Source organism: Mangrovivirga halotolerans (assembly GCF_026241165.1).
In the GTDB taxonomy this organism is placed as follows: Bacteria; Bacteroidota; Bacteroidia; order Cytophagales; family Cyclobacteriaceae; genus Mangrovivirga; species Mangrovivirga halotolerans.
This window is the reverse complement of record NZ_JAPFQN010000003.1, coordinates 173015-288357: the sequence shown is the minus strand read 5'-3', so window position 1 is coordinate 288357 and position 115343 is coordinate 173015. Positions and strand designations below refer to the sequence as shown.

General features: G+C 34.8%; 115 protein-coding genes and 1 pseudogene (2 of these 116 running past the window's edge). 65 read left to right on the top strand and 51 right to left on the bottom strand.

Annotated elements, in window-relative coordinates:
• From ligD (OO013_RS05160) to OO013_RS05105, 12 genes are all read left to right on the top strand, one after another.
• Positions 1-799, top strand: the 3' portion of a protein-coding gene (ligD, locus tag OO013_RS05160) for a non-homologous end-joining DNA ligase (protein ID WP_266055617.1). 185 nt of this gene lie to the left of the window's left edge; the window shows 799 of its 984 coding nt (coding positions 186-984); its start codon lies beyond the left edge, outside the window; the stop codon is at positions 797-799.
• On the top strand, positions 796-1689 hold the full coding sequence (ligD, locus tag OO013_RS05155) for a non-homologous end-joining DNA ligase (RefSeq protein WP_266055616.1): 894 nt from the start codon (positions 796-798) through the stop codon (positions 1687-1689). The genes ligD (OO013_RS05160) and ligD (OO013_RS05155) overlap by 4 nt, the downstream gene beginning before the upstream one ends.
• An 8-nt stretch (positions 1690-1697) precedes the next feature.
• Positions 1698-2207, top strand: a complete 510-nt coding sequence (locus tag OO013_RS05150; protein WP_266055615.1) for a YceI family protein — start codon at positions 1698-1700, stop codon at positions 2205-2207.
• Positions 2208-2283: 76 nt separating this feature from the next.
• Positions 2284-2586: a hypothetical protein gene (locus OO013_RS05145; RefSeq protein WP_266055614.1), complete on the top strand. Its 303-nt coding sequence runs from the start codon at positions 2284-2286 to the stop codon at positions 2584-2586.
• 76 nt (positions 2587-2662) lie between these two features.
• Entirely contained in the window at positions 2663-3259 is a 597-nt protein-coding gene (locus OO013_RS05140; protein ID WP_266055613.1) for a hypothetical protein, read from the top strand.
• Positions 3256-3897 (top strand): hypothetical protein, encoded by a 642-nt coding sequence (locus OO013_RS05135; RefSeq protein WP_266055612.1) that lies wholly within the window; start codon positions 3256-3258, stop codon positions 3895-3897. Before OO013_RS05140 ends, OO013_RS05135 begins: the two co-directional genes overlap by 4 nt.
• A 19-nt stretch (positions 3898-3916) precedes the next feature.
• Positions 3917-4666 (top strand): DUF5995 family protein, encoded by a 750-nt coding sequence (locus OO013_RS05130; protein WP_266055611.1) that lies wholly within the window; start codon positions 3917-3919, stop codon positions 4664-4666.
• 73 nt (positions 4667-4739) lie between these two features.
• The gene (locus OO013_RS05125; RefSeq protein WP_266055610.1) at positions 4740-5588 is read left to right on the top strand and encodes a zinc-dependent peptidase; all 849 of its coding nucleotides are present in this window, start codon (positions 4740-4742) and stop codon (positions 5586-5588) included.
• A gap of 184 nt (positions 5589-5772) precedes the next feature.
• Positions 5773-6345, top strand: a complete 573-nt coding sequence (locus tag OO013_RS05120) for a hypothetical protein (RefSeq protein WP_266055609.1) — start codon at positions 5773-5775, stop codon at positions 6343-6345.
• Between the two features lie 106 nt (positions 6346-6451).
• Entirely contained in the window at positions 6452-7000 is a 549-nt protein-coding gene (locus OO013_RS05115) for a methylated-DNA--[protein]-cysteine S-methyltransferase (protein WP_266055608.1), read from the top strand.
• Positions 7001-7149: 149 nt separating this feature from the next.
• On the top strand, positions 7150-7785 hold the full coding sequence (locus tag OO013_RS05110) for a hypothetical protein (RefSeq protein WP_266055607.1): 636 nt from the start codon (positions 7150-7152) through the stop codon (positions 7783-7785).
• Positions 7786-7836: 51 nt separating this feature from the next.
• Positions 7837-10662, top strand: coding sequence for a CHAT domain-containing protein (locus OO013_RS05105; protein WP_266055606.1), 2826 nt, complete (start codon positions 7837-7839; stop codon positions 10660-10662).
• Here OO013_RS05105 and OO013_RS05100 read toward each other — a convergent pair.
• The 3 genes and pseudogenes from OO013_RS05100 to OO013_RS20250 all read right to left on the bottom strand — a co-directional run.
• Positions 10649-11368 carry a tetratricopeptide repeat protein gene (locus OO013_RS05100; RefSeq protein WP_266055605.1) on the bottom strand — a complete coding sequence of 240 codons (720 nt, stop codon included), beginning with the start codon at positions 11366-11368 and terminating at the stop codon, positions 10649-10651. The genes OO013_RS05105 and OO013_RS05100 overlap by 14 nt on opposite strands.
• Entirely contained in the window at positions 11361-11921 is a 561-nt protein-coding gene (locus tag OO013_RS05095; protein ID WP_266055604.1) for an RNA polymerase sigma factor, read from the bottom strand. The genes OO013_RS05100 and OO013_RS05095 overlap by 8 nt, the downstream gene beginning before the upstream one ends.
• Positions 11922-12245: 324 nt before the next feature.
• Positions 12246-12437 (bottom strand): annotated as a pseudogene (locus tag OO013_RS20250) (BspA family leucine-rich repeat surface protein); the annotation flags it as partial.
• Positions 12438-12719: 282 nt separating this feature from the next.
• Between OO013_RS20250 and OO013_RS05090 the strand changes: the two are divergent.
• From OO013_RS05090 to OO013_RS05075, 4 genes are read left to right on the top strand one after another with little or no spacing between them, the layout of a single operon-like run.
• Entirely contained in the window at positions 12720-13592 is an 873-nt protein-coding gene (locus OO013_RS05090; protein ID WP_266055603.1) for a DUF4412 domain-containing protein, read from the top strand.
• 10 nt (positions 13593-13602) lie between these two features.
• Positions 13603-14115 carry a hypothetical protein gene (locus OO013_RS05085; RefSeq protein ID WP_266055602.1) on the top strand — a complete coding sequence of 171 codons (513 nt, stop codon included), beginning with the start codon at positions 13603-13605 and terminating at the stop codon, positions 14113-14115.
• A 14-nt stretch (positions 14116-14129) separates the two neighbouring features.
• Complete coding sequence (locus tag OO013_RS05080; protein ID WP_266055601.1) at positions 14130-14750, top strand: hypothetical protein; 621 nt, start codon at positions 14130-14132, stop codon at positions 14748-14750.
• A gap of 9 nt (positions 14751-14759) precedes the next feature.
• Positions 14760-15125, top strand: coding sequence for a DUF4870 domain-containing protein (locus tag OO013_RS05075; RefSeq protein WP_266055600.1), 366 nt, complete (start codon positions 14760-14762; stop codon positions 15123-15125).
• Positions 15126-15211: 86 nt separating this feature from the next.
• Here OO013_RS05075 and OO013_RS05070 read toward each other — a convergent pair whose 3' ends face one another.
• Together OO013_RS05070 and OO013_RS05065 are read right to left on the bottom strand one after the other, a co-directional pair.
• Complete coding sequence (locus OO013_RS05070; protein ID WP_266055599.1) at positions 15212-16174, bottom strand: sodium-dependent bicarbonate transport family permease; 963 nt, start codon at positions 16172-16174, stop codon at positions 15212-15214.
• A 47-nt stretch (positions 16175-16221) separates the two neighbouring features.
• Positions 16222-16542 (bottom strand): hypothetical protein, encoded by a 321-nt coding sequence (locus OO013_RS05065; RefSeq protein WP_266055598.1) that lies wholly within the window; start codon positions 16540-16542, stop codon positions 16222-16224.
• Positions 16543-16771: 229 nt separating this feature from the next.
• Here OO013_RS05065 and OO013_RS05060 point away from each other — a divergent pair, with 229 nt between their 5' ends.
• The 12 genes from OO013_RS05060 to OO013_RS05005 all read left to right on the top strand — a co-directional run bounded on the left by OO013_RS05060 (position 16772) and on the right by OO013_RS05005 (position 27573).
• Positions 16772-17974, top strand: coding sequence for an acyltransferase family protein (locus OO013_RS05060; RefSeq protein WP_266055597.1), 1203 nt, complete (start codon positions 16772-16774; stop codon positions 17972-17974).
• Between the two features lie 125 nt (positions 17975-18099).
• Positions 18100-20049: a S9 family peptidase gene (locus OO013_RS05055; RefSeq protein WP_266055596.1), complete on the top strand. Its 1950-nt coding sequence runs from the start codon at positions 18100-18102 to the stop codon at positions 20047-20049.
• Between the two features lie 68 nt (positions 20050-20117).
• Positions 20118-21194 carry a proline iminopeptidase-family hydrolase gene (locus OO013_RS05050; protein ID WP_266055595.1) on the top strand — a complete coding sequence of 359 codons (1077 nt, stop codon included), beginning with the start codon at positions 20118-20120 and terminating at the stop codon, positions 21192-21194.
• A 148-nt stretch (positions 21195-21342) separates the two neighbouring features.
• On the top strand, positions 21343-21948 hold the full coding sequence (locus OO013_RS05045; RefSeq protein WP_266055594.1) for a hypothetical protein: 606 nt from the start codon (positions 21343-21345) through the stop codon (positions 21946-21948).
• Positions 21949-22035: 87 nt separating this feature from the next.
• The gene (locus tag OO013_RS05040; RefSeq protein ID WP_266055593.1) at positions 22036-23031 is read left to right on the top strand and encodes an endonuclease/exonuclease/phosphatase family protein; all 996 of its coding nucleotides are present in this window, start codon (positions 22036-22038) and stop codon (positions 23029-23031) included.
• A 112-nt stretch (positions 23032-23143) separates the two neighbouring features.
• Positions 23144-23500, top strand: a complete 357-nt coding sequence (locus OO013_RS05035) for a SpoIIAA family protein (protein WP_266055592.1) — start codon at positions 23144-23146, stop codon at positions 23498-23500.
• 156 nt (positions 23501-23656) lie between these two features.
• A complete protein-coding gene (trhA, locus tag OO013_RS05030; protein ID WP_266055591.1) occupies positions 23657-24301 on the top strand; it encodes a PAQR family membrane homeostasis protein TrhA in 645 nt (214 codons plus the stop codon).
• 211 nt (positions 24302-24512) lie between these two features.
• Positions 24513-24698 carry a hypothetical protein gene (locus OO013_RS05025; protein ID WP_266055590.1) on the top strand — a complete coding sequence of 62 codons (186 nt, stop codon included), beginning with the start codon at positions 24513-24515 and terminating at the stop codon, positions 24696-24698.
• Positions 24699-24902: 204 nt separating this feature from the next.
• On the top strand, positions 24903-25508 hold the full coding sequence (locus OO013_RS05020; protein ID WP_266055589.1) for a toxin-antitoxin system YwqK family antitoxin: 606 nt from the start codon (positions 24903-24905) through the stop codon (positions 25506-25508).
• A gap of 4 nt (positions 25509-25512) precedes the next feature.
• Positions 25513-26244 (top strand): toxin-antitoxin system YwqK family antitoxin, encoded by a 732-nt coding sequence (locus tag OO013_RS05015; protein ID WP_266055588.1) that lies wholly within the window; start codon positions 25513-25515, stop codon positions 26242-26244.
• A gap of 207 nt (positions 26245-26451) precedes the next feature.
• Positions 26452-27153, top strand: a complete 702-nt coding sequence (locus OO013_RS05010; RefSeq protein WP_266055587.1) for a gasdermin — start codon at positions 26452-26454, stop codon at positions 27151-27153.
• 171 nt (positions 27154-27324) lie between these two features.
• Positions 27325-27573, top strand: a complete 249-nt coding sequence (locus OO013_RS05005; RefSeq protein WP_266055586.1) for a hypothetical protein — start codon at positions 27325-27327, stop codon at positions 27571-27573.
• 2 nt (positions 27574-27575) lie between these two features.
• On the opposite strand, the gene OO013_RS05000 is transcribed toward OO013_RS05005, so the two are convergent.
• Complete coding sequence (locus OO013_RS05000; RefSeq protein WP_266055585.1) at positions 27576-28598, bottom strand: sodium:calcium antiporter; 1023 nt, start codon at positions 28596-28598, stop codon at positions 27576-27578.
• Between the two features lie 105 nt (positions 28599-28703).
• Between OO013_RS05000 and OO013_RS04995 the strand changes: the two genes are divergently transcribed.
• Complete coding sequence (locus OO013_RS04995; RefSeq protein ID WP_266055584.1) at positions 28704-29426, top strand: hypothetical protein; 723 nt, start codon at positions 28704-28706, stop codon at positions 29424-29426.
• A 147-nt stretch (positions 29427-29573) separates the two neighbouring features.
• Here the strand turns inward: OO013_RS04995 and OO013_RS04990 are convergent, their stop codons facing one another.
• The 12 genes from OO013_RS04990 to OO013_RS04935 form a co-directional block, all read right to left on the bottom strand.
• Positions 29574-29987 (bottom strand): BLUF domain-containing protein, encoded by a 414-nt coding sequence (locus OO013_RS04990; RefSeq protein WP_266055583.1) that lies wholly within the window; start codon positions 29985-29987, stop codon positions 29574-29576.
• 222 nt (positions 29988-30209) lie between these two features.
• The gene (locus OO013_RS04985; RefSeq protein WP_266055582.1) at positions 30210-31058 is read right to left on the bottom strand and encodes a CheR family methyltransferase; all 849 of its coding nucleotides are present in this window, start codon (positions 31056-31058) and stop codon (positions 30210-30212) included.
• A gap of 27 nt (positions 31059-31085) precedes the next feature.
• Positions 31086-31625 carry a hypothetical protein gene (locus tag OO013_RS04980; protein ID WP_266055581.1) on the bottom strand — a complete coding sequence of 180 codons (540 nt, stop codon included), beginning with the start codon at positions 31623-31625 and terminating at the stop codon, positions 31086-31088.
• A gap of 27 nt (positions 31626-31652) precedes the next feature.
• Positions 31653-33461 (bottom strand): chemotaxis protein CheA, encoded by a 1809-nt coding sequence (locus OO013_RS04975; RefSeq protein WP_266055580.1) that lies wholly within the window; start codon positions 33459-33461, stop codon positions 31653-31655.
• A gap of 14 nt (positions 33462-33475) precedes the next feature.
• A complete protein-coding gene (gene cheB, locus OO013_RS04970) occupies positions 33476-34498 on the bottom strand; it encodes a chemotaxis-specific protein-glutamate methyltransferase CheB (protein WP_266055579.1) in 1023 nt (340 codons plus the stop codon).
• A 1-nt stretch (position 34499) separates the two neighbouring features.
• Entirely contained in the window at positions 34500-34859 is a 360-nt protein-coding gene (locus OO013_RS04965) for a response regulator (RefSeq protein ID WP_266055578.1), read from the bottom strand.
• A 14-nt stretch (positions 34860-34873) separates the two neighbouring features.
• Entirely contained in the window at positions 34874-35422 is a 549-nt protein-coding gene (locus tag OO013_RS04960) for a chemotaxis protein CheW (RefSeq protein WP_266055577.1), read from the bottom strand.
• A gap of 7 nt (positions 35423-35429) precedes the next feature.
• Positions 35430-38453, bottom strand: a complete 3024-nt coding sequence (locus tag OO013_RS04955) for a methyl-accepting chemotaxis protein (protein WP_266055576.1) — start codon at positions 38451-38453, stop codon at positions 35430-35432.
• Between the two features lie 236 nt (positions 38454-38689).
• Complete coding sequence (locus tag OO013_RS04950) at positions 38690-39328, bottom strand: LuxR C-terminal-related transcriptional regulator (RefSeq protein WP_266055575.1); 639 nt, start codon at positions 39326-39328, stop codon at positions 38690-38692.
• A gap of 8 nt (positions 39329-39336) precedes the next feature.
• A complete protein-coding gene (locus OO013_RS04945) occupies positions 39337-40749 on the bottom strand; it encodes a response regulator (RefSeq protein WP_266055574.1) in 1413 nt (470 codons plus the stop codon).
• The gene (locus OO013_RS04940) at positions 40742-43024 is read right to left on the bottom strand and encodes a PAS domain S-box protein (protein ID WP_266055573.1); all 2283 of its coding nucleotides are present in this window, start codon (positions 43022-43024) and stop codon (positions 40742-40744) included. Before OO013_RS04940 ends, OO013_RS04945 begins: the two co-directional genes overlap by 8 nt.
• A 137-nt stretch (positions 43025-43161) precedes the next feature.
• Positions 43162-44568 (bottom strand): S41 family peptidase, encoded by a 1407-nt coding sequence (locus OO013_RS04935; RefSeq protein ID WP_266055572.1) that lies wholly within the window; start codon positions 44566-44568, stop codon positions 43162-43164.
• 128 nt (positions 44569-44696) lie between these two features.
• Here OO013_RS04935 and OO013_RS04930 point away from each other — a divergent pair, with 128 nt between their 5' ends.
• The 5 genes from OO013_RS04930 to OO013_RS04910 are packed head-to-tail and all read left to right on the top strand — an operon-like array spanning position 44697 to position 49167.
• Complete coding sequence (locus OO013_RS04930; protein ID WP_266055571.1) at positions 44697-45557, top strand: mechanosensitive ion channel family protein; 861 nt, start codon at positions 44697-44699, stop codon at positions 45555-45557.
• 10 nt (positions 45558-45567) lie between these two features.
• Complete coding sequence (locus OO013_RS04925) at positions 45568-46347, top strand: 5'-nucleotidase, lipoprotein e(P4) family (RefSeq protein ID WP_266055570.1); 780 nt, start codon at positions 45568-45570, stop codon at positions 46345-46347.
• Between the two features lie 54 nt (positions 46348-46401).
• Complete coding sequence (locus tag OO013_RS04920; protein WP_266055569.1) at positions 46402-47583, top strand: tetratricopeptide repeat protein; 1182 nt, start codon at positions 46402-46404, stop codon at positions 47581-47583.
• 44 nt (positions 47584-47627) lie between these two features.
• Positions 47628-48971 (top strand): DUF2254 domain-containing protein, encoded by a 1344-nt coding sequence (locus OO013_RS04915; RefSeq protein ID WP_266055568.1) that lies wholly within the window; start codon positions 47628-47630, stop codon positions 48969-48971.
• 1 nt (position 48972) lies between these two features.
• Positions 48973-49167 (top strand): CPXCG motif-containing cysteine-rich protein, encoded by a 195-nt coding sequence (locus tag OO013_RS04910; protein ID WP_266055567.1) that lies wholly within the window; start codon positions 48973-48975, stop codon positions 49165-49167.
• A 51-nt stretch (positions 49168-49218) separates the two neighbouring features.
• Here the strand turns inward: OO013_RS04910 and OO013_RS04905 are convergent, their stop codons facing one another.
• Positions 49219-49569, bottom strand: a complete 351-nt coding sequence (locus OO013_RS04905) for a HepT-like ribonuclease domain-containing protein (protein WP_266055566.1) — start codon at positions 49567-49569, stop codon at positions 49219-49221.
• Between the two features lie 104 nt (positions 49570-49673).
• Between OO013_RS04905 and OO013_RS04900 the strand changes: the two genes are divergently transcribed.
• The 3 genes from OO013_RS04900 to OO013_RS04890 all read left to right on the top strand — a co-directional run bounded on the left by OO013_RS04900 (position 49674) and on the right by OO013_RS04890 (position 52702).
• Positions 49674-50426 (top strand): MBL fold metallo-hydrolase, encoded by a 753-nt coding sequence (locus OO013_RS04900; RefSeq protein WP_266055565.1) that lies wholly within the window; start codon positions 49674-49676, stop codon positions 50424-50426.
• Positions 50427-50498: 72 nt separating this feature from the next.
• The gene (gene msrA, locus OO013_RS04895; protein WP_266055564.1) at positions 50499-51146 is read left to right on the top strand and encodes a peptide-methionine (S)-S-oxide reductase MsrA; all 648 of its coding nucleotides are present in this window, start codon (positions 50499-50501) and stop codon (positions 51144-51146) included.
• Positions 51147-51172: 26 nt separating this feature from the next.
• Complete coding sequence (locus tag OO013_RS04890) at positions 51173-52702, top strand: bifunctional GNAT family N-acetyltransferase/carbon-nitrogen hydrolase family protein (RefSeq protein ID WP_266055563.1); 1530 nt, start codon at positions 51173-51175, stop codon at positions 52700-52702.
• 183 nt (positions 52703-52885) lie between these two features.
• On the opposite strand, the gene OO013_RS04885 is transcribed toward OO013_RS04890, so the two are convergent.
• The 6 genes from OO013_RS04885 to OO013_RS04860 all read right to left on the bottom strand — a co-directional run bounded on the left by OO013_RS04885 (position 52886) and on the right by OO013_RS04860 (position 59436).
• Complete coding sequence (locus OO013_RS04885) at positions 52886-54379, bottom strand: acyl-CoA synthetase (protein WP_266055562.1); 1494 nt, start codon at positions 54377-54379, stop codon at positions 52886-52888.
• 48 nt (positions 54380-54427) lie between these two features.
• Positions 54428-55159, bottom strand: coding sequence for an N-formylglutamate amidohydrolase (locus OO013_RS04880; protein ID WP_266055561.1), 732 nt, complete (start codon positions 55157-55159; stop codon positions 54428-54430).
• A complete protein-coding gene (locus OO013_RS04875; protein ID WP_266055560.1) occupies positions 55147-56403 on the bottom strand; it encodes a carboxylate-amine ligase in 1257 nt (418 codons plus the stop codon). The genes OO013_RS04880 and OO013_RS04875 overlap by 13 nt, the downstream gene beginning before the upstream one ends.
• Positions 56400-57854: a RimK family ATP-grasp domain-containing protein gene (locus OO013_RS04870; RefSeq protein WP_266055559.1), complete on the bottom strand. Its 1455-nt coding sequence runs from the start codon at positions 57852-57854 to the stop codon at positions 56400-56402. Before OO013_RS04870 ends, OO013_RS04875 begins: the two co-directional genes overlap by 4 nt.
• A complete protein-coding gene (locus OO013_RS04865) occupies positions 57829-58554 on the bottom strand; it encodes a C39 family peptidase (protein WP_266055558.1) in 726 nt (241 codons plus the stop codon). The genes OO013_RS04870 and OO013_RS04865 overlap by 26 nt, the downstream gene beginning before the upstream one ends.
• Positions 58555-58668: 114 nt before the next feature.
• Complete coding sequence (locus OO013_RS04860; RefSeq protein WP_266055557.1) at positions 58669-59436, bottom strand: M57 family metalloprotease; 768 nt, start codon at positions 59434-59436, stop codon at positions 58669-58671.
• Positions 59437-59780: 344 nt separating this feature from the next.
• On the opposite strand from OO013_RS04860, the gene OO013_RS04855 reads away from it, so the two are divergent.
• The gene (locus OO013_RS04855) at positions 59781-60350 is read left to right on the top strand and encodes an RNA polymerase sigma factor (protein ID WP_266055556.1); all 570 of its coding nucleotides are present in this window, start codon (positions 59781-59783) and stop codon (positions 60348-60350) included.
• On the opposite strand, the gene OO013_RS04850 is transcribed toward OO013_RS04855, so the two are convergent.
• Genes OO013_RS04850 through OO013_RS04840 form a run of 3 tightly spaced genes read right to left on the bottom strand, consistent with a single transcriptional unit; the run spans position 60347 to position 63807 of the window.
• Positions 60347-61159 (bottom strand): RMD1 family protein, encoded by an 813-nt coding sequence (locus OO013_RS04850; protein ID WP_266055555.1) that lies wholly within the window; start codon positions 61157-61159, stop codon positions 60347-60349. The genes OO013_RS04855 and OO013_RS04850 overlap by 4 nt on opposite strands.
• A 48-nt stretch (positions 61160-61207) precedes the next feature.
• Positions 61208-62800 (bottom strand): ATP-dependent DNA ligase, encoded by a 1593-nt coding sequence (locus OO013_RS04845; protein ID WP_266055554.1) that lies wholly within the window; start codon positions 62798-62800, stop codon positions 61208-61210.
• Positions 62800-63807, bottom strand: coding sequence for a ligase-associated DNA damage response exonuclease (locus OO013_RS04840; protein WP_266055553.1), 1008 nt, complete (start codon positions 63805-63807; stop codon positions 62800-62802). Before OO013_RS04840 ends, OO013_RS04845 begins: the two co-directional genes overlap by 1 nt.
• Positions 63808-63993: 186 nt before the next feature.
• Between OO013_RS04840 and OO013_RS04835 the strand changes: the two genes are divergently transcribed.
• The gene (locus tag OO013_RS04835) at positions 63994-64728 is read left to right on the top strand and encodes a carboxypeptidase-like regulatory domain-containing protein (RefSeq protein ID WP_266055552.1); all 735 of its coding nucleotides are present in this window, start codon (positions 63994-63996) and stop codon (positions 64726-64728) included.
• Between the two features lie 164 nt (positions 64729-64892).
• On the opposite strand, the gene OO013_RS04830 is transcribed toward OO013_RS04835, so the two are convergent.
• The gene (locus OO013_RS04830) at positions 64893-65108 is read right to left on the bottom strand and encodes a YgaP family membrane protein (protein WP_266055551.1); all 216 of its coding nucleotides are present in this window, start codon (positions 65106-65108) and stop codon (positions 64893-64895) included.
• A 292-nt stretch (positions 65109-65400) separates the two neighbouring features.
• Between OO013_RS04830 and OO013_RS04825 the strand changes: the two genes are divergently transcribed.
• Together OO013_RS04825 and OO013_RS04820 are read left to right on the top strand one after the other, a co-directional pair.
• Positions 65401-66639 (top strand): hypothetical protein, encoded by a 1239-nt coding sequence (locus OO013_RS04825; RefSeq protein WP_266055550.1) that lies wholly within the window; start codon positions 65401-65403, stop codon positions 66637-66639.
• Positions 66639-69203 (top strand): IPT/TIG domain-containing protein, encoded by a 2565-nt coding sequence (locus OO013_RS04820; protein ID WP_266055549.1) that lies wholly within the window; start codon positions 66639-66641, stop codon positions 69201-69203. Before OO013_RS04825 ends, OO013_RS04820 begins: the two co-directional genes overlap by 1 nt.
• A 42-nt stretch (positions 69204-69245) precedes the next feature.
• On the opposite strand, the gene OO013_RS04815 is transcribed toward OO013_RS04820, so the two are convergent.
• A complete protein-coding gene (locus tag OO013_RS04815) occupies positions 69246-70139 on the bottom strand; it encodes a transglutaminase-like domain-containing protein (RefSeq protein ID WP_266055548.1) in 894 nt (297 codons plus the stop codon).
• Positions 70140-70297: 158 nt separating this feature from the next.
• Here OO013_RS04815 and OO013_RS04810 point away from each other — a divergent pair, with 158 nt between their 5' ends.
• Positions 70298-70819 (top strand): hypothetical protein, encoded by a 522-nt coding sequence (locus OO013_RS04810; protein WP_266055547.1) that lies wholly within the window; start codon positions 70298-70300, stop codon positions 70817-70819.
• 97 nt (positions 70820-70916) lie between these two features.
• Here the strand turns inward: OO013_RS04810 and OO013_RS04805 are convergent, their stop codons facing one another.
• The 6 genes from OO013_RS04805 to OO013_RS04780 form a co-directional block, all read right to left on the bottom strand.
• Entirely contained in the window at positions 70917-71111 is a 195-nt protein-coding gene (locus OO013_RS04805; protein WP_369414880.1) for a YgaP family membrane protein, read from the bottom strand.
• Between the two features lie 385 nt (positions 71112-71496).
• A complete protein-coding gene (locus OO013_RS04800) occupies positions 71497-71970 on the bottom strand; it encodes a hypothetical protein (protein ID WP_266055545.1) in 474 nt (157 codons plus the stop codon).
• A 137-nt stretch (positions 71971-72107) separates the two neighbouring features.
• Positions 72108-73715: a sulfatase-like hydrolase/transferase gene (locus OO013_RS04795; RefSeq protein ID WP_266055544.1), complete on the bottom strand. Its 1608-nt coding sequence runs from the start codon at positions 73713-73715 to the stop codon at positions 72108-72110.
• A gap of 40 nt (positions 73716-73755) precedes the next feature.
• On the bottom strand, positions 73756-74520 hold the full coding sequence (locus tag OO013_RS04790) for a hypothetical protein (RefSeq protein WP_266055543.1): 765 nt from the start codon (positions 74518-74520) through the stop codon (positions 73756-73758).
• 18 nt (positions 74521-74538) lie between these two features.
• Positions 74539-75075 (bottom strand): hypothetical protein, encoded by a 537-nt coding sequence (locus OO013_RS04785; RefSeq protein WP_266055542.1) that lies wholly within the window; start codon positions 75073-75075, stop codon positions 74539-74541.
• A 39-nt stretch (positions 75076-75114) separates the two neighbouring features.
• On the bottom strand, positions 75115-75588 hold the full coding sequence (locus OO013_RS04780) for a DinB family protein (protein WP_266055541.1): 474 nt from the start codon (positions 75586-75588) through the stop codon (positions 75115-75117).
• 165 nt (positions 75589-75753) lie between these two features.
• Here OO013_RS04780 and OO013_RS04775 point away from each other — a divergent pair, with 165 nt between their 5' ends.
• From OO013_RS04775 to OO013_RS04765, 3 genes are all read left to right on the top strand, one after another.
• A complete protein-coding gene (locus OO013_RS04775) occupies positions 75754-76503 on the top strand; it encodes an ester cyclase (protein ID WP_266055540.1) in 750 nt (249 codons plus the stop codon).
• Between the two features lie 142 nt (positions 76504-76645).
• Positions 76646-77347 (top strand): hypothetical protein, encoded by a 702-nt coding sequence (locus tag OO013_RS04770; protein WP_266055538.1) that lies wholly within the window; start codon positions 76646-76648, stop codon positions 77345-77347.
• A 367-nt stretch (positions 77348-77714) separates the two neighbouring features.
• On the top strand, positions 77715-79142 hold the full coding sequence (locus OO013_RS04765) for a DUF1214 domain-containing protein (protein ID WP_266055537.1): 1428 nt from the start codon (positions 77715-77717) through the stop codon (positions 79140-79142).
• 171 nt (positions 79143-79313) lie between these two features.
• Here OO013_RS04765 and secDF read toward each other — a convergent pair whose 3' ends face one another.
• The 8 genes from secDF to OO013_RS04725 form a co-directional block, all read right to left on the bottom strand.
• Positions 79314-82322, bottom strand: a complete 3009-nt coding sequence (gene secDF, locus OO013_RS04760) for a protein translocase subunit SecDF (RefSeq protein ID WP_266055536.1) — start codon at positions 82320-82322, stop codon at positions 79314-79316.
• A gap of 98 nt (positions 82323-82420) precedes the next feature.
• The gene (locus OO013_RS04755; RefSeq protein ID WP_266055535.1) at positions 82421-82798 is read right to left on the bottom strand and encodes a hypothetical protein; all 378 of its coding nucleotides are present in this window, start codon (positions 82796-82798) and stop codon (positions 82421-82423) included.
• 51 nt (positions 82799-82849) lie between these two features.
• Positions 82850-83542 carry a potassium channel family protein gene (locus tag OO013_RS04750; RefSeq protein ID WP_266055534.1) on the bottom strand — a complete coding sequence of 231 codons (693 nt, stop codon included), beginning with the start codon at positions 83540-83542 and terminating at the stop codon, positions 82850-82852.
• Positions 83532-84155: a uridine kinase gene (gene udk / locus OO013_RS04745; RefSeq protein WP_266055533.1), complete on the bottom strand. Its 624-nt coding sequence runs from the start codon at positions 84153-84155 to the stop codon at positions 83532-83534. Before udk ends, OO013_RS04750 begins: the two co-directional genes overlap by 11 nt.
• A 94-nt stretch (positions 84156-84249) precedes the next feature.
• Positions 84250-84828 carry an RdgB/HAM1 family non-canonical purine NTP pyrophosphatase gene (gene rdgB, locus OO013_RS04740; RefSeq protein WP_266055532.1) on the bottom strand — a complete coding sequence of 193 codons (579 nt, stop codon included), beginning with the start codon at positions 84826-84828 and terminating at the stop codon, positions 84250-84252.
• A gap of 32 nt (positions 84829-84860) precedes the next feature.
• The gene (locus OO013_RS04735) at positions 84861-85421 is read right to left on the bottom strand and encodes an FKBP-type peptidyl-prolyl cis-trans isomerase (RefSeq protein WP_266055531.1); all 561 of its coding nucleotides are present in this window, start codon (positions 85419-85421) and stop codon (positions 84861-84863) included.
• Entirely contained in the window at positions 85408-86277 is an 870-nt protein-coding gene (locus OO013_RS04730) for an FKBP-type peptidyl-prolyl cis-trans isomerase (RefSeq protein WP_266055530.1), read from the bottom strand. Before OO013_RS04730 ends, OO013_RS04735 begins: the two co-directional genes overlap by 14 nt.
• 11 nt (positions 86278-86288) lie before the next feature.
• On the bottom strand, positions 86289-87317 hold the full coding sequence (locus tag OO013_RS04725; protein WP_266055529.1) for a DHH family phosphoesterase: 1029 nt from the start codon (positions 87315-87317) through the stop codon (positions 86289-86291).
• A gap of 271 nt (positions 87318-87588) precedes the next feature.
• Here OO013_RS04725 and OO013_RS04720 point away from each other — a divergent pair, with 271 nt between their 5' ends.
• The gene (locus tag OO013_RS04720) at positions 87589-88008 is read left to right on the top strand and encodes a nucleoside-diphosphate kinase (protein ID WP_266055528.1); all 420 of its coding nucleotides are present in this window, start codon (positions 87589-87591) and stop codon (positions 88006-88008) included.
• Between the two features lie 53 nt (positions 88009-88061).
• On the opposite strand, the gene OO013_RS04715 is transcribed toward OO013_RS04720, so the two are convergent.
• On the bottom strand, positions 88062-89171 hold the full coding sequence (locus OO013_RS04715) for a lysylphosphatidylglycerol synthase transmembrane domain-containing protein (RefSeq protein WP_266055527.1): 1110 nt from the start codon (positions 89169-89171) through the stop codon (positions 88062-88064).
• 6 nt (positions 89172-89177) lie between these two features.
• Positions 89178-89924 (bottom strand): segregation and condensation protein A, encoded by a 747-nt coding sequence (locus OO013_RS04710; RefSeq protein ID WP_266055526.1) that lies wholly within the window; start codon positions 89922-89924, stop codon positions 89178-89180.
• Between the two features lie 178 nt (positions 89925-90102).
• On the opposite strand from OO013_RS04710, the gene dxs reads away from it, so the two are divergent.
• The 3 genes from dxs to OO013_RS04695 all read left to right on the top strand — a co-directional run bounded on the left by dxs (position 90103) and on the right by OO013_RS04695 (position 94313).
• Positions 90103-92025: a 1-deoxy-D-xylulose-5-phosphate synthase gene (gene dxs / locus OO013_RS04705; RefSeq protein ID WP_266055525.1), complete on the top strand. Its 1923-nt coding sequence runs from the start codon at positions 90103-90105 to the stop codon at positions 92023-92025.
• 19 nt (positions 92026-92044) lie between these two features.
• Entirely contained in the window at positions 92045-92827 is a 783-nt protein-coding gene (locus OO013_RS04700; protein WP_266055524.1) for an alpha/beta fold hydrolase, read from the top strand.
• A 139-nt stretch (positions 92828-92966) separates the two neighbouring features.
• Complete coding sequence (locus OO013_RS04695; protein ID WP_266055523.1) at positions 92967-94313, top strand: TlpA family protein disulfide reductase; 1347 nt, start codon at positions 92967-92969, stop codon at positions 94311-94313.
• A 43-nt stretch (positions 94314-94356) separates the two neighbouring features.
• Here the strand turns inward: OO013_RS04695 and OO013_RS04690 are convergent, their stop codons facing one another.
• Together OO013_RS04690 and OO013_RS04685 are read right to left on the bottom strand one after the other, a co-directional pair.
• Positions 94357-95184: a DUF6671 family protein gene (locus OO013_RS04690; RefSeq protein ID WP_266055521.1), complete on the bottom strand. Its 828-nt coding sequence runs from the start codon at positions 95182-95184 to the stop codon at positions 94357-94359.
• Positions 95185-95192: 8 nt separating this feature from the next.
• Entirely contained in the window at positions 95193-96623 is a 1431-nt protein-coding gene (locus tag OO013_RS04685; RefSeq protein WP_266055520.1) for an NADP-dependent isocitrate dehydrogenase, read from the bottom strand.
• A gap of 213 nt (positions 96624-96836) precedes the next feature.
• On the opposite strand from OO013_RS04685, the gene OO013_RS04680 reads away from it, so the two are divergent.
• The 3 genes from OO013_RS04680 to OO013_RS04670 all read left to right on the top strand — a co-directional run bounded on the left by OO013_RS04680 (position 96837) and on the right by OO013_RS04670 (position 99206).
• Positions 96837-97424 (top strand): LURP-one-related family protein, encoded by a 588-nt coding sequence (locus OO013_RS04680; protein WP_266055518.1) that lies wholly within the window; start codon positions 96837-96839, stop codon positions 97422-97424.
• A gap of 138 nt (positions 97425-97562) precedes the next feature.
• Positions 97563-98273: an SDR family oxidoreductase gene (locus tag OO013_RS04675; RefSeq protein ID WP_266055517.1), complete on the top strand. Its 711-nt coding sequence runs from the start codon at positions 97563-97565 to the stop codon at positions 98271-98273.
• A gap of 30 nt (positions 98274-98303) precedes the next feature.
• Positions 98304-99206 (top strand): YihY/virulence factor BrkB family protein, encoded by a 903-nt coding sequence (locus tag OO013_RS04670; protein WP_266055516.1) that lies wholly within the window; start codon positions 98304-98306, stop codon positions 99204-99206.
• 50 nt (positions 99207-99256) lie between these two features.
• Here OO013_RS04670 and OO013_RS04665 read toward each other — a convergent pair whose 3' ends face one another.
• The 3 genes from OO013_RS04665 to OO013_RS04655 all read right to left on the bottom strand — a co-directional run bounded on the left by OO013_RS04665 (position 99257) and on the right by OO013_RS04655 (position 101430).
• Positions 99257-99622 carry a LysM peptidoglycan-binding domain-containing protein gene (locus OO013_RS04665; RefSeq protein ID WP_266055515.1) on the bottom strand — a complete coding sequence of 122 codons (366 nt, stop codon included), beginning with the start codon at positions 99620-99622 and terminating at the stop codon, positions 99257-99259.
• Between the two features lie 3 nt (positions 99623-99625).
• On the bottom strand, positions 99626-100120 hold the full coding sequence (locus OO013_RS04660) for a BON domain-containing protein (RefSeq protein ID WP_266055514.1): 495 nt from the start codon (positions 100118-100120) through the stop codon (positions 99626-99628).
• A gap of 107 nt (positions 100121-100227) precedes the next feature.
• Positions 100228-101430 (bottom strand): MFS transporter, encoded by a 1203-nt coding sequence (locus OO013_RS04655; protein ID WP_266055513.1) that lies wholly within the window; start codon positions 101428-101430, stop codon positions 100228-100230.
• A 218-nt stretch (positions 101431-101648) separates the two neighbouring features.
• Here OO013_RS04655 and OO013_RS04650 point away from each other — a divergent pair, with 218 nt between their 5' ends.
• The 13 genes from OO013_RS04650 to ilvA all read left to right on the top strand — a co-directional run.
• Complete coding sequence (locus OO013_RS04650; protein ID WP_266055512.1) at positions 101649-102056, top strand: DUF805 domain-containing protein; 408 nt, start codon at positions 101649-101651, stop codon at positions 102054-102056.
• A 94-nt stretch (positions 102057-102150) separates the two neighbouring features.
• On the top strand, positions 102151-102552 hold the full coding sequence (locus OO013_RS04645) for a DUF805 domain-containing protein (protein ID WP_266055511.1): 402 nt from the start codon (positions 102151-102153) through the stop codon (positions 102550-102552).
• 99 nt (positions 102553-102651) lie between these two features.
• The gene (locus OO013_RS04640) at positions 102652-103380 is read left to right on the top strand and encodes a Mut7-C RNAse domain-containing protein (RefSeq protein WP_266055510.1); all 729 of its coding nucleotides are present in this window, start codon (positions 102652-102654) and stop codon (positions 103378-103380) included.
• A complete protein-coding gene (locus OO013_RS04635) occupies positions 103370-103750 on the top strand; it encodes a group III truncated hemoglobin (protein ID WP_266055509.1) in 381 nt (126 codons plus the stop codon). The genes OO013_RS04640 and OO013_RS04635 overlap by 11 nt, the downstream gene beginning before the upstream one ends.
• A 157-nt stretch (positions 103751-103907) precedes the next feature.
• Positions 103908-105548: a right-handed parallel beta-helix repeat-containing protein gene (locus OO013_RS04630; protein ID WP_266055508.1), complete on the top strand. Its 1641-nt coding sequence runs from the start codon at positions 103908-103910 to the stop codon at positions 105546-105548.
• Positions 105549-105723: 175 nt separating this feature from the next.
• Positions 105724-107949: a S9 family peptidase gene (locus OO013_RS04625; protein WP_266055507.1), complete on the top strand. Its 2226-nt coding sequence runs from the start codon at positions 105724-105726 to the stop codon at positions 107947-107949.
• A gap of 92 nt (positions 107950-108041) precedes the next feature.
• Positions 108042-108749 carry a hypothetical protein gene (locus OO013_RS04620; RefSeq protein ID WP_266055506.1) on the top strand — a complete coding sequence of 236 codons (708 nt, stop codon included), beginning with the start codon at positions 108042-108044 and terminating at the stop codon, positions 108747-108749.
• 441 nt (positions 108750-109190) lie between these two features.
• A complete protein-coding gene (locus tag OO013_RS04615; protein WP_266055505.1) occupies positions 109191-110081 on the top strand; it encodes a branched-chain amino acid transaminase in 891 nt (296 codons plus the stop codon).
• 9 nt (positions 110082-110090) lie between these two features.
• On the top strand, positions 110091-111764 hold the full coding sequence (ilvD, locus tag OO013_RS04610; protein ID WP_266055504.1) for a dihydroxy-acid dehydratase: 1674 nt from the start codon (positions 110091-110093) through the stop codon (positions 111762-111764).
• A 2-nt stretch (positions 111765-111766) separates the two neighbouring features.
• Positions 111767-113506, top strand: coding sequence for a biosynthetic-type acetolactate synthase large subunit (gene ilvB, locus OO013_RS04605; RefSeq protein WP_266055503.1), 1740 nt, complete (start codon positions 111767-111769; stop codon positions 113504-113506).
• 3 nt (positions 113507-113509) lie between these two features.
• Positions 113510-114058, top strand: a complete 549-nt coding sequence (gene ilvN, locus OO013_RS04600; protein ID WP_266055501.1) for an acetolactate synthase small subunit — start codon at positions 113510-113512, stop codon at positions 114056-114058.
• 35 nt (positions 114059-114093) lie between these two features.
• Positions 114094-115158, top strand: a complete 1065-nt coding sequence (gene ilvC, locus OO013_RS04595; protein ID WP_266055500.1) for a ketol-acid reductoisomerase — start codon at positions 114094-114096, stop codon at positions 115156-115158.
• A gap of 93 nt (positions 115159-115251) precedes the next feature.
• Positions 115252-115343 carry the 5' portion of a threonine ammonia-lyase gene (ilvA, locus tag OO013_RS04590; protein ID WP_266055499.1) on the top strand. The gene runs 1174 nt beyond the window's last position, so the window shows 92 of its 1266 coding nt (coding positions 1-92); the start codon lies at positions 115252-115254; the stop codon falls past the right edge of the window.

Below are 115343 nucleotides of genomic sequence, written 5' to 3'. Positions count from 1 at the left end.
TAACAAAAAAAGCCAAAATGAAATCTACCCGGAGATCGTCGAAGCTATTAAAAAAATAAAAACGGATTTTATCGCAGATGGTGAGGTTGTAACTTTCAAAAACGATATTTCCAGTTTTTCAAAACTACAGGCAAGGATAAATAATAAAAACCCCTCTGAGAATCTAATGAAGAAAGTCCCGGTTTATTACTATCTGTTTGACCTGATGTATTTCGATGATGCGGATATTACCAGTCTTGACCTCAGAACCCGGAAGAAGATCTTATCTGATAAAATCTCATTTGAAGATCCAGTCCGCTATTGCACTCACATTAACGAAGATGGAGAAAAGTACCTTGAGGAAGCGTGTGGCAAAGGCTGGGAAGGTATTATAGCCAAAAACGCAACCAAACCCTATCTGCATAGCCGAACAAGTAATTGGTTAAAATTCAAATGTGACAAACGACAAGAATTTGTAATAGGCGGATATACTGACCCACAAGGAGAAAGAGTTGGTTTCGGAGCCCTTCTGATCGGATTTTATGACGACAATAAGTTGAAATATGCCGGAAAGGTCGGAACAGGGTATAGTGATAAACAGCTTGAAGAAATGGAAAGTAAAATGAGCAAAAAAGAAAGGAAAACTTCACCTTTTGACGAGGATATCGATGATAAAGGTGTTCATTTTATAACTCCGGAAATGGTTGCTGAGATCGGTTTTACTGAGTGGACCACTGACAATAAACTCAGGCATCCAAGATTTATTGGATTGCGAAAAGACAAAGATCCAAAAACAGTAAAAAAAGAAACTCCAGCATGAAAATTTCAGGTCATAATATTGATATCAGTAATACCGAAAAAGTATTCTATAAAAAAGAAAAATTCACAAAAGGAGATGTTATAGAATATTACAAGGATATGTCAGAATATATCCTACCCTATTTGAAAGACCGGCCATTAATGCTTCAACGATTTCCTGATGGCATTGATAAGGATGGCTTTTATCAAAAAGAAGCATCTGATTATTTTCCAAATTGGATAAAAACCAAATCTCTGAAAAAAGAAGATGGAAAAGTAAACCATGTCATTTGCAATGATAAAGCAACGCTTGTCTATCTTGCTAACCAGGGAACGATAACCTTCCATGGATGGCTGAGTACCATTGAAAAAATCAAAAATCCTGATAAACTGGTAATTGATCTTGATCCCCCATCCTCTGATTTTGAAATCGTAAGAGAGGCTGCCTTTTTAATAAAGGGCACACTGGAAAAAATGGATGTTACTTCATTTGTGAATACGACAGGATCATCAGGAGTCCATGTAGTAATAATGCTTGATGGAAAAAGTGACTTTGATCAGAGTAGGGAATTTGCCAAAAACCTGGGTGAATACTTAAGTGAGCAACATTCTGATGTGTTCACAACAGCCACTAGAAAAGAAAAAAGAAATGGCAAGCTATATTTTGACATCCAAAGAAATGCATATGGTCAAACTGCTGTTACTCCATATAGCCTGAGGCCAATTGAAAATGCCCCGATTGCCACTCCGCTGGACTGGAATGAATTAAAAGACAAAAGCATTAATTCCCGAAGCTATGATCTGACTAACATTAAACGAAGGCTTTCTAAAAAGGAAGATCCATGGAAGGGAGCACGGAGAAGTTCATATGGAATTAATTCACTTTCTGATCGATTGAAAAAACTCAAATAAGAATAACCATGAAATACATAGTTGATACTAATGAAAGTACTATATACTGGGAAGGAAGAAATGAAAAAATGACCAATAAAGGAAAAGTAGATCTACATTCAGGAGAAATAATAATCAATGAAAAAGGTCAAATTGAAGATGCTTTACTTACTATTGATCTGACTACTATTAAAGTGACTAGCGACAATCTTGATAAGGAAGACAAAGAGAAGTTGATCAACCATCTGAATTCCCCGGATTTTTTCTATACAGAAAACCACAAAATGATCAATTTTAAAATGACTGAAGCCAGTATAGATCATGGTTCAGGTCTTATCAAAGGAGTTGCGACTTTAAAAGAAGCGAGTTTTGACATGACCATCCCATGCCGGGTTTTTAAAGAAAATAATTCTTTTGTTGCCGAAGGAGAGTTTGAGCTGGCGAAAATATCCCAGCCCATGCATAAATATCTTGGTGAGGATTATGACGATGATACTCCGGGCACTAAAATAATTTACCATGTAAAAGCAAAATCATAGTTCAAATAATATTAATGTAATTGTCAGTTAAGAAAGTTTATAATATTTTACGAAAAGGAAATCAAAATTATCAACTATGGGAGGATTTGGCTCAATGGATGCTGCAAACAAGTCCATTAAAAACAACAGAAGTTTATTAAGGAAGAACAGCGCATGGGATAAAATTAAGAACTACAACTCAGCACTAAGAAACAAACGAAGTAAATTCACGGATAAAACAGCAACCCATTCACAGCTTTCTGAAATTAGAGAACGATCATTAAGAGAGAACAAGAGACAAATCAAAAAAACAGTTATAAAATTAATCTTAGTTGGAACAGCCATAATAATCGCCTGGTGGCTTTTGACAGAAAATATAATCGAGAAACATAATTTTTGAAATTACTTTGGATATCTAGATAATTTGCACTTATTTAGAATCATTCTTAATTATTTTTTATCAACTATTTTTAATAATGAAATCTAATCTACATAAGCCTCTGGTTATTACCATTTTGAGCTTATTTTTCTTTCTGTCTAATGCCCAGATTCAACTTTCAGGCGGATTAACATTTTCAAAATTGTTAGTTAATTCTGAAAATTTGGAAACCAAAATGAGAACAGGCTATTTTACTGGTGTCTCCTATCGATATAAACCAGAGCCACTTAAATCCCTGTCTTTTTCCGGTGGGTTTATTTTTTCCAGAAGGAAGCATATAATTGAACAGCCATTTCTTGAAAAAAGATATTATGGGGATTCCTTTTTGACTATCCCCATTATAATATATTATGATATTACACCCTGGCTACTAATTAATGCTGGTTATGAATTTGGAACTATTTTAGAATCTGACTTCAGTGAAAAAGAATATAGAAACAGGGCAAATGCTATTTTATTTGGATTAAATTTTTTGCAAAACAAGAAAGTATCTCCTTTTATAAGAAGTGGATTTAATCCATCTGGCAGGCTTGAGTATCAAACCTTTGATGACTTTGGTAATAAGACAGGTACTACATCTGAATTTAAAAATTTTTATATCCTAACAGGCTTAATTTTCAACTTACTGCAATGAAAACCCTTCAAAAAATAATATATATATATCCAGTTTTACTATTGCTTTTAACATCTTCATGTCGAGAACCCATATTTATATTCGACCCGGGACTACCTGGATTACCAATTTATACTCAAAGAGGTAATGATGTAGGAGGTGCTATTTTCAATGAAACTCAAATTTGGAATTCAAAATTATCCGCAAACGGATTATTTCAATATTATGACTACATCCCGATAATATGCGATACGGTCGACAATAAACTTAAAATAAAACTACCCGGATACATTATAAATAGTAGTACTTCAAATTATAATGAAGTAGATATTATATTTGAGATAACCAATAGCAGAGTGAAGTCTTTTGAAGATCTTCTTTTATTAGATCAAACAGAATTTGACTTGGCATCAGCAGAACACAAGGCTTATGTGGATATTGATGCACATGATTTCTATTATGGTAGAGAAGAAGATTTCCAACCCATCAATCAAATCGGGAAGCTTCACATCAGAAAATTATCTGGGATAAATAGATTTATATTGGCAGGAACATTTGGGTTTGAATATGAAGATTCTGTCAATGTAAAACATACCGTGCACCAAGGTAGGTTTGATTATAATTTATCAGATGTTGGCTTCAGGTATGAAGAAAATTAAATCTTTTTAAATTTACAGTATGACCACAATAGATGAGGTAATTAAAGAACTTGATGAGATCATTATTGATTGTCTGAAAAAGTCATCTACCTCAGGCTATTTTGCTGTGCTATATAAAAAAGTTACGGTCAGGGTAAAGGAAGGTATTCGAAATAACTTTTTCGATAACGGAGAGATGATGGAGACCCTTGATGTCATTTTTGCAAAGCGATATATTGATGCATATAAAAACTATGCAGATGGCAATCAGGTAACACATTCGTGGAAACGTAGTTTTGAATTAACAAACGACAATTCTATAACTGTTTTACAGCATATCCTTTCTGGTATAAATGCCCATATTAATCTTGATCTTGGTATAGCAGCCTATGAAACGACCAGAAAAACAAATATCCATGAGCTAAAAAATGATTTCGATCGTATCAATGAAATCTTATCAGACATGGTTCATGAAGTTCAGCATAATCTGACAACCATATGGCCACCTTTAAGATTTATCCTTCAAAAAACAGGCACTGCAGACGATCTGTTAGTAGACTTTAGTATGGAGTTGGCAAGAGACGGGGCCTGGGAATTTGCCGTTCTTTTGGCAGACAATAAAGAACCTGCCATTCCAAACCTGATAGAAGAAAGGGATCGAAAAGTATCAGATAAAATTAAGCTCATATCACCCTCAGGCTTTGCCCTTAAACTGATATTTAATCTTATAAGTATTTTTGAAAAAGGATCAGTACCGGATAAAATTAATTCATTAAAAGAAGAGCTTTAAAGGTTTTTTTTATGCCAATAAATTTATTTTTGAGACTTGTATAATATTTTTTCAAACAGGGATTTATTTATTAATGTCAGATACTTTTGAATTTATTATTATAGCCCTACTGGTAGTAATTTTTATTGTTGTACCGGTAATCTTGTTGTTTGCTATGATCTTTAGTGTTATCAGATCCATTCTAATTTACTTTTTTCCTCCATTAATAAATCTATTTCTATTATTTTTCAAACTACCGGAAAACAGACTAGCAATTTTAGAGAAGTATTTTAAATACTACAACGACTTACCAGACGAAAGACTAAAAGAAGAATTCAGGCGAAGAGTTCAACGGTTTATAACACTTAAACAATTTATTCCACGAGGTGGATTATCAGAAGTTAGTGAGGAAATGAAGGTTTTAATCGCTGCCTCGGCTATTCAGATATCATTCGGTTATCCATCTGTTTATTTTAAACATTTTTCGCGAATACTTATTTACCCCGATAATTATTATTCAACTATCACGGGTAATTACCACAAAGGAGAAGTCAATTTAAGAGGGCTTATAGTCCTTTCCTGGAAAAATTTTGTGGAAGGATACATGAATCATACTGATGGTATTAATTTGGGAATCCACGAAATGGCTCATGCATTAAAGTTTGAAAATAAAATTGTAAACAAGGAATATAATTATATACCTGAAGAGGCTATAAGGAGATTTAAATACATAGCATTACGCGAAATGGCATTGTTAAAAAAAATAGACTCACACCTGTTTAGAGGATATGCATCAACTAATTATCACGAATTTTTTGCTGTTTCTATAGAAATATTTTTTGAGAAGCCTTTAGAGTTGTTTGAATTTGACAGGGATTTATACTTTGCTGTTGCGCACCTTTTAAATCAGGACATTCTAAATGGCAGATTCCGAATAACTTAATCCATTTTCAAATATTATTTTTCGAAGTCAACATAATAATTTTATAAGAAAATTACCTCTTGATTAAAGTATTCATAAAAAAAACATTCTTTTATTCCCATTTCATTATAGATTACTAGCTATCTAAATAAAGATCCAGACTTTTTTAATAAGTATTTAATTTTTTATTCAAAACAATAAAACTATGAATCTTTCAAAATTATTACCAGTATTTTTTCTTTCGCTAATCATTTTTTCATCATGTTCTGATGATGAAGCAGGTGCTACTATTCAACCTGAAGCTGCTCCTGGTGAATGGAAATTACAAGATTTAGACTATGCAAGTGAATTATATATTTCTACTGTAGATGCTGAATCAGGACAAACTGTAGAAAGCAAATTTGCTGATGTAACTGGTGAATTAAAAGAAAGTACCATGTTCATTACTTTTGATGACCAGACTGATCCGAATACCTGTTCAGCTACCGGATCGTATACATTAACTCTAACAACTAAAGTGGCAGGTATAACAATGGATACATCTGATGAAACATTTACTTCTTTTGAAGGCTTACTCAATGAGTGGAGAATTGAAGGAAATAAAATAATTTTCACAAGTCTGGATGGCTCTGAAACAGAGGGTACTATTAATAAATTGACAGAAACCGAATTTATAATACAGACATCTATGGAAAATGAAGGTGATTTTTTAGGAGACGGATCAACTGCAAGAACTGTTGTTGACCTCACATTATATTTGACTAAAAATCCTGCATAATTTTTATAAAGAAAATAGATAAGGGGATAGATTTTTCTATCCCCTTTTTTTATTCAATTTTTATTCTAATTATATTTAATTAATAGCTCCTAATGAATATCATATAATGATAACCATTCGTACATATGAATCTCCTGCAGGTCAACTTTTAATTGGTTCATATAGTAATCAATTGTGTCTTCTTGATTGGAAATACCGAAGAATGAGAAATGCAATTGATAAAAGAATTAAAAATTATTTTAATGCAGAATTTAAAGAAGGAAATTCTGAAATAATTGAAAATACCATTTCTCAACTAAACGAATACTTCACTGGTAAAAGAAGAGCATTTGATATCCCTATCATATATGCAGGCACAGATTTCCAAAAATCTGTCTGGAAACAATTACTGAATATTCCTTACGGCAAAATAATAACTTATTCTAATCTCGCGGATCAATTAAAAAATCCCGGTTCAATTAGAGCAGTCGGAACGGCTAATGGTGCTAATGCAATCTCAATAATTGTCCCTTGTCATCGTGTAATTGGTAAAAATGGTGAACTTGTCGGATACGCAGGTGGATTACAAGTAAAAAAAGAGCTGTTAAAATTGGAAGGGATTATTACTGATCAACAAATATCATTATTCAATGAGCAAAACACATCTTTTTTATAATTTTTCTAATATTTTATAACACATTTCTGTAAAACGGTTCTGTTTTTCATATATTGTGTCACCCATATATCGATAGTAATACATTTTTCTCAATCAATCTGTTAACCATTTAAATCTTCAACCATTAAAGGGTAAAAGATAAAGAAACCATGAAAAATTTAATCTTACTATCTAAAGCGATGCTATTAATATTGATTGTAGCATGCTCAAACACAGAAACCATTGATTCTATAACACCAGGTCTTAATCTGAAAAGTGCAACGGGTGCATCAGAAAACCTGGTTAAAAGGGAAGCCCCAGAAACTTTTGAGTGGTTTATTCATGAGCAATATCTTAACAACGAATTGTACAGACTTCGGGAAAAAGAAGCTCAATTACTGGAAGAAATTGAAAATGGGAATGAAAATGCTGTCCCTCAGTTGGAAGCAGTACAGGAAGCAATTGCTTTAAATGAAAATTATCTCGATTATGTAGCAATAAAGATCGATCCTCTGCCTCCTCCACCAAAACCAAACCCATGTGAATACGGAAATTGCCCGATTGATGTGCTTATTGAACATGTTTTTAGTGCGACTGAAGAACAGGGTGAAATCAGCTTTTCCATCGTAAATAATGACAATGAATCTATAGGTGAGGTAACTGATGTATATGAGTCTGAAGAACCATACCGGATTAATTATGTTTACGAAAGTGGTACTGTAGGGGAATTCACTTTAAGAATAACCAAGTATTTTGAACCTGCCGATGGTGAAATAACCTACGAAATTCCTGTTATTGTTAATTAATTTTGTCAATTATTAATTCATTTGCCCTTATTTTCATAAGGGCTTTTCTTCATGAAAAAGGTTTTTTTCTTTATTCTTTATCTTTCTTTTTTTTCAAATGTGGTCCTTTCTCAAACCACCGATGAAAAGGTTCGCACTAATTTTTATAAAGGTTATAATTACATATATACAGATTATGACAGTGCTACACATTATTTTTTGACAGCTCTTGAAATTGCTCAGGAGGCAGGTGATATTGAAACCCAAATGCAGATTTTAGAATATTTAATCTTCACATCAGGTTATCACTATCAACTTGAACGATACTTCATTTATTTAAACATTAATAGAGGACTGCTAAATTCTGCTAATCCGGATTCCTTAACTACTGACTTAAAAATCTATCGACAAAATCAGCTTTTAAATGAAGGCAATTATTACTATAAGATCAAAGAGTATGAAAAATCGAAACTTTCTTTCCAAAAACTATATGATGACATTTCCAACCAAAAATCAGATAGTCTGAATAGACAGTCAGGAGAGACACTATTGAGTACATGCAATTTTCTGGCATCGATCTATAAAAACACCGGGAAATACGAATTATCTGATCAGTATTACAAAAAAGCAATAATGCTGATTCAGAATAACCCTGAAATAGTGAAAAATGAAGAAGTTTCTATTGCAGCCACCAAATTACTAATTGCCCAGCTTTATGTTGAAATGGGGAAATTTGACCAGGCAAATAATTTATTTGATGAAGTCATTTCAATATATAAAAACATCTACCGGGATAAAAAGATGTTTAAGAATAACCTTATAACAGCCTATGACAAAACTGCTGATAATTATTTAAAACAAAAAAAATTTCAAAAGGCACTTGATTATTTACAACAAAGTGAAAAAATCTTAATTGACAAGGATCCTTTTTACAAGAAAATTTTAATGATATATGGTGATATTTATGCTGAACTCAATCAGGATAAAAAAGCATTAGATTTCTATAAAGAAGCATTAAGCAAATACATCCAATATCACGATGGGAAGAATCATCAGGATATTTCATTAATTCATTTGAAAATAGCCAAATATCACTTAAAAAGATATGAGACCGCAAATGGACTTGAGTCAATCAATGAGGCATTAAAGACTATTACCATAAATTCAAATAATAACAATTCCTTACCTAACCCGGGTAATGTATATAGCAAACGGCTATATCTCGAGCTTTTAGAAGTCAGAACACGACTGCTTTTCTCTAATTATATAAACAACAATGACCAGAAATCACTCAGACAAGCCAGGGAAACAGCAGAAATTATCTTTGAAACATTTGATCTGTTAAAAAAAGAGTTCGACAATAAAGTTGACAAACAATACCTGGTTAATCATGCCTTACCAATATTTCATGCAATTATCGAATTGGGATATTCAGGATACAACAATGAAAAAGATAACTCTTATCTGGATCTGGCTTTTACAGCTTCAGAAAAAAGTAAAGATCTCATATTGCTCGATGCAATCAGACAAACCCGGGCAATAAGATATTCTCAGGTTCCTGAAAAAGTGATCAATAAAGAATCAATTTACAGACAGGAAATATTAACTCTGGAAAAAAATCTATTTGAAGAAAGATCAGAAAAGAAAATTTCCCTAATTAACTCTCAATTAAATGAAGTTAAGCTGAAATACTATGATTATCTGGATAGTTTAAGAAATCATTATCCTCGCTATTATGATTTAAAATTTAATACTTCGGTGATAAATATTGAAAAGGTCCAAAAGGAATTATTAGATGAAGATTCAGAAATGATCTATTTTGTTCTTACCGAAGATCATATTTTTAGATTCACCATTAATAAAAAAGCTGTTGATTTTGATAAAACTGTGCTTAATAAAGATTTTACCCAAAAAGTAAAAGAGTTGTATTCATATTTAACCTCTCCATCTTCTGAAGGCTTAACTTCTTATGAAACAAAATTAATTGAAGAAATCAGCCAGCTTCTTTTGCCAGAGAAAATCAATAAAGACAGATTGATAATAGTAAGGGATGGGATTTTAAATTATATACCCTTTGAAGTGTTAAAAAAGAACGATTATGGCATTTTATTAAATAATCACAGTGTTAGTTATTCGAATTCTGCTACTTCATTGTATACCCTTAAAAAAACCAACCTGAATAAAAAAGATAATAAGATATTGGCTTTCGCACCTTCATTTAAATACGAGATGGATGGATTCGTACCATTAATTTATAATGAAGAAGAGATAGAAAAGATAAGCCAATTCTTTCCGACAACTCTTTATACAGGTAACGATGCAGATCTACCAAATTTCTACTCCAATGTAAATAATTATCAGATTATACATTTTGCTACTCATGCATCAGCAAATGATATATATCCGGATTATAGTTATCTGGCATTTAGTAAAAATGATAGTAGTGAAAACACCCTTTTCATAAAAGACCTTTATAATATGAACCTCGAAGTCGAAATGGCTACACTTAGCGCTTGTCAGACCGGAATTGGTAAATTGGAAAAAGGCGAAGGAATGATTAGTCTTTCTAAAGGCTTTTATTATGCCGGAGTACGGTCCCTGGTAAATTCTCTATGGAAAATTAATGACAGGTCAACTTCGAAAATAATGGAATATTTTTACGAAGAACTCGAAGATGGAAAAACTAAAGATCTTGCTTTGAGAAATGCTAAATTAAGGTACCTCGACTCTACATCCGACCCAGCCTTAAAACATCCCTATTACTGGGCTGCTTTTGTATCCTCAGGAAATCAAAAAGAAATAACAGACAAAGTACCATGGTATGCTTATATTTTTGCTGCAACAATCTTTCTTATATTTCTTTCTTATATCGCAAAAAAAAGATTCAATCAATCTTAGAAAGCAATTCTTCAGCTTTATATCTATTATAACCATCCAATTCTATTAGATCTTCCAGCGTCCTGACGGTTTTTTCTGTCTCCCCTGTCTTCAGATAGGCAAGAGAAAGATACCACATAGCCCTATCCTTTAATTTACCATCAGATTGTATATATTTAATAAAATAATCAATGGCCAGGGGATGATCATCTGTTGACATCAATGTGACACCCAGGTATAGCTGTAAATATGGCTCATTCCGTTCTTTTTCCAGTGTAGTAAAAAGCGCTCTCGCCCTGTTATAATCACCTTCCTCATAGGCTAAAAAGGCCTCTGTTTCGAGATTCTTTATCGATTCACTGCGTTCAATAGGTTGAACAACATTTTCATATGGAGCATAATATGCAGTATAAAGTTCATCTGGATCAGGCTTATCATTCAACACAAAAAACCACAATCCGGTTATAAATATAAAGGCTACTGAAGCAGCTGCTAAATACATCGGCCAGTTAACATTTATGGATTTACCTTCAGGCTTTTCCGAATCAGAAAGCATTTCCTTAATTTGGATTCTTTCAGACTTTTTTAAAGCTAGTTTAAGTTCTTTTCTAAACTCAACCTCTTTGGCAATAGAAGGATCATCATCCATCATTTTCTCAAAATCGGATTCTTCCTCTTTGTTAAGCTCACCAGCCAGGTAACGATCTATTAATTCTTCTTTAATCATGGGATTTGCTTATCATTTCTTTTAATGTTTTGAGGCACCTTGATTTCTGGCTTTTTACCACATTTTTATTTTCATAGCCTTCCTCATTCATTATCTCCTCAATCGTCTGCCCTTTGTAGTAGAAAGCATGCAATACTTTTCTGCATTTTTCACCGAGCTTTTTAAAATGTTTATATAACATTTCCTGATATGGACTCAGTTCCTCTTCCGTTGAAAGATCATCTATCAAATAATGATCCTGGTTATCTAACACATATTCCAGATCATCAGATTGCACTTCTTTTACTGACTTCCTGTTTTTATCGAAAATCATATACTTTCCAATGCTAAACAAATATGTCTTCAAAGAGCATTTAAGTGAATCGATTTTTCCGGATATGGCCTTTTCATATAAAACGATGATTGCATCTTGAAATACATCTTCAATCAAAATATCATCGCTACTATATTTATGAGCAAACCCGACAAAATCATTCTTATTATCGAGGTATAATTCTTTCAAAAGCGTCTTATTACCTGATTTGATCCCGGAAATAATTTCCTTGTCATTCATTAATGGCTACGGTTGATAAAAGTAAACATCATTATAAAAATAAAAATTTATCCTGAGTGATATTAACCTTTTATTAGATTAAACCCAAAAGAGTGTAAATGCAATAAACTCCATTATGAAAAAGCTTAAATGATAGCTTATCTTAATTATCATTCACTAAGGCTTAAAAGGTTTCAAATCAGAGAAATCATCAAAAGAGCCAATAATATTTTATTTTCTAAAAAAATTAAATCCCATGAGGTATAAAAACAAAAAGGCTTCTCACGAGGAGAAGCCTTTTTTACCTTTAAATTATATTTTTAACCTATCAAAATAACCTTTTTATCATTGTTCACAAGTCAAACTCGGTTTCGGAAGAGACCAATTTTGAGCTTCCACTGCGAATTCATTACATTTTATCCCATTACTAACATCCCATGAGGAAATATCCTGATTGAAAGCCCTCGCATCATAAAACATGCCCTGCATGTTTGTAACTTTACTAACATTCCAACCAGAGAGATTTTGATTAAATGACTTTTCTTAAAGAAATAAAGCCTTCTTTAAAGAGATATCAGATATTATCATTTTTGAGAGGTGTGTACATTATAGTTCATTTTCACCACCAGCGCACCCCTTGAATTATACTTTGGTGTAACTCCGATAAAATCACCCCTATTATCAGGATACAATTCTTTCAATATTGTCTTATCATCTTATTTGATCCGTTAAACAGTTCCCTGGAATGTAAAAGGAAAATATCAGTATAAAATAAATTTTTATCCAGTCAGTGTTAACCTTTTAAAGGTATAGACACAAATGAGTACAAAAGCAATGTACTTCATTATGAAAAAGCTTAGATACCTACTGATTATTACTGCCTTATTAACCACCTGTATAGAAATTCAGGGACAGTTTTTAAAAAATCTTAAAAAGGATATCGAAGACAAAGTGGAAAAAGGAGTCTCCGATGCTGTTTCTGATAAGGTAGCAAATGAAGCAGAAAAGAAAACCGAACAAATGCTCGATGAACTGTTCTCCATGCAATTACAAAACAATTCTCCTGTACCCATTGGTGGAACTATGGTCGATGCAAAAGAACTTCCCGAAAAGTATTATTTCGAATGGATATATACTCTTGAAATGGAAACACCCGAATCAAAGGAAAAGCTTTTAATTGATTATTACCTGATGAAAGATGCGGGTTATTTCGGAGCCACCTTTAAAAAAGCTGGTGACATGTTCATGGTATATGATTATAGTAAGGATCTGACTGCCATTTACAGTTCAAAAAATGGAAATAAATCTGTTTTTGCTATGAAAAACGCAGCTTATATGGATAGTAGCGTAGTCAAAGAAAGCATGGATGAGGATTACACCATGAAAGAAATATCGGGCAAAACTATCCTTGGATATAAATGCAAAGGTTATGAAATAACTACTGATGAACATGTAATAACAATGTATGTCACCTTCGAACCAGATATAAGCTTTGGTGATGTAATGGGCAAAGACCAGAATATGCCTGATCAAATAAGAAAAGAATGGATCAAAAACGGAGAAAAAGAAGGCCTGGTAATGGAAATGGATATGGTCGGAAAAACCGAAGATGATACATCTATGAAAATGACTTGTAAAGACCTTAAGAAACAAAAACTCACTATTGCCAAATCAGATTACACAACTAAATAATATTTAAACCATGAAAAAATTAATAATCACAATGCTGATCATTTCAGCACAAGCAATTATTGCTCAAAATGTTAAAGGGAAGATCACAATTAACGGAGATAACAAAACAGAAATAGACTTAGAATCTCCATATGTAGTAACCCTATTCAAATCATTCCGGGACGGAAAAAATAAAATCATCTTCTTTTATGAAGGGGCTGATTATGCAAAGCCAGAAGAAGAAGTTTTACCTGGAAAGCCAAAATTTGATTTCTTCAAATTCAAAACTACAGTTAAGCATAATGGTAAAACAATAAATTCATCTGAACGCGAACCGATGCCCTATATCCCAGGAGGTATGTTTCTGGCTCCTGAAACTTTCAGCTTTGTTCCGGTCCTTGGTCGCTATTTGCAAGACGGGTTAGCCTATCAAAATAATACCGGAAGATTAGCTCCTGGACAATATGAAATTATTCTGGAAGCAATTCCCGTTGAATCCGAAGGGGAGATTTCCAGAGGATTAATTGTATTTAATGTCGAATAACAAATAATAGAAAAATGAAATCTATATCTAAAATGCTCACCGTAGTACTCCTGACATCAATTTTTATTTCATGCAGTGAGGAATCAAGGGAAAAAGTTTCTGAAGCTTCTGAAACTATTTCAAATGTCACTAAAATGGCCAGCAAAGCAGAAGAGGCTAAAGAAAAAAGTGATGAATTAAAAACGTTAACTCCATTGACCAATGATCAACTAAAAAAATGGCTCCCTGAATCCATAAGTGGAATGGATCGAACAGGTTTTAAAGTTGGAAAAGCAGGATATATGAATATTAGCTCAATTGAAGGGACATTCAAATCTGAAGCTGATGACAGAGAATTAAAGGTTGAAGTAATGGATGGAGCAGGAGAAGTGGGAAGTTCTTTACTAATGGGTATGAATATGATGTCGAATATGGATCGTGAAGAGGAAGATGAGCGAAAACATCTTAAAACGGTGACAGTGGATGGTCAAAAAGCATTACAAACATATTACAAGAAAAGAGACGTAACTCATCTTCAATTTGTTTATAACGATCGTTTTAGTGTAATGATCAAAGCCTCCAAAACCAGTCCGGAAAAAGCTTGGGATCTGGTAGATAAATTAGATTTTGAATCCCTGTCGGACATGGCAGATTAAAACAAAAAAATGGAAGATTTAAATACTATAAAATCTACTAATTCGACTGAAGAAGTAGATAAAGAAGGTAAAAACATAGGTATTATATCCTATATCACGCTGATCGGATTAATAATTGCCTTTGTGATGAATAATGATAAAAAAAGCGAATTTGCATCTTATCATATCCGGCAATCACTCGGGCTTGGAGTTACTGGCCTTGCACTAGGCATTATAGGGATGATTCCTATAATAGGCTGGATCATCAACATCATTGCAATATTCATTCTTCTTTACATGTGGGTAATTGGCATTTTAAATGCATCAAAAAGTAAAATGAAGCCAGTTCCTTTATTGGGCGAGAAATATGAAGAATGGTTTAAAAGTGTAGGCTAAATTCAACTGTGGGTAATAAAAACAGAGACTGTCCTGCATGGACAGTCTCTTTTTACTAACGGGAGCAACCCAGGACGGTAATAATCCTAAAAAACTCTTATTATCTGTAAATATAATGGCATTCCCAGGGTAATATTAAAGGGGAATGTTATTGCCAATGCCATTGGTATATACAATCCCGGATTCGCCTTTGGCGCAGCCATCTTCATTGCAGCAGGCACAGCAATATAAGAAGCACTCGCTCCCAACACTGTAAACAGTAACCTGTTACCATCACTCTGGGTAACAAAACCACTGATTATCGCTACAATTACACCATTAATGAGGGGCACAACAACAGCAAACAGAAATGGAAACCAGCCATTTTCCCAGAAAGAAGATAATTTCCTCCCACTCACAATGCCCATATCTAAAAGAAACACTGCAAGAAAGCCTTTGAATATATCTGAAGTAAAAGGCATAATTCCTTCTGCTTGCTTCTCTCCGGCAAGAAAGCCGATTACTAAACTACCAATAATGAGCAATACACTACCATTGGTCATTGAATGCCTGATCATCCCCTTGCAATCGATATTTGATTCATCATCACGGTTATAAACAGACATTAATAAAACACCTACAATGATTGCCGGGGCCTCCATCAGCGCCATTACTGCAACCATATGTCCACCGAAATCAATCTTTTGAATTTCGAGAAATGACACAGCAGTCACAAAGGTAACAGCACTGATCGATCCATAAGCAGCGGCAATAGCGCCTGCATTGAAAATCCCCAATCGCTTTTTCAGAATAAAAAAGGTGTATAAAGGCACTATCAGAGCCAGGAAAATCCCAAACAATAGTGAAAGGGCTATTTCCATACCAAGATTACTATGTGCCAGTTCCTGCCCTCCGTTAAATCCAATTGAAAAAAGCAAATACAAGGAAATAAACTTTGAAGAATTTGGAGGTATCTCCAAGTCACTTTTTAAGATTACTGCTATTATCCCTAAAAAGAAGAAAAGCAGTGCCGGGTTCGTAAGATTATCAATCAGTAGATTAATATTCATTATTCGCTATGGATTAAAAAGTATGAAGTATTAAAAAATGGAATCAATTATTTTAATACCTTAATTTCTACCTTACCATTGATCTCTATTATGACATCTTCGTTTTCAATGGCATTTAACATTTCTCTTACTTTTTCTCTTTCTTCTTTTAATTCTGCTATTCTCTTTTTTGTTGATGTGGTGTCCCTACCCTCTCTTTCATAGATTGACAACCTTTGCTGTTGGTGAAATTTAATCTTGTTTCTGAATAAAGCACTTAACACATCTTTAGCTTCTTCAACAGAAAACTTACCATCGATTAACTTGTAATCTTTCTGATCAGCTAACTTACTGTAATCCTTTGACATGACACTTAATGAATTTTCCATTTTGCATTTAGTTTTGTTTATGCAAAAATCAATACATTAATACATGTTTAAAAATTTATATATTATATAATAATGATAATTTTTATTTATATACACAGTCAATAATCTGATAATCAAACAATTAACATCAAGTCATTAGTCCGGCTTATGAAATACATAATAAAACAGAATATAGTATTTATATATTTAGAAGAATCTGAGCCTTTTTATCATATTTAAATAGTTGAAATTGACTAATCCGGAACTCCATACCAAGAAAAGACTTGTTTCACTTGATGTATTCAGGGGAGTCACTATTATGGCCATGATCATCGTAAATAGTCCCGGCAGTTGGTCTTATATGTATGCACCTTTACAACATGCCAGCTGGCACGGGTTAACCCCTACGGACCTCGTGTTCCCCTTTTTCTTATTTATTGTCGGTTTTTCAATTAGCTATTCTCTTTCTAAATACACCAATAAACAACCTGAGTTCAGTATTTACAAAAAGATTTCATGGAGATCTTTAAAAATATTTGTGGTTGGGATATTGCTGTGGCTATTATTTGAGCCAGACCTGGCGAACATCAGATGGCCTGGTGTCCTTCAACGCATAGCAATCTGTTTTTTCATTACCGCAATTCTCTATATTAATTTAAATATTAAGCATCTTATAATTATCACTCTTGTGTTACTGGTCAGTTATAGTTTGGTATTATTATATGTACCTGTTCCAATAGATGAAATTATATTAAATGCACTAAATGAAGGGGAAATACCCAGGGCACATGGATTTGCTGAAGTGGAAATATATAAAAACACTTCGGAATCTATTAAACCAAACTTAGAGCCAGGAACGAATATATCAGCCTTTATAGATCGATATATTCTACCTGGCCCATTATATGAAAAATCATGGGACCCAGAAGGTCTTCTATCGACGATTCCAGCTATTGCCACAACCTTACTCGGTGCAATTTTAGGTTCTCAGTTTAGAATACATCAAATAAAAACCAAGGTAGACAGAATGAAATTCCTGATCACATCTGGGATATTACTTCTGATTTCAGGTATGATCATTTCTTTGATAATTCCACTCAATAAAAACCTATGGACACCATCATTTGTCCTGGTTACAGGTGGCCTGGCAGTACTCGTTTTTACTTTGTGCTATTTTATTTACGATATCAGAAATTACAGACCAAAACTTAAAATAGGTCAGGCTCTTGGTGCAAATGCCATTACAGCCTACGTACTTTCATTTGTTCTGCTGTACGTATTTTACAATGATCTAATCTGGGGTGTTTCATTAAATGAAGAATTCATGAAAGCAACAAAAGATATTGGATTTAACCCGAAGCTTTCTTCCTTTATTTATTCCCTGATCTACGCTTTTATTATTTTCATTCCTCTTAATATACTTTATAAGAAAAAGATCTACATAAAGTTATAAAAAGCCTGAAAACCAATAAATTAATTCATCACCTTCCTTGACTTTGAAAAATAAAGTATAGAACTTATAAGTAACAATTCTTATAATTTTCTAACTGAAAAATCAATTTTAACATACAACAATTTATGAAAATTCGATATCTAGTCTTTGCTATCGCACTAACCATTGTGTCTTGCGGGCAAAACGAAACCAGTAATGAGGAGACTAAAGCAGCAGTTGAAACTCCTGAATTATACACAATAGATCAATTCGAATCCAACACCTCGTACAGAGGAGCTGAATTCTCCGAAGATGAATCAAAGATTATTGTCTCCAGTAATGAATCAGGAATATATAATATTTATGAAATAAATATTTCTGATGGATCTAAAAAGCAAATCACTAATTCTACCGAGGAATCATTATTTGTCGAAGATTATGTCCCTGGGACGGGTGACATACTCTATTATGCAGATAAAGGCGGAAATGAGATTGATCATTTATATATCCTGAAAAGTGATGGTTCAACTAGCGAACTGACAAAAGGAGAAAATGAAAAAGCAGATTTTTACCGGTGGTCGGAAGATGAAAAATCAATGTTTTATGGATCAAATAAGCGAGATCCAAAATATTTTGATGTTTACAAAATGGACATTGGAACATGGGAACCTGAAATGTTCTATAAAAATGAAGAAGGATATTTCTTTGCAGGGATGTCTGACGATGAAAAACACATAGCATTGATAAAGCCAATTACTACCAGTGAAAACAAATTGTTTTTGCGCAATATGAATACTGGTGAAATGATTGAAATCTCTCAAGAAAAAGGGTCATACGGTAGTTCTGGCTTCAGTAATGACGGTAATAAGTTCTTTTATCTTACCGATGATGAAAGTGAATTCAGGTATCTAAAAGAATACAACATCGAAACCGGTGAACACACAAAATTATATGAAACAGACTGGGATGTAGCGTATAGTTATTTAAGTGAAAACGGAACTTACAGAGTTACCGGAATCAATGAAGACGGTAAAAACAAACTGATCATCAAAAAAACTGACTCGGGAGAAAAGGTTGATTTCCCCGACATGGATGACGGAAGTGTTCTGGGAGTAAACATCGCTGATAGCGAATCAAAAATGATCATGGCGGTGGGTTCATCCAAATCACCCATGAATATCTATGTCTACAACATGGAAACTGAGGAATTAAATAAATTAACCAATAGCCTGAATGAAGAAATTGATCCAAGTCATCTTGTTTCAGCAGAGGTGGTTAGGTTTAATTCTTTTGATGACACCGAAATTCCTGCAATTTATTATAAACCAAAAGTAGCTTCAGCTGATAATAAAGTTCCTGCCTTAGTTTGGGTTCATGGTGGACCAGGTGGTCAAACCCGTCAAAATTACTTCTCGCTCATTCAATATCTGGTAAACCATGGGTATGCTATACTTGCTGTCAATAATCGCGGAAGTAGTGGTTACGGAAAAACCTTTTACAAAATGGATGATAAAAATCACGGAGATAAAGACCTGAAAGACTGCATTTGGGGTAAAAAGTGGCTTGCAGACCAGACATATATTGATTCAGATAAAATTGGAATTATTGGCGGTAGCTATGGAGGATATATGACTATGGCCGCAATGACTTTTGCTCCAGAGGAATTTGATGTTGGAGTAAATATTTTTGGAGTAACGAACTGGCTTCGCACATTAAAATCAATCCCTCCTTATTGGGAGGCACAAAGAGAAGCACTTTATGAAGAGCTCGGAGATCCGTTTTCTGAAGATTCAGTCAGGTTACGTGAGATATCACCATTATTTCATGCTGAAAATGTCAAAAACCCAATTATGGTTTTACAAGGAGCAAATGATCCTAGGGTTTTACAGGTTGAGTCCGATGAAATTGTTGAAGAAGTAAGGAAAAACGGAGTGCCGGTAGAATATGTTTTATTCGATGATGAAGGTCATGGCTTTGTTAAAAAGGAGAATAAAATAGAAGGGTATAGTAAAATACTTGAATTTCTAAACACATATCTGAAAGGTGATGGTGCTAAGGTAGAAAATGAACCGGACGAAATGAAGACCGAAGGCTAAACAGAAAAACTCCGGGAATTAGCCCGGAGTTTTTTCATTTTATAAGTCAATAACTAAAATTTAAATTCATGAATAAATATGTTTTCTTTTTTCTTTCGATAATAATTTTTAGTTGTAATTCGAATCAAAATAATGATTCAGCAATCGCTCAGCCAAAGGAGAACAATTCACTTTCGCTTACCGAATACTGGAGTTATCCAAATGAGGAAATGAAATATACTGGTGGAATTAAAATGATTCCAATAAGTACTCCAAAAGGAGAATTTAAGGTCTGGACTAAAACAATGGGAAATAACCCGACAATGAAAGTCCTGCTTCTTCATGGCGGCCCCGGTATGACTCATGAAATATATGAATGTTTCAACTCCTGGTTTCCTCAGGAAGGTATTGAATTCATATATTATGACCAACTTGGTTCTTACTACAGTGATCAACCAAGTGATACCAGCCTATGGACAATCGAGCGATTTGTTGATGAAGTAGAACAGGTCAGAACTGCCCTGAATCTCGACAGTGAAAATTTTTATCTTTTTGGTCAGTCGTGGGGAGGAATCTTAGCAATGGAATATGCCTTGAAATATCAAAATAATCTCAAAGGATTGATTATAAGCAATATGATGGCCAGTATTCCAGAATATAATAAATATGCTCATGAAGTACTTGGCCCGCAATTACCTCCTGATGTCCTAAAAGAAATTATGGAGATGGAGAAGAATGAAGATTATGAAAATCCCAGATATGCAGAATTATTAATGGAATACCATTATACTGAACACGTATTAAGGAAACCGATCGATCAGTGGCCAGAAGCGGTAAATAGAGGATTAAAACATATGAATCCGGAAGTTTACATTTATATGCAGGGATATAGCGAATTTGGTATCTCGGGCGATGCAACCTTAAAAGAGTGGGATAGAACACAAAATATTTCGGAGATAAAAGTGCCAACATTGGTAATCGGAAGCAGCCACGATACTATGGATCCGAAACATATGGAATGGATGGCTTCTGAAATACCATATTCGGATTTTCTACTTTGCCCGGAAGGAAGCCATTTATCGCAATATGATGATCAGAAAACATTTTTTAATGGGTTGATCAATTTTATTAAAGATGTGGATTCCGGTGATTTCCAAAAAATGTAATTATTAGCGAGATGCTTTCAATTGAAAGCATCTCTTATAAACTCCACATAAACAAGGTTTTACTTCCGCCTTAAACGAAATTTTCGTATATTTATTATTAACAGGACCAACTTTTTTGTACATATCATTCGGTTTAAACAAATAAAATATGAAAACCGAATCACCACAATGGGGGATTACAGTGGGAATTATTTTAATTCTCCTGGGATTATTCGGCCTATTTTCTAATTATTCTTCACTCACTAATAGCGAATATAATTTTAAAAACCCCCGTACCGCAAACATGTCTGCCAAAATGGACAGCCTTTCTAATTCTTCCCCGGCATCAAACCGGGATAAAAATTCTGAGTTGATCAACCAGGGACTTAATGAGCCAGGCATGTATGATAGAAACATACATTACGACACAGCAGAACAAAGCGAACCATCCTTGTTACTCATGAAGTGGATGAGGAATTTTTGCCTTTTCGGATTGGCTCTGGGTGTTATAAATATTATTGCCGGTATGATGCTAATCAAAAGGCATAGATGGACCATAAGGATCGTAGAAGTGATTATTATCCTCAATATCAATTACTATCTTTTCCAAACAATAATTATTTTAACTGACAATACTTCAGGACTTGTTGGGCGTATCACTGCGTATAATAAGTTTTTAGCCGCTTTCATTTTCATTTCTTTATTGGTTGTTACTCTAATTTACAGTAAGAGAGAGAGTTTGAAAACAAAGAAAACTATTGATAACCTGGGCTAATTCCCACTTAGTAAATTCTCCCTAAAAGATTTTAAATAGAAAAACATTTCTTTAGATTGAATATGCGACCCTCATTAACGATTAACAATGAAAAAACTCTATAAGATTTTTTATTGGATACTCTTTTGTTTTGCCATTATTCTAACAATCGGCTCTATACTTTCCGTCCTCAGAAATATTGATAGTCAATTTTTAAAAGTTCTTGATTTTGCACGCATACAGTTTTTTCTAAGTGCTTTAATTGGACTAATTATCTTTTTATTAATAAACAGATCCTGGGGAAAATATGATTACTTTATGATCGCTGGCTTTGTGGCTACCATGACTATTCAATCATTCTATTTAATTCATTACACCCCAATTGTACCAAAGAAAGTTCCTGATGCAACGACAGATAATGTTGAAGATGATAGAATCAGTTTGGTACTGATGAATGTAAAAATGAAAAACAAGAACGCCCAGCCGATTATAGATCAAATCAGGGAAATTGAGCCTGATCTCTTTCTTGCAATGGAAGTTAACCAATGGTGGAACGATCAACTAAAAGTTATTGAAAAAGAATATCCATATTCCAGAAAGGTTCTGAATGAATTGACCTATGGGATGAGCCTTTATAGTAAATTCCCCTTTAAAAAAATCAATATCAATTATCTGCAAAACAAAAATGTACCTTCATTTGAAAGTATTATAACACTCGATAATGGTAAAGATATCCGGCTATATACAATACATCCGGTTCCTCCCATACATTTTGAGCATCTTCCGGACAACGAAGGACAGCGAGAAATTGCGATGAAAAAGCTCGGTGAAAAAATAGAGAATAAAGAATTACCGACCATCGTTGCCGGAGATATAAATGATGTGGTCTGGTCTTATACAGATGGTCTTACTGGCACCAATGATAAGCTTTTGGATGTACGGATTGGCAGAGGTTTTTACAACAGCTTCAACGCACATAATTTTTTAACAAGATGGCCTCTAGATCATGTTTTTGTAACTAAAGAATTTATGCTAAACAAAATCGAAAGATTACCTAAAACGAGTTCAGATCATTTTGGCATTTATGTTGAATTAGCACTGTGAGTTTCATTTCTTAGGCTTTGATTTTCCTGGAACCAATCACTTTATTATGTGCTTAAATCATAATCAATCCTTAATTTTATTAAAATCCAATTGAAACCAAAATCAATAAACAATGATAGATATTAAGGCAGAAGAGCATAATATTTATATGGTGGCAAGTGAAAAACTGGATGATAAAGATTATGACAGAATGCTGCCATTAGTCAAACAAAAGATCGAGGAATACGGACAGATCAGCTGGTATTTCCGCATGAAGAATTTCAAAGGATGGGCACCCCATGCCTTTTGGCGCGATATTAAATTTGACTTTGAAAATGCAGACAAATTAAATAAAGTTGCCGTTGTTGGAGAAAAGAAGTGGCAGGAGTTAATGGCAGATGCTTTAAAACCTTTTACCAGTGCAGATGTCAAATATTTCGATGAAGAAAATGCTGCTAAAGCAAAGGAATGGATTGATAATTCAAATTGATTAAAACAATAATTTATTACTAAAATCTGACACCCTGTAACGGGTGTTTTTTTTATGTCCTTTTAAACGATCCAATTGATTTTATTTAGGTTAAAAACTGTGGTGAGTTCATTATCCCAACCTATTTTTACACAAAAATTATAAAGGACTAAAATCGTGGTAAAACTTAAACCGCTAAAAAAAACTGAAGAGATATTAAATTCCCTCTCTCACGGCATTACTGCTGCTGCTGCTGTTGGTGGGATGATCGTTCTAATAGTTTTTGGGGCTCAGAGTGAGGTGAAATGGAGTTTATTCAGTGCTTTATTTTACGGATTAAGCCTGGTTCTATTATATCTGTTTTCGTCATTTTATCATGGATTAAGGCATAAAAAAGCTAAGTATGTATTTAAAATCCTGGATCACTGTGGCATCTATTTACTTATCGCAGGAACCTATACTCCAGTACTATTAATTTGCATTGGCGGAACTACTGGCTGGATATATTTCGCTATTTTATGGAGCATGGCTTTAATCGGTATTATTCTAAAAATATTTTATGCCGGTAAATACAAGGTCATCTCAACATTAATGTACGCAGTGATGGGCTGGATAATTATTTTCGATATTGATGTTGTTAAAGAGTCTCTCCCACCCCCTGCATTTTGGTTACTGGCTGCAGGAGGGTTTGCTTATACTTTTGGCATAATCTTCTATATGCTTGACAAGCGATTAAAATATGGTCATTTTATCTGGCATCTGTTTGTCATGGCCGGTAGCATATTTCATTTCATAATGATGGTGAAATACGTATTCATTTAAAGAGCTTTGCATATTTTTATTAAAAAAATCATTCTTTGTACTAAGCAATATCTTTGATTTGGCTTTAAATGATTGCAACCATCACATCCATTAACCTGAAAAATCCCCGGTGTTTTTTTGCTCTCTCTAATGGCAATGAAAATTATTAAGCAATTAAAACTACCTGATGTAAACAATATAAATCACCGGATTGTGGATCTTTCATTATACCATGACACAATGGGAAAAAGAAAGTGATATGAGAGGTTTTGCTAAAAATGGCTCGCACCTGAATGCCATGAAAAACAACAAGAATATTGCCAGAGAAATCCGTACTATTACAATAGAGACTGATAAACTTCCCACCTGGAAAGAAGCCAAATTGCTCTTGTCATCGGGTAAAGCTTTGAAATATTAATTCTTTACTTTTAAGAAAAATTCAATTAATTTCGAATTTTTCTTAAAACAAAGAAACAACCAATAGAGGTAAGAAGGGTTTATCAAAATGCAGCGAAGTTTTATTTTTATGATGTTTATGATTTTTTGTATACCTGCAAAAAGTCAATCACAAGACACTATTTTTTATAATAAAAAGTGGGAACCTGTTCAATCTAAAAAAAAGATGAAATTCTATCGTCTTTTTTCAGTTAAGGATTCTGTAGTAAAAGTTACCGACTATTATGAAAACGGCTCTACCCAAATGACAGGTCAGTATAAACTTCCTGAAAACAGCCAGTCTATACTTGATTTTTTTAATAGTAATTCTGACACTGGGATGGAAACAGGAGAATTCACCTGGTATGATAAAAATGGAATCCGAACTAGTATGACCTGTTATAATCCCCAATATTATTTAACTAAGGATTTCTTTAGTAAATATAAAGTAGATAACCTGCCCGATTCACTCTTCGCCAAACTTACTTTTGAAAAAATTTATTATAAAGACGGATCAAAAGAATTTGATGGTTTTTACATAGATGAATCACTAAAACATGGAATATGGTTTGAATACTATGCTAACGGTAAATATTATGCTATAAATAAATATAAAAACGGACTATTAGATGGTAAACAAAAATATTTTTACATCAATGGAATAATTGAAGAAACCTGCATCTATATAAACGGAAAAAGGACAGGAGAAAATAATCAGTATTCAAACTATGGAAAACTGAAAAAAAAGAAAATCTATAAAAATGATAAGGTAATATCAACTGAAAAATATTAAAGGCGTGATAACGAGGGGAAAATTTAGAAAGTTTATTTTTTTTATTCTTACATTCATTTGTATTTCTATTCCTGCACAGGATGATAATAGAATATATTTTGACAAAGACTGGGTTCATAGCGACCCTGATAATGCAAAATATTATCTGCACTATGAAATAAAAGATTCTGTATTAGAAGTATCATACCATATGGCCTCGGGTACAATATTTGAGAAAGGTCAATATCAATCTCCTCCGAAAGGAACCAATATGTTGGAATATTTTTTAAATAATGAAGAACAAGGTAATGAAGTTGGTTCTCATTTCTATTACAAAAAAAATGGCGATATATCCCTGGAGGTAATATATGACCCATTTGAAACCCTTGATCCGCTAGATAAGGTTGATAACAATTTTCCAGATTCTATCAAATCAAGATTAAAATATGAAAAAGTCTTTTTTAGTAATGGAAATATTAAAGAAGAAGGGTTTACCATAGATAACAAATCCAAACACGGTCAATGGACAAGATATACCAGAAATGGTTATTTATTTTTTACTGCTGATTTTCATTTTGGTAAATTAGACGGCAAATTCATTTATTATTTCAACGATGGCTCTCTCGTGGAAATGATTAGTTATAAGAAAGGCATTAAATCGGGTGAGACAATCAAGTATGATTTAAATGGAAATCCTAAAAAGAAAATTATTTACAAAGAGGGAAAAATAATCACCAAAGAAAAGCTTAATAACTAATCCCAGACTCAGATTTGTGACATAGCTAAAGATAAACAATAGATCTTTTGAGAATGATATTAATTGATCTAATGGTTTGATCAATTAATAATGAGCCAGGTTAAATAAACTCTAAAACTTTCCTGGTAAATAATTATAAATACAGCTTAATTTTTTAAAAAAATTGTATTTTTAATTATACAATCAATTACCTAAATCTGTTTATCTATGAACCTAAAAAATGACCTTCGGGATGTTGGCTATGATCTTATCGATAGCCCGATTCGTAATCATAAACCTCTTCAATTATGGCTAAAAAAGACTTTTGATGTCCCTGAATTATATTACGAAAATGTAAAGCATGCTTTTAAATCGGACACCGAAATAGAAATAATCGAAGACCAGGCGCTAAGAGTCAATTATAATCAACAACAACAATATAAATTCAATATTGGCATAACGGTTCTTGAGCAGTTATTGGTTTCCCTTGGATTAGGAAATCTTTCTTTGTCAAATAAATTCAAGAGTGGATCTTCAGTTTCAATCAGTTATGGAAAAAGCAAAACACTTACAATTCCTTCAGGAATAATTTCCAGGTTCTTTTCTATGGCTGACTTTCAACACCCCAATCCTGAACTGATTAGAAATGCTAACAGAAACAACATATTGATTATTACCGGTGTTTTGTCTGCAAAAGACCTGAAAGCAACAATTGTAACCAACAAAGAAATAGATAGCAGTATTACCGGGGAATTGGCTGATATGGCTGAAGGAAATGCATCTTTTCAAAAGACCAGTGATAATGTGATGGAAATGTACTCTGAAGGAAATGCTGCTTTCCCGATTGCAGTTAAAGCCAACAGGCTGGATTTTGATAAAGGAGAATACAGTGATATTAAATTAATTACTGATAACCGGTCTTTCTTTTAAAATGCCTGAAGCACATAATTATTTTACCTGAGTTGGAAATGTTTCCGTTATTAGCCTATCAATCCATGTAAATATTACGAATAGCTAATTAAAAATATTTTAATAATTAATTACATAATTTCAAGATAATGTTATAACTTATATATCCTGTCACTTTAAAACGATAGAGATATGAAGTATTTCAACGTCATTTTAAAAAATGGAGAAAAAGGTCGTTTAGCCTGTGAAGACAAAACAAATCTCATTTTAAAATATTTTAATGGGGATGAAGATCTTTTTCGCTCAAGAGTCAAGGCAATTACATGGACAGATAAATCTTTGATCTATTCAGAGAATGTAGATACAGGATCAGTCTCAAAAGAAAAAATTGATATTAACTCTCAATTAATGGATTGGAGCAATAACCAGTATAGTGATTGATTTTATTTGAGAACTATAGAAATTACATCAAAAGACTCCAGTAACATCCAAATCACAAATAAAAAGTAGCCGATAAGCATCCCTATGCCTTCTGCTCTGGAAAGCACTAGATTATAACGCAACAGGGTAAAAAAGGCTATAGTAGCAATGGTTAAAAACAACATCATTGGTACTGCTATTGTAATATTAACAGATGCTGTCCCTGCTATCAATACTCCTGCCGGTACAGCCACCAGTAAGTCAAAAATATTACTTCCTAAAACATTTGATAATCCAGCTGTGCCATCTCCCTTTTGTGCAGCTTTTATACTTACTACAGCATCCGGAACACTAGTGGCAGCTGCAATAACGGTTATACCCCAGAAAAAATCAGGAGTATTAAAAAACTCTCCTAGAAACAAAGCTCCTCTAACAAGTCCTTCAACACTAACTAAAATAAGTACAAGGCTTATTACCAGCTTTAGCCAGACTTTACCTATACTATTATGCCTCTCTTTATTCTCACCATTACTTTTTTCTCTATGCTCTTTAGTATCTACAAACTGGAGATATACATAAAGCCCATATAATAAAAAAGGAATAAGGGCTAGCTCCCTATTGACATTTCCTATAATATTTTCCGTATCTGCAACAGGATAATAGATAGCTCCAAGGGAAAAGGTAAGTAACAAAGCAACAATCGATGTCAGATAAAATTGTGAATCTTTATAAACCAGGCTATGATCTGCTTTTTGTGGGCCATAAAGTGCAGATGCAACACCCGGAATTACCATAATATTAAAAATAGCACTCCCCACTATTGCTGATACGCCCAAATCAAATTTACCATGCAATATTGTCGATACCAAAACAGCAGAAAGTTCCGGAAAACTTGATCCTACGGCCATAATCAAACTTCCTTTAACAACAGAGGGAAGATCATAATGATTTGCGAGAATTTCAGAAGCATTTTCCAGCATAGATCCACCCTTATAAACTATAAATGATGAGATAAGAATTATAAATATATACAGGACTAGCTCCATAGGTTAAAAAATATGCTGATTACTTAATTGTTTCTGAATGATCTCTCGAATTTTGAATTACTCGTTAATTTAACTAAATTATTTTAAAGATAAAGTGCTATTTATATGATCGATAAATTACCAATAGCATTCAATATATCATTTATTGCAATAACAACAGCAGTACTACTATTTTTGTACAAAACCTCGAAGGGTAATAAACTTATCCTGGCAAGTCTTATTTTCGGTCTTTTTATGCAGGGAATAGCGGGCTATTATGAATTTTATATCGATTCAATAAAAAAGCTCACCTTTCATATTCTTTTCTTATTCTTACCCCCGTTTGTACCCATTTGTATTTATTTATTTACACCGAGAGGAAAAAAAATGCTTAAAGGTTTCGAGTTAAAATGGCTGACGTTAATGCAATCTTTAAGATTACCCATAGCATTTATTCTGGCAGGATTGTATTTCTATAAATTGGTACCGCAGTCAATAACGTTTCTGGGGTTAAATTTTGATATTTTGGCAGGATTAAGTGCACCAGCAATATTTTATTATGGTTATCAGAAAAAAACACTTAGTATTTATATGATGATCTTATGGAATATCCTTGCTCTTTATTCCCTGATCCAATTATTTGTCGTAGTCCTTTTTGCTCTGCCCTCTCCTTTCCAGACCTTTATATATAAGCAATCTGCCAGTGGCATATTATATTTCCCTTATGTCTGGCTTTTTGGTTTTATTACTCCTTCATTTATGTTTGGGCATTTAGCGGCTATTTCCCACTTATTTAAAACAGGCAATGAATATGGTTTTGATCACAGTCTGAAGCATGTAATAAGCTGAAATATTTGTTGCTTTATTACTAAGGTATGATGTAATTTGACAATAAGCCTTTACCAGATTATGTTAGAAATTACATGAATTAAATAACACAAATCTGATAAAGGGAATAATCATCTTTTAAGTAAGCTACCAGAAAAATAATTAATATTACTTAAAGAATTTTTTAACTAAAGTAAGGGCATTATTATTCTCCTGCCCTTCCAATATTTTTTTAAAGTCTGCTTGTTCACTAGGAGACATATAAGTTTGAAACTCTATAGAATCAAAGTCCATCTTTTTAGCTCCCATTTGCCAACTTGGAAAAGCCCTGTTTTCTATTGGTCCACTTGTAATTAGAACAATTTGATTATGTCTTGGATCATCTTTAATCTTATCATATAATCCAAATATTTCATTGTACTCTCCCTCTAAATACTGTACAAATTGCTTATCAGAATATAATAATACCCCAGTAAGGTCAAATTCCTTATTATTTTTATTACAGGATTGAAGGATTTTATCAATTTCCTCATTGGTACAATTAGGTGTTCTTTTGCTTAAATAAACTAAATGTGATAACATAGGTATATAAAATTCAGTAAAAAAATTAAACCATAATACGCTTTTCTAATAGCATTAATTACCTCTACTCTGGTAGCGCAGTTATTGGCAAAAACTACTATTAGTTTTAAAAAATGTTGAAAAAAATTAATGAGACGGCTCCCCTTTAAAACAATCAACATAGAAGAAACTGAGAACCACTGAAATTGTTTAATATATATTAAAAAAATCAAATAAAATCTGTCAGGCTGATAGATTAGACCTGTTAACTCTCATGAAAGGTGATTTTTTAAACATTCTAAATCCTGAAAGTTCATTATTGAATAAACCCTGGTTTTCTTCACAAAAAATTGAGTCGAAAAAACCAGTTATTAAATACCCTCCATCGTTAATGTGGCGATGAAAATTTTTGACCATTTTAGATTTTGTTTCGGCATCAAAATAGATCATTACATTTCTGCATAAAATCAGATCAAAGTCTGAATCTGATTTATCAGTAACCAGGTTGTGATATTTAAAAAGTGTATTTTTAAGAAGATCAGATCGCATTAATACGTGTGGGGAGTTTTTTTTAAAGTACCTCCCGAATGTACCGAATTTATTATATTCTCTGTAGTTTTTCTCATATTCGATGATCTTCAGTTCGTGATAGATGCCTGACCTGGCTACCTCAAGGGCTTTATTATTCATATCAGTCGCCAATATTTGAACCTGTTCCAGCATACCCATCTCATATAGCACTATTGCTAATGTATACACTTCTTCTCCTGTAGAACATCCAGCGATCCAGATTTTCAGATTTTGTTTTGCTTTAAATTCGTTATATAATACACTTCTTAATCTGCTCCACATTACCGGGTCTCTGAACATAGCTGTTAATTCCACACTAACTTCATCCATGAATTTGTAAACCATAGATGGTTTCTGGAGCATATCGGTCCAAAGATCATGGATTGTATTATAACCGAGTACATGTAAAACACGGTTAATTCTGCGATTTAAAGACTGTGGCTCGTAACAAGTAAAATCAAAGCCATACTTGGCATATAACACTTCAGTAAATGAATTGATCTCAGCCTGGGTAACTTTCATAATTGATATATTAATCGACTGAATATTTTATGATACTTTTTTAAGTAAATCTCTGTCCAACATCCATAAAAAAGATGCTTTAGCCATATCATCTTTTTCAATATCAAGTATAGATTCTATATAAATGAAGACATCAGTTTCAGTATCTGCCTCCAATTCTTCTTGAACAGTTATTTTCGGGACATCACCAAATATCGAAATGTCTAACTGATTGGATATTTCAGTAATAAATGTTGCTGAAAGTATATTGTCAATCTCTAGTAAAATATTTTCTACTGCATTTTTATCAAGGACATTTTCGTGACCTGAATGGCAAAGAGCGGTGATTAAACCTGCAGTATATTCATTAAATATTAAAAAACTCTTTCCGTTGCTATCTCCGATCAAAGGTGTAATTAAAATTTGATCACCCTTATTTAGTTTATCTGATATAAATACCTTTTCATCGCCTACTCCTACCCTGATCCTGAAATCCACAACTTTCACTTTTCTTTTGATCATCAAAGAGAGAGCTTTGGCTGCCTTATCTAAACCTGTATTTACAATTTCTTTAAATCTTTCACTCATTTCTCCAGTCTGATATATAAGTCTCTGTTACTGATTTGAAAGACTCATGTTAAAAATCGAATTAGTTATTGTAGAAATATTTAATACCGGGCATACATTACCATTACCCAGTATCGTAACACCACTAATAAAGTCTACATTATCTAAAGGTTTTGAAAGTGGCTTCTCAATGATTTCTTTTTGTTGAAGAAGTTTGTCGACTACCATCCCAATAGTTCTGCCATTATAAGTTACAATGATAATATCTATTTTATCATCTTTTTGTAACTCACTATAACTATTAAAAATTCTCTGTCTTAATGTTCCGCCTGTCTCAAATAGATCTTTTAAGAACACCACAGAAATAGTTTTTCCCAGATGGGAAGCAACAATTCCATTACTAATCTTATACAAATCTGACTTGCTATAAGAAACTACAGCTTCCGTGTAGGAAAGTGGTATCGCATATTCCTGATCCCCAAGCTGAAAGAGTAATGTTCCTTTCACTGCCATGGAAGAAGGGAGCTTTAAGGTAATCAAGGTGCCTTTTCCTTTCGTAGTATCGATATTGATTTGTCCACCAATAGAGTCTGTGGCCTTTTTAACTACATCCATACCAACTCCCCGACCAGATAACGAAGAAACATTATCACTGGTAGAAAAACCAGGCTCAAAGATTAACATAACTACTTCATTATCATTCATTAATGATAACATTTCTTTTGTTACAAGCCCCTTACTAAGTGCTTTTAACTTTACTTTTTCAATGTCTATACCCTTACCATCATCCTCAATTTCGATAATAACACCATCATTATCATTGTAAGATCTTAGATTAATTATCCCCCTTTGAGATTTACCGGCCGCTTGTCTTTCCTCGGGCTGCTCTATACCATGACTGATTGAATTTCTGATAAGGTGTATTAGAGAATCACTGATTATCTGTAAAATATTTCTATCGATCTCAGTACTTTCACCTTCAATCTGAAGATCTACGTTCTTATTTTCACTAATCGATGCGTCCCTGACTACTCGCTTGAATTTATTAAATAAAAATCCAACCTGAACTAGGCGTACATTCATTACAGAATATTGAAGATCTGAAGAAATCCGTTTTAACCGACTGAATTCGTTATTGTTTGCACCTTCAGTACCTACCAATGATGTAGTAATTCGATCACGCTCAATAATAAGTTCACCTACCAGGTTTAATAAATTATCCAACTTACCTACAGGAACTTGTACAAGATCTGAAAAAGTAACTTTATTGATTTCAGGATCGATTTTTCTCACCTCAACTTCTTTCTCTTCCGGAAGAGACTTATCAGTAATAATAAATTCATCCTGATCTAAAAAAGATTGGGCATCATCTAAGTCCGTAGAAGGATCATTTATTACTGCTTGATTTTCTTCTGCTGGTTGCTTAGAAGAATTATCCTTCCTTTTGGATTCCTCTTTTGATTCGCAATTGTTTTTTGATTCCCTTATTAATACATCAATTTTGGTCTTAATACCCCTGAAACTAACTTTTTTATTATCTTTCAATGAAGACAATTGATTTCCCATTACATCCAGGGCCTTAAAAACAGCTTCAAATATTTTATTATTAAGTTTAAATTCTCCGTGTTTGATCGCACCAAACAAATCCTCAAGTGTATGAGCCAGAGATGCAATGTCTGAAAATCCCATTCCTGAGGCATTCCCTTTTAAAGTATGAGTGATTCTGAATATTTCGTCAACTATTGAACCCTCTTCAGGATTTTTTTCCAATTCTGTCAGAAGATTATTTAGAGCTTCATGTTGTTCAAGCCCTTCCCCCATAAAGAGTTGTTTGTATTCGTCTTCTTTTTCTTTCATTTGATATCAAAAAGTTATAAACACCCGGTTAAAAAACTGGCCATTTCACTAATGCCAACCGTATATTTTGCAATCCTGTTATTAACAACCATTCCCGGCATTCCATATACCACTGAACTATCCTGATCCTGAGCAATAACAAGTCCTTTTTTATTCCGAATCATGGTTGATCCATCATAGCCATCTTTACCCATACCCGTAAGAATAACACCAATACACCTTGCCCCATACACTTCTGCTGCAGAAGTAAATAAACAATCGACTGAAGGATTATTAAACTCCTCAAATTGTCTCTTAGAGCTGGAAAAAACAGGTATTCCATTGATCCTGGACCTGACTAACGACAAATTAGAATTACCAGGAGCCAGGTATACATTTCCCGGTACCGGCGCTTCTCCTTTCTTAGCTAAAGAGATCTTCAATGGTGCAATTTTATTTAGTCGCATTACGAAAGATCTGATGAACCGCTCAGGCATATGTTGAGCAATCACTATTGGCAAAGGAAAATTAGCCGGTATTCTTTTTAATAAAATTTCAAGTGCTCCGGGACCTCCTGTCGAAGCTCCGATACAAACTATGTCATAATTTAATTTATCATCGAAGGTATGCAGATTATTATTCTGCCTTGTTTTTACCTTCGGATCTAAATTATGCTTACTTTTTGTGGCCTGAATTACCAATTCATTTAAAGGATAATCAGAACTAAATGCAGCTCCGTTTACTGGTTTATCAATAAATTCAAAAGCCCCAGCTTCAAGAGCATCAAATATCTTTTCGTTGGTTCTTTCCAGAGAACTTAACAAGATTACTGGTGTTGGCTGCTTCTTCATTACTTCCTTTACAAGGAACAAGCCATCATGCGAAGGCATTAACATATCGGTGATAACCACATCAGGATTAGTATCGAGCACTTTATTCAAGCCATCAAGACCATTACTGGCTGTACCCACTACCTTGATCCTTCCATCCGAACGAAGAATGTCGGAGATCAGTATCCTCATTAATCCTGAATCATCGACCACAACAGCCTTTACCATTTTATCCGGCTTTTCTCATTGCTTCAAGTAATTGCTTGTTGGTAAAAGGCTTAATAATGTAATCGACAGCTCCCAGCCTTATACCAGTGTTTACTACTGAATCCTGTCCCACTGCACTGATCATAATTACTTTTGCATTTATCCCTTCATCTTTGAAAACTTTGAGTATATCAGTTCCGATCATATCTGGTAAAATATTATCAAGTGTGATATAATCAGGCTCATATTCAAAGGCAAAATCAATAGCCTCCTCACCGTTTGAAGCTTCGGCTACAATTGTAAACCCCTCTGCTTCAAGAACATCTCTGATCACAGTTCTCATGTACAGCGAATCATCGACAATTAGTACTCGTTTAGACATAATTCTACTTAGATTTAGTTAGCTACTTTGTTGATAAGGTTTTTTTCAGATTGATTGATGACTTTAAGCACATTTATTAATACTATGAGCCGATCATCATATTTAACTATTCCATTGATATAATTTTGCTCTACTGAAGAATCATGGACTATATTCACTCCTTCTTCGATAGCCGTAACCGGTACAGATAAGGTATTAGGGACTTCTTTTACTAACACTCCCATTTTGTAATCCTCACTCTCTATTACAAGAGTGAAGTTCTTATCCGTTGATAAATCATGGGCTCCTTTAACCGGTTCACCTTCATCCTTGATCCCGAATTTTTCTTCGAGATCAAGAATTGCAATGATATTACCTCTGATATTTGCTACTCCTTTTACAAAAGAAGGAGTTTGTGGCATTTTAGTAATCCTTGGTGTAATAACAACTTCTTTGATTTGGTCTATGCTCAGGGCGTATTCGCTATCGCCTTGTCGAAATACTATCAGTTGCTTTCGTTGAACATTTTCAAGCTCATCTTTTCCACCGGGATTCTGTTTATCCTTTTGTGTTACTTCTGACATGACGATCTTATTTTAGTTTAAATTTATTTACCCCATTCTCAAGGTCTTTAGCAACATTGGTTAGTTTATTACTACTTTTAGCCACCTCTTCCATGCTATTATTTAATTCCTGAGATGAAGTTGCGAGCTCTTCAGTACCCGCTGCAGTTTCTTCTGCTACAACGACTATCTGCTCAATATTTTTAGATACACTGTCTATAGAATTTCTCTGTGTTCCGGATGCTTCTTTAATCTCTTTACTTAGATTAAGCGTTTCTTCATTAGATTCAGCAATTTCTCTGAAGATTCTTTCCGCATTTAAAGTAGCGCCTGACCCATCTTTTACATTTGAAGTCATCGTTTCAATTGCCTTGCTGGCTGAGTTCGTATCTTTCTGTACATCGGTGATAATCTTTTCAATATCCACCGCTGACTTTCTTGAATCTTCTGCAAGCTTGCGAATCTCTTCCGCGACCACTGCAAATCCTCTACCCGCATCACCGGCCCTTGCAGCTTCTATCGCTGCATTTAATGCAAGAAGATTTGTCTGAGCAGCTATATCTGTAATGACGTTCAAAGTTCTACCTATTTCTTCTGCACGATTGGTAAGAATCTTGATTGACTCTGAAGTCAGTCCGGCTGAAGTATCGATCTCATTCATATTCGCAACGAGCTTGTTGATAATACTCAGTCCTTCATCGCAACTCTTTACACCTTTTTCAGCGGCACTGTAGATCACACCAGATTTAGATTCCATCTCTCCCGCAGACTTTAGCACACCTTCAACGAGTATCGCAGACTCATCAGTTCTTTGTGCCTGGTCCTGAGCACCTTTTGCCATTTGTGCTATTGCTGAGGCCATTTCATTGGTGTTATTTTTCATGCTGTCAGATTTATCCAGTGAAAGCCTGGATGTTTCTGCAACAATGGATGAATTAAGTTCTATAGACTTAATCAATACGTTCAGATTGTCGATTGCAGTATTCAATGAATCGGCCATATTCTTCAGGTCACCTTTGGTATTCATCTGGAAAGACTGGCTCAGATCACCTTGCGACATCTTAGAGATAATCGTATTAAACTCCAATACAGGCTCAGCAATGTTTTGCAATAAGATATTTATCGAATCAGTAAGTGATTTCCAACTTCCTTTAGTTTCATCAAGCTTTAAGCGAGCATTTAAATTCCCCTCCTCACCGGCTTCTTTCACTACATGATTTACCTCTGAAATGATTGCTTTTAAGTTATTTCTCAGGTTAGCCATATCAGAAACGACATTTTGTACCGACTCCTGAACATTTAACCCGGAAAGATCAATATTAAATTCAAAGTCTCCTTCATTGATCTTTGTAATTGCTGAAATCACTTTTTCATAAGCGAATTCATTATGCTTTGTCTGAGTAATATCTTTTATAAAAGCTGTATATTGAATCTCACCATCAACCTCAACTTTACTAAGGGATAAATTACCCCAGAATCTGGAACCGTCTTTTCTCGACATCTCAAGATCACGACCTAATCCAATCACCTTCTTTTCACCGGTTTTAAGATTAGAATCTACATATCTGTCATGATTTCCCCTATGTTCCATCGGAACCAGAACTTTAACATTCTGTCCTATTACCTCATCGGAAGAGAAACCAAACATCCTTTCGGCTGCCGGGTTGATAAATGTAATCTCTTTATTGGAGTTAATAGTTATAACTGAATCAACAGCTTGCTCAAGGGTTTTAAAGTTTCTAATTCTTTCTGTTTCGGCTTGTTTCTCAGCTTTTTTCTGGGCAGAAATATTAGATGCATATTTAACAATTTTATAAGGCTGCCCATTTAAATCCATGATCGGATTGTAAGATGCCTGAAGCCATACCTCATTCCCTTGCTTGTTTAACCTTTTGAATTCTCCAGCCTGATATTGGCCATTTCTCAGCTCACTCCAAAATTTTTGGTAAGCCTCACTGTTCTTGATTTCATTAGTTACAAACATACTATGATGCTTTCCCTCGATCTCATCAAGAGTATATCCTACAGTTTGCAAAAAATTGTCATTAGCCTTGATCACTTCACCACCTAAAGTAAACTCAATTACTGCCTGAGATTTATTTATGGCATCAAGCTGACCTTCATAATTTGCATTTTCAAGCTTCGTTTTGGTAATATCAGTAGCAAGCTTAATCACCTTAATAACAGAGCCTCCATCATCTATAACTGGAGTGTAATTGGCAAGAATCCATACTTCACTACCATCAGAAGCAATTCTTTTAAATTCACCTGTTTGAGGAATCCCTTTACCCAGATCTCTCCAGAATTTTTCGTACTGGATGGAGTTTACATATTCTTTTTCACAAAAAATCTTGTGGTGCTCACCTACGATCTCATTAAGATCATATTTTAATGCCTTAAGAAAAATTTCATTTGCCTTAATTATAGTGCCATCTGGTTTGAATTCGATAAAAGCAGAAGTAGAGTTTATTGCACTAATCTGTCCGTCCATTTCTACCTGGCGACGAGCCATTTCTTCCTGGGTGGCTGTCATTTCTTCCATATTCTGGCGAAGCTCTTCTTCCTGAGCACTCATCTCCTCGATCTGCTCCTGAATGTCTTGCTCCAGCTTCTTCTTATCGGTGATATTAAAAATAAAAGAAGTATATACTTTCTCTCCGTTAGTTTCAGCTTCACTCAAAGAAAGCAGTATATCTACTAATTCACCGTCCTTGGTCATGGCTTTAACTTCACGAGAACCACCCATAACATTTCTCTTACCTGTTTTGGAATATCTTTCCAGATACTGATCGTGTTCTTTCTGGATCTCAGGAGGGGTTAGAACCTTTACATTTTTGCCAATTACCTCACTACTCTTATATCCCCATAATTTTTCTGCAGCCTTATTAAAAAACTGAATTTCTCCTTTGACATTAGTAATAACCACAGATACAATGGTCCCCTGCATTACTTGCAGAATATCAATATCATTAAATTCTATGGAGGCTGTTGTTGCCTTCGAAGTACTAACCTTTGTCTTCGAAGTTGAAGTTGATTTCCCGTTTTGTGACATATGCTTAAAAAATTGTATCTAAAAAATAGAGTCTTTAAATTCTAATAAAAAAAATCAGATGATTTAAACATCTTTTACAAAAGTAGACTGCTATTCAGACCGAATCAATAAGCAAAAAAATGTAATTTCTCTACGGTTATCACATTATATAATGTAGGTAATTCTACTTAAAACAGAATATTGTCAAAATCTAAAAAAATCATTGATAAGGATAAATAAACTGTATTTCCTTACTTTTAAACCAGCTTCAATTTATTCACTTTATTTATTAGCGATATTGAATTATTCACTTTCAATTTTTTCATAATATTTGCCCGGTGTGTATCGACTGTTCGAACACTGATGAAAAGTTTATCTGCAATTTCCTGGCTGGTTTCCCCTTCTACCACAAGCTTTAGTATTTCTTTTTCTCTTTTTGTCAGAGAAAATTCTTTTTCCTTTTTCTTAGACCTGATACCTGAGGTGTATTCTTTTAATAATACTTCTTTTACACTGGAACTGAAGTATTCTCCTCCATCAAGAACTGTCTTTACAGCTTCTCCTATTTCGTTGCCCTCATTTTTGAGTACATATCCTTTAACACCAATTTCCATACTTTTTAAAATATAGTCACGATCCAGGTACATGGAAAGGATAATTATTAATGCATTTTCATTTCTTTCTAATATTTCAGATGCTGCTTCCATACCATTAATCCCCTCCATGGAAATATCCATGACGGTAACATCCGGCATCTGATCAATATATTTTTTCACAGCCTCTTCTCCGCTATTAGCTTCAATTATTTCAAAATCACCGCCCTTTTCCTTCAAAATAGATATTATTCCAACTCTTATAAGAGAATGATCATCTACAAGTAATAGTTTAGTTGACATATTTTATATTATTCTTCATATGGAATTGAAAACAGGATATTCATCCCTTTACCTGCCTGGGATTCTATTTCTATCGAACCCTTCATTATATTAACCCTGTCTCGCATATTTTGCAAACCATTATGGCCTGATAATAACTTATCATCGAGCTTTTTCAAATCAAACCCTTTTCCATCATCTTCTATCGTTATGGTTATATGATCATTATTTTCATGCATTTGAACATAAAAGTTTTCAGCTTCAGAGTGTTTAATAGTATTCGAAATTGCCTCCTGGACTATTCGATAGATATTGATCTTTTGATGAATTGTGATTTTATCATTATCAACCTCAGTTGCATCAAAATGCATATTTAAACTTTCAATTCTCGAATTTACTAATCCATTAAGTAACGAAGCCAGATCAAAATCTTTTACTTTAGAGGGTAAAATATTATTTGAGATCCTGCTGGTTTCCTGAATAGCTTCTTCTATTAACGAATTTAAAGTTTCAATGGATTTCTTTTTATCTTCCCCCTCCAGAATATATTTTAAATTCAATTTTATAGCATTTAACATCTGACCTAAACCATCATGTATGTCTCTCGCTATTCTATGTTTTTCCATTTCCTGCCCTTCAATCACATAGGTAAGTCTTTTTCTTTCTATCTCCTCTTTCTTTTTTTTGTCTTCTATCTTTTTGGTAATATCTCTGAACGAAATCACAATATTTATCACCTCATTCTTTGTGTTTGTGATAGGTGAGATCATTCCTTCACCGATAAAACATTTTTTCCCTCCTGAAGTGTTTACCTCAAGTAATTCTAAAGGCAAAGTTTGAGTATTACGTTTCGCAATCTTTAATTTATTTTTCAGTAGTTTTTCACTTTCATCTTCCAGTTGAATAAAATTAAAAAGGTTATCATCCTCTCCATTTGAGCATCTAAAAGTGCCAGCTGATCTGTTTGAAAAAATTATATCATTATCAAGCCCTAATACCATCATTGCATCAGAAATAGCACTAAATGCAGCGTGAAATTGTCTCTCACTGTTTTTTAACTTTAATTCGAGAGAATATTTATTTAATGCCATTTCGACAGTTGTTAGCACCTGGCTTTCCTGAAATGGTTTCATTAAATATCCATATGGATGAGTAGTTTTTGCTCTTTCGACAGTACCACGATCAGTCAATGCTGTTAAATAGATTACAGCAAGATGATATTTTGATTGTAATTCCCTCACTGTTTCAACACCATCATCACCATCATCCAGCATAATATCTGCTATGACAAGGTCGGGCTTAAAACTTTCGAAAATATCAAACGCTTCAATACTATTTGAGGCTGTTTTTATTTCATAATTTTCAACATTACTCAATAAAGTTTTTAAATGAAGTGCTATAATCTGTGCATCTTCAATTATAAGTATTTTATAATTATTCATTTATATCGACTTCTAAATGGTAAAAAACCCCATCTCCGGGAATAGAATCTATATTTAATTCTCCCCGTAATTGTTGAGCAAACATTTTTATTAATTCTATGCCCATGGATTCATGTATGTTATCCTTTTCAAATCCGACCCCATCATCATGAATATTTAGCTCTATCTTATTGTCTTTTTTATCTAAACTAACGTTTATTTTACCTTCATCTCTACCTGGAAAAGCATGTTGAAATGAATTTGTAACTATCTCATTAATAAGTAATCCAAAGTTCATGGCCATATCTGTAGAGACTATAACCGAATCTATTTCAGTTATCAGGTTAACATGACAAGTTGTATTTAAATTCGACTTTCTAAGATTTAAAATTAATCCTTCAAGATATTCTTTAAGATTAATAAAATTGTATTCTTTTGTATGAAATAACTTTTCGTGGATCAAGGATATTGCCTCAATTCTGTTCTTACTATCTGTAAAAAATTGCTTTAATTTTTCATCTTCAATTTCAGTTGATTTTAAAAACAATAAACTACTGACAGTCTGTAAATTATTTTTCACTCTGTGGTGAATCTCTTTCAATAAAACATCCTTTTCACCAATCAATTCCATGAGATTTTTTTCAAGGTTTTTCATCCTGATAAACTGAGCGATCTGAATACCAGTATTCGTCAATAGTTGAGCGAGTTCTTCATCGAAAACCTGTTTTTCTTTTGAAAGGAAAGTTACTACACCAAAATCTTCACTACTAATTGTAATTGGTACCCCAATTAATGTTTTAGCATTAGTACGTTCAACTAATTCATTGATCGCGCCGAATTCATCTTCTTGATTTAATGGAGTGTTAAGAAATAAAGTTGAGTTAAATAATAATAACCTATATAGTACACCAGCATCTCTAAATTCCAGATGATCTGGCAACTTTTTTACGACATCAAATACGGCATCATCAACATAATAGGAAAACTTATTTTCAAAGGCTTCAAAATTATCCAGTTCCCATATTAATCCAATCTCAAAATTTAATTCATTACAAATAATTTTCAATACCTCTGAAACCACATTCTCTTCATTTTGATGTTCTATCAGAGTATCATTGACTAATCGGGTCAGTGCGATTCGTTTATTCCAACTTAATAAATCGGAAATATTAACAACCGTTATTAATAGTAGTTGAGGATCACTTTTGACTTTTCTTAATATTATCTTAACAGGGTATATAGAGCCATTTTTTCTTTTAAACTTTGTTTCAAATGAAACACTCCGTTTATCTGACACCAAAAAATCTTCTTTTTGAACTAAAAACAATCTTTCTTCCGTATCATTAGCGAGAATTTCTGTGATTTTTTTATTATGAAGTTCTTCAAGGCTCATGTTTAAATCAATATGAGCTGACGGATTCGAGTACATAACAACGCCAGAATCCTTATCTATGAAAAAGATTTGATCATCAATATCCAGGATCATCTCCTGAAGAGTTTGCTGCTCCTTTAATAATTGATTATAAACAGTTACATCGATAAAGCTTACCATAATGGCTGGTTGATCTTTAAAGGTGGTTCGAGTAAAAGATGCTTGTAACTCAATATCGTTCCCGTTTATGTCTAAAGCTGAGATTATATTAGGCCCAAAAGATTCTAGATTGCCCTTATAAAGGATTGAAAGTATATTTCTTACCTGGTCTTTGTCACTTTCTTTAATAAACTTCCTGAAATCAGTATGAACCAATTTATCTTCGGGCCATTTAAAGATACTTGAAGCTCTTTTATTAAACAATTCAACTTTATCATCTACAAAAACAGCAATCCCTATTGGCATTTTTTCAAGGATGGAACGATGAATTTTTTCTCTTTCAATTAATTTTTGTTTCCTTTTCTCCTCTTGCGTCACATCCCTGATTATTGCAAAATACTTTATAATTTCTCCTTTTGAATTAAATACCGGATTGACAGTCCACTCATTAATAAATTCCTCTTTATTCTTTTTATAACTAATAAGTTTTCCTTTAAAAACTTTACCTTCTAACATCTGCTCTCTTAAAATATCCAGAGTTTTTTGAGAGGTTTTTTGGCCTTTTAATATTTTCGGTGATGCTCCCTGTACTTCTTCCATAGAATATCCAGTCAATTCCAGATATGCCGGATTAGCATATTCTATCTTTAACTCTGATTCTTCTTCGATCTTATTATTCATTACAATTATCGCATCCATGGAACTTTCAGCAATTAATTTGAAAATTCTGTCTCCTTCAAAATTTTTCTTATCGGTAACATTCATGGATCAAGGATAAAGTATTGGGCTCTATTAGTAATTTAATAATAATTCGATTGTAAAACTCATTGAAAAGGATATCTGTAAAAAGGCCTCCTGTTTATACAAGAGACCTTCCGTTTTGTGAAATTTAATTATAATTTCTACTTGATGGGCTTATCAAAAATCAACCTGTTAGACCAGACTTTATTTTCAATTGAAGACTGAATTAACTCACCTTCAAACTTCTTACCAAAGGGAGCAATTCTACCTGGTTCACCAATTATCAAATTATATGCGGTACTTAGTAACGGGTCATCCAGGCTACCAAATTGCACCATCCTTGAAGCAAATTCATCCACCTCAAAATCAGGAGTAAACCCTTGTTCATAATCAGACTGGTTATTGGCATTAAATATTTGAAAAACTATTGGCAACATTCCATACGAACTATTTTCATCTTGAATAGGAATAGATCCTACATTTTTCCCAACAGTTGATTCCCCTATTATTACAACATTCATATAAGGCCTTAACCCATTGATAATTAATTCACTTGCTGAGGCAGTTCGATTTCCAACCAGTACATATAGTGTCTGACCTGAAAGGCTATTCCCGATATTATTAGTTCTATCCTGAAATCTGCCATTTAGAATTTCATCTCCGTCTTCCAGCCCCTGGATATAGTCCATATAAAGATCATTCCATACATTTTTGTAAAGAATATCATTTGATGTAACCCCAGGTGCAATTAAACTAGCTAGAAGCTGTGCTGAAGAAATCGATCCTCCACTATTATATCTCAGATCCAAAACTAAATTTTCAATACCTTCTGCTTTAAACTTTGCAAAAATATCATCCATTTCAATATCATATTGGTCTGTAGACCCTGGGCCCGGACTGAAAAAGTGATAAACGAAATATCCCATTTTCTGTCCATTAGACAAAGTATATACACTATCTAGGAAATTTGGATTTTCTGACACCACAGTGGTCGATAATGTTAAATCATTCTGATCGACATAACTACCTATACCTTCATCGTAACTGCGGTATGAAATTGTATGAGTTTCAGATATTTGAGAAATAAGATCCAGATAGTTGGATGTGGTAAGAGCCGTACCATTTATAGCCGTGATAACATCTCCACGTCTTAGGCCTTCCATTCGGGCTGGAGACCCTTGTTTGGTATAAAGAATAAGTGCTACAATATCAGTACTACTTTCATCTACCCTCAACAATTGGAATTCATATCCTGCTTCCTGAGACACACCCTCTAAAGAGTTTATTAAGCCCGCATAATCGTTTGTTAAAAAAGAAAATCTATCTCCACTATATAGTATTTCATTAAAAACTGCTTCAGGGTTTTTATTCAGATCTATTTCTGAAGGAATGAGGTCTTCCCATAAATACACTTCATTCATAGTCTCATATACCCAAACACTTATCGGATCTCCATCAATAACAGGTTTTGATGGCCCCTCATCCGTACAAGAAAGACCAATTACCAACAAAAACATTAAGAAGATCTTTATTGCCAGGTTACTCTTTTTAAATATCACTACCTTCATATTATAAATCTCTTTTTAAAAGAAAAAATTATCACACCGCAATCTATAAATTTAAAAAAATGACAGGAATTTTACTTTCATTTGCATAAAATATTCATTTTCAAACACCTGCTTTTTGAATTTTTAATATGAAAACAACACAAAAAATTGAAAATAAAAGAAGATTTTTCTTTATCATAAAAATCATTCTTTTCATAGGCATATACCTTGTGGTAAGGCTCAACCCAACTTTAATTAAAGAATTGAAAATTCCAGTGTATGTTTCTGATGCAATCTTATTTTTCTTATCTGCTAATATAATTGTCAGTTTAGGCAGGATAATACTTGCTCAGATGTATTTAAAGAAAAATAAGATCAATAAAGGATCAGTTGACAATTTCATACTGGGCATAAACCGTATTGCTGACCTTCTCAATGTTCTGGTATTAATAATTTTCATATTAATGCTGCTGAATATTAATCCATTTGAATTTATTACCTCTTTAAGTATCGTCGCTGCCGCAATTGCCCTATTATCAAAAGACTATATCTCAAATTTGATCAATGGGATGATCATTATGTTTTCAGATGAAATTTCATTAGGCGATTATATTCAAGTAGGAAATAACAAAGGAAAAGTACAAAATATTACCCTCACAAATATCCATCTCAATAATGATGATGAGGATCTGATATTTATCCCAAACAACCTGGTGATGAATACTGATGTAGTTAATTTCAGTAAACGAAAAATTAAAAAAGTAAGCTTTGAGTTTGATGTAAAAAACGCCGGACTGGACATTGAGATAGTTGAAGAATATCTTGCTAAACAATTAATTAGCTTCGAAAAATATATTCAAAATGATTCCTTTAATCTCAAAATCGTAAAAATAAATGAAAATTTTTCTTCACTTAAATTTCAATTTGTCATGAATAAATTAAATAAACCTGTTGAAAAGGAAATCAGAAAAGTAACTTTACGAGCTGTTATAAAATACATAAATCAATAGTTAAACAACTATGAAAACAAAATTAATCTTACTTATAATCATACTGACCTCGCCGGTATACGGGCAGAAGAAATCTGACTATTCAGAACAAAACATAAATGCTACCTTATGGTATCAAAAGTCTGGTGAAAATTATTTATTGTACCAGCAATTATATGATTTAGCAAAATATCGCCTGATAGAAAATTTATCTGAATCAACTTCTGAGATGCCTAAGGCTGTAGTGCTTGACCTCGACGAAACTGTTCTCGATAATAGCCCATATAATGCTTATCTGATTACAACAGAAACAACCTACAGTACTGATACCTGGAATAAATGGGCCAATGCAGGAACCGCTGATGCCTTGCCTGGAGCTTTAGACTTTACAAATTTTGCAATGAGCCTGGGGGTGGAAGTCTTTTATATCTCAAACCGAAATAATATATCACTTGATGGCACCATAGAAAATCTAAAAAATCTTGGATTCCCTAATGCAGATAAGGAACATGTTTTTCTTAAAATTGAGACCAGTGATAAGACAATTCGTCGAAATAAAGTAAAAGAAGCATATGATATAATCCTTTTTCTTGGTGATAATCTCAGAGACTATAAAGAGATCTTTATTAAACCGGCTAAAAACATCAAAGAATTGGTAGATGATTATAAGGAAGAATTGCTAAAATTTTTCATTGTATTTCCGAACCCAATGTATGGAGAATGGGAATCTGAATCTATTGACCACAGATTTGACTTGAATGATAAACAAAAAACCAAAATGAAAAAAGAAAATCTAGATGCGTGGGAATAAATTTTAAAACCTACTAAAAATTTAGTTAATTTACTTCTCATTAAATTCAGAATTATGAAGAAACTAAATCTGGTACTGGTTTTAACATTTTTAATATTATCTATTCAGGCTCAATCAATTTTTTCGGAAGGGAAGATCGCATTATCCGAAGGTGAGTATGAACGGGCAGAACAAATCTTTGAGAAAATTTATAATTCAGACACTACTAATGAATTGGCCCTATACTATCTTTCTTATTCCGTCTACAAGCAAGGTAAACTTGGTATTGCTGATCAATTGGTTGAACATGGAAATAATAAATATAAAGACAATGCCAGGTTTCTCCAATTAGGAGTGAAAATCGCCGCTGACAGGGGATATACCAAAAAGGCAATGGATTTGAATTTAAAGTGGTGTCAAACAGATTCATCAAGTGCTAATGCATATTATTCATTAGGTAATCTGGCAGCAAAAAGGAGTATGCCTGGTATGATGGTTAATGCCTGGCAAATTGCTATGAAAAACAATCCAGACGATCTGAATATGAGATCTAAACTTGGAGAATTATATCTTGAGCTTCGAATGCCTGAATTTGCGGATTCCATAATATCCATCGGCTTTCTGCAAGATCCGGAAAACAGAAAATTTAAAGTCATAAAAGCGAAAGCTTCCTATGACATGAAAGAATACGAAGTAACTATTGACATTACAAATGAATTATTAGCATCAGGAGACACATTATATAGTATGCTGCAATTGAATGCTTTTTCATTATACAATACGGGTAAATATGAGAATGCCCTGCCCTTGTTAGATAAATTAATTGAGAATAGTAAGAAAGTTCCATCTTTGTTTTATATCCGTGGTGTTTGCCTGAAGGAAAGTAATGAGTACGACCAAGCTATAGAAAACTTTGAAAAGGCTATAGAACTCTCAATCGATGAAAAAATCGGGACATATTATGCTTCCCTGGGTGAATCTCTGGAAAAAGACGGATCCTACCAAAAGGCAATATCTGCATACAAAAAAGCAACAGAATACGAGGTTAAAGATATTGTGATTTATCAACTGGCCAGAAGTTGTGATCTGTACTATAAAGATAAAACTCCGGCAATCCATTATTATACAGAATACACCGAGAAATACGACACCATAAACAATAAAGTTTATCACGAATATGCCCAAAGAAGAATCAGGGAGATAAAAGAAGATCAGTTTATGGAAGCAAAAGACCTGCCTTCTGATACAATCAATTAATTTTTATTGATTATTTTACTTATAGCAATTTGCTATGGGATAAAATGATCGACAAAACTCAGTTAAATAAACTTTTCAGGAAAATTAAGTCCAGAATCATCACGGATATATCTTTCGTTCCGGGATTGATAGTTCTGGGCTTTTTTGTTTTGGCAATTATTGTCTTCAATACTAAGAATTCAGTTGTTGAAGATTTTATTGTTGGTATTTTCCCCATATTAGAAATAAAAGATACTTCAACTGCCAGGGCAATATATACTACCGCAGCAGGAGGAATAATCAGCCTGACAGTATTTAGTTTTTCGATGGTAATGATTGTTTTGAACCAGGCAGCAAGTAATCTCTCCAATCGCTTGCTAAGCGGTATACTAAGTGAAAAGCATCATCAGATCACTCTTGGGATATATATCGGAACTATTGTCTTCTGTTTCTTAATGCTTTACCAGGTCAGAGCGGATAATAACCAAGAAGGAGACATTTCAACTTTAGGTGTTTTCCTCTGTATTCTTATGGTTTTAGCAGATATATTCCTGTTTATATATTTTTTAAACTATGTCACCGAATCAGTGAATTACAGTCGTATTATTCACAAGATTCATATGAGTACGAAAAACAAGCTGAATGGATCCATTGAAGATCAGATCGATCGTGATGAATATCAGGAAGACTGGATGGTTTCAAGCTTAAATAATTGGTACCCTGTAAATTCAAAAGAAACTGGATACTATCAGGGTATTCAAAAAGCAAATATCGGAAAGATAGTCGGAGAAAATGATTTAAAAATCTATATCCCTTATCAAAGAGGGGCATTTGTTGTCTCAGGCACACCATTATTATATTTAAACACTCCTATTGAAAACGTGGGAGATGATCCTATTAATGAAATCCTGAATTGTTTTGATTTTTTTAATGACCAAATCATTCATACTCATTATACTTATGGTTTTACACGATTAACTGAAATTGCTGTCAAAGCGCTTTCACCAGGTATTAATGATCCGGCCACTGCTTTATCATGCATACATTCACTAACTGATCTCCATTCTATATGCATATACAAAATGGATAAACCTGTCATTTACACGGAAGAAGGTGAACCCGTCGTTTTCATTGAACCACTTAAGTTTGAACATTTATTCAGATCTTCATTCGATCCGATAATAAATTATGGTAAATCAGATTACCAAATCCTTTATAGCATTCTAAAAACAATAGAGAAATTATTATACCTCGATGAAAAGAGAAACTATTACAATGATATTTTTAATGAGTACATTGACCTTCTTTTAACAAAGGCAGAAAAACATCTTGAAAATCCATATGAAATAAATAGAATAACCTCTTTATCGAGAACACTTAGGGCAAAAATCAAACCCGAACCTATTTAAAATGATTTTAGGCGAAATAGAACACAAATTTTATTGTCCTTATTGTGGGGAAGAAATAAGTATGATCTTAGATATTACAATTGTGGAACAGAGGTATATCGAAGACTGTGAAGTTTGTTGTAATCCTATAGAAATACACTACAAATCCAATAATGGTGAACTCACAGAATTTGAGGTTAACAGGATTGATCAATAAAAAAGCCGGCAACTAACCGGCTCAATTAAACTTAAACTTAATCCTTAATATTTAATTCCACGAATTTTTATATAATTCTGAATTCTTAATCTCATCTGCGATTTCCTGAAGCTGACCGGTGACCAGACTATAAATAGAGTGATGATCAATTTCAGCTTCCTGGTTGTAGCGTGCGTTTCTAAAAGCCATTAAGGTATCTACAGGTAATTCTCTGGCTTTTTCACTATTATTATATAGTTCTCTGGCCGCCTGTCCTATTTCCTGTAAATATTCATAAACAGTTTCTTTGGCTTGTTCATTTCTGGCAAAAGATTCATAATCAGCGGTACCAACTGTTGAGTTGATCTGTGCTATATTATCTATGATCCTGCTTAAATGTTGAGTTATTTCTTCGTGTGTCATATTATTTATACCGTAGCAACGAAAGTTTTGTTTTACAAACAGCGAAAAAATTATATATTAATCTTATAAAAACACTTCTGCATCACACTGGTTATTATACTATTATGAAAACTGTAACATCATTATTCCTGATACTTCTGGTTTTAAGCATTAATGCCCAGGAAAAACTGCAAACAGATCAAATTGAAACAAAAAAGGGCATCTTAACAATAAATCCGGTTCAACATGCTACCATGGTTCTCGAATGGAATAATAAAACAATTTACGTTGATCCTCATGGAGGAAAAAATAAATTCAAAAGCTATCCTGATCCTGACATTATTTTAATCACTGACATCCATGGAGATCATTTTAATAAGGAAACATTAAATGAATTGCCTACCAGCAATGCAATTTTCATTGTCCCTCCTGCAGTCAATGAAAAAATGAATGGTATCAGCAACCAAGAAATAATTACTTTAAAAAACGGAAGCAAAACAAAGGTGGATGATATGATAATCCAGGGTGTTCCTATGTACAATTTACCGGAAACAGCCGATTCAAGACATCCGAAGGGACGTGGGAACGGATACCTACTTACTATGGGAGGAAAGAAAATTTATATCAGTGGAGATACCGAAGATATTCCTGAAATGAGGTCGCTTAAAAATGTTGACATTGCATTCGTTTGTATGAATCTGCCATATACAATGTCAGTGGAGCAAGCAGCCAATGCCGTATTACAATTCAAACCGGACATTGTGTATCCATATCATTACAGGGGCCAGAATGGCTATTCCGATGTCAATCAGTTCAAAGCCCTTGTCGAAGGAGGAGTTGCAGGCGTGGATGTCAGACTTCTCGAGTGGTATAAATAAGCCTTTAACAAATATTAATCCGTAACCAATAACCGGTTTACATAAAGATCGTTCAATCAAGAAAAAAGCAAAATGCGAAATATAGTATCCATACTTCTGATTTTTCTGGGTATATCCTGTTCTTCAGAAGCACAAAATGAACAAAGTTCAAAGACAGTGGACCTTTCAAATATCCCTGATTCAAAACTTGACACCGCCACATTTGCCGGAGGATGTTTCTGGTGCGTAGAAGCCAGCTTTGACCAGATTAAAGGAGTCTACGAAGCAGTAAGCGGATATGCCGGAGGAGATACAAAAAACCCGACTTACCGAGAGGTAAGCTATGGCAGAACTAGTCATGCGGAGACTGTAGAAATATACTATGACCCAACAGTGATTGACTATAAAACTTTACTGGACATCTTTTTCGTAGCCCACGATCCGACACAGCTTAACAGACAGGGACCTGATGTTGGTAAACAGTACCGTTCTGCAATATTTTATCATAATGAAGAACAAAAGCGACTGGCACAAAAAGCAATGCAGGAAGTCGAAGACTCTGATGCTTATGGAGAAAAGGAAGTGGTGACTAAACTTAATCGTTATGACAAATTCTGGATAGCTGAGGAATACCACCAGGATTACGAGAAAAAGAATCCAAATGACTCCTATATTCAAAATGTATCCAGACCAAAAATCAATAAGGTACGGAAAAAGTTCGCTAACTTGCTAAAATATTAGATCAGTAACTTTCCAAATTTTATTATATGAGCGAAGTATCGAGCGTTGAACTGAGAACTTTACAACTTGATGACTACCGTGGCTTTAGAAGATCAATGGTAGAATCTTATAAAGAATGGGAAGAAGATTACTGGGAAGAACACCATATCGAGAAACTCCTGGAAATTTTCCCCGAGGGACAAATATGCGTTCTTGCGGATGGAAAAATCGCTGGATGTGCTCTTTCACTGATCATTAATTACGATGAAGTTGATGATGATCATACTTATAACGAAATAATTGATAATTATAAGTTTGAAACTCATGCACCAGAAGGCAACGTGCTGTATGGCATTGATGTTTTCATTCACCCGGAATACAGAGGTTTAAGGTTAGGTAGACGATTGTACGATGCAAGGAAAGACTTATGCGAAAGATTAAATCTTAAGTCTATCATCGCTGGAGGAAGAATTCCTAATTACAATAAATATGCCCATGAGATGACTCCAAAGGAGTACATCGAGAATGTTAAGCATAAAGAGATTTTTGATCCAGTTTTAAGTTTCCAGCTGGCAAACGACTTTCATGTAAAGAAGGTCCTTAAAAATTATCTTGAAGGAGATACAGAATCCCTGGAATATGCCACTTTACTGGAATGGAACAATATTTACTATTCGAAAAAAGAGAAGGATATCACTCAGCCTAAATCTGAAGTACGATTAGGATTGATCCAATGGCAAATGCGTTTGTTCAATGACTTTGAATCATTGTGCGAGCAAATGGAATTCTTCATTGATACGCTTGGCAGTTACAACTGCGACTTCGCCTTATTTCCGGAGTTATTTAATGCTCCACTAATGGCATTCAGCAACGAGAAAAAAGAATCAGAAGCCATCCGTGCTTTAGCTGAATTCACTGTTCCGTTAAAAGACAAATTACTGGAATACGCTATCTCATATAATGTAAATATTATTACAGGGTCGATGCCTTTGATCAAAGAAGACGGGCACCTTTATAACGTAGGTTATCTCTGCCGAAGAAACGGAACTTTTGAACAATATGACAAAATACATATTACCCCAAATGAGCAATATTACTGGGGAATGGTAGGAGGTGATACCTTGAAAGTATTTGATACAGATGCTGGAAAAATCGGTGTCCAGGTCTGTTATGATGTGGAATTTCCTGAACTATCCAGACTAATGGCTGATCAGGGATTGCAAATATTATTTGTTCCCTACCTTACTGATACTCAAAATGGATACACACGGGTTGCCAGTTGTGCCAGAGCCAGAGCAATTGAAAATGAATGTTATGTAGCCATTGCAGGAGGTGTTGGTAACTTGCCAAAAGTTCAGAACATGGATATCCAGTATGGTCAGGCTTCAGTTTTTACACCAAGTGATTTCTCTTTTCCAAATAATGGGGTTAAAGCTGAAGCAACTCCAAATACTGAAATGACATTGATAGTAGATGTCGATCTTGATCTTTTGAAAAGGTTACACAATTATGGCTCAGTAAAAAACCTCAAAGACAGAAGAAAAGATCTCTATTCATTAAGGTGGAAGAAAAAATAAAACAAAGGCCGCATAAAGCGGCCTTTTTTATTGAACAACAAGGTGATGGGAGGGCTCATATTTCGCATCGGTCAAAGTTTTCATAAAAAGGATCACGTCCTCCATTTCTTTGTCCGATAAGTTTAAGGAACCACCTTAACGGGAATCCTAAAGTTAACCCTGATGAATTACATTTAATTAGCTTTAATTTAATGACTGGCTTATTAATTCCTTCACTTTTGGCTTTACCACTTTACCCATAGCATTTTGAGGCAGCTCTTCCACCCTTTTCCATATTTGAGGAATTTTATGTCTTGCCAGGTGGAGTAAAGCATAATCTTCCAGCACAGAAAGATACTTCTCCTGACTATATTCGTCCTTAAACACAATTGCAGCTGCAATAACTTCACCATATTCTTCATTTGGAATCCCCACTACCGCTGCATCTTTTACAAATTCATGCTTCCTTAAAACCTCTTCAATATCATTAGATGATATCTTATATCCTCCAACCTTCAGAATATCCACTGAATACCTCCCAAGTATCTTAAAAACTCCATTCTCAGAAACTTTTACTCTATCTCCTGTCTTAAACCAGCCATCCTGATCAAAAGCTTCATTTGTCGCTTCAGGCTTATTCCAGTATTCTTTAAAGAGCTGATCACCCTTTACTAATAATTCCCCGGTATTTGATGATTCTTCTTCAGTAGCGATTTTCACTTCGATACCTTTAAGTGGCTTTCCGACCATGCCTTCAAACCGATCTCCTTCGTAATCGTTGCTTAAAACCATTCCGGTTTCTGACATACCATACCTTTCAAGTAAAAAATGCCCGGAGATCTCCTGCCATTTCTTCAAAACAGATAACGGAAGTGCTGCAGAACCACTAACCATCAATCTCATCGATTGACATGCTTTAGTGAAATCTTCCTGCTCTGAAATATCCCGGGATTCATGTTCGTCAATTAATTTCCTATAGATAGTCGGAACCGCCATGAAAACCGTAGAATCTGAATTACGCAGTTTATCATACAATTCCTTTTTATTGAATTTTAAAAATTCCACTTTAGCTCCGACAGTAAGTGCACATAAAGTGATATTTACAATGCCATGCACATGATGCATAGGTAAAGGATTTACAATATAATCGCTCTTCCTCCATTTCCAGGCATCAATCAAAGTATCAACCTGACTCTTAATCGACGCAAATGTATGTACAACTCCTTTTGGTTTGCCTGTGGTCCCACTGGTATAGATCATCAATGCACTATCATCCTCATTTACATCAACACCTAGGTGACCACTTATTTTTTCGTCATCAACTATCCTGTCAACAAAACCGATCTGAAGAAAGGGAAAAGAATCAGGTAGCTGCTTCTTCAAATCTGAAAAGGAGGTCAATAAAACATCCGATTGACTGTCTTTTACATAATGCTCTAATTCTGACATGGGATATGAAACAGGCATTGGTACAAAAATCCCACCTGCCAGCCACGTTCCAATCATAGCATATAAGTAATCTTCACCAGGCTTTAAAAAGCTTAATACTGTTTTACCGGTAAGATCGCCTTTCTCTGAGAGGAGAAAGTCAGCTACTTTTTCAGAACCCTTCTTCAGGTCTTCATAAGATAAGTCAGGCTCACCTTTTACAACAGTTTCCTTATTATTTAAAATATTCTCAACTAATAATGAAGACATAATTTACCGTAATTTTAAAACGTAAATTAAATAAATATACTTCGTAAATCAGTTGAATTTTGTAATTGTATCGAAATCCAGGTTCAGTTCTTCTATACCTTTTAAAGAAGAAACAATTGAAGCGCTGATGGAAGGTATTTCACCGTTGTAGAAAAACCTGTTATTCACTTCAATTTCGATACCAAGATACTTTTTTGGTGGAAAAGTGCTTCTAAAATAAGTAGTAAGACCATCATCTGTACCCATATAAGGAGCGTTATATTTTACTTTCAGATTTTCATCTGCTTTTAATAAGTTCTTACGGATAAAGTAACAAACCTTGTTTTCTAAGGTTCTTGTTTCATCATATAACAACCCAACGTCAAAATCCCTTACTTCGTCATTAAATATCGTATTAAATGTGTGGATACTAAGATGAATTATTAAATCCCCTTCATCTATACTTCTGGAAATAAACTCCTCTATCCTTTTTCGATAAGGAAAATAATAATTAGAAAGCACTTCCTGCTTGGTAGACTTATCTAACTCATTTGTATATTGGCTGAATAATTGCTTATTACCGATACTTCGATTTAGGTCAACCAATAATCGGGTATAGGTTGAAAAAATCATCGGACAATTTTTTGCTTTTTCTATATCTGAGGCAATCAGGTAAGCACCGGGATCCCATCCCCAATGACTGGAGATCACATCATCTGGAATGTCTAATTTATCCCGGAATGACTCAGGGATATCATATCCACCATGCTCACAAGTAATCACTACTTTTATCCCGGACATTTTATAAACATTTTATCTTCTATTAAACACGTTGAAAGTGTTTTATATAAACTCATAAGTTCCAATTTAGTTGGATTTGTTCCAACATTTTTTATAATTCTTTCAGATAAACTACCTTGATTAATCAAAATGTCAATGTTATTTTTCCAAGGTAATATAAGTCCAGGATAATCTTCTTGCAACTCCATGAAAATATGATTCAACAAGTCATTTACTGTAGAATCTTCAACGCCACGCAATCCAAAAAAGCCCAGATAATCAGAATCATTTATCACAGCAGCTCTTCCAAAACCAACTGTTTGCTTGAATATGCGATATAGATCAATAGTGTTTTTTTGTTGTATTTTCTGTAGACCTGCATAACGTTCTTCGGATATTAATTTTATCATTCCAATTATAAAGGAAAGAATTGCAAGGTCAGCCGATGGACATTCCTGAATATCCAGAACACGTATTTCAATACTTCCTCTGTCAAACCGGGCTATGGCACCCCTTGAATTCACCCATACTGGATCCAGTATATTATCTTCATTGAAGGAAGCAATCTTTTCGCTTATTTTATCAAAGATTTTTCTTTTATAATTAGTTTCTGAATATACCCTTTCCGGGATAACTTTCCCGGTTATGCATGGAATCCTTTTTTGATTTTTCATATAATAAATAAGCCTGTTATCCATTACTCCGGAAAATTGACCATCAAAAAAAGGTGAAGACGCTGCAAGAGCTGGAAGCAAGGGTAAAATTATCCGGATAGCTCCATGTAAACGGGCAAATTCAAAATCGTCATAAAATGGAAGGTTTAAATGTGTTGACTGAAGATTTGCCCAACCGTGCCCTGAGCAATTAAACACCTCATCGTAACGCTGGTAAACCTCCCCTGAATCGTAAGGCCAAAGCTTCTTTTCCACGACAGGATCCATTAGAGGATGGGCAGCTGTTGGCATTAGCATTGCATTATAATCAAGTAAACGCTCGTTTATTTCTTTTATATTATTCCTGAATTCCTCCTTCAAAAGGTTTAAATCTTCCTCAGGACGAGTAGTTTTCAGTTCTAAAACATGCATTACTAATTCATTAGACCAGCTAATGATCCCGTTATTTTTTTCCCCTACAACTACATTTCCTTTTTTGCTGAAGAGTTTATCAGCGATCGGCATAACCTCTAAGGTGTCACGGTTAACGATCATATACTCAAGCTCTACTCCAAAAGCTTGAAAAAGTCTTAATCTATTTTTTTTGATCATTTGGTATTCTTTATTCGGGTAGTAAACTCCTGAACAATACTTTTGTAAATAAAATTCTTTGAGGCTTTATCCTCAATACCGGCATCAATACTCGGATTATCATTTATCTCAATCACAAAATACTTTCCGTCTTTTTGCTTAATGTCAACTCCATAAAGACCATTTCCGATCAGTTTACTAGCCTTTGTTGCTACATTCAAAAGCTTTTTTGGAGCCTCTTCTATTTTTAATGTTTCACTTTTACCTGATTGGCCTTTTTTCTTATCCCAGTTATAAATTTGCCAATGATTTCTAGCCATAAAATATTTACAAACATAAATCGGATTACCATTAAGGACTCCAACCCGCCAATCAAATTCGGTAGGCATAAATTCCTGAATGATCAACAAATCAGACTTCTGGAACATATCTTTCAGCGAGGCTTTTAATTCCTCGTGATTATTAACTTTTAAAACACCTTTTGAAAAAGATCCATCGGGCTGTTTGATCACCGCCGGATATTCAAAGGGAAGTTTAAAGGTTTTATATTGAGATTTATGAACGACTACAGCTTTTGGAACCGGGATTCCATTACTACTTAGTAATTCATGTAAAAAAACCTTATTCGTACATCGTAAAATACTCTGAGAATCATCAATAACTACAATTCCTTCACTTTCTGCTTTTTTTGCAAACCTGTAAGTATGGTGATTTACATTGGTAGTTTCTCTTATAAAAACAGCGTCAAAGCTTAATAAACGGGCAAAGTCATTCTTGGTAATGAATTCAACTGAATATCCGGACTTATCTGCCTCCTTTACCAGCCTGCTTAGTGCTTTTGCATTGCTAGGAGGTGTTTGATCCTCCTGATTTACCAGGATGGCCATCGAGTATTTTTTACGCTCGTAATTTACAGTCAGCTTCTTACCTTTTAAAAATGAGATTAAACTTGATTTAAATTCGGCAAATTCTTCCGCAGTCAAATCTTTTATTGAAAGCTGCCTGATGGATCCCGGGTACCACTTTCCGGATTTTTTGACAAATACAGCTTTTAATAAAGGAAGCTGAGAAATATTCAATAATGTAAGAGCAAGCTTCAGATACCTAAGGTCTCTACAGGTACCGAAATAAATATTTATTTCAAGCTTTTCTAATTCAGTCTCAGAGAGGGTTTTCTGAATTAGGTCATCCCAATCACTAAGATCAGTTTTGATTAAGGTTGATGTCTTGATATCCTGCATAGCAGTGACTGTAGGAATCACCTTATGTTTCCGGGCCTCAGCCAACAGTGATACATAATACCCTGTACTCTGATAACCATAATTATCACATAAGTTAATTACAGATAACTTTTTCTGTTGAAAAAACTCATTTTCGATATACTCTTTAGCGGTAATGGTTTCCGTGTTGTCAATATCTGAAAAGGCAGAAAGTTCGACGCTTTTCTCAACCACGATATATACTAACCTCATATCTGGATTTAGGAATTAAAACTAAAATATTTGCATCATAGGTGATTACACCCAAAAGAATGGAATTTATTAAATGACTTAGATCTACATGATATATCATTTTGCCAGCCAAAGGATTCAGTTTCAGAGGATCACAAATGGTGACTTTTTCATTTTGTATATCCAGACCAGATACCACTACGAAATGACCTGAAGGGTAACCCAGAATGTCATCATATTGATTGGAGTCAGGAATTTCCCTCATTGATCCATAAAGAAAAGTTGCACTTAATCCGGCAAGCAATGGTATCTCCTGTCTCAAATAATGCTTGAAAAGATCTTGAGAAAGTTGGGTGTAAATAATTTCTCCTCCATTATTTAAAAACTCAATATAATATTGAGAAGCATATCTGATCCTGTCATCGTTTTTTGCAGTCAATTGTTCAGAAAGTTTGGCGATCAGGTTAACTCCTGGTTCTGAAAACCATGAGGGATCAAAAACATTTAAATTATAAGTATATAGATATACCGAGAAATCATTTTTTAAGGCGTGGTTACCAAGCATTACACCTAATGTTCCACCACCATCAAGCATAGGTATTTCATTGATAAGTGTATCTAACTCATACCCGTTAGAAAAATAATTATATACAGCATGCAAAGCTGTTGGCCCACAGGTTATGTCATTTGGTTGCGTTTTTATATCTACATCAATTCTCATCGTTGAGCATTTATTACTTAGACAACCAAAACAAAAAAAGTCACATATTTTTTCATAAAAAAATCAGCCACTATGAGGTGGCTGATTTTTAACTATTAAAACATCGATCTTAATTTAGTAGAGATAATCTAAAGCCGTTTTGTCTCCAGAAGTAAACTGACGATCGGTACCATCTGAGCATGCGAGCATCCACGATCCAGCCTCAGGGCCAGAAGGAGTACCCGGAATATAATTGGCTCCTACACCGCCATCACCTTCATCATTGGTCGAACCTCCACAACTATAGCTTCTGTCCATATAATCTGTATGTCTGAAACCGATACAATGTCCCATCTCGTGAGCGATGGTAGTGGTTAATGCACCAATATCAGAAACATTATCATAGTATGATCTGGTTAATAAGATTTGATCATGTGGATCTCCTGAAGCAGTGGGGAATCCAGCAGAGCCTAAAATTCCAAACCACCCATAATACCATGGTGATGGTTGTATAATAATATCAGCATTTGATGAACTAGAAACCCTGTTAAATACAAGGTTTAATCCTTCTGCATTATAACGGGCAATTGCAGCATCTGTGGCTTGAAAATATTGCGACCTGAAACGTGTACTAACATAAATATTAATAGTTCGTGGCGTACCCGTTACAAGATTGTCTGTGGAATAATGTTCAACAGCGGGGATTTCAGAACCCTCTCTCAAAGAATTCATTTGTTCGTGAGAAATCAAAATATCATTCTCAACGACATAACCGATTTCAGTATTGAAAACCGGAAACTTGACTACATCAAAACCAGCGGCTTCCAGAGTAGCAAGAGCTTCTTCAGAAACTTCATTTTCAGGTCCTACTTGTTCAGATTCATTTTGACAGGATACGATCATAAATGCGCATAGGATTGCGCACAAAAGGGATTTGGTTTTTGTTAACATGATAGTTTAATGATTTGGTTATATTTTGATTGATATAAATAAATTAATAAAAATTATATCTATAACAAAATTTTATATTGAAATAAACTATTTTATTAATTTTTTATTACGAAATAGATGTGGCTCACCCGTGATTCGTAGAAGATTATTCTGCATAATGTAAAGATTCTTTGCAAAACCCCTTGATTTTTATCGGAAATTCTAGTAAAACTTGACTATTTAGCTTGCCTGAAAAAAAAGACAATCATTTGAATATCATAAAATGATTTTATGTCTTTTGCTTAATTTTATTTCCGATGAATGTAGAATTAAAATCGATAGAGGAGCTAGCCTCCTTATACAGACTATATGGCCATCCTTCAATAATGTCAGAATTGTTGAAAAAATCGAGGGAGATTATTAAAGAAAAGGTCAGCAGGTACAGCAAGGATTCGTCAACCACGGATGACCTTACACAAGAAATACTGATCAAGACATTTATCCACTTTGATTTGTTTAAAGGGAATTCAAAATACCAAACCTGGATATACAGCATAGTACACAACACCTGCCTTTCTTATATAAAGGAAAATAATAAAAAAGTTAATGTGAAAATAAACTCAGCATTGATCGATTCCCTTCAAGACGAAATGGATGAAGATATTGATGGCAGTCTTACCTCTTTAAAGGATTCAGAACTAGAAGAAATCATAAGCATATTACTTACTCAACTCAATGAAAAAGAAAAAGCTTTGTTCCTTTTAAGGTTTAAAGATCAACATTCCATCAAAGAGCTGATGACTATTACAGGGCAAAATGAAAGTTCTGTAAAAATGCAGATCAAGCGGATAAAAGATAAACTGGCTAAAATTTATACCACTAATTAAATCAACTTTGTCAAAAAAGTATCTATAACCTCAATTAATATCAGAATGATAATGATCCATTCGAGAATAGCACTTTCTTTCTGGTTATAGATATCCATATAAACTGACAAATTTTCTTCCAGTATTTTAAACTTCGTTTCCAGAACACGATACCTCTGCTTTAATTCGAAATTATTATTTAATTCCCGATTTAACCGATCCAGATACTGGTCATCCCAGGCAATATCTGGTGTGTCGAAAAAATAAATTTGCTGTGCTATGGCATTTTTTGAAATAAGAGATTCACCAATAAATTTAAGCATGCTCTTTCTACCCGATTTTAGCTTACCTTTTTGGGCCAATTGAACAGAGAATTCATTGATTTGCGCAAGCAATCTTGACACAATCTCTGAATAATAATCCAAAGCGGTACTTTGCACAAGATTTAGAGCCACAACCTTATGGACATCAGTATTGACTACAGGAAGAGAGAAATAATCAAACTGAAATCGCGAAGGTTTATCAGGTTCTATTTCAATCTCAAAATCATCTACAAAACGCTGGCTCTGAGGCTCTGTAACATAAGGATTAACTATTTCAATAAATCGATCTTGTTCGTGTTGTTTGCAGTTAACAAAAACAACTGATCCCTGCTTAAAAAGGTGAATGTATCCTCCGTGCTCAACTTCAAACATTATATCTGAAGCTGAAAAACTAATGACCCTGAAACGAGTCTCTTTTCTGAGTGAGACAATATCAATGTTATTGCCTAATTGAACGGCAAAATACTTAACTTCTTTCCGTTCACTTATCTGGTTATAAATTTCCATCCAGGATAAAATAATCGCGAAAGTACTCTAAATAATAATATCAAACTATCAAGTAACTATATTTAATATTTTATGCAGATTTGCCAGAGTATCAGCTTCTTCCACAGGTTTATCCTTTCGCCATCGATGCATTCTGGGGAACCTGACTGCCACTCCTGACTTATGTCTTTTAGAAGGCGCAATACCCTCAAAAGCGATCTCAAAGACCAGCTCGGGAGTTACAGACCTGACCGGTCCGAATCGTTCGATCGTATTTTGTTTAACAAATCGATCGACTTCCATGAATTCAGCATCAGTCAATCCGGAATATGCTTTAGTAAAAGGCACAAGGTTTCCTTCATCATCCCACACAGCAAATGTATAATCTGTATATAAATTAGCCCGACGACCATGGCCTCTCATGGCATAAATCAAGACTGCATCGACAGTCAGTGGATCCATTTTCCATTTCCACCATCCTCCTTTTTTACGTCCTACCTGATAGATCGAATCTTTATGCTTTAACATCAACCCTTCACTCTTATACTCAAGAGCATTTTCTCTTTCTGGTTCCAGTTCTTTCCAGTTTGAAAAAGAAACTATTGGTGAAAGGTTAATAATTTCAGAATCAATTTCACTGAGTACCTTCTCCAGGAGCGCTCTCCTTTTACTAAAAGGAACCTCACGGAAATCTTCCTCTTTATATTCTAATATATCATATGCGTAAAAAGCAACAGGCACCTTTTTCATCAGGCTGGCAGTGACATTCTTTCTTCCAATACGTTGTTGGAGTAAATGAAATGGTAGCGGTTCACCCTCACTGAAAGCCAGGATTTCCCCATCAAAAACGATATCATGATCAAATAGGTCCTTCAATATTTCAAATTCAGGATATTTATCAGTGATCAGCTCTTCACCACGACTCCACACAAACAACTGACCATCACGTAAAATGATCTGACCACGGATACCATCCCACTTTCGTTCGGCGAACCATTCATCAGGATCACCCAGCTCATGAGGCTCATCTTCCAATGCATACGCCAGGTAAAACGGATATGGTTTTGACAACCGCTCTTCTTCATCAGGTTCTTTTAACAGATCATCCAGAGTGAGATCAACAGGAGACCATCTACCTGTCAATCTCAGGGCAACAACATCTTCAGGTAATTCGGCATAATCAGCAATTGCTTTCGTCATTATTTTGGAAGAGACACCAATCCGAAACCCACCGGTCATGAGTTTGTTAAAAATAAATCTGCCTGTGACATCTAATGATCTCCAGATTGACAATACGAGTTCTTTCTTCTCTTCCTCCTCTTTATCTTTTAAACCGGTAAGCAAATCCATGTATTCGCTTAAGGGTTTAAGGTTTTCTTTTTCTACAGGAGGTAGCACCAAACTAACAGTTTCTGCCAAATCACCAACAATATGATAAGTATCTTCAAATAGCCATAGAGGAATACCAGATTCCTCAGCAGCCCATGTCCTGATTTGTGTCGAATTTACGGTACGCTTTGGACGCTTACCTGTAAGTAAGGCTACAGCCCAAATACTATCCCGCCCATCCGATTTTTGGAGATATTCAACCAATGCAGCCTGTTTTACAGATGTTTTGGTAGTACTATCGATCTTTTTAAATAAAGAAATGAAGTGCTTCATTATTCTGTATCAGTTTCTCCTTCATATTCAGATTTAACAACATCCGCATCGATTCCTTGTTCTCTCAGGTATTGAACATAAATGTCTGAGTATCCATGGGTAACGTATATATGCTCTGCCTCCACCGCTTTAACAGTGGCATTAAGACCGGGCCAATCCACGTGATCAGAAAGAATAATGCCTTTATCAGCATTTCGCCTTCTACGAGCACCACGGAGGGTCATCCAACCACTGGCCATTGCCGTTTTATAGGGTTTTAACTTGCGCAACCAGGGGGTTCCTAACACCGATGGTGGAGCGATGATAACTCTTCCTTTTAATTCGTCTTTTGGGGTGTCCCTGGTTATAGGTTTATAATCGTTTAGATCCATCCCGGCTGCCGCTAGTACTTCGTTCATATTATACACAGCACCGTGACAGTAAACAGGGAGAAAAGAATTGTCTATTCCCTGTAATAATCGCTGAGCCTTCCCAAGGCTATATCCAAGTATTACCGAGTTAATCTTATTTTCAATATTTTCAGAGATCCACTGATTTAATTCACCAAAGATCTCTTCATCGGTACGCCATCGATATACAGGAAGCCCAAAAGTTGACTCAGTAATAAAATAATCACATTTCACTAACTCGAATGGCTCACTAATAGAATCCTCAATTACTTTATAGTCACCACTCACTACCCAGCGTTGTGATGTGTCTTCAACAAGGATCTGCGCCGAACCGGGTATGTGTCCCGCAGGAAAAAAGGAGACGTGGACACCATTTATTCTTTTTTTATGATTGAAACCTATGGATTCAGAATTAATATCTGCACCGATCCGATATTTCATGATCGCTTCAGTTATTGGAGTAGATAAATAGTTTTTCATTCCCCACCTGGCATGATCTGCGTGTCCATGAGTGATCAGGGCTTTATCCACCGGCCGCCAGGGATCGATGAAGAAACCTCCCTTTTCGCAATAGATACCTTTATCGGTGAATTGTAATAACGGATCTTTTGGTCGCATGGTGTTATAACTGAGAGAATAGGAATAAGTTAGACAATTTACATGATTAAGTGTTTCGAGAGTAATTCAGATAATCACAATAGTAATGAAATATTATTTCTAACTATAAAACTTACTTACCTATTTAAATATAAATACTTAAATTTGAAATCAATTTTTTACTAATACAGGAATTTTTATTTAGTTATGGCTAAGCTGATTTATTTTTCCATTTTCATATTATTATCTAATACTGGGTTCTGTCAAAATAAAAAATATTTTGGCCAGGTAATAGATAAGGAAACTCAAAAGCCTTTAGAAGGTGCTAACATTATTATAAAAAATACCGGTAAAGGAACTTCAACAGATAGAGAAGGTAAATTTGAAATAGAACGCTTATATGATAATAAAGAAGTAGAGGTTTCCTACATAGGGTACCAATCAACTCCACACAGATTGAAAGGACGCTCTACTAATATAATTCAATTAGAAAAAGAAACATTAATTATCGATCATATCGATCTTAGATTAGGAGAATATAAAGGACCATCAACGTATATCACCAAAAAGGAATTTGAATCAAAAAATACTTATACTCAAAGTGTAAACCCAAATTTCACTATAATAGAAGAACCTGCTTCATTTCACGGAGGAGTGGCTAATCTATACGCGTTTTTTGCTGCCAACTTCCAATACAATCAATCAATGCTTGAACAAAAATCAACTGGTAGTGTCATAGTACAATTTACGATTAATGAGGAAGGATCGGCAGAAAATATAAAATTTTTTAAGGAAATAAACCTTTCTAATCAGGTGAAAAAAGAGATATTAAATACTTTCAAAACTATGCCAAATTGGAAACCTGCCTCTCAAAGAGGAAGAGAAGTAAAACAGCACTTTATTACAACCATATCCTTTGGTGACAATCGAAATCAAAACTAAAGTTTATTGATGGCGATTTTTCCGAGAAAATCGACAATTCTGAATCTTAAGTCTAACTCATTCAAGATAAAACTTGATTAAGTTTAATTAAAAAGAACGCCGATTGGCGTTCTTTTTAATCTGTAATCAAACTATTATCACACAGTGCTTATTCTACCTTAACCTCAACGATGTTGTTTATTCCTTGGACATGTGCTAATACCAAAGGGTTTATACAACGGACAAAATCCTGCAAAACTAGTAAGCAGAAATATAACTGCAAGTATTAGCATAACGAATCCCAAGACTCCGGTTAATACCTCAGCAACAAATAATGCAATCAAAGTCAATGCAATTATTGTTCTGATTACTCTATCGGTGGTCCCCATGTTCTTTTTCATGACTCCCTGAATTTTTTATTTAATTTAATTAAGATGGGGATCATAAAGTGTGATAATTATCACACTTAATCAATTCATTGGATCATTCCTTAACAAATAGTTTACATCTAGATACCAAAACCATCTTACTATCAGAAAAAACCAATTGCTTAAAAAGCAATTAAAAAATCAGTAATAAAACTATGATCTTGATGAATTAGAAACATTAATTTGTTTGAAATTTATTTTTTTAATTTTAATTTGCATCTTTTTGACTGTATAGGGCTTTATCAAACTTCATCAACAAAAAGACATGCATCTAAAATTTCGGGCACTTTATAATGCCATTTTTAGTAATTTGAGAACTCTTATTAAAATTATTTTTTTTCTATCTATTAATGTAGTTTTTATAATTGATTTATCGGGACAAAACAATTATAAAAATGGGTTCATTATAACTTTTGAAAATGATACCATTGAAGGACTAATTGAATATCGGTCTAATTCAAAGAATTATAAATCCTGTGATTTTATTGGAGAAAACGGATCAAAAACTTATTTACCAAGTGACATTATAGGTTATGGAGTAATAAATGAAAAATTCTATCTCTCTCAAATCCTGAAAGACCGTTTTGTAGAAGTTCTTGTAACTGGAAAAATAAGTCTTTACAAATCACATAATAAATATTATGTAAAAAAAGATACAATTTTATATAATCTGGAGACCATCAAAGAGAAGTCAAATATAGTTAATAGGACAGGTTATATAAAAAATAACAATTGGAAGGGAATATTATCATTTTTAATTAGTGACTGCTTATACAATTCCAATAGTCATATTGAGAAATTAAGGCTAAATGATATTGGACTAACTAAATTAATTGTCAAATATAATATATGCTCTGGATCTGAATTCGAAGAATTCAAATCTCTCCAACCCCGGACAAGTTTTAAAATTGGAGCAAGTGTTGGAATCAGTAATTCTATCATCAGGTTACCAGACAATCGGAATAATTATATTTACTTAAATAATTCTTATAATTCAATCAATCCTGATTTCGGGATTATTTTCATTCTTTCTTCTCCTCGAATAAATGAGAATATAGCCCTTCAAGGTGAAGTTCATTACATAAAATCAAGCTACTCATCACATAAAGTAATTGACGGATCATATCGGTATTATTATGATACTTATATTTCCATAAACACTTTTTCTCTGCCTATTTCATTAAAATATTCTATACCCTTAACTTATGACAAAATATATTTTCATGGAGGCTTTAATTTTGATTTTCATGTAAACACCAAATCGATTTTATTAACTGAAAAGGTTTCTTCAACCAATGAAGTAACAACATATCCGGAAAAATCCGCTTTGGAGATCAAAAAAAATCAAATTGGATATTGGGGTGGAATTGGATACACTAAAGCTTTTGAAAAATTTGAAGCTAGTTTGGGAATAAGATATTTTTATATGGCACGACTCAGCACTGATATAGAGTCAAATGGAAAGTTAAGCAGATTTTCAATAAATCTAATCCTATATAAATAATGAATTCAACTATTAAATATATATTTTACTTTTCGATTATTTGTTTCCTGATATCAGGATGTGAAGAAGAACAGGTTACACAAAGGCCCTATCCCAGATTAAATACTCTACCAGTAACAGAAATTTCAGATGAGGGAGCAAAATTCAATGCAGAAATAATTTATAGAGGTGATTTTGAGGTTATTAATTATGGTTTTGTTTGGGCTAAAGCTCAAAATCCTACAAAAGAGTTAAGTGATGGTGTAATATATGCTGACAATATTCAATCAAGCAATTTTTCTGCAATTATAAATACCACTCTTGAAGAGAATGTGGCATATAGTGTCAGAGCTTTTATTGAGACGAATGATTATATAGTTTACGGTGAAAATAAAGAGTTTTTAAGTCTAGGAAGTGGGGCTCCCATAATTACAAGCATTAAACCCTCTACAGCTATTCACGGTGATACTATATTAATTAAAGGTGATGGATTTAGCTTTGTGAAGACAAGCAATATAGTCAAAATTGGAGATCACAAGACTAATGTAATAGAATCATCTGATACTTTATTAAGTGTAGTTGTTCCATATAAACCTCTAGATATGGTATCCGATGTTAGTGTTTCAATTGTAGGAAATATTGCTTATTCAAGTCAAAAGCTTCAATTAGAAGAAATAAAAATATCAGAAATCAATCCTACTTCAGCCAGATCTTACGACACTATTTCAATATCAGGGATTTTCAAATACTTCCCGGAATTTTCTGATATAATGATTGGGTCAAAATCTTGTGAAATTATAAGCTTAGAAAATGATTTTATGAAGGTGATTGTTCCTCCAGGTATAACCACTGATACTGTAAAACTTAGCGTTGGTAAACAAATTGTTACAATTACAGACTTCAAGTATTTAAAGCCAGCAATATCTTTCATGCCTACCAATGGCACCTGGCTAGATGAATTAACCATAACAGGTGAAAACTTTCAAACCAGAGAAAATGGTAACGAAATATTAATAAACTTTCAAACATCATATAATGGTAATCCATATGTTCACCAAAGTGACAAATGTGAAATAATAAATCAGGGAAAGGATTTTATTACATTCATAATCCCTGAAGAAATTAGATATAAGTCTAATAAAATAATATTAAAAGACGGTGGTCATTCCCTCGATTTTGATTTTGAAATGAATACAATTTTAATAGAATCCATAACGCCCAATGAAGCTACATTTGGAGATGAAATTATCATTAAAGGTAAAAACTTTCATCCAACCAACAATAAAATCGGTTTATTCAAGGGTAATAATTATAGTGGCTCGAATATCATTTCTAATTCATCTGATGAAATAAGGTTTTTATTCCCTAATTCTGCTTTTACTTATGATGGTCTATTTAATATTCAGTATGCACCTAACAAAATGGGTCCTGTTATAGTGATTGAGGATTCATTAACATTAAAATCACCTGAAATATCAGATTTCAATCCAAAATATGTTGAAAACTATGGCGGCCAAATAACTATAACAGGGAAAGGCTTTAGTCCAGATATTAATAATAACATCATTACTTTTGGCAATAAACAGATGACGGTTATCTCTGCATCACAGAACCAAATAATTGCAGAGATCAATACTAGTTTTGATGACACTAGAAAATCGACAAATATAATAGATAAGATAACTGTTGTCTCGGGTGGTGTAACTACCACTTCCGAAATAATGCTTGAGTTTGATTATAAATCTTCCTGGACAGAATTAAAAAACGTTCCCGATGATGCATTCGCTTCTTTAGGAACTCAAACCAGTGTAGATAATCAAATTATTTTTACTGGTGGGTATTTGTTTAATGAACCTAATCCTATTAAAGTATATTCCTATAATACAGATTCTAAAGAATGGTCAGTATTAGGCAATCTTCCAAACAATCAACCAAGGGAACGTCCTTTTTCTGAAGGGGGAAATAATGCATTTTATTTTGGATTTGGTAATTACTTACAGGATATGTATCGTTTTGATTTGATTACTAATACCTGGGAAGAAATTCCTGCAAAATTCGAAACTACAGGGAGCTATTCCCAGAGTCATGCTAGCTATTTTGATGGCAATTTAAATTTGCTGGATAATGAATATATCTACGAATATGATCCAATATCGAAAAACTGGATGACATCAGATAGTTTACCATATCCGACCAAACATTGGGAAGGTGGATTTATAATTGAGAGAGAAGCCTTTAAATATAACAATCAACCCTATTTTGTATTATTTGATTTAAACAATCAAAGTATTATAGAAGCCTATCTGAGATTCTATAAAAAAATAAATAATGAATGGATCGAGGATGGTTATTTACATTCAGAAGCTGAATGGGGAACTTTTAAAGGTATAATTGAGTATAAAAACCAACTATATATAGCTGATAGATATAATTTATATACCCTTGATTTGGAAAATTATACTGTTTCACCTGTAAGCAAACCTTATCTGGGTGGAAGAGAAATAAGATTTGTCGTTGAAGGTAAAGATGGTATTTATTTTGGTATGTCTAATGATACCTTGTGGAAATATGATCCTGACAAATAATTTAAAGTATCAGAAAATTTTAAAAACTAAATTTTCATATGACTATTGATTTATTTTTGGATAAAAATCATTTAGTGAATTAGTATAGTAAGAATTGTTGATCTTAAAAATCTTTTGAAAATATTCAGGCTCACGTGCATCCTTCGAAAGTAAGGTCAACTGTTTTTTGTTACCAATAATTCGGTCCCAAACACTGATTCGCTGCCCATTTATAGTGACATAAAAATAATACAGATATGGACCGATCCATTCAACATAATCTTCTTTGGATATCGTGTTGTTAGGGTTTATGATATCAAAATTTTCATTATGTGCTATAGCGTGTTGAAGTTCAACAGCATTCAATGGGATTCCATCCTTGACAGCAATAACATCAAATTGCGGGTCGATAAACATCCATTTATTTAAATCCTCCAGGTAAACTTCGTTAGCCACATGACCTCCACCACTTTTAACTTCGGAAATATCTTTAGTCATCAAGCCTATAGTCCTGACTTTGAAGCCCAGCGCAGCTAAACATTCCCGTGCCACCAGACTATATTCTACACATCTGAACCGATTGCCTTTTTGCGCTTCCTCGAGAATATAAACAGCGTTAAATTTGTCTGGTGCGTTATCCCCATCATGTTCCCACTGGCTTTGTACCCAACTTTGAATTGCTAACACCTGTTCAAAATCGTCATCAATTGTATCAACAATTTTGTCAAGGCGAAATTGTTCCCTTAATGCAACGAGGTCTCCTCTTTCAGAAAGATCATTATACTCAAGTCCAAAGCTATTTTCATTGCCTTTATCAAATTCAAGCTTATAGATATTTTTGTCTATTTCATCTTTTCCTAAAGATATTAGACCTCCAAGTCTAGGAGATAAATAAAAAGAAAAAGCTGTGAAGCCAATCAGAAGAATTAGGAATGATAATAATATTTTTTTTAGCATATGATTTTCACTTTAATGAATTCAAATTTGCTCATCTGTCAAAGTTACTTTAGACTATCCATTTAATATTTACCGTTTAAATAATTTTAACTAAGAAAATAGTTTTAATTGTAGAACTAAAAACTTAGGTTTACAATTGACCTAATTATTAAAGTTTTATGAGAGTATTTTTCTTTTCCCTGATCACAATCTCAGTATTTTTATTCGGATGTGATAACCTGGCAAGTACTAAAAAAGAAACCAACGACGAAGAAAAAATTAAAAATCAACCGATCACTTTCTCTCTGGCCAATGAGGAAGAATTAAAAAAATTAGAGAGTCTTAAACTTGATAGTGGCTATGTTAACTTATTACTTCCTGCATACAATAGTGAAGAAAATATTCAAAAGGTAAGGAGATCTTGGTCAGATTTACATCAGGAACTAGGGGATTATCTGTCTAAAAATAATTTTGACTGGGGTGTAGGTGATTCTTCAATCAGCTTATTTAACAAGATCTATTTCGCAGAAGATGGCACGATAGATTATTACGCTTTCAAAGTCATAACTCCTTCAGTGTCTGAGGAAACCACAAAAAACTTTGAAAAACTTCTCAAGGAGTTTTCTTCTGAGGTAAAGTTAGATTTGGGTCAGAACAAAAATTTCGCTCAATGTGGCAAAAGTCGCATTATGAATAAATAAGTATTTTCTATTAGAATAGAATATAAAAAAAGGACTGATCAATACAGTCCTTTTTTTCGTTAACCAAACCAAACTATTCAGGTAGTTTTCCTCTTATCTATTTTTTTCTTGAGCATGTATTTAAACCAAACGGGGTATACAATGGACAAAAACTAATAAAGCCTGTAATTAAAAAAATTGCTGCCAGTGCCATTAACACTATACCCGTTGTACCTGTGATAACACTAGTAAAATATAACGTAACTACTATTATTGCTATTACTATTCTTATTGCCCTGTCGGCAGTCCCCATATTCTTTTTCATTGCCTTTTTATTTGTACTCAAATGTAGAATAGAACTTCCAGGAGAATTATGACAAAAATCAATAAAGCGACTGATTTTAATTGACAAAAAGCGATCAATTCATAATGATCTAATTTGAAGTAAGGTAGCGTAGAAGAATCTACCTTATTTATCCTGTAGTTTTAAAAAATTTTCTATTCAAGTTATACTGGTCCTTAACATACTTTGAGGTATCTGAACCGGAAAAGGGTACTCACACCTCTACTTTAAAAAAAAGCAAAGATGGTAGATGGATGATCTCATCGATGAATATTCACAATGATGAGACTGAAAAGACAAATCTTTGAGAACAGAGTAGAGAAAAATAATAAATTCACTTAGCTTCCGGATAAGCTTAAAGTTTATTTTGATTAATTGCTTTAAGCTTATTTAGAAGTTTAATTTCAAGGACGAATTGTAAAATTATCAATAATATAACTCCTGCAATTGAAACATAAAATCCTATGGAAGTCTGTTGTGAAACACCTTCTCTTGAAAAAAACTCTACAACTGCAGACACACTATAATGGGCGTATAGCAAACAACCGAAATAGGTCAAATAAAAGGTCAAAATAGCTGTAAAAATCAGCATTAATTTTATTTCATTCTTAATGCCAATTTTCTTGAAAAATATTTTATTCAAATAAATCCCGTATATCTGAATAGTCCATAAAAGTAAAAAAATGAAAACCGGATAAATTTGAAAATAAAAATCATGAAAGGTAATCGAAACCTCATTGAGAAAATCCATACCGAAACTAAGCAGGGTTATTCCCAGTGAAACTGAAAAAGTTACTAATAGAATCCTGATATGAGAAAATTGTAACAAACTTGAAAATTTTAGATTTAAAAAATTGCAACAAGATAATTTTATATTTCATTCTATACCCCTTTCCATTGCAAATCATTTGCCAAAAACTTACATGGTTGATCTTCGATGCAAAATGACTCTATTTTTCTAATAAACTACTCATCAAAAAAATACTCTTTCCCGTCATCAGTGGTATAATGATAATAGATCATCGGTGGCCAAATCGGATCAATATTTTTTGCTGCCCATTCTTCAAATTCATTAGTGAGTTTTTTAACTACTTCCCTATTAAACTCATACACATCTCTTTGTTCATAAGGGTCTTCTTTCAAATTGAAAAGTACTGAATCCCCATTTGCTTCATTCCATACCAGCTTCCACCGCTCGCCTCTTATACCGCGATTGTTGCCCATATCAAAGTAAATATAATCGTGAGGCATAGTATTATTTCCAACATGTTTTATCAAGTCTGCGCCATCATAAATTCTATCAGCAGGTAGCTTTGCCTTTATAGCTCTTGCAGAAGTCATAAACAGGTCTGTGGAATGGACCGGGTGATTAAAAACTTCACCACTGTCTATCTTCCCCTGCCAGGACATGATCATCGGTACCTTTACCCCTCCTTCAAAATTGGTAATCTTTCCTCCCTGATAAGGTCCGTTTTCAGTTGTCAAATTAAATTCTGCTCCTCCATTATCACTTATAAAAAAGATAAGCGTATTTTCTGTCAGTCTTTTATCATTAAAGTGATTCATCAACCGTCCTAATTCATCATCCAGGCTTTTGATCAGTGCAAAGTGCACTCTTTTTACCGGATCAGAAACATCATTAAACATTTCAACATATTCTTTTGGAGCTTGTAGAGGTGTATGCGGGGCATTGTATGAAACCAATAAATAAAATGGTTTCTCATTGTGGGCTTCAGTAAAATCTATGGCTTCATCTGTAATAGCAGAAGTCAGGTATCTATCTTCAGAAATAATTTCGCCGTTTCTTCGAATAGCCTGCTGTCCTTTTCGTTGACCTTCCCAGATATATTCGTCAGTAAAATCATCAGGTATTTTTTGTTCAACATATCCACGCGTCCCTTCCGGAATATATAAACTATGCGAGGAATAGAAACCGTAAAAATGATCAAAACCAAAAGCATTTGGACTATTGTCTTCTTTTTTACCCAAATGCCATTTCCCTATGTATCCAGTTTCAAACCCATACTTTTTAGCTACTTCTGCAAAAGTGATTTCAGAGGAAGGCAATCCTATATTCTCTATAAAGTCAGCGGAAGGCACTTCAGTTTGATATTGAGGAACCCATGGATCACTATCAATTAAATACCTGAATCCAAGATACTCCAGCCTGTTCTTTAGATACCGATCATGTAACTGATGCTCATATCCAAATCGCTGATTGTATCTTCCGGTGACAATTGCTGCCCGTGAGGGACTACATACCGGGGCTGAGACATAGGCATTATTAAATTTCACACCCCTGTTAGCCAGTTTTTTCATATTGGGAACCGAGACAGGCCCATCACCATACAAATCTGTATCTGCCATACTAAGATCATCAACAACGATCCAGATTATATTTGGAGGTGAATCATTCTCACTTATAGGAGGGTTATTCAGGTAATATATTTTGTCTACTAACCTATCTTCATTGGGCGTCAGCTCAAATCGATCACTCTCAAGAGGTAAAAGAAGATATACCAATAAAATGATCAGTGATAGAACAAATCCAAAAAGAACAATATTTCTTAACAAGGTTATTTGAGTTAATACAGATTAATAAAAAAATATTTAGCTACCAATCTATTCTTCGTCCTTCAATTGAGGCCCCGTCAGCAAACCTTTCCAAACAAGCACCTCCTGGCACCTCTTTCATATCTAAATGATCAAAAATTTTTTCCAATACTTTCATTTCTTCTTCGTTATAAAATGTGAAATGTACATTCCCGTATTTGCATAAACTAGCAACAAACTTCGATTTTTGAAAAGTAAAATAACATGGTGGGAGTTCTGCATTACAACGAATTATCCAAAATAGATAACTCATAAAATCTAATAATTCTGGTGTATTAACTATAAATCCACCAGCAAAATCATCATCAACCCCAATCCTTTTCAAATACATTTGGGCTTCCTTTACTGGAGCATAATCATTTTTCTGACTTAACCATGGAACAGCAAAATCATTCATGAACAAAACAGGCCCAGCATTTAATTGGTTACTAATTTTTTGAAACGTTAAACCTATTTGAAGTACTAAATCACTCATTGAAGCAGCTGGAAAATCATATACTTTAAATGTAAATTTCTTTGGTAATGATTTCACATTTATTTTATCTGCTTTTCTATTGAACTCTGTCAATAATTCCTCATTAATTCGATTACATTCTTCACGATTAAAAGACCTGTATTCACCAATTTGATCATCATAGTGTTCACCTGGCTCAAGCAACATCTGATTCTTTTCCGGGCTATATTTATCTTCCTGTACCTTAACAATAAAAGATGCAAGTGTAGAATTATATTCTAATGTTTCTTTCCTGGAGAGTATCTTAATCATATTCTAATATTAAAAAGGTTACTCAGGGGGATCACACGAAGTTTTATCTTCCCTGGCTTTTAAATATTGATTAACCCTATCAGCCATATCATTGTAAATATCCGCTAATCGATTAGCCATTTCATTTGAATCTAGAAATAGCAAAATATAATAAGTATAATATTCACCTTCATAGACTTCAGGATCCACCATCTTCAAGGTTATCTTATTAGCATTAATTTCTACATCCTTTAACCACAAAAGTGGAGTTTCCTGAACAGAAACATAAATAATATCGTCTACAACCACTCCATTTTCATCTATTTCAGATGCTGAAGCATATATGGCAAACATTAATGAATCTATATTCTCATGATAGATCATTTTCAGTGAATCTTCAGAATATGAATATGGATCAGCGTCAGGATCACTAGATGTTACTACATATTTAATTTCATCTGTAATTGAATTTATATATTCAATTGTTGACTTCTTAATTAGGTTTGGAGGGTTATCCTGGGCAAATGAAATATTAAAAATAAAAAACAGAAAAACAGTTAAAAAAAATCTTTTCATAAGATAAAAGGATTGCAAATATTTTATAATAATAAAACCTTATTCCCAAATACCCAATAATTTACGAAGCAAAACTATTTGCCCCACATGATAGGCATTATGGTCAGCAACAAGTAGTATTTCACGAATATAAGTTTGTCCGTCACCATGAGGTATTTCTGAAGCCAACTCCAGATTTTCATCAGACACTAATTTCTTTAATGACTCCCTGTCTTCTTTGTATTTACTTATACTTCTATCCCATTCATCAGAAGATTCAGGTGCAGCTGAATCAGGCCAATATGCATCAGGCCATGGCATTTCTTTATAATCTGGATTACGACAGAATTCTAAAATATCATATTGGGATAACCGAATATGTTCAATTAATTCCCATAAAGAATAAGGTATGTCCTTGTGTCTGATACCTCGCATCTTTTCAGGTATATTATTGATAGCATTATCAAAATTCACATGAGCATCCTCCCAATTCAATATTTTTCTTAAAAGAGGCCTTAATGATTCGTCATTCATATCAACAGTTAATTATTCTATTCTTTTCTTAATATAATCGAATTCAATCACAAGGACTATTCATAGTATCTACTTTCGATATGAGCTATTGTCCAAAATAGAGAATATAGGTAAATTACTAGAACACCGCCTCCTTACCACGTACTCAAACAACTCTTAATAATCATGAAAACCATATATTTATCCCTCACTACCACCTTGGTTTTCCTCCTGATTTGTTGCAGTCAGCCGGAAGAGAAAAACGCTATTGATCATGTTGACCCGATAAAAGCCAACAATGAAATCCTCAATGATGGAAATTTAGATTATGCAGATACAATCTTCGCTGAAAACTATCGAAATGAAGGTCCTGCTATAATTAAAAAACATGTAAAAGAAATGAGAAATGCATTCCCTGACCTCAAGGTAAATGTTGAAAACAAAGTAATTGGAGATAATTCTGTTGCCTGGGTTAGGCATCATACTGGCACACATTCGAAACCCTTCAAAGGATTTATGCCATCCGGAGAAAAATTAGAATGGGAATCTGTCATTATTTCAAAAATTAATGAAAATGGAAAAATATCAGAAGAATGGGGTGCATCAAATATTTACCAGAAATTGAGTGAGCATTCGTTAAATGGAACATATAAGTATTTGCCGCCGCAAGATGGATACTGTGTTATCAATGGAAAATCATTCATTTGGACAATTGATAATGCTGAAACAGGTGTTAATTTATCCGAATACGGAACATTTAATCAAAGTGGTAACCTGACTGAATTTATCATCAAGTATTCCAATAATGAAGACAGGATCGGAAGAACCTTTAAAACAAGAATGGCCGAACCTAAAGGTGACACTTTAATCTATGAGTTTTTAAATGAAAACAATGAAGTTACCGGAACTGGTAAAGCTTTGATGGTTAAAAAATAAGGGGATAGATAACCTACTTCCGTCAATGATGTAAGGCAGATTATCACCTTAAATCTGCCTTACATTTTAAGTAACAAATTCTGATCTTCCACTTCAACTAAAATTGTCCAGTTTTCGTTTAAGTATTGTTTATCTAACGAAAATGAAAACCTTATTTATCTCAGCCGTGCTGATGGTGTTATTGGTTAATTTCACTGTAGCACAATCCCTCCAACAACCCCTGGAGGATGTTCCGCTTTCCAATAAATGCAAAATCATTTTAAAATCAGGTGAATTTGAAGAAGGCAAGCTCCTGAACACTTCTGAAAACACACATGGTATTACCCAGGTTACTATTCTGAATAGACATGAAGAGAAAATTAAAATCAAAAGTTCAGACATTTATGAATTACATATTGCAATGAATGATGCAGTGAGATTTCAATATGTAAATGAACGAAATTCATCAGTCAAAAAAATGCTAACTAAAAACCATCCTTCAGCTATTCCGGATGATTATATTATATACCGCAATACCGTGGTAAATGGAAATAAAGAAGTCTTACTTCAACTGTTAAATCCTACATTTTCAAGTCAATTTCAGGTATTTTATAATCCACAAGCTAGAAAATCAACCTCGCTGGAAGGAGAGCATATAGTCTGGACCGGTGACAAACACCGTGCTTTTTTAGTTTCTAAAAATGAAGGTGAGTTGATAAATGTTAAAAAGAATAATTATAAAAAAACATTCTATCAGCTATTTTCTGATTGTAGCCTTTTAACTCAAATGAAAAAACAAAACTTTGAAGATTTGGGCAACCATATACTACTGTATGAAAATTGTATGAATAAAAAAAATCAGTAGAAAAAATACTTAGCCAGACATTAAACACATCCTCGAAAAACCTGCGGATCGAGGATGTGATTTCATATGATGATACTACCATCTAAACTTTAAGTGTAATTATTTTTTAGTACAAAATCTAAGATTTAGTCTGCACCTAATCGATTACAAATCACCCACTTTGATCATATACCCGCCTTTATTTTACTAAAAAAAATTTTTTTGGATATAAACTTTCAATGACAAAAAGCATAAGCTTATGTAACGTGTGTCATATTATTTAGATAGGTGCATTATTAAATTCATATAGGATTTAAAATTAAGTCCTGAAAACAGTATTTAATATACTGTGAGACCTCACCCCGAACACACTTTAAAGGCCAGCAATATGAAAACATTAGCTAAATTCTCATTCCTTTTGATGTTAGTAATTACGATCAGTTGTAATTCATCATCAAATGATACTATAAAATTCGAAACCGATGACCAGGGCTTCATCATTTTGAGCAATGAAGAAATCGAAGACATTGTAAAGCGCTCTTATCAATATGTTGCGATGTATAATGTCAACCAAAAAATGGCATTAGCAGAATCTGGTATGACCACCAGGGGATATAATAAGGGCTTAAAGAATACGAAGCTTTTGGACCATACTGCAAAATTCATTTCACGCCCTAACAATGACGTATTGTATCAAACTGCTATGCTTGATTTGCGCAAAGACCCAATCATTCTACAATTTCCGGCTATTGATTCAAAATATGTATCCCTGATGGTTACCGGATACGATCATTATGTCAACATTCCACTTTCAACTGTCAATGGTGATTTTGATAAACCAACAAGTATTCTATTCTATACTAAAAGAACCGAAAATTATAATGGAGAGGATATAGAAGGGATTGATAAAAAAATGGAATTGACCGGAGATTTTAATTCTGCTGTTTTACGAGTGATGCCTCATGCTAATGAACCTGAAAAATATCAGAAAATCATTGATCAAATCAATAATATTAAAGGGGTATCACTTTCAGAATATCTTGGAAAACCTAAGTTACCCCCTGAGGAAGTAGATTTTCCTGCATATGGAGCAACAGATGCAGACATCTTCGAAAACAACTTACTGGAGGTTATGCAGTTTATTTTCAATCACACCACTTTTGATCCTGATTTCAAGTTAGACCAGGCAGTTCTGGATCGTTATGAAAAACTAGGAGTAGTTCCTGGCAAAAAATTCGATCCATCAACTACAGCCAAAATCGATGGAGAAAAATTTAAAGAAGTATCTCTAAAGGTAAAAAAAGAAAGCTTTGCCATATTCAGTGATCCAAAGCAATCAAAAAAATTATCGACAACATTATTCTTACCAAAAGGATCGGCAGGTCTTGAATCATTATTAGTTCCTTCTATAGTTGGTCCTATCGGACAACCTGCAAAAGAAGCGCTTTACCCTCCTGTACTCACTGAGGATGGTAAACCTATAAATGCAATGAATGATTACAAGATCAGCTTGTCCAAGGAAGAAATGCCACCAGCAAAAGCATTTTGGTCGTTTACTCTTTACGAAAAGGAAAATGGCTTTTTTATCCCAAATGATCACAAAAAATACAGTGTGGGCGAAAATTCAGGAATGAAACTCAATGATGATGGAGGTATAGACATTTATATCTCTGCAGAGAAGCCCGATGGAGTCCCTGCTGAAAACTGGCTCCCCATTAATAGAGCAGACCTTGAAATGGATGTGATATTACGAATTTACCAGCCAGACCTGGAGAAAATAAAAACGTGGAAATCACCAACTGCTGTGAAAATTTGATAACTATAATTATTCGACTATGAAGAAACCCCGGAGTAAATTCTCCGGGGTTTTAAGTTTCAAGATTTAGCAAAAATCAAATCATAATTTTCTCAAAAAGTGAAATAAAAAAGACCGGCGAGATGCCGGTCTTTTATGAAGTAATTTATGTTCGCTTGTTTAATTACTATTTTATTTATCTTCTTTGCTTAGATCCACAGCAACCGGAGTAGCTACAAATACTGAAGAGTATGTACCAATCAGGATACCGATGAATAAGGCAAAACTAAATCCTCTTAACACTTCTCCTCCGAAGATCAACAGAACCAATACTACTAGTAAAGTTGTCATCGATGTCATTAAAGTACGGCTTAATGTATCGTTAATCGCACCATTTACATTTGTATTAAGGTCTTTAGCTGACTTCATTCCCAGTGACTCACGGATTCTGTCAAACACAACCACAGTATCGTTAATTGAATAACCAATGATAGTTAATATCGCAGCAACAAATACCTGGTCGATCTCAAACTGGAATCCAAATAATCCTGCAATTGCAAATGCTGAGATTACGATCAATGTATCATGAAATAGAGCTACCACAGCACCTGCAGAGAATTGCCATCTTCTAAATCTTACTAAGATATAAAGGAAGATCAGAACAAGGGCAAGTATACCTGATTCCCATGAAGTATTTTTAATATCCTCAGCTATTGAAGGGTCAACTTTACTTGATGATTGAATAGTAAAAGTACCTGCTTCGATCTGTTGCGCATTAGCTTTAAATTCTGACCCTGTGATCTCAGAAATCCCTTCGATCAACTTATTTTCAACCTGCTCATCAGCTTCGATTGATTCATCGTCAATCAGATAAGAAGTAGTGATCTTAACAACGTTATTAGCATCGTAAAGCTTAGCTTCTGTAGACTTTCCATCAAACTTTTTCATTAAACCAGTCTTCAAATTAGTAGGCGAAGCAGGCTCATCAAAAGCAACAACATATGAACGTCCACCAGTAAAATCAACACCAAAGTTCAATCCGCTTGTAAATACAACACCAAGACCAATAATGATCACTGCAGCTGAAGTGATATAAGCAGTTTTTCTCTTTCCAAGAAAATCGATATTGAAATTAGTGAATAAGTTCTTAGAGAAAGGAGTACTGAATGTCATGCTCTTCTCATTGTGCTTGTTGGCAATTTTCTCAATAATAACTCTTGAGATAAATACTGCTGAGAAGAATGATGAAATAATACCAATGATAAGCGTGATTGCAAATCCTTTAACCGGACCAGTACCTATCACATAAAGTACAACAGCAATGATAAATGTAGTAACGTTCGCATCCACGATCGAACTCCATGCTTTACCATATCCGTTGTCGATTGCTTTTAACAAAGAAACACCATTTCTCAATTCTTCCCTGATACGCTCAAAGATCAGTACGTTAGCATCGATCGCCATACCAATTGTTAGTACGATACCGGCAATACCTGGTAAAGTAAGAGCAGCATTGAGCTGTGCAAGAATACCAATAACGAAGAAAATGTTGAATATCAATGCCAGGTTAGCTACTAAACCACCTTTTGCATAGTACATCACAACGAAGATCAACACAAGACCTAGACCTACGAAGATCGAAATCAAACCTTGATTTTGTGCTTTTTTACCAAGAGTTGGTCCGATAATCGCTTCTTCAACAATCTTTACCGGTGCTGGTAGAGCACCTGCTTTAAGCATGTTAGCAAGGTCGGCTGCTTCCTGAATTTCAAAATTACCTGAGATACTAGACTGACCGCCAGCAATCTCCTGAGTTACGTTAGGAGCAGAAAGAACATAATCATCAAGAACGATTGCAATTCTTCTGTTTATGTTATTACCCGTCATTTCTCTCCAGATTCTAGCTCCTTCAGGATTCATTGACATGCTTACTGCAGGAGACTGACGCTCATTAAGAGTTTGAGTTGCATTTTCGATCGCTTCTCCAGTCAGCTTAGGCATTTTTCTTCTACCAAGCTGCAGAGCTATCAATTCCAATTGCTTGCTACCATCCTGAAATTCTACAAATTCAGTTGTCCAGGCAAACTGAATATCATTAGGAAATACATTTAAAATATCTTTTCGAGATAGAACTTCATTTATCCTTGCTGTGTCTTCCACCTGAGCATAAATGTAGTATCTGTTTCTGTTTCTCTGGTCAGGAACAATAGTAAATAATTCCTGTAATGGAGAGGTTGCAGTCTGTGCAAGAGAATCAGAAGGATCTTCAGAAGCTAATTCTTCTTCCAGAGATGAAGTAGTAGTATCAGATAAAGAGTCAACAGAGGCAACTTCCTCGGTAGTCGTATCATTATCTGCAGCAACATCATCCTGAGTTAGGGCATCAAGATCATCTTCAGTATCTTCTTCCTTTTGCTCCGTTCTTAATACCTGATCAATATAAGTAAATCCATCCTGGATCTCAGAGAATTCATATACTTCCCAGAACTCTAATTTTGCCACTCCGGAAACTATATTTCTAACTCTTTCTTTATTCTGAACACCTGGTAATTCAATCTGAATTCTTTCAGTTCCCGCAACACGCTGAATGTTTGGCTGAGTTGTCCCGAATCTGTCAAGACGCTTTTTAAGAATTTCTTCAGCTCTTTCAATTGCGCCTTTTACTTCTTCATTAATTACTTCGATTACCTGCTCATCAGTGGAATTAAAATCAATTCGCTCTCTGTTTGCAGCAGAAGCGAAGATATCTGCTAATGGAGTATTCGGATTATCTTCTTTAAAAGCCTTACGGAACGCACTAACAAAGTTTTCGCCTGTTTCCTTTTGAATTTCATTAGCTTTTTCAATCGCTATATTTACTGCAGGCTCTTCCGGGTCTACAGCTAAAGATTTAACGATCTCTACCGGGCTTACAGCCAGTGTTACGTGCATACCACCCTGAAGGTCAAGCCCAAGGTTTAAGGTATAATTTTGAACCTCTCTGTAAGTAAATTGAGTTACTCCGAGGTTGTAAACAGTTTCATCTGAAATTGAATCAAGATATGCATCTTGTTTTGCAAAGTCCACAGTACCATCTGATCTTGTGGCAAATTCCTGAGCATTTTCTTTAACCTGGGTAGCTACTACTGTAAATGAAAGGTAGTAAATACACAGCAGGGATATCAATACGGTCAGGAAAATTACAAATCCCTTATTACGCATAATTTTATGAGTTTATAAAAGTTAAAATTGAATTAAATAGAAATAAAATGTAATTAGCTTCTCAGTCCGGAATGGACTGAATGAGAATCGAAGTGTGATTAGGGTGCGTTTGGTGAAATTATCCTGTTAAACAGAATCTTGAAATATATTTCACCGTGATTTTCTGCATAAGAAATGACAGGTTTCCAATCGGAAAGATCAGAGATATAATGGATTGATTCCTGTCTTAAATAAACCTGAGGCAATGAAAAAGAAACGGGGCCAATCAATGCCTGGGAATCATACAAGTACGCTTGCTCAGCGCCTTGTTCTTCCTGGCTATCATCTTTTTTCTCTTGTTTATCAGCAGAAGCTTCCTTTTGAACCTCAAAAGTGGTTGGGACCACGTATTGAGTAATCTTTCCTGACAAGACTGTCAGACTAAGAAAGACCGAAAAAAGAATGATCGGTAAATTTTTAATATGGTTCTTCTTCACATTCACGCCCCGCAAAATTACCCCATTTAATTAATTCTTCAAGAAAAGTTTTTATTTATTTACTTCTTCAAAACGATTTACATCTTTTTCCTTTCCTAACAGAATAATAATATCCGTTTCATAAATAACCGTTTCTTTCTTTGGTACACCTATGATATGTTCTACCTTAACCTTTTCACCATGACGCTCTTCTTCATACACTCTTTTAATGGTAATCAGGTTGAGATTAAATTTTTCACGAAGACCAAGATTACCTACCGATTCATTGACTATTCTGCCAGGTGCTTTTAGTTCAACAATCTCATAATCATCAGGTAGTGAAAGATAACTTTGCCAATTCGGGTGAAGAAGGGTTTCTGCGACTGTTCTTCCTACAGTTTCTTCGGGTGAAAGAATCTCATTAACACCCATCTTTTCAAGAATCATATATTGCTGTTTGTTTGCCGCCCTGGCAATTAACCTGTTGACATTCAACTCTAGCAATAATACTGTTGTAAGCAACAAACCCTCAAAATTTTCACCAATAGCAACAACCACAGCGTCCATTTCCTGAACATTCTGAGCTCTTAACGCTTTGATATCTGTCGAATCTAACGATACAGCATAAGCCACTTCATCTTTTATGTTTTCTACTTTATCAAGATTGATATCAATAGCCATCACTTCAGCACCTCTGCTCGCTAATGTACGGGCAATACTTGTACCGAACTGACCTAATCCAATTACTGCAAATTTATTCGCCATTTACTTTATTCTTTATGAAGGCTGTTATCACATCAAGAGCACTGTCAAAATGAGTAATATTAGGAATAACCAGATCGGCATCCGATTTATAGGGAGCTATGTATTTCTCATAAGTTGGTCCTACATGATTTTCAAATCTATATAAGACGTCATCGAGATCATAGCCTCTTTCCTCATTGTCCCTGATGATTCTACGTTTAAGCATCAGGTGCTCCTTTGTATCTATAAAAAGTTTAAGATCCATTTTTGATGCAACATCCGGAAAATGAAAGACAAAAATACCTTCTACCACAATAACAGGTGCGGGTTTGAAGATCAAAGTCTCAGGAACTAATGCATCGTTATTAAAAGTATACTCTTCTTTTTCAACATCTTTCCCCTGGTGGAGTTGCTCGATATGCTTTGCAAACAAAACATGATCGATAGACTCAGGCAGATCAAAATTTGTAATCCCGGCTTCGTCAACAGGCTGTTCCTGTCTGGGCCTGTAATAATTATCCTGGGAGATCAGACATACCTCCTCATCAGTAAAGTTTTTTAACAAACTGTTTAAAAACCTGGTCTTTCCCGAACCACTACCTCCTGTAATTCCTATGATAAAGGGCTTCTGCATAAAGAACAGTACTTGCTTATTAGTCTAATTTAGAACTATTTATTATTCAGCGCAAAAGTAATGCAAGCGTTTTGTATTGGAAAGGGAAAATAATTTAAATAGATCTTAAGTAGTCTACCAGCTTATTCACTGCTTTGCCTCGGTGAGAGATTTTATTTTTCTCTTCCCCTGACATTTCTGCAAAGGTTTCATTTTTTCCTTCAGGGATAAATACCGGATCATATCCAAATCCTTCTTTACCGGATTCCGATTCAGTTATACTTCCATTAACAATACCTTCAAATTGAATCTCACGACCATCTATGAGTAAGGTAATCACTGTACGAAAGCGAGCTTTTCTATTTGTTTCGCCCTGGAGTTCACTAAGTAACTTTTGGATATTATCACTATCACTTTTCTGTTCTCCGGCATATCGGGCAGAATAAACCCCCGGAGCACCATCCAGTGCATCAACCTCCAACCCTGTGTCATCTGCAAATACCGGAATTGAGACCTCTTGATAAACCTGCTCGGCTTTCTGTCTGGAATTGGCTTCCAGGGTGTCGTAATCCTCCCTTAGTTCATGATGGATACCTGCTTCATTTAAGGTTAACAAATTAAACCTGTCTCCTAACAAGGCCTGCACTTCTTTAACCTTATTCTTATTGTTGGTTGCAAAACAGATTTTCAACATAATAAAAAAACCCCGCCGAAGCGGGGTGATATTTAATTTTGAACTTGTCTTACTTTAATAAAAAAATACAGATTAGTATTTCCGGGAACTTTTAGATTTCCTTCTTCTCCGTACCCAAGATCTGAAGGAATAAAAATATATCCTTCATCTCCTTCTCTGAACTTCTCTACTCCTTCATCAAATCCCTGTATGATGTTGGCAGCATAAGAAGTAAAAACAAATGGCCTTTCATCTCCGGTTTTCGGATCCCTTGCTTCATCATACATCTCACCTGTTTCCAGATCGTGCAAACGATAATACAAAGCAACGGCTAATCCTGGCTCAATCTCAGGACCATTCCCTTCTACAGTTTTGTAATACCTTACTCCACTATAAGTAGTGTCATAATCCACGATCCCTTCAGTTTCCAGATACTGTTCAATATCTGCAACATCTGCCATAATACTATCTCTGTTGTTATCTGCAAATCTGCGATACTCCTCTGCTTTTATCTGAAGGGCCTCTTCAAAACTCATAGCCCCCTCATTCATATCACATGAAAACAGAAACAGTGAAATAAAAAATAAACTAAAATATATTTTATTGTTCTTCATTTTCTGGATTAATATCTAATAACTCCACATCAAAAATCAAAACAGAGTTCGGTGGAATTGCCCTGCTTCCTCGAGGCCCGTAAGCCATAGAAGAAGGGATGATGAATTTATATTCCGCGCCCTCTTTCATAAGTTGAACGCCTTCAGTCCAACCTGGAATCACTCTATTTAGAGGGAAAGTTACCGGCTCACCATTATCCTTAGAGCTTTCAAATTTAGTTCCGTCCAAAAGAAATCCAGTATAATGCACCTCAACAACATCAGTTGCTTCAGGAGATTCCCCTTCTCCTTCTTCAGTTACTATATAGTGAAGCCCAGATTCAGTAGATTCTACATTTTCAAGATTGTTCTCTGCAATGTACTCCTCGATCTTAGCCAGATCTTCTTTCTTTTGTTTTTCCTGAAGCTTTTGATTTGCTTCGGTCATATAGGTCATTCGATCCTCAGCAGAAAGAATATCAATTAGTCCAAGCTCAACTTTCATTATAGTAGTTGAATCAATGCTTGGAGGTAATCCAGGACCACCTTTGTAAAAATCTGGAGCAGGAATCTCGGCATAAATGCTATCATTATTTGCTAAAAGCTGAAAAACTTCAACAATAGTACCTTTCTCTCTTTCTTTTAAGGTTGGCATTACAGGGTAATCTGCTGGCATTCCTCTTTCCTGAGAAGAGTATATTACTGAATCGTCTGCAGATAATTTCAGGTTCATTATGAAGAAATTACCAGAGTCAGCTTCTACTTTAGTTTCTTCTCCTAACGTCTCGTATTTGAAACCTGAAGCGGTTGTTTTTTCTTCTTGTTCACAAGCTGCCAGAGCAACTAATGATGCAACCATTAAAAAATATTTTTTCATAGTGGTTTGTTTTAATATGTAGTTTTAAGTTTTTCCTTTTTGTGTTCTCTTAATATAGTCAGAAATTTATCAACTGTATCTTCTAAAGAAAGATCACTTTTTCCCCCTGCTGCATTTTTATGTCCTCCACCATCAAAATGTTCAGCAGCAATCTCATTCACAGCTATTTCCGTAACACTTCTGAAAGAAATTTTCACTCCTTCCTCCCTTTCAGTGAACATAGCGGCTATTTTCACACCTTCAATAGATAGTGCATAATTCACAATACCTTCCGTGTCACCGGTTTTTGAATTAAATCGGGTAAGATCTTCTGCTGAGATAGAAAAATAAGCAGTTTCGAGGTCGGGTACAATAGTTAAATTCTCATAGAGTGCCCAACCTAAGAATTTCATCCTTTCCGGACTATTATTATCGTATATCAACCTGGAGACTTTATTAATATCAGCTCCGTGTCCAATAAGCTGCCCGACTACTTCATGCACATGTTTTGTAGTATTACTATGCCTGAACGAACCGGTATCTGTCATAATTCCTGAATAAAGAGCCTCAGCTATATCCGTGTCAATAAGGTCTGATTCACCCATATCGACAAGTAGATCGTAAACCAATTCCGCTGTCGCCGCAGCACCGGTATCCCAAAATACATATTGGGCAAAATCCTGAGGATTCTGGTGATGATCGATCAAAACCTTTTCAGAATTTGATTTTTCAACAAGTTCACCTAAGCCATTAATTCGACTTAAACATGAAAAATCAAGGCAGAATATGAGATCAGCATTAGCTACTTTTGAGGTAATAACATCCATTACTTTAGCGTTTTCCTCGTCGTAGATAATCACATCATCATTACCTTTCATCCAATGTAAAAACCCGGGGTAATCTGAAGGAGTGATTACTTGCACGTCATGCCCCCTCTTTATCAAATAGCCCGCTAACCCCAATGAAGATCCCAATGCATCAGCATCAGGTTTATGATGCGTTGTAATAACGATCTTCCTTGGTATATTCAATTTCTCTTTTAGTGCCTGGGTATATTCCATTAATTATTTAAAAATCCAACCTTCACGGATGGCCTTTTGTTAACGTGCAAAAGTGTAAATAAATAAACAGATATCAAACTTTGAACTCACTTAGACAATGCTCATGTAATTAATCGGTTACAATTGTATAATAAAATAACGGAATAATCTAAAAACAAGACTTATATCTTTTAACAATAATTTAATCTATATCTATAAATATCATTAGGTTGAATGGCAGGGACTTGCTAATTTTGCGCCGCAATCTAAAATAATAAAAATAAATTTTAACATGGCAGGAAACAGAACGTTTACCATGATCAAACCTGACGCAGTTGGCGCAGGTAATGTTGGAGCAATCACAAAGATGATCCAGGAAGCAGGCTTTTCTATTAAAGCAATGAAAATGACCAAAATGAGTGCTGAAAGAGCTGGCCAGTTTTACGAAGTTCACAAAGAACGTCCGTTTTACAATGACCTTTGTGAATACATGTCTTCAGGTGCAATTGTACCGATGATTCTTGAAAAAGATAACGCAGTAGAAGATTTCAGAACTTTAATTGGTGCTACTAATCCAAAAGAAGCTGCTGAAGGCACGATCAGAGCTTTATTTGCAGAATCTATCGAAGCTAATGCTATTCATGGATCTGATTCTGACGAAAATGCAGAAATCGAAGGAAGATTCTTCTTTGCTAAAACTGAAGAATTTTAATTACTGATTAAGATCAGATATAAAAAAAGCTATCCGCAACCGGATAGCTTTTTTTATATCTTGATTTCTTCTTTTGCTTTTTCCATTTCCTTGGTTTTAATATCCCGGTTATAAATCCTTCTGATCCATTGAGGAAGAAATAACACGCCAAGCAATAAATAAAAATAATAGGTAAATAAACGCCACAGTATCGCAGTACCAAGGGTATTTACCCCCAGATAGCTATTATAAAACAAATCAAAAGATACTTCAGCCGTCCCGCTACTTCCCGGAGTTGGTGAAATCAACATAATCACCCACATGATAACTTCTTTACCTAATATATCAAGATGCTCGACAAAGTTTACCGAGGCAAAAGAGGCAATTATACAATTGAGCATTAAATAACGAGCTGTCCAGATAAAATATGTGGATACCAGGATCTTTGACCAGTATTTCCAGTCTTTACCTTTTAATTGCCTTGAGGCAAGAATAATATCATCGCCATTTTTTGCTGCCGCATGTCTGAATTTCCTGAAAAACTTAATGCCTGTTAACCTGAGCAAAATCCATTTAAATGCCCGTGGTCTGAAAAACAATGCATAACTCATCACTGATGTATATAATAATATCAGTGAAAAGCTTATCCAAAAGAGGTTTTCTAACCCTTTATCAACATTAAATTCCATTCCGAAAAGGGAAAATGACTCCTGTAATTCCGGAAAAATATTCCCTGATGTCAATAAGATTACTAATGGAGCAACAGTAAGGAAGTATAAATTATCAAATATTGCTGTGAGCATTACAAATGACAAAGACCGCCCGAATGACATTCTCTCCATCATTAAGATAAATACAGCAACAGCTGTTCCTCCAACCACAGAAGGAGTTACTGCTGAAGCAAACTCCCAGAGGATAATTACATAAAAAGCGCCACTCCAATTAATTTCGTGATTGGTCAGTACTCTTATTCGGTACATATATCCTAAATCACGAGCAATCAAAACAAATACTGCTAGTAATAAAGGAAGTGTTTTAGCCTTAAAAATATTAGATAGATCCGATAATGTCATATCCGGATCTGACCAGAATAAATAAAAAACTATAGCCAGGCCAATGGCCACAGGTATCCAGACCTTTCTGGGGTTTAATGTTTCAAAAGCTTTCTTGGCATTAATCTCCATTAAGTATTACGCTTCTTGCAGTTCTATCTTTTCAATCCAAAAATTATTGAATCCTTCTCCAATATGTAATGTAACTAAGTTGAGCTGCAGAAGTTCCAGAATAGATAAAAAATTAAATATTACAGCGATCTTATCGGGTTGTTTTGAAATCACTTCTTCAAAACTGATTCTGGGTTTATTACCAAGCCAGTTGAGGATCCGTTGTTTTTGTCCGTCTATGGTATAAGGATATTGCACTACCTCATGACGAGGCTTCGATTGTTCGATCTCATACCTTTCAAGAACTTTTCTGTATACTTTTAATAATTTGAAAAGGTCAATATCCTGTAATTCGGCTTCAACATTGGTACTCTCAGATAATTTCCGCAACTCTTTGGTGATATTCCCTCGTTTATCCCGAGTTATTCTATCACCTTCCATTTCAGACAGCTCTTTAATTACTGACTTGTACTTTTTATACTCGAGAAGGTGTCTGACTAATTCATCACGGGGATCGATCTCATTACCTTCTTCATCGAGTTCGGGTCTGGGCAGTAGCATCTTGGATTTAATCCGCATTAAAGTTGATGCCACGAGGATGAATTCACTTGCAACCTCAATATTCATTTGCTCCAGATGCTTAAGGTAATCTAAAAAATCGAGCGTTATTTTGCTTATCGGAATATCATAAATATCCAGTTCATCTCTTTCTATAAAGAAGAGAAGCAGGTCAAAAGGACCTTCAAACAAAGGTAATTTTATTTCGAAGCTCAAATTTTAAAGATTTTTAACCTATGCAATATAAACTCTCCAAGTCAAGTTGCCTTGCAAATATACCATTGGTATCCAAAAAATATATAATTTTGCAGTAGATAAGAAAAAGTTTATCTTTAAAAACACAAACATTATAAATTTTTGACAGTTTAAGCTGTAAACATTTTAAAATAGCCCTATGTTAATCAAGCCCGGCAAATTACTGGCGGAAGTAAACAGCCCAGAAGACTTAAAAAAACTTGACAAGTCACAGCTTAAAGCTTTTTGTGATGAACTCAGGCAATTTATCGTAGATAGCGTTTCGGTTTATGGTGGGCACTTCGGAGCCAGCTTGGGTGTAGTTGAATTAACAACTGCCTTACATTATGTATATAATACACCAGATGATCAATTAGTCTGGGATGTGGGCCATCAGGCATACGGGCATAAAATAATCACAGGCCGCAGAGATCAGTTTCATACTAATAGAAAGTACGGAGGTCTTTCTGGTTTTCCTAAGATTAAAGAAAGTGAATATGATGCTTTTGGTGTTGGACATAGTTCCACCTCTATATCTGCAGCTCTCGGGATGTCAATAGCATCTAAACTGGATAATAATAAAGATAAACAACACATTGCAGTTATTGGCGATGGAGCAATGACTGGTGGAATTGCTTTCGAAGGAATGAACCAGGCTGGAGTACTTAACTCTAACCTTACGATTGTCCTGAACGACAACTGCATGTCTATCGATCCAAATGTTGGTGCATTAAAGGATTACCTGACTGACATTACAACCTCTCATACATATAATAAAATGAGAGATGATGTTTGGCATCTCCTAGGAAAGATCAGCAAATTTGGTCCGAATGCAAGAGAAGTGGTTTCTAAAGTTGAAACTAGTATAAAGTCTTTTCTTTTAAAACAGAGCAATTTATTTGAATCGTTTAATTTAAGATATTTCGGGCCTGTAGACGGCCATGATGTTGATCATCTTGTTGAGATCTTTAATGATCTTAAAGATATTCCTGGGCCAAAAATTCTTCATTGCGTTACCCGTAAAGGAAAAGGATATAAGCCTGCCGAAGACGGAAATCAAACAACCTGGCATGCACCGGGGACGTTTGATAAAATTACCGGTGAAATTCATAAAAAAGCTAGCGAAAAGCCTCAGCCTCCTAAATATCAGGATGTTTTTGGCCATACACTGGTAGAATTAGCTGAGAAAAATAAAGATATCGTCGGTATCACACCGGCCATGCCATCTGGAAGTAGCATGAAAATCATGATGGAAGCAATTCCTGAAAGGGCTTTTGATGTGGACATTGCAGAGCAACATGCCGTTACTTTTTCTGCAGGACTTGCTACCCAAGGTAAAATACCATTTTGCAATATATACTCGAGTTTTATGCAAAGAGCATATGACCAGGTAATCCACGATGTATGTATTCAAAATCTTCATGTGATATTCTGTCTTGACAGAGCCGGAATAGCCGGAGCTGACGGAGCAACACATCACGGGGCATATGATCTGGCTTATATGCGATGCATACCAAATAATGTCGTTGCGGCCCCAATGAATGAATCAGAACTCAGAAATATGATGTATACAGCTCAACTTCCTAGAGAAGGTGCTTTTACAATCAGATATCCAAGAGGGAAAGGTGTAATGCCTGACTGGAGGACTCCAATGAAAGAGATTGAAGTTGGAACCGGTCGCTGCATCAAACAGGGTAAAGATCTGGCTATTTTAACAATAGGCCATATAGGAAATTATGCTGTGGAAGTAACAGAAAGACTTTCTGAACAAGGAATTGAAATCGGTCATTACGACATGAGATTTGTAAAACCTCTGGACGAAGAGTTGCTTCATGATATTTTCAAAAATTATGACAAAGTAATCACCGTGGAAGATGGATGTCTTCCTGGAGGATTCGGGTCTGCAATTTTAGAATTTATGGCCGAAAATGGCTATTCAGCTAAGGTAAAGAGACTTGGCATACCTGACAGACTTGTTGAACACGGGGAACAACCAGAACTACATAAAGAATGTGGCTATGATCCCGAAGGTATTTATGAAACATGTCTGGAACAATTAGAAATTACTGTACCAAAAGCTTAATCGATCACGTTATATTTGCATGACGATTTATCATCAGGAAGCAGGCAAGGGTCCTGCAGTAGTATTATTACATGGGTTTTGTGAAGACAATAGTCTCTGGAATGGTCTGATCGACACATTAGGCAGGGATTATCGTGTGTTGGCTCCTGACCTCCCCGGTTTTGGCAAATCAAACCCTTTAGATGAGAAAATTTCAATAGAAAGAGTCGCTGATGTGATTAAAGCATGGATGGATCATCATCACTTAGAAGATGTTCATCTTATTGGTCATTCTTTGGGTGGATACATTGCTTTGGCAATTGCAGATAAATATCCGGAATCACTTGCTTCACTTGGCCTTTTTCACTCTACAGCTTATGCAGACACAATCGAAAAAAAAGGAACCAGGGATAACGTCATTTCCTTTGTGAAAAATAATGGTGTCCAAAAGTTTATTTCTTCTTTTGTATCTCCACTCTTTCACTATTCAAATAGAAGTGAACTCAAAGACACTATTGATAACATGGTCGAGATTGGGAAACAGGTTGACCAGGAAGTTCTGATCGAATATACCGAGGCCATGCGTGACAGGGTAGACAGAAGATATGTTTTAAGAAATTTCAAAAAGCCAATCATGTTTATCGCAGGAGCAGAAGACAGCGCTGTTCCTAGAATGCATAGTGAGAATCAAATTGAAGATCTTCATGCTGATAACTGTGTTATGCTTGACAATACCTGTCATATGGGCATGTATGAAAGAAAAGCTGAGACAGAAAACTTTATTAAGGGATTTTTAGAAAGAGTTGAAGCTTTACAACATTAAGATCATAAAATATTAATTAGCTAGCCTCTTTTAGAGGCTTTTTTTATTCCCACATCTGAATTCCCATAATTTTTCAACCTAAATGTTGACACTCAACTAAATATTTAGTTATTTAGTAATTCAACTATATTCTAAACTAATGAGATCGTTTTTATCTATTCTTATTTTATTAATGATAATGTCATGCCAGAAAAATAGTGTAAATATTTCTATTGATGCCAAAAATGAGAAAGGGACTCTCTACCTTAAAGAGGTCACAACCGATAAAATCATAAATAAGATAGAAATTAGTGATACTTCATATACTGTTTCTTTGGATACTGAAAAACCAATTCTAACAACTGTTACATCAAGTTATTCAGAAGGCGAAGCAATAGCTGTTTTCTCACCAGGAGATAATAAAACAATTCTAATAAATAAAGATTCAATTTCAATAAGTGGTTCCCTGCAAGATTCATTGGCAAATTATTTATGGAAATCAACTAACCTTATGTTCACAAGTGCTCATCATGGTCGTGAAATATTCGGGAATAGTGATCCTGCACATGTAAAAGGATTATTTGATAGTCTGATAAACAAAAGAGAAAAGGTTATTTCGACCTTTGAAAATGAATTAAGTATTGAGATCATTAATTTGTTAAAGCATCAAAATAAAGCAAGGGCTTATTCCTTTTTGTTTTATTACGGCCGGATGATGAACGATATTCCGGCTAAATCAAAGTATTATGATTTTATTGATCAGATAGATGATGGGAACTACTATTCGTTGTACTCCCCGACTAATGTTCTTTACAAATACGAAACAGAATATCTTCGATCTGATCTGAAATTAGATTATGAATCTTTTGATCAATACATCGGTGATAGGACTGATAATGAGCAATTAGAAGAACTTTACCGGGTTGTTTATTTAAAACATTTAATTGAATCCCCTGAGTACTGGAAAGCCCATCAAAATCTGTTTGAAAGTAAGATACTGGAAAATGCGATAAGCAACCTTAGTGATAATAAATATTCTTTTCTTCTAAAAGGTCTTAAAAATTCACTAAAGAGTTCAGACAATGGTAAAACTGCCTTTGATTTCAATGCAACTACGATTGAAGGGACAAAAATTCAATTATCAGATTATAAAGGAAAATATGTCCTGATTGATGCGTGGGCAACATGGTGTGGTCCTTGTGTAAAATACAGACCTGACTTGATCAAAATAGCTGAAGAAACTTCTGATAAAAACATTCAGTTTTTGATGGTATCAGTTGATAAAAACACTGATAAATGGCAATCCTATATCAAGAATCAACGATTACCCGATAATAGCCTTGATGTCAAAATATCTAATGATAAAATCGAACATTTCAGAAATAAATTCTTTATTCCATCAATACCAAGATACATATTAATTGACCCTGAAGGTAAAATTATTGAAAGCGATCTTGATGGCCCTTCAAAAGATCTAAAGGAATTTCTAATGAAAACTGTTTCCTGATAATTTTAATTCACTTGATCTTGTTCTTAATCTGAACATTTTTTCATGGATTACATTGATCGCAATAAGTAGGATCTTCTGCCTTTTTATTCTTGTTCGCTTCTTTAATCACATAATCACAGTTAGCACATGAATAAATATAAGTTTTTATACCGGAGGTAGGAAAGCTACAAAGTGAGCAGGGAAGTCCGGCTTCATAATCAGTAATTCCGAAACCGGGTACATTACATTTAGGACAAAGACATTTTAATCGACTCATCAACTTATAAGTGGCTTTTTTAATTACCTCCATCCTGGAAGGATTGAAATTAGCTCTCATATCAGTTAACACTTCCACCTTACCCGACTTTTTCAAAAGTTCCTCAAACTGAAAGTTAAGGATATCCTTATCTGTAATTCCTTTGAAACATTTTTCGGTTGACTTCAAGATCAGTCCGTGCTCCGGGAATCCAACATGTTCAGCAAACTCCTGAAGTTCATTGAAATTCTGAACGAGGCTCCTATTATAATTTGTTGAAACTGATAATTCCTTTTCAAAAACCTCAATATTATTTATCCTGTCAACAAGTAAAACCCATTCTTCATCAGAATTCACAAAGGGAAGAGAGGGGTGCATACCAAAAGATCCTTCGCTTGCTATTGCAATATCTGTCCCGGTAATTTCCATTGCTTGCAAGCACTTCTGACGAGCAGTCTCTAAAGGAGTCCCCTGCCTTTCTACCTCACCTGAAAAAGTCCCGAAAACATCAGTATCAAAACCATCGGGGATTAAATAATCAGTTTTTAGAAAATGGTTTAGGAGCGGGCCGATCACCCGCTCCTTTTTATGCTTGGTAGCAAGGGTTACGGTTCTATTCTTAAAAAACTCCATTTTTGCGATTACTGTCCCTGTCCAAGAGAATACCTCCGTTCTCCATCAAAGCTATAAAGGTTTTCGGTTTTGATTACGTCAACCTCTTCATTAAAAGCTTTATTGAGTAATTCTGCAATGTGCTTATTCGAGACCGGATGGCCATTTCTTTCATATCTGCATCGCCAATGGTCAGTACAAAATGTTTCAGAAAACCCTTCTGGCCATACTTTTACCCCGCGGTTTGTAATCATTGTCAGATTTACATCACCATTAAGCTTTTGCAGAATTGAAGCCAGTTGTTCAGGATCATGACCTTTCCAGTCAACAAACACATCAACGCCATTGAGTTCCTTTTTCCTAGCTGCAGGCCGACTGTATTCAGGAACTTCAAATTTGACTGACTTACCAAAAGATTCCACATCAAGAAAGGTAGGCTTTTGCCCAAGGTTATTGATAACTGCCTCACCAAATTCACGTGTTCCCACTAATTCTGAAGTCACACCAGGCTGATAAATGTCTTCGGTATGAATTCCGTCTTCTATGGTTTTTAACCAGGCATTATTTATTTTTTCAGCTATATCTACCTGACCAATATGGATAAGCATCATTATTGCACCTTTTAATAATCCGGTTGGATTAGCTATGTTTTTTCCTGCAATTGGTGGTGCAGAGCCATGAATGGCTTCAAACATGGCACATTGGGAACCTATATTTGCAGAACCAGCTAAACCTACAGAACCTGATATTTGTGCAGCAATATCTGAAACAACATCACCATATAAATTAGGCATGACAATTACATCGAATATTTCAGGTGTATCAGCCAACCTTGCTGATCCGATATCGATGATCCAGTGGTCAGTTTCAATATCCAGATATTCAGCAGAAATTTCTTTAAATACCTTATGAAACAATCCATCAGTTTGTTTCATAATGTTGTCCTTTGTGAAGCAGCTTACTTTCTTTCGTCCATATTGTCGGGCATATTCAAAGGCATAACGGATAATGCGCTCGCAACCCGGTCGGGTAATTAACTTCAAACACTGTACTACTTCATCTGTTTGCTGGTGTTCAATACCTGCATAGAGATCCTCTTCATTCTCCCTGATAATTACAGTATCCATCTCCGAATGCCTGGTTTTGATAAAAGGATGAAAGTTTCTGCAAGGACGAACGTTAGCATACAAGCCAAGGGCTTTTCTCATTGTCACATTCAGGCTTTTGTAGCCTCCACCCTGTGGTGTTGTAATCGGAGCCTTTAAAAACACTTTATTGTTCCTTATGCTTTCCCAGGCATCCTTACTGATACCACTTGTATTACCGGATAAATACACCTTTTCACCAATCTCAATTTCCTCATATTCCAGCCGGGCATTTGCTGCTTTAAGAATTTTAAGGGTCGCATCCATTATTTCAGGACCTATCCCATCACCTTTGGCTATTGTAATCTTTTGCATACCGTTAATGTTTGTTTATGCAAATTAAAAGGGTCTAATTCATATGTAAAAATTAATGTTTTTGATGAAAAGCATTTCCAAAATTTATGACCTGGTTTTTAAGCGCTGAATTACTTAATAAATAAAAAATATATCAATAGTATAGGGGTTGGTTTATTAATAGGCTACCATCTATTAATCAAAAGCATTAATTTTTTTTATTAAATATATCAAATGAACACAGCACTCAGTCAGAACACTTTTTTGGTAAAAGAACACGTAGGTATGTTCAAAGCAGCCAACAACTATGACATTTTCAACCCTGACAGTCAGGAACTAACTCTTAATTGCAGAGAAGATGATCTTGGATTTTTCACTAAACTATTCCGCTTTACTGATTATAAGAGAATGACACCATTCAATATCACTATCAAAACTCCCCAGGGAGATAAAGTGGTAACGATCAAAAGAGGTGTATCGATCTTTCTTTCTACGGTAGAGGTTTATGATGAGAAAGATGAAATGATCGGTAAATTCAAACAAAAGCTTTTTTCTATCGGCGGAAAATTTGATGTATTGGATCCCAATGACAATTATTTATGCAGCTTGAAAGGTAAGTGGACTTCCTGGGACTTTAAATTTATCAAAGATGATTTTGAATTTGCTCATGTAAGTAAAAAATGGGCAGGATTAGGTAAAGAATTATTTACATCCGCTGACAACTATGTTTTAAAGATCAATGACAGTGTCCCACAAGACAATAAGATCAGACTTCTTATTCTTGCTGCTGTGATGTGTATTGATATGGTTTTAAAAGAATAGTGATATTACTTTAGATACTAAAGCCCGAAAACAAAGTTTTTCGGGCTTTTTTTATGGCTATTATTAGTCCAGAGACAAAACTATCTTGATTATGATGCGTTTTTTAATTAAGTCTTATAAACAAACGATCAACAAATTATGAAAGACCTTAAAGGAAAAGTAGCCCTGGTAACCGGAGGAAGTAAAGGTATTGGATATGGTATTGCTGAGGCATTATTAAATAGCGGCCTCAAGGTAGCCATCACCAGTAGATCACAAGATGCAGCAGATGAAGCTGCACAAAAACTTGGCCCTGATAATGTCTTACCGTTAGAATCGGATGTCAGGAGTTTGGAATCACAGCAAAAAGCAGTGAATCAAATAATCGATAAGTGGGGGCAAATTGATGTTGTAATTGCAAATGCAGGAGTCGGACATTTTGCCTCGATCGAAGAACTAACTCCAGACCAGTGGAACCAAACGTTAGACACTAATCTAACCGGAGTTTTTTATACCATAAAAGCTACAGTTGAAAGTTTAAAAAAATCTAAAGGTTATTTTATAACAATAGCGAGCCTTGCAGGAACTAATTTCTTCGCAAGTGGTTCCGCATATAATGCAAGTAAATTCGGACTTGTCGGATTTAGCCAGGCAGTAATGCTTGATTTAAGGCAGTATGGGGTGAAAGTTACGACCATCATGCCGGGTTCGGTAACCAGTCATTTTAATGATCATACACCAAACCCTGATGATGCCTGGAAGATCCAACCTGAAGACCTTGGACAAATGACAGTCGATCTTCTTCAACTAGACCAGCGAACTTTACCTAGCAAAATTGAGGTCAGACCTACTACTCCTCCATCTAAATAAGTTATACTGACTCAGAATACTTTCATTTATATGTTCAATGGTAAACAGATATTAAGTATACTTAAAAAGACAGCGAAAAACTTTGGCGCTAACAATCCACTGATGTTAGCTTCATCTACAGCTTTCTTTACAGTTTTTTCTATTCCACCTACCATTATCATAACTGCAAATATTCTGAGTCTGTATTTTAAAAATGAAGATTTTATTTATTCAATAGTAACAAAGATTGATGAGTATTTCGGGGAATCTGTTGCCAGCCAAATGAGGACAATAGCTTCAAATTTCCAGGAACTGGCCAGCGAACCCTGGATCACCTATGCAGGTTTTGCATTTCTGATCTTTGTTGCAACCAATTTATTTAAGGTTGTAACCCTTTCAATAAATCAAATCTGGAAAGTCAGAACTACCAGCAGAAAAAAAATAAAATACACCCTTTTAAACAGAGCCATTGGGTTAGGTATTATTATTCTAACCGGTATTCTATTTATTGTTTCATCTGCATTAGACAGTTTCGTCTCCGCCAATATCAATTCCTTTTTAAATTTTACAGAATTCAATGAAATTTTAGTTTCCATTGGCTCAAAGCTTACAAGTATATTCTTCCTTACTATTTGGTTTGCAATGATTTATCGCTTCCTGCCAAGTGCTCGGGTAAAATGGAAAAATATTATTGTTGGATCGATATTTACTGCAGTGTTGCTTACAATAGGTAAATACCTTCTTGAGACATTTCTTATCAACAGTAATATCAATAACATTTTTGAGACATCAACCTCAGTAATTATTATCTTATTATTTATTTTCTACAGTTCGTTTATCGTCTATTTTGGGGCGAGTTTTATCTACATTTACACTTTAAGTAAAAAAGACAAAATATATCCTGCTAAAAATGCAGAACGAATAAAAGTAGAGACCGTCGAGCTTGAAGCATAAAAAAAGCAGGAAGAATAATCCTCCTGCATTTCTTTACGTGTGTAGTAGCCTTAATCTTTTTTTGGTATTTGTATTTTTTGACCAGGAAAGATCACATCGGGATTAGGAATGGTTTCTTTATTTAATTCATAAATAGTTTTCCAGGATATTCCGTATTTCTCTCCAATTTTACTCAGGCTATCACCTGGTTGAACTTCATAAACCTCATCATAATTAGCTGATTCGATATTTATTATTATATCGCCATCACGCATATCCGGATCAATTTTTTTGTATTCGTTCCAGAGCTTTTGCTTATTTTCCTCTGTTGCTTTACCGGTTATTTTTAATACATCTCTTTCTTCTTCTACTTTAAGATCCTGAACGTGGTCACGGGCAAGATCTAATACTGACTTATATTTTGATTCTAAATCCATCGTTTACTCAGTTACGGTTAATTTATTAATCACTTTATCTGCTCCTGACTCCATTGCAGCACTCATTACTTCATGCAGTTCCTCCTCGCGAATTTCTCCGGTAAGTGTAACTACCCCGTTATCAACCTCAATATTGATATTATCAAGCTGATATTCCTGGAAGTTTGCTTTTACTTTCTCCTTCAATTCACTATCCGACATCGAAACTGAATCAACAGTATCATCCATCGAAACATCTACAATAATAGAATTAGCCACTTCTGTGATACCTTTGACATTCTCTGCAATTCCTCCGGCCGTTTCTTTCATTTCTTCGCTCTCAACCTGCCCGGTTAGCTGAGCAATACCGGCATCGACTGCCACTTCAACATTTTCCAGACCTTCCACCCCTTCAAGTTCAGCTCTCACAGCTTCAGTAAGTTCTCCATCACTCGGCCCGCAAGCAGCCATAATTAGTATCACTAAAATAAATATTGGTCTGTATTTTGGTCGCATCATAAGTTTTTCCTTTTGTTGATAAAATTTAATCAAATCCCAAGTTAATTTCACGGAAAATCACAATTGTTTTCCCAAAAAATCTATTAAAAAACTTATAATTAACTCTATTAGGAAGGCATTCGAAACTTAATCACCAGTGAAGAAAAAATTGTCAAAATTCCAATTGCCAGGATAGAATAGTTCATTCCCATCAAATCAGCAATTACTCCTGATAGTAGTGCTCCAATTGCATACCCCATATCCCTCCACAAACGAAAAACCCCTATGGATTCTGCTCTTTGAACAGGCTTCGTATTGTTTGCAATTGCAGTAAGGAATGTGGGGTAAACCAGGGCAGTTCCTACACCCAATAAAACTGACAGTGTTACAAAGAGATAATATTCCTGTATAAAACCGAACAACACAATTACTAGTCCCTGTAAGCCCATTCCGTAAAAAAGCATTTTCTTATGCGAAAAAACATCAGCCATTTTTCCGGTAAATAATTGGCCGATACCCCATATCGCAGGGTAAAGAGCTGTTACTATTCCGGTTTGCTCACTATTGTAATCCATTGAAAACAGAAGCGCAGGCAAAAGCCCCCACACCATCCCGTCATTAAGGTTATTAACTAACCCAGCCTGAGTTACAGAACTAAGTGTCTTACTTTTAAATGAAGTTTCAACAAAAACATTTCCTTGATGAGTGTGTGAAGGTTCCGGTTTTTCATGCTCAGCAAACTCAGAGGTATCTTTTGCGAAAAATACTGATAACCCAAGTCCCAATATTGCTATTCCTATCCCTAAATAAAAAGGATATGGAGTAACTCCATATTGGTTAGCTATATATCCTGTTAAAAACGCTACTACCCCAACAGCCAGGTATCCTGCAGCTTCATTAAAACCCATAGCCAGACCTCGCTCCTTTTGACCAACCAGATCAATTTTCATTATAACTGTGCTACTCCAGGCAAGCCCCTGATTAATACCCAGAAATATGTTAGCGATAACAACTAAATACCATTGATTGGCAAATATCAGGATTATTGGGACAGGTATAGCGAACATCCAACCAATAATCAGGAGTTTTTTTCTGCCAAGCCTATTTGATAATCTTCCGGTAAAGTAATTAGCAATAGCCTTTGTAATTCCAAAAGCCAATATAAAAGATAAAAAGGCAGTACTGGATTTTAAACCAAATTCACTTTCGGCATATTCAGGAAAGATAGTACGTTCAAGGCCTACCATACCCCCTACAAAAGCATTGATCAGGACAAGAATTAAAAATTGTTGCCAATTAGCTTTTAAGCCGTGCTTTATAGATTTATTCATTAATACGAAAATATATACTTAAAATTCAAAACCCGAAAAGATGGCTTTTTTTTATAATATGTTACGTGCTTTATATCACTTAATAAATTTTTTATTTGACTTTATAAAATTGAGATAATAAATTCAAACACTTATTTTTATTGGAGTCCAGAAACCATTACAAACGGGGCGTTACCGAAAAGCCATAAGAGTAGGAATTATTTTTTTAGTCATTTTTTATGGAATGGTATTTTTTAGCATTCAAAAAGTACGCTCAATTTAAAGGAAGAGCCAGAAGGAAAGAATATTGGATGTTCTTCCTTTTTCATATTATTGTCTCATTAATATTAGCATTTGGAGGCTTAATATTTGCCAATGAATCAGGTCTTTATATATCAGGCTTACTATTCATAACCTATTACCTTGCTTCACTCATTCCATCTATTGCAGTGGCGGTAAGAAGATTACATGATACAGGGAAATCTGGGCTGGCTTATTTGGTTATTTTTATCCCAGGAATAGGCTCAATTATTTTTCTGGTTCTTATGGCGCTAGAAGGAGATCGACGAACCAATAAGTATGGAGACGACCCTAAAGTCATAAAAGATTTCAGTGCTTATGACAATATTATTGCAAACACGAACTAAATAAAAAACACATCATGGAGTCCAGAAACCATTGCAAACGGGGCGTTACCGAAAAGCCATACGAGTAGGGAGATTTTTTTTAAATATTTTAAGTATGAAATGGTATTTACAAGTATTACAGAATTATGCTAATTTTAGTGGAAGAGCAAGAAGGAAGGAATATTGGATGTTTGTTTTATTCAACATTCTTTTCATAGTTATCGCAACAGGTTTAGATAATCTTTTAGGCTTAACATTTGACTTTGTTCCTTATGGATATATTTATTTAGCTTATAATATATTTATTATCATTCCTTCCTTAGCAGCTGGTGTTCGAAGGTTGCATGACATAAATAAATCAGGATGGTCAATTCTAATCTCATTGATTCCTTTGATTGGTTCAATTATTTTGATAGTATGGTTTGCCAGAGAAGGCGATTCAGGATCAAATAAATATGGTGAAGATCCTAAAAACAATACATTTACCGCTGAAGATAACTTAGTTGCTGATGCATAAACAGAATTAATAAATGAATAAAAAGCACAGGTTCTTCCTGTGCTTTTTTTATTTATATCGCCTAACTTTTTGAACATAAAAAAAGCTGGGTGTTTAATAATGCAAAAACAATTCACTTTCCGTTTTTATTCTATTCTAAATGATTTTTTAAATAATAATCAAAAACAAAAAAGCTTTAAAGTAACATTTAAAACTCCTGTAACCGTAAGGGAATGTATAATGGCCTTTAGAATTCCTGTTTTTGAAATTGGGAAATTACTTATCAATGGAAACCCCGCCAATCTGAACACTGAACTCAATGAACACGACCGGATAAGTATATATCCTCACTTTAGAACCATTTATGAAGAAGGTCAGAATCTTGAATATAAATTTGTTTTGGACGCACACCTGGGAAAATTATCAAGATATCTGAGGATGCTTGGTTTTGACACATTATACAAAAATGATTATCTGGATGAAGAAATAAGACAGATAGCCAGTACTGAAAAACGGATAGTCCTAACCAGGGATAAGCTAATAAAAAATACTCCAGATCCTGCTTATTACTATGTTCGCTCTACTGAAAAACATCAACAGCTTAGAGAAGTTGTGAATTTTTGGGGATTAACCCATCATATCCAACCTTTCACAAGATGTATGACTTGTAATTCTCCTCTTTCTAAAGTTCAAGTTGAACAAGTCAGAGATAAATTAGATAATGATATCGCAGATCGATTCGATGAATTCTATATTTGCAAAAAGTGTGATAAAGTTTTCTGGAAAGGATCACATTTTAAGCGAATGGAAAAGCAAATTCTTGATCTCATACAAAGCCATGGAAAATAAAAAGGACATAGAAAGTCGTGAAGATATTGAAAAGCTTGTTACAGCATTTTATAAACGCGTATTAAAAGATAAAACCATAGGCCACTTTTTCACAGAAGTTGTCAAACTGGATTTTGATAAACACATGCCAGTCATGTTTGATTTCTGGGAATCTGTATTATTAGGAGGGAGAAATTATTCGGGAAATCCGATGACTCCTCATTTTAAAATCAATGAAAAGGAACCGCTGAAGCCAATACATTTTGAACGGTGGTTGCAATTATGGAAAGAAACGATTAACGATAATTTTAAAGGTAAAAAATCTGAAGAAGCAATTTCCAGAGCCGAACAAATAGCCGGCTTAATGAAATTCAAAATAATCCAGGCATAACCCTATTATTCCTCACTATTCTCATTAATAAGGTAGTAATTTTTCGTAAATTTACTAAGTCAAAACAATCAGCATATCCAAGGGCTTCTCACCTCAATCCCCGTGTTTTGACAATTCATGATAAGAAAAAGCTACACTAATTACACCAAATATAATCATGAAAAATTACCACAAAATAGTATATCAGATTGTATTTCTGATGTCATTCATTTTAATCGGTTGCTCAACCGATAAGGAAGCCTTCCAGGAAATTGAAAATGCAAATCAACAAACAATTTCCTTCAACGATCTATTTGACAAGCTAGACCGAATTCCAGATTTAATCGTAGAAAACAGTGCATCCTTGCAGAATGCATTAAAAGATTGTAAACCCGGAGATTTAATTCTATTAGCACCTGGTACATATGATCTACCTGTATCCGTAAGCGTAAATAATATCACTCTTTTTGGGGCAGGACAAGTATTAATTAAAAATCCTGAAAATTCAGCGGTTTCAATTTTCCCCAATTCAAACGTTCAAAATCTTTATCTGCACAATGTCAAGTTAGAAAATTATTCTGATTCACCAGAAATCAAACAATTACAATTTGATACCAAGAGAAACAAACGGTTTATCTCCTACACAAAAGAAATACTAGCCGGAGATATTGCACATTATGTTTTCAGTGTAAGATTAGGAAACAAAGACTATGACTATATAAATATCCACCGGTTGATCAGAGAATCATCTAACAAGCCAATTCCAACTTTGGGTGAAATATTCATGGTTCATGGCGCGAATCAAAATTTTGTCGACATATTTCTTAAAGCAGGAGCCTCCACAATTTCAGAAGCTACATCCTTACCGATTTATCTTGCCAAATCAGATGTTGATGTCTGGGGAATTGATATGGCATGGACCAGGGTTCCAGCAGAGACCTCAGATCTGAGTTTTATGAAAGACTGGGGTATTGAAAGAGATGTACAGCATCTGGAAAAAGCTATGAAAATTGCCCGTATAATTAGCGGAATAACAAAACAGGGGTTTGGTAAAATGAACCTAATGGGATTTAGCTATGGGTCAGCTGTATTGTATGGCGCCGCAGGATATGAAACAACAATTAATAATGCCAGAAGAAATATTAAAGGTATGATACCTGTTGATCAGCCAATTAAATATAGTGAAGATTTTGCAGCCTCCAGAGAATCTTCCTGTATAAGAGGCATTGAAGCAGCAAATGCAATAGAAGATGGTATTTATTTCAGATCACTTAATTTAACTCCATTAGCTCAATTGGCGATAACTGACCCTGACGGTATTTCTCCGGCCATCCCTTCATTTACCAATTTACAATTTATATTGTTCATAGGTGCCAACACTTATGCTTTAGGTCCCTCTGCAACACCGACATGGCATTTCGTTGCCGGAATTTACGATGGCCCAATCCCAGTCGGTTTGAATTATACAGAAACAGAAAGATGGCTATCTCTGCTGGCAGAATTCGATTCAGGACCTTATATGCCTTTTAAGATTCTGTTAGACATATTTGAATGTGAATGTGGTGAAAAAGAAACATTTATCGATCAAAATCTAGAGGATATAAGTTTACCTATCTTTAATGTAAGCGCTCATGGAGGAAGTGGGAAATCAACACTATTAACACCTACACTAACATCAAGTACAGACATAGAAAACCTAATGATAAAATTTTATCCTGATAACCCGGAATTAGATTTTGGGCATGCCGATCTGCTTATGGCTACAAATGCTCCAAATGAATTTTGGGAGCCTTTACGTAACTGGGTTCAAAGCCATTAAATTCTTAAATTCTAATCAAAAGGAGTTGAGCTCATCAACTCCTTTTTTTTATTTCATAAAGTACATAAACAATTTTTCCCTCCTTAATAAATTGAAAATAAAACACTATTAAAGTAGATTACAGAGTTAATTTAACTTGAAATAATACTATTCTAAGTAATCTTATAAATAAATCATGAGAAGCATTTTTCTTTTAGTACTATTAAGCTTACCTGTATTTTTTATAAATGCCCAGGTAAAACCGTTAACTCTTGAAGATATTCACTATAGTGGCAAATTCTACCCAAAAGGGGTATATGGTGTAAACTGGATGAATGATGGCCGTTATTATTCTAAATTAGAAAATTCTTCAAAAGGACGTAAAGTTGTAAAATCTGACATCCTTACTGATAAAGTTATTGAAACTATTGTTGATAGTAAGGACCTCAAGTTAGATGACGGAAGTTTCCTTTCCTTTTCCAGCTATTCTTTTAGTGCTGACGAGTCAAAACTTTTACTACAAGCCAACAGAGAATCAATATACAGAAGATCATATAAGGCTGAATATTACTTATATGACAGAGAAACAAAAGAACTTTTACCATTAGAAAAAAGTGAAAAAATTAGTTATGCCACCTATTCACCAGATGGTGAAAAAGTAGCGTATGTCAAGGAAAATAATTTATACATTTTTGATGTGTCTTCTGGTGAAACAACTGCCATAACAGAAGATGGAGAATTCAATAAGCTTATTCACGGAGCAGCTGACTGGGTCTATGAGGAAGAGTTTGGTTTTGCAAAAGCCTTCAAATGGTCTCCGGACAGTGAAAGTATTGCATACTTAAGCTTTGATGAAGAAGACGTCAAAGAATATAATATGCAAAAATGGGGACCTTTATATCCGGAAGACTATAAATTCAAATACCCAAAAGCAGGGGAAAAAAATAGTGAAATCAGCCTATCTGCTTACAATGTGAAAACTGGTAAAAACACCTTAATAGATCTAGGTGAAGAGAAAGATATTTATATCCCAAGATTTTACTGGACACCAGGCTCTGAGCTTGCTTTTATCAGATTAAACAGACATCAAAACCATTTGGAAATGATGTTAGCTGACAATGAAGGCAACACAAAGACTATCCTTGAAGAAAAAAGTGATACATACGTAGATATTGAATACACCGATGAATTGATCTTTCTTGCTAATGGTGAGCAGTTTTTAAAGCCAAGTGAAAAATCAGGGTTCAAACACATCTATCTCTACGATATGAAAGGGAATGAGATAAGACAGGTTACTGAGGGAGAATGGGAAGTATCATCACTTTATGGATATGATGAAAACACAAAAACCCTTTATTTTTCATCCAGAGAAGTTTCTCCTCTTGAAAACCATTTATACAGCATAAAAATAAATGGAAAAAAGAAAAAACAATTATCTGAAGAAAGTGGCTGGCATGGTGCAAATTTCAGTCCTGACTTTGAATACTACATAGCAAATTATTCTTCGGTAGATCACCCTGGCTTATACAGACTTTACAAAGCAGGTCAGTCTGAACCAATGGCGGTATTGGAAGATAACAAAAAGCTACAAAAATTAAATGAGAAATATTATCAGGGTCAACATTCATTCTTTTCTTTCGAAACACCTGAAGGTATAAAATTAAATGGATATGAAATTCTGCCTGCAGATTTTGATCCAAACAAAAAATATCCGGTTTTAATGTATGTTTATGGAGGGCCGGGAAGTCAGACTGTTACAAACAGAGCAGGTGGCTCAAGAGAAAGATGGTTTCACTACCTGGCTCAACAAGGTTATATTGTAGTTAGTGTTGATAATCGCGGAACTGGAGGAAGAGGAAGAGATTTTAAACATGTGACTTATAAAAACCTTGGTAAATACGAAGTGCAGGATCAAATCTACGCTGCGAAATACCTGGCGAAAAAAGATTATGTTGACGCCTCACAAATAGGAATATTCGGATGGAGCTACGGAGGCTACATGTCATCTTTATGTTTATTTATTGGTAATGATGTTTTTAATACAGCTATTGCGGTTGCTCCGGTGACTACATGGAGGTATTATGACACCATCTATACTGAAAGATATTTACAGAGACCACAAGATAATGCATCTGGATATGATGATAATAGCCCGATTACTCATGCGTCAAAATTAAAAGGCAATTATTTACTTATCCATGGTACTGCTGATGATAATGTGCATTTTCAGAATGCGGTCGATCTTCAAAATGAACTGATTAAGCAAGGTAAGCAATTTGATTCTTTTTATTATCCAGGAAAAAACCATGGAATCTACGGAGGAAACACAAGGTTACACCTGTTTGAAATGATAACAAATTATTTAAACAATAACCTGAAAAAGGGACAGACCCTGTCAGTAGAATCTTCTTCAAAACCTTAACAAAACAAAATTAAATAGCGGGTTTGAATTATTTCTTTCCCGCTATTATTTTTTTTGCTATTTTCGGTTTAATCATTTAAATCTGAATTTTCATGTTTGAAGAGTGGACTGATTTTTTAGCTATTAGTGGGCTGATATTTCTTGGTATATCATTTTTAATTTTTGTGTACCATATCATTAAAGTGAATTTTTTTTTATCTCCAAAGCAAGCTTACGAATACATTAGTAAACATGAAGTTCGTACCTTAGAATACGGATTATATTCAGTAATCATATCACTCGCTTTTTTTGTAAACACTTTTTTTGAAGGTAAAGATCTACTATGGTGGCTTGTAAGGATTTTCCTCACAGTAATGACCGGGCTCATCCTGAGCGTAGTCATCAAATCATATCTTAAATTTTACTATCCCTTTCATCTCGAAAAACGACTTAAAAGATTAAGATATAAGCCCAGAATTTCTCCAAAAACTGGCAGAAGAATGAAACTTCTTGATGAAGATGAAGAAGATGTTTACCTGGATGAAGGTATGCAGATCGAAGAAAATGTTTATTCTGTTGATTACGATGTCTGGATTGATGAAGAAACCGGATATACCATGATAGAAAAGTACCAGGGCCATCTAATTGCATCAAGATGTCCTGAATGCAATTACAATACTTTTAAAGTCGAAAAAGAAGACCTTGTTGTCCCCCCCAGCCTTTCATCTGAAGGAAAACTAATCAAGTCTTTCAAATGCAAATACTGTGGTCACACCGAAAAGAAATCCTTCCAGGTGGCCAAACTTTCTGAAAATGATTAAAAATTGAGTAATTGAACATTCGTTAGGCATATAATTTCCAATACGGTTACGTTTCCAGTGTTTTTTTACAAAGTTTTCATTTCTATCAATTCACAACCTGCTTTCATTAACACATATTCAAAATAGCTCCTGTTTTTTATTGATTTAGAATTATATTCTTCACTAACAAGTGTTAGTAAATTAATATTCTGCGTTTAATAATTTTAAAAAACTAATATTTTGCTTGTTAGAGTAAACACCAACACTTAATATTGTATTAAGCATAAAGGTTAAATTGAAATGATGAAAGCAAATAACATCCTTATTATCCTGGTAAACATTGTGATCATTGTCGGAGGGCATTGACCAGGGAGATGTTATTGTAGTATCAAAAGCCGTTCTCCCAACCGAGACGGCTTTTTATTTTAAGAAGATTGTTACCATAATAAATGTGAAGGATATATGTATTTCTCTAAAAAAAGCATCGTATTATTTGACGGCGAGTGGCGAAAAGCAGAAGATGCCGAAGTAAGTCTTTATAATCAGACCATGCATTACGGCCTGGGAGTATTTGAAGGCATGAGGGCTTACAAAACTGACGAAGGTCCAAAGATCTTCAAACCTAACAGGCATTTTGACAGGCTGATTAATTCTGCAAAAAAGCATCATTTAAATTTTCCTTTTAGTTCAACTGAGCTCACTGAACTAGCTTACGAATTACTGAAAAAGAACAAACTTCAAAATGCATATATCAGACCATTGATCTACGCCGGACCTTATATGGGTTTGAGAACTGCTCCTGCAGCCCATTTTTTAATGGCAGCATGGGAATGGAACAATTACCTGGGTGAGGAGCCTCTTAATGTTAATATCAGCAAGTATGAAAAATTAAATCCTGCGGGTGCTCACATTGAGTCAAAGGTGGTTGGCAATTATGTTAATTCCATCCTTGCCTCTAATGATGCCCGCGACAAAGGATATGATGAGGCATTAATGTTGGATATGAACGGGTTTATCGCTCAAGGTCCTGCAGCGAATTTTTTCTATGAGAAGGATGAAGTGCTTTATACTCCTAAAAAAGGATATATAATGCCAGGCATTACCAGGCAGACGATTATAGACCTGGCAAATGAAACAGGATTCAAAATCGTAGAAAAAGACATCAGACCAGAAGAAATTCTTGATGCAGACAGTGCATTTTTTACAGGTACCGCAATTGAGGTAACCGGCATTAAATCCATAGAAGGGAGGGAAATGCAAATTCCATGGAAAGAAAGCATCGGTTACAGCCTCTTTTTAATGTATCGCAGAAAAGTTACAAAAGACCACCTAACAGCATTTAACCTGGTTTAAAAAATCAAAATGACATTAAACAAATACAGTAAAGCGGTTACGCAGGATCCTACGCAACCGGCCGCTCAAGCTATGCTTCATGCGATCGGGCTTACTAAGGAAGATCTTACAAAACCACAAGTCGGTATAGTCAGCACGGGTTATGAAGGTAATCCCTGCAACATGCATCTGAATGATCTTGCAGTCGAAGTCAAAAAAGGCACTTTAGAAAAAGATTTAATCGGACTCATATTTAATACTATTGGTGTTTCTGATGGTATTTCTATGGGAACTGATGGTATGAGATATTCTCTACCAAGCAGAGACATCATTGCTGATAGTATTGAAACGGTAGTATCCGGAATGAATTATGATGGATTTGCTGCAGTAGTCGGGTGTGACAAAAATATGCCGGGTGCAATGATAGCAGCTGGAAGGCTTAATCGTCCTGCCGTTCTTGTGTATGGTGGAACAATTAAACCCGGATGTTATAAAAACAAAAAGCTTGATGTTGTTTCAGCATTTGAGGCTCTGGGCCAGAAATTTGCCGGCACAATTGATGAAAAAGATTTTGAAGGAGTAGTAATGAATGCTTGCCCGGGCCCGGGTGCATGTGGTGGTATGTACACGGCTAACACTATGGCTTCAGCAATGGAGGCAATGGGATTAACCCTTCCATTTTCTTCGTCTAATCCTGCTGAAGGAAAGGAAAAAACTGATGAATGTTTAAATGCCGGAAGAGCACTAAAATTCCTGCTGGAAAAGGATCTAAAACCGAGAGATATTGTTTCAAGAGAATCTTTTGAAAACGCTTTCAGATTGATCATTGCACTTGGTGGATCTACCAATGCAGTATTACACATGATCGCTGTTGCAAAGGCATTTGAAATACCCTTCACACTTAATGATATAAAAGAAATAAACAGCAAGACACCATTTCTGGCAGACCTTAAACCAAGCGGAAAATATGTAATGGAAGACCTTCATAAAGTTGGTGGAACTCCCGCTGTAATGAAAATGCTTCTTTCTGAAGGTTTACTCACAGGGGATTGTCTGACTATAACTGGAAAAACATTAGCTGAGAATCTCAGTGATGTACCTCCACTCAAAGAAGGGCAGGAAATAATACATCCTGTAAAAAACCCTGTAAAAAAGGAAGGTCATCTTGCTATACTCCATGGAAACCTTGCAGAAAATGGCGCTGTTGCTAAAATAACAGGAAAAGAAGGCGAACAATTTACCGGAACTGCAAGAGTGTTCAATAGTGAATATGAAGCAAATGATGGAATCAGAGATGGCAAAGTAAAAGCAGGAGATGTAGTAGTGATCAGATATGAAGGCCCGAAAGGTGGCCCGGGAATGCCCGAAATGCTAAAGCCAACCTCTGCCATTATGGGTGCAGGACTTGGGAAAGAAGTCGCTCTTATCACAGATGGTCGATTTTCCGGAGGCACACACGGATTTGTGGTAGGACATATCACGCCCGAAGCTCAGGAAGGTGGTTTGATCGCATTACTAAAAGATGGAGATAAAATAACGATTGATGGAATCGGCAAAACTATTTCCGCCGATCTAACTAATGAAGAAATTAATCAGAGAAGGAAAAAATGGACAGCACCTCCTCTGAAAAAAACATCTGGAATTTTATACAAATACGCCAAAAGTGTAGCACCGGCAGATCAAGGCTGCGTAACCGATAGTTAATTATGGAAACAGCAACGGAAATAAGCAAACCTGAAAAGATAAACCAGTTTGAAGGCACGGAAATATCCGGTGCCCAGGCCATTATTTTATCCTTGATAAATGAAGGGGTGGATACTGTATTTGGTTATCCCGGCGGAGCGATCATGCCTGTCTACGATGCGCTGTATGATTTCCAGGACACATTTAAACACTATCTTGTAAGACACGAACAGGGAGCTGTTCATGCAGCCCAGGGATATGCTCGTGTCTCAGGTAAACCAGGAGTTTGCCTTGCTACTTCAGGTCCCGGTGCAACAAATTTAATAACAGGGATAGCTGATGCACAGATCGACTCAACCCCTGTTGTTTGTATAACCGGCCAGGTCTTTGCTCCTCTATTGGGAACTGATGCTTTTCAGGAAACCGATGTAGTCGGAATTTCTATGCCTGTAACAAAATGGAATTACCAGATCACCGATGCTTCAGAAATCCCCGAGGTTATTGCAAAAGCATTCTACATAGCTAAAAGCGGACGCCCCGGACCTGTTTTAATTGACATCACAAAAGATGCACAGGTCAGTAAATTTATTTATGAATATAAAAAATGCATCAATATTAGGAGCTACCAGCCTAAGCCGGTAATTAAACCTAAAGAAGTTCTGGCAGCAGCCAGTCTTATAAATGAGGCAAAGAAACCATATATAGTATTCGGGCAGGGAGTAATTATTGCTGATGCTCAAAAAGAACTATTAAGTTTTGCTGAAAAAGCACAAATACCAGCAGCAAGCACATTACTTGGTTTATCTGCTTTCCCTCCCGATCATCCATTATATGTTGGTTACCTGGGAATGCACGGAAACTACGGACCTAATATAAAAACGAATGAATGTGATGTATTGATAGCTGTGGGTATGAGATTCGATGACCGTGTAACGGGGGATCTTACCAGGTATGCAAAACAGGCAAAGGTCATTCACATTGAGATCGATGAAGCTGAAATAGACAAGAATGTCAAAACTGATGTTTCAATCCATGCAGATGCCAAAGAAGCACTTCAGGCACTGACCGAGCATATTAAACCAAATATGCATGCTGAATGGCTGCAGGAATTCAGGGAATGCGAAAAGATTGAGTACGAAAAAATAACTAAGAAAGAAAAGTTCCCTGAAAGTGGCCAAATCAAAATGGCTGAGGTGGTGGAACAGCTTTCAAGTATAACAGACGGGAATGCTGTAATTGTCACAGATGTAGGTCAGCATCAAATGGTAACATCACGATATTACCAATTCAAAAGCCGCAGGAGCAATATAACTTCAGGTGGGCTTGGCACAATGGGTTTTGCATTACCTGCTGCTATTGGCGCAAGACTTGGTGAAGATGACCGTGAGGTGATAGCCATTATCGGTGATGGAGGTATTCAGATGTCTATCCAGGAACTTGGCACGATCTTTCAGTACAATATCCCTGTGAAAATCGTAATCCTTAATAACAACTTTCTGGGAATGGTTCGTCAATGGCAACAATTGTTTTTTGCAAAAAGATATAGCAGCACTGAGATGACCAATCCAGATTTCATAAAAATTGCAGAAGGATATAGTATCAAAGGGAAGAAAGTAACAGAAAGAGAGGACTTACGAGGATCTCTGGAAGCAATGATGGAACATAATGGTCCATATTTAATGGAGGTTGAGGTTGAGAAAGAAGAAAATGTATTCCCAATGATCCCTACCGGTGAGTCAGTTTCTAACATTTTACTGGGTTAAGCTATGCAAAAGGAAGAAAACAAAGAATTCACTTTATCGATCCTGACTGAAAACAAATCAGGATTATTAAACAGGATCACGATTATCTTCACAAGAAGAAAAATAAATATAGAAGCGATCAATGTTTCGGAAACTGAAGTTCATGGGGTGAGTCGATTTACAATAGTTGTTAGATCCACCCATGAAAAAGCAGTAAAAGTGGTTAAGCAAATAAGAAAAATCATTGAAGTACTTGGTGCTTTTTTATACGAAGAAGACGAGGTTCATTATCAGGAAATAGCACTTTATAAGCTACCAACTAAAATGCTCACTTCGAGCAACCAGATAGAAAACCTGGTGAGAAGTAGTGGAGCACGAGTACTAACAGTTGGTGAAGAGTATACGATCATTGAAAAAACCGGACATAGTCATGAGATACTCAGCCTGCTTGAACAGCTGAAGCCTTTTGACGTGCAGGAGTTTATCAAATCAGGTCGTATAGCAATATCTAAATCTAAAAGACAAACTGTTTCATTCCTTGAAGAAATGGAAGCATTGAGTCTGGTATCATAATTAAATAGAATTATTAAAATTAAATCGGAAATAACATGGCTACAATCAATTTTGGTGGAGTAGAAGAACAAGTTGTAACACGAGAGGAATTCCCATTAAAAAAAGCACAAGACGTTTTAAAAGATGAGACAGTTGCAGTTATTGGATATGGTGTTCAGGGCCCTGGGCAGGCATTGAACATGAAAGATAACGGCATAAATGTTATCGTTGGTCAACGCCAACCGAGTAAAAGCTGGGATAAGGCAATTGAAGATGGGTTTGTTCCAGGAGTAGATCTTTTCTCAATAGAAGAAGCAGTTCAAAAGGGAACAATTATCTGCTACCTGTTATCTGATGCAGCTCAGATCGCAGTGTGGCCAACCATCAAAGAGAATCTTTCTCCGGGAAAAACTCTTTACTTTTCTCATGGTTTTGCTGTAACATATAGTGACAGGACCAACATTGTACCACCAAAAGATGTGGATGTAATTCTTGTTGCCCCAAAAGGTTCCGGGACAAGTCTGAGAAGATTATTTGTTGAAGGAAAAGGATTAAACTCCAGCTATGCAGTTCACCAGGATGCAACTGGCAAGGCTTATGATAAAGCGCATGCACTGGGAATAGCTGTTGGTTCAGGATATTTATTTGAAACAACCTTCCGAAAAGAAGTTTACAGTGACCTCACTGGCGAAAGAGGCTCTTTAATGGGCGCTATACAGGGATTATTTGAGGCTCAGTTTTCCGTTCTTAGAGAAAGAGGTCATTCACCTTCGGAAGCATTCAATGAAACAGTTGAAGAGTTCACTCAATCTTTGATGCCTCTGATTGCAGAAAATGGTATGGACTGGATGTATGCCAACTGTAGCACCACTGCTCAGAGAGGGGCACTAGACTGGAAAGACAAGTTCAGAGATGCAGTAAAGCCTGTATTTAATCAGTTATATGATAGTGTTGCTTCTGGTGAAGAAGCCCAGCGATCAATCGATTCTAACAGTCAGCCTGATTACAGGGAAAAGCTCGAAGAAGAACTTTCTGAGCTACACAATTCAGAATTATGGCAGGCAGGAGCTGAGGTCAGAAAACTAAGACCTGAGAATGCCAAGCAGCCAGTAGAATCTTAATATTTACAATTTTTCCTCATATAGAGTGTTGATTGATATCCTCCCTCAGCAAAAGATATCAATCACACTCTATTCTTTTAATGATCTGTTATTATGCAAGCTGATGTCAAAAAAGAAACAGTCACTTTATCAAACATTAAGGCAGCCGCTTTCAGATTAAAGCAAGTTGTCAAGGAAACCCCTCT

What these genes read in the sequence shown, in the direction of transcription:
- ligD (WP_266055616.1), top strand. Translation starts at nt 796, where the DNA reads ATGAAAATTTCAGGTCATAATATTGATATCAGTAATACCGAAAAAGTA.
- OO013_RS05150 (WP_266055615.1), top strand. Translation starts at nt 1,698, where the DNA reads ATGAAATACATAGTTGATACTAATGAAAGTACTATATACTGGGAAGGA.
- OO013_RS05145 (WP_266055614.1), top strand. Translation starts at nt 2,284, where the DNA reads ATGGGAGGATTTGGCTCAATGGATGCTGCAAACAAGTCCATTAAAAAC.
- OO013_RS05140 (WP_266055613.1), top strand. Translation starts at nt 2,663, where the DNA reads ATGAAATCTAATCTACATAAGCCTCTGGTTATTACCATTTTGAGCTTA.
- OO013_RS05135 (WP_266055612.1), top strand. Translation starts at nt 3,256, where the DNA reads ATGAAAACCCTTCAAAAAATAATATATATATATCCAGTTTTACTATTG.
- OO013_RS05130 (WP_266055611.1), top strand. Translation starts at nt 3,917, where the DNA reads ATGACCACAATAGATGAGGTAATTAAAGAACTTGATGAGATCATTATT.
- OO013_RS05125 (WP_266055610.1), top strand. Translation starts at nt 4,740, where the DNA reads ATGTCAGATACTTTTGAATTTATTATTATAGCCCTACTGGTAGTAATT.
- OO013_RS05120 (WP_266055609.1), top strand. Translation starts at nt 5,773, where the DNA reads ATGAATCTTTCAAAATTATTACCAGTATTTTTTCTTTCGCTAATCATT.
- OO013_RS05115 (WP_266055608.1), top strand. Translation starts at nt 6,452, where the DNA reads ATGATAACCATTCGTACATATGAATCTCCTGCAGGTCAACTTTTAATT.
- OO013_RS05110 (WP_266055607.1), top strand. Translation starts at nt 7,150, where the DNA reads ATGAAAAATTTAATCTTACTATCTAAAGCGATGCTATTAATATTGATT.
- OO013_RS05105 (WP_266055606.1), top strand. Translation starts at nt 7,837, where the DNA reads ATGAAAAAGGTTTTTTTCTTTATTCTTTATCTTTCTTTTTTTTCAAAT.
- OO013_RS05100 (WP_266055605.1), bottom strand. Translation starts at nt 11,368, where the DNA reads ATGATTAAAGAAGAATTAATAGATCGTTACCTGGCTGGTGAGCTTAAC.
- OO013_RS05095 (WP_266055604.1), bottom strand. Translation starts at nt 11,921, where the DNA reads ATGAATGACAAGGAAATTATTTCCGGGATCAAATCAGGTAATAAGACG.
- OO013_RS05090 (WP_266055603.1), top strand. Translation starts at nt 12,720, where the DNA reads ATGAGTACAAAAGCAATGTACTTCATTATGAAAAAGCTTAGATACCTA.
- OO013_RS05085 (WP_266055602.1), top strand. Translation starts at nt 13,603, where the DNA reads ATGAAAAAATTAATAATCACAATGCTGATCATTTCAGCACAAGCAATT.
- OO013_RS05080 (WP_266055601.1), top strand. Translation starts at nt 14,130, where the DNA reads ATGAAATCTATATCTAAAATGCTCACCGTAGTACTCCTGACATCAATT.
- OO013_RS05075 (WP_266055600.1), top strand. Translation starts at nt 14,760, where the DNA reads ATGGAAGATTTAAATACTATAAAATCTACTAATTCGACTGAAGAAGTA.
- OO013_RS05070 (WP_266055599.1), bottom strand. Translation starts at nt 16,174, where the DNA reads ATGAATATTAATCTACTGATTGATAATCTTACGAACCCGGCACTGCTT.
- OO013_RS05065 (WP_266055598.1), bottom strand. Translation starts at nt 16,542, where the DNA reads ATGGAAAATTCATTAAGTGTCATGTCAAAGGATTACAGTAAGTTAGCT.
- OO013_RS05055 (WP_266055596.1), top strand. Translation starts at nt 18,100, where the DNA reads ATGAAAATTCGATATCTAGTCTTTGCTATCGCACTAACCATTGTGTCT.
- OO013_RS05050 (WP_266055595.1), top strand. Translation starts at nt 20,118, where the DNA reads ATGAATAAATATGTTTTCTTTTTTCTTTCGATAATAATTTTTAGTTGT.
- OO013_RS05045 (WP_266055594.1), top strand. Translation starts at nt 21,343, where the DNA reads ATGAAAACCGAATCACCACAATGGGGGATTACAGTGGGAATTATTTTA.
- OO013_RS05040 (WP_266055593.1), top strand. Translation starts at nt 22,036, where the DNA reads ATGAAAAAACTCTATAAGATTTTTTATTGGATACTCTTTTGTTTTGCC.
- OO013_RS05035 (WP_266055592.1), top strand. Translation starts at nt 23,144, where the DNA reads ATGATAGATATTAAGGCAGAAGAGCATAATATTTATATGGTGGCAAGT.
- OO013_RS05025 (WP_266055590.1), top strand. Translation starts at nt 24,513, where the DNA reads ATGACACAATGGGAAAAAGAAAGTGATATGAGAGGTTTTGCTAAAAAT.
- OO013_RS05020 (WP_266055589.1), top strand. Translation starts at nt 24,903, where the DNA reads ATGAAATTCTATCGTCTTTTTTCAGTTAAGGATTCTGTAGTAAAAGTT.
- OO013_RS05010 (WP_266055587.1), top strand. Translation starts at nt 26,452, where the DNA reads ATGAACCTAAAAAATGACCTTCGGGATGTTGGCTATGATCTTATCGAT.
- OO013_RS05005 (WP_266055586.1), top strand. Translation starts at nt 27,325, where the DNA reads ATGAAGTATTTCAACGTCATTTTAAAAAATGGAGAAAAAGGTCGTTTA.
- OO013_RS05000 (WP_266055585.1), bottom strand. Translation starts at nt 28,598, where the DNA reads ATGGAGCTAGTCCTGTATATATTTATAATTCTTATCTCATCATTTATA.
- OO013_RS04995 (WP_266055584.1), top strand. Translation starts at nt 28,704, where the DNA reads ATGATCGATAAATTACCAATAGCATTCAATATATCATTTATTGCAATA.
- OO013_RS04990 (WP_266055583.1), bottom strand. Translation starts at nt 29,987, where the DNA reads ATGTTATCACATTTAGTTTATTTAAGCAAAAGAACACCTAATTGTACC.
- OO013_RS04985 (WP_266055582.1), bottom strand. Translation starts at nt 31,058, where the DNA reads ATGAAAGTTACCCAGGCTGAGATCAATTCATTTACTGAAGTGTTATAT.
- OO013_RS04980 (WP_266055581.1), bottom strand. Translation starts at nt 31,625, where the DNA reads ATGAGTGAAAGATTTAAAGAAATTGTAAATACAGGTTTAGATAAGGCA.
- OO013_RS04975 (WP_266055580.1), bottom strand. Translation starts at nt 33,461, where the DNA reads ATGAAAGAAAAAGAAGACGAATACAAACAACTCTTTATGGGGGAAGGG.
- cheB (WP_266055579.1), bottom strand. Translation starts at nt 34,498, where the DNA reads ATGGTAAAGGCTGTTGTGGTCGATGATTCAGGATTAATGAGGATACTG.
- OO013_RS04965 (WP_266055578.1), bottom strand. Translation starts at nt 34,859, where the DNA reads ATGTCTAAACGAGTACTAATTGTCGATGATTCGCTGTACATGAGAACT.
- OO013_RS04960 (WP_266055577.1), bottom strand. Translation starts at nt 35,422, where the DNA reads ATGTCAGAAGTAACACAAAAGGATAAACAGAATCCCGGTGGAAAAGAT.
- OO013_RS04955 (WP_266055576.1), bottom strand. Translation starts at nt 38,453, where the DNA reads ATGTCACAAAACGGGAAATCAACTTCAACTTCGAAGACAAAGGTTAGT.
- OO013_RS04950 (WP_266055575.1), bottom strand. Translation starts at nt 39,328, where the DNA reads ATGTCAACTAAACTATTACTTGTAGATGATCATTCTCTTATAAGAGTT.
- OO013_RS04945 (WP_266055574.1), bottom strand. Translation starts at nt 40,749, where the DNA reads ATGAATAATTATAAAATACTTATAATTGAAGATGCACAGATTATAGCA.
- OO013_RS04940 (WP_266055573.1), bottom strand. Translation starts at nt 43,024, where the DNA reads ATGAATGTTACCGATAAGAAAAATTTTGAAGGAGACAGAATTTTCAAA.
- OO013_RS04935 (WP_266055572.1), bottom strand. Translation starts at nt 44,568, where the DNA reads ATGAAGGTAGTGATATTTAAAAAGAGTAACCTGGCAATAAAGATCTTC.
- OO013_RS04930 (WP_266055571.1), top strand. Translation starts at nt 44,697, where the DNA reads ATGAAAACAACACAAAAAATTGAAAATAAAAGAAGATTTTTCTTTATC.
- OO013_RS04925 (WP_266055570.1), top strand. Translation starts at nt 45,568, where the DNA reads ATGAAAACAAAATTAATCTTACTTATAATCATACTGACCTCGCCGGTA.
- OO013_RS04920 (WP_266055569.1), top strand. Translation starts at nt 46,402, where the DNA reads ATGAAGAAACTAAATCTGGTACTGGTTTTAACATTTTTAATATTATCT.
- OO013_RS04915 (WP_266055568.1), top strand. Translation starts at nt 47,628, where the DNA reads ATGATCGACAAAACTCAGTTAAATAAACTTTTCAGGAAAATTAAGTCC.
- OO013_RS04910 (WP_266055567.1), top strand. Translation starts at nt 48,973, where the DNA reads ATGATTTTAGGCGAAATAGAACACAAATTTTATTGTCCTTATTGTGGG.
- OO013_RS04905 (WP_266055566.1), bottom strand. Translation starts at nt 49,569, where the DNA reads ATGACACACGAAGAAATAACTCAACATTTAAGCAGGATCATAGATAAT.
- OO013_RS04900 (WP_266055565.1), top strand. Translation starts at nt 49,674, where the DNA reads ATGAAAACTGTAACATCATTATTCCTGATACTTCTGGTTTTAAGCATT.
- msrA (WP_266055564.1), top strand. Translation starts at nt 50,499, where the DNA reads ATGCGAAATATAGTATCCATACTTCTGATTTTTCTGGGTATATCCTGT.
- OO013_RS04890 (WP_266055563.1), top strand. Translation starts at nt 51,173, where the DNA reads ATGAGCGAAGTATCGAGCGTTGAACTGAGAACTTTACAACTTGATGAC.
- OO013_RS04885 (WP_266055562.1), bottom strand. Translation starts at nt 54,379, where the DNA reads ATGTCTTCATTATTAGTTGAGAATATTTTAAATAATAAGGAAACTGTT.
- OO013_RS04880 (WP_266055561.1), bottom strand. Translation starts at nt 55,159, where the DNA reads ATGTCCGGGATAAAAGTAGTGATTACTTGTGAGCATGGTGGATATGAT.
- OO013_RS04875 (WP_266055560.1), bottom strand. Translation starts at nt 56,403, where the DNA reads ATGATCAAAAAAAATAGATTAAGACTTTTTCAAGCTTTTGGAGTAGAG.
- OO013_RS04870 (WP_266055559.1), bottom strand. Translation starts at nt 57,854, where the DNA reads ATGAGGTTAGTATATATCGTGGTTGAGAAAAGCGTCGAACTTTCTGCC.
- OO013_RS04865 (WP_266055558.1), bottom strand. Translation starts at nt 58,554, where the DNA reads ATGAGAATTGATGTAGATATAAAAACGCAACCAAATGACATAACCTGT.
- OO013_RS04860 (WP_266055557.1), bottom strand. Translation starts at nt 59,436, where the DNA reads ATGATCGTATCCTGTCAAAATGAATCTGAACAAGTAGGACCTGAAAAT.
- OO013_RS04855 (WP_266055556.1), top strand. Translation starts at nt 59,781, where the DNA reads ATGAATGTAGAATTAAAATCGATAGAGGAGCTAGCCTCCTTATACAGA.
- OO013_RS04850 (WP_266055555.1), bottom strand. Translation starts at nt 61,159, where the DNA reads ATGGAAATTTATAACCAGATAAGTGAACGGAAAGAAGTTAAGTATTTT.
- OO013_RS04845 (WP_266055554.1), bottom strand. Translation starts at nt 62,800, where the DNA reads ATGAAGCACTTCATTTCTTTATTTAAAAAGATCGATAGTACTACCAAA.
- OO013_RS04840 (WP_266055553.1), bottom strand. Translation starts at nt 63,807, where the DNA reads ATGCGACCAAAAGATCCGTTATTACAATTCACCGATAAAGGTATCTAT.
- OO013_RS04835 (WP_266055552.1), top strand. Translation starts at nt 63,994, where the DNA reads ATGGCTAAGCTGATTTATTTTTCCATTTTCATATTATTATCTAATACT.
- OO013_RS04830 (WP_266055551.1), bottom strand. Translation starts at nt 65,108, where the DNA reads ATGAAAAAGAACATGGGGACCACCGATAGAGTAATCAGAACAATAATT.
- OO013_RS04825 (WP_266055550.1), top strand. Translation starts at nt 65,401, where the DNA reads ATGCATCTAAAATTTCGGGCACTTTATAATGCCATTTTTAGTAATTTG.
- OO013_RS04820 (WP_266055549.1), top strand. Translation starts at nt 66,639, where the DNA reads ATGAATTCAACTATTAAATATATATTTTACTTTTCGATTATTTGTTTC.
- OO013_RS04815 (WP_266055548.1), bottom strand. Translation starts at nt 70,139, where the DNA reads ATGCTAAAAAAAATATTATTATCATTCCTAATTCTTCTGATTGGCTTC.
- OO013_RS04810 (WP_266055547.1), top strand. Translation starts at nt 70,298, where the DNA reads ATGAGAGTATTTTTCTTTTCCCTGATCACAATCTCAGTATTTTTATTC.
- OO013_RS04805 (WP_369414880.1), bottom strand. Translation starts at nt 71,111, where the DNA reads ATGGGGACTGCCGACAGGGCAATAAGAATAGTAATAGCAATAATAGTA.
- OO013_RS04790 (WP_266055543.1), bottom strand. Translation starts at nt 74,520, where the DNA reads ATGATTAAGATACTCTCCAGGAAAGAAACATTAGAATATAATTCTACA.
- OO013_RS04785 (WP_266055542.1), bottom strand. Translation starts at nt 75,075, where the DNA reads ATGAAAAGATTTTTTTTAACTGTTTTTCTGTTTTTTATTTTTAATATT.
- OO013_RS04780 (WP_266055541.1), bottom strand. Translation starts at nt 75,588, where the DNA reads ATGAATGACGAATCATTAAGGCCTCTTTTAAGAAAAATATTGAATTGG.
- OO013_RS04775 (WP_266055540.1), top strand. Translation starts at nt 75,754, where the DNA reads ATGAAAACCATATATTTATCCCTCACTACCACCTTGGTTTTCCTCCTG.
- OO013_RS04770 (WP_266055538.1), top strand. Translation starts at nt 76,646, where the DNA reads ATGAAAACCTTATTTATCTCAGCCGTGCTGATGGTGTTATTGGTTAAT.
- OO013_RS04765 (WP_266055537.1), top strand. Translation starts at nt 77,715, where the DNA reads ATGAAAACATTAGCTAAATTCTCATTCCTTTTGATGTTAGTAATTACG.
- secDF (WP_266055536.1), bottom strand. Translation starts at nt 82,322, where the DNA reads ATGCGTAATAAGGGATTTGTAATTTTCCTGACCGTATTGATATCCCTG.
- OO013_RS04750 (WP_266055534.1), bottom strand. Translation starts at nt 83,542, where the DNA reads ATGGCGAATAAATTTGCAGTAATTGGATTAGGTCAGTTCGGTACAAGT.
- udk (WP_266055533.1), bottom strand. Translation starts at nt 84,155, where the DNA reads ATGCAGAAGCCCTTTATCATAGGAATTACAGGAGGTAGTGGTTCGGGA.
- rdgB (WP_266055532.1), bottom strand. Translation starts at nt 84,828, where the DNA reads ATGTTGAAAATCTGTTTTGCAACCAACAATAAGAATAAGGTTAAAGAA.
- OO013_RS04735 (WP_266055531.1), bottom strand. Translation starts at nt 85,421, where the DNA reads ATGAAGAACAATAAAATATATTTTAGTTTATTTTTTATTTCACTGTTT.
- OO013_RS04730 (WP_266055530.1), bottom strand. Translation starts at nt 86,277, where the DNA reads ATGAAAAAATATTTTTTAATGGTTGCATCATTAGTTGCTCTGGCAGCT.
- OO013_RS04725 (WP_266055529.1), bottom strand. Translation starts at nt 87,317, where the DNA reads ATGGAATATACCCAGGCACTAAAAGAGAAATTGAATATACCAAGGAAG.
- OO013_RS04720 (WP_266055528.1), top strand. Translation starts at nt 87,589, where the DNA reads ATGGCAGGAAACAGAACGTTTACCATGATCAAACCTGACGCAGTTGGC.
- OO013_RS04715 (WP_266055527.1), bottom strand. Translation starts at nt 89,171, where the DNA reads ATGGAGATTAATGCCAAGAAAGCTTTTGAAACATTAAACCCCAGAAAG.
- dxs (WP_266055525.1), top strand. Translation starts at nt 90,103, where the DNA reads ATGTTAATCAAGCCCGGCAAATTACTGGCGGAAGTAAACAGCCCAGAA.
- OO013_RS04700 (WP_266055524.1), top strand. Translation starts at nt 92,045, where the DNA reads ATGACGATTTATCATCAGGAAGCAGGCAAGGGTCCTGCAGTAGTATTA.
- OO013_RS04695 (WP_266055523.1), top strand. Translation starts at nt 92,967, where the DNA reads ATGAGATCGTTTTTATCTATTCTTATTTTATTAATGATAATGTCATGC.
- OO013_RS04690 (WP_266055521.1), bottom strand. Translation starts at nt 95,184, where the DNA reads ATGGAGTTTTTTAAGAATAGAACCGTAACCCTTGCTACCAAGCATAAA.
- OO013_RS04685 (WP_266055520.1), bottom strand. Translation starts at nt 96,623, where the DNA reads ATGCAAAAGATTACAATAGCCAAAGGTGATGGGATAGGTCCTGAAATA.
- OO013_RS04680 (WP_266055518.1), top strand. Translation starts at nt 96,837, where the DNA reads ATGAACACAGCACTCAGTCAGAACACTTTTTTGGTAAAAGAACACGTA.
- OO013_RS04675 (WP_266055517.1), top strand. Translation starts at nt 97,563, where the DNA reads ATGAAAGACCTTAAAGGAAAAGTAGCCCTGGTAACCGGAGGAAGTAAA.
- OO013_RS04670 (WP_266055516.1), top strand. Translation starts at nt 98,304, where the DNA reads ATGTTCAATGGTAAACAGATATTAAGTATACTTAAAAAGACAGCGAAA.
- OO013_RS04665 (WP_266055515.1), bottom strand. Translation starts at nt 99,622, where the DNA reads ATGGATTTAGAATCAAAATATAAGTCAGTATTAGATCTTGCCCGTGAC.
- OO013_RS04660 (WP_266055514.1), bottom strand. Translation starts at nt 100,120, where the DNA reads ATGATGCGACCAAAATACAGACCAATATTTATTTTAGTGATACTAATT.
- OO013_RS04655 (WP_266055513.1), bottom strand. Translation starts at nt 101,430, where the DNA reads ATGAATAAATCTATAAAGCACGGCTTAAAAGCTAATTGGCAACAATTT.
- OO013_RS04650 (WP_266055512.1), top strand. Translation starts at nt 101,649, where the DNA reads ATGGAATGGTATTTTTTAGCATTCAAAAAGTACGCTCAATTTAAAGGA.
- OO013_RS04645 (WP_266055511.1), top strand. Translation starts at nt 102,151, where the DNA reads ATGAAATGGTATTTACAAGTATTACAGAATTATGCTAATTTTAGTGGA.
- OO013_RS04640 (WP_266055510.1), top strand. Translation starts at nt 102,652, where the DNA reads ATGCAAAAACAATTCACTTTCCGTTTTTATTCTATTCTAAATGATTTT.
- OO013_RS04635 (WP_266055509.1), top strand. Translation starts at nt 103,370, where the DNA reads ATGGAAAATAAAAAGGACATAGAAAGTCGTGAAGATATTGAAAAGCTT.
- OO013_RS04630 (WP_266055508.1), top strand. Translation starts at nt 103,908, where the DNA reads ATGAAAAATTACCACAAAATAGTATATCAGATTGTATTTCTGATGTCA.
- OO013_RS04625 (WP_266055507.1), top strand. Translation starts at nt 105,724, where the DNA reads ATGAGAAGCATTTTTCTTTTAGTACTATTAAGCTTACCTGTATTTTTT.
- OO013_RS04620 (WP_266055506.1), top strand. Translation starts at nt 108,042, where the DNA reads ATGTTTGAAGAGTGGACTGATTTTTTAGCTATTAGTGGGCTGATATTT.
- OO013_RS04615 (WP_266055505.1), top strand. Translation starts at nt 109,191, where the DNA reads ATGTATTTCTCTAAAAAAAGCATCGTATTATTTGACGGCGAGTGGCGA.
- ilvD (WP_266055504.1), top strand. Translation starts at nt 110,091, where the DNA reads ATGACATTAAACAAATACAGTAAAGCGGTTACGCAGGATCCTACGCAA.
- ilvB (WP_266055503.1), top strand. Translation starts at nt 111,767, where the DNA reads ATGGAAACAGCAACGGAAATAAGCAAACCTGAAAAGATAAACCAGTTT.
- ilvN (WP_266055501.1), top strand. Translation starts at nt 113,510, where the DNA reads ATGCAAAAGGAAGAAAACAAAGAATTCACTTTATCGATCCTGACTGAA.
- ilvC (WP_266055500.1), top strand. Translation starts at nt 114,094, where the DNA reads ATGGCTACAATCAATTTTGGTGGAGTAGAAGAACAAGTTGTAACACGA.